Here is a 115,343-nt window from a genome sequence, read left to right on the forward strand (position 1 = left end):
AAAACCGTGGAATGTGTTGCAGGCGCTTAACGCAGAGGAGACCAGCAACGCGAACGCGATTAATTTTGCCAGCTTGATCATTTTTTTCTCTCGGACAAGAAAAAGGCGCACCAGAAGATGCGCCTGTGAGACTTATTTCACGCGTGACACGTATTCGCCAGAGCGGGTGTCGACTTTCACCACTTCGCCCTCTTGCACGAACAATGGCACTTTCACCACGGCACCGGTAGAGAGTTTGGCTGGCTTGCCGCCCGTACCTGCGGTGTCACCTTTCAGGCCTGGATCGGTTTCGATAACTTCCGCTTCGATAAAGTTCGGTGGCTGAACGGCGATTGGACGACCGTTCCACAGCGTAACGATACATTCAGCGTTATCCTGCAGCCATTTCGCCGCATCGCTTACCGTCTTCTCTTCAACCTGGAACTGCTCAAAGCTTTCCGGGTGCATGAAGTGGTAGAACTCACCGTCGTTGTACAGGTAGTTCAGGTTGGTATCTACTACGTCTGCGCCTTCGGCGGAGTCGGTAGATTTAAAAGTTTTCTCAACGCGAGAACCTGTCAGCAGGCGACGCATTTTAACGCGTGCGAATGCCTGACCTTTACCCGGTTTAACGAACTCACTGGATTCGATGGCATACGGCTCGCCTTCGAACATGATTTTAAGACCGGGACGGAAATCGTTGCTAGAATAAGTCGCCATGAAGGCCCTCTACGAAAATTGACACTGGTACTAAGCCAAAAAATGGCACACATTGTAACCCTAAAAACACCTTCCAGAGAAGATTGGTTGCAGCAACTTGCGGATGCTGTCACTGAACCTGATGAATTATTGCGAATTTTAGCCCTTGATCAGCACAATGAGCTGGCCGAAGGTGCGGGTGCGCGGCGTCTTTTCGCCTTACGTGTACCGCATGCGTTCATCCGCCGGATGAAGAAAGGCGATGCGCACGACCCGCTGCTGCTTCAGGTACTGACCCGCCGCCAGGAATTCATCGATGCGCCAGGTTATAGCACCGATCCGCTCGATGAACAAAGTAACGTTGTGCCAGGATTGCTGCATAAATACCGAAACCGGGCTTTATTGCTGGTAAAAGGCGGCTGCGCCGTCAACTGTCGCTACTGCTTCCGTCGTCATTTCCCCTATCAGGATAATCCCGGTAATAAACGTAGCTGGCAGGCTGCTCTGGATTATATCGCCGCTCATCCCGAACTGGATGAAATCATTTTTTCCGGCGGCGATCCCTTGATGGCGAAAGATCATGAGCTCGCCTGGCTGATCGCCGCGCTGGAACATATCCCGCATCTGAAACGTCTGCGCATCCATAGTCGTTTACCGGTGGTGATACCGGCGCGCATTACCGATCAACTCTGTCAGATGCTAACCGAAACGCGTCTGCAGGTGGTAATGGTGACGCACATCAACCATGCGCAGGAGATTGATGATGCGTTGCGTGAGGCGATGAACAGCCTGAAGCGTGCTGGTGTCACCCTGCTGAATCAGAGCGTGCTGCTGCGTGGCATCAACGATAATGCGCAGACACTGGCCATCCTGAGCAACGCGTTGTTTGATGCCGGCATTCTGCCCTACTATCTGCACGTGCTGGATAAGGTACAGGGCGCAGCGCATTTCTTTGTGTCAGATGATGAGGCACGACAGTTGATGCGCGCATTACTGGCACAGGTCTCCGGCTATATGGTGCCAAGGCTGGCGCGTGAAATTGGCGGGGAGCCCAGTAAAACACCGTTAGATTTACAGTTACGTCAGGAATAAAAACGGCCAGCAAAAGGCTGGCCGGTTCAATATAGCAGACTGCCTGATTCACATTATGGACACTTATAGACCTGGCCGCTCATTTTGCTATCGAGTGGCGCGAACGCGGACAACAGATTCTGCGTTGGGCTGGTCGCACCGTAAATCACGTTGCCGCCCATCTCCGCTGCGCGATTGCGCAGGTCATTTGCTGCGCCACGCAGTGCGCTGGTTTCGCCGCCTGCACCGCTCAGCCAGTTGCTCTGTGAGCCGGTGATATTGCCCAGAAGCTGACAGGTATTGCCAGGCTGCTGATCGGTAAACGTCACGCGCTGTCCTGCTGAAGAGAGTTGCGTAGAGCTGCTGCAGCCCGCCAGCAATAACGCGCCAGCCGTCAGTCCGAGCAAGAGGTTAATCCGCATTGTAATCCCCATTTATTATCATCAGAGTCGGGTGGCAGCGTAGCAGAAAAAGATCTCTTTTTTCTGAACATTCATTGCCTTGATCCCGTTATATCAGCTCAATATTCCATGCAGTGTTCAGGCTGGCAGATTGGCTCATTCCGATGAACTTATGTTAGTAAGTCATTCCGGCGAGGCAGCAGCATGCAGACAGCGGGAGATATCAAGAGGAAAGACGAACGATTGCGCCACTACTTATACTATTTTCCTGCCCAAAAGAAAAACCCCCGACCGTTTCCGATCGGGGGTTCTGAGATGACTTAAGCAGTCAACGGCAATTACATCATGCCGCCCATACCGCCCATGCCACCCATACCGCCAGCGCCGCCGCCTAAATCAGGTGCGTCACCTTTTGGCAGGTCAGTGACCATACATTCGGTCGTGATCATCAGACCCGCAACAGATGCCGCGTACTGCAGAGCAGAACGGGTCACTTTAGTTGGGTCCAGGATACCGAAGTCGATCATGTTGCCGTACTCTTCCGTCTGCGCGTTGTAACCGTAGTTACCGTCGCCCGCTTTCACATTGTTAGCGACAACAGATGGCTCTTCACCGGCGTTAGAAACGATCTGACGCAGTGGAGATTCCATCGCGCGCAGCGCAACTTTGATACCGACGTTCTGATCTTCGTTCTGACCACGCAGATCAGCCAGCTGTGCTGCAACGCGAACCAGCGCAACACCACCACCCGCAACCACACCTTCTTCTACAGCAGCACGGGTTGCGTGCAGCGCATCTTCAACGCGGGCTTTTTTCTCTTTCATTTCAACTTCAGTTGCTGCGCCCACTTTCAGAACGGCTACGCCGCCTGCCAGTTTCGCTACGCGTTCCTGCAGTTTTTCTTTGTCGTAGTCAGAGGTTGCTTCTTCGATCTGCTGACGAATCTGGGTTACACGCCCCTGAATTGTCGCCTCTTCACCCACACCGTCGATGATGGTAGTAGTGTCTTTGTTGATCACAACGCGTTTTGCCTGGCCCAGATCTTCCAGAGCGGCTTTCTCCAGTTCCATACCGATCTCTTCAGAGATCACGGTACCACCGGTCAGGATAGCGATATCCTGCAGCATGGCTTTACGACGGTCACCAAAGCCTGGTGCTTTGACCGCAGCCACTTTCACGATGCCGCGCATGGTGTTCACCACCAGTGTTGCCAGCGCTTCACCTTCAACATCTTCCGCGATGATCAGCAGTGGTTTGCCCGCTTTCGCAACGGCTTCCAGCACTGGCAACATTTCACGGATGTTAGAGATTTTCTTGTCAGCCAGCAGGATGAACGGAGATTCCAGTTCAATCGCACCGGTTTCTGGCTTATTGATGAAGTAAGGTGACAGGTAGCCGCGATCAAACTGCATACCTTCTACCACGTCCAGCTCGTCCTGCAGGCCAGTGCCTTCTTCAACGGTGATTACGCCTTCTTTACCCACTTTCTCCATCGCCTGAGCAATCAACTGGCCCACGGTTTCATCGGAGTTAGCAGAGATGGTCCCCACCTGCGCAATCGCTTTAGAGTCTGAGCAAGGCACAGACAGCGCTTTCAGTTTCTCAACCGCAGCGATCACTGCCTGGTCGATACCGCGCTTCAGATCCATCGGGTTCATACCCGCTGCGACTGCTTTCAGGCCTTCGGTGATGATAGACTGTGCCAGAACAGTGGCAGTGGTGGTACCGTCGCCCGCCGCGTCGTTCGCTTTAGAGGCCACTTCTTTCACCATCTGCGCGCCCATGTTTTCGAACTTGTCTTCCAGCTCGATTTCACGTGCGACAGAAACACCATCTTTAGTGATGGTCGGTGCACCAAAAGATTTATCCAGAACCACGTTACGGCCTTTCGGGCCCAGGGTAACTTTTACTGCATCTGCCAGTACGTTCACGCCACGCAGCATTTTTACGCGTGCGTCATTACCGAATTTTACGTCTTTAGCTGCCATTTTAAATATCCCTTAAATTCGTTTCGTTCAGTGAATTACGCGAAAAAATTACGCTTCAACAACCGCCAGAATGTCGCTCTCAGAGATGATCAGCACCTCTTCGTTGTCGATTTTCTCGGTTTTAGCGCCGTAACCTTCATTGAAGATCACAACGTCGCCAACCTTCACGTCCAGCGGCTTAACATCGCCACTCTCAAGGATGCGGCCATTGCCAACAGCCAGTACTTCACCGCGTGTGGATTTACCGGCTGCAGAACCGGTCAGCACGATGCCGCCAGCTGATTTAGCTTCAACTTCTTTACGCTTGACGATGACGCGATCGTGCAATGGACGAATTTTCATTTGATAGCTCTCCTTTGAGAAGTCCAATCATTCAGTTTTGGGGTTGAACACCGGGCTGCATGGCTTCCGGCCTCGTGACCAGAGAGATAGGGCCGCTTCCTTCCGCTTTCAAGGGGGCGGACAACAAATTTTTTACCCTAACGGAATAAGTGGTGACTTTTTAAACAGATGACGGGGCAAATAAAAAACGCAACCCGAAGGCTGCGCTTTCAGAGGCTGAGAATGCGGTTAACGATCCTTGTGATCGTCATGGTGCTCAAGGCGATCGCTGTTTTTACGCTCAAACTCCCCATCCATGGTGTAGCCGCTGTCCGGTCCGGCTCCAGGCCCACGCCAGACGCGCAGATGAGGCATCAGCTTCAGCGTCAGATGCTTCTGTACCGGCGGCAGCAGCAACAACAAGCCCAGCAGATCAGTGAAGAAACCGGGCAGCAGCAGCAGGAAACCGGCGATGATCAGCGACACACTTTTGATCATCTCATTGGCCGGGCTTTCGTTACGCGCCAGCTTCTCCTGCATCAGCATAAAGTTTTTCATGCCCTGATTTTTGACCAGCGAGACCCCAATGCACGAGGTAAAGACCACCAGCAGCATGGTAAGCAGCACGCCCATGACGTGTGCGACCTGAATAAAGAGTGAAATCTCAATCCAGGCCAGAACGAAAAAGACTAATAACGGTATCCAGCGCACCGTACTCTCCTGTAAGTAAGGGCTGAACGGCAGCGTGCCGGTCAGCAGAAAGCGTTCATCCTGAGGATGATAAGAAAAGAGATGGGCACCCGCGCCGCCATTTTCAACCGATCCTGTCAAATTTATCCTGCGGGGTTAATTTTGTAACCAACTTCACATATCGTTGACCAGACTGCAGCATTAAGTCATCTGCATGCGTGCTTTTCTTATGCATCAGAATATGATCGCACACGCCCCTATGAAGACGGATAATATGTCGGCACGGGTACACCACGACAAAATAAACACATCCTTGTGATGGTTAGCGGCAAAAACAAGAAGGTTATCATGGCGAACAACATTCGTATCGAAGAAGACCTGTTAGGTATGCGCGAAGTTCCGGCGGATGCCTATTATGGCGTTCATACTCTGCGTGCGATTGAAAATTTCTATATTAGTAACAGTAAAATCAGTGACATACCTGAATTTGTCCGCGGCATGGTGATGGTTAAAAAAGCGGCGGCGATGGCCAATAAAGAGCTGCAGACCATCCCGCGCAATATTGCCGATACCATCATTAAGGCCTGCGACGAAGTACTGAATAATGGCCGCTGTATGGACCAGTTCCCCGTAGATGTCTATCAGGGCGGTGCCGGGACCTCGGTCAACATGAACACCAATGAGGTGCTGGCGAACATCGGCCTGGAGCTAATGGGCCATCAGAAAGGGGAATATCAGTATCTCAACCCCAACGATCATGTGAACAAATGCCAGTCCACCAACGACGCCTACCCAACCGGTTTCCGCATCGCGGTCTACAGCTCACTCCTGAAACTGCTTGATGGCATCAGCCAGCTGGCCGAAGGCTTCCAGCACAAAGCAGATGAATTCCAGACCATCCTGAAAATGGGCCGTACTCAGTTGCAGGATGCCGTGCCGATGACCCTCGGCCAGGAGTTTCACGCCTTCAGCGTGTTGCTGAACGAAGAGACCAAAAGCATATTGCGCACCGCTGAACTGCTGCTGGAAGTGAACCTGGGCGCAACCGCCATCGGTACCCGCCTCAATACGCCGGAAGGCTATCAGCATCTGGCGGTACAGCGTCTGGCTGAAGTCAGTAACCTGCCCGTGGTGCCGGCGGAAGATCTGATTGAAGCGACCTCTGACTGCGGCGCCTATGTGATGGTCCATTCATCGCTGAAACGTCTGGCGGTGAAGCTCTCTAAAATCTGTAATGACCTGCGCCTGCTCTCATCGGGTCCGCGCGCGGGACTGAATGAAATCAACCTGCCAGAGCTGCAGGCGGGATCCTCCATCATGCCCGCCAAGGTAAATCCGGTGGTGCCAGAAGTGGTCAATCAGGTCTGCTTTAAAGTGATTGGCAACGACATCACCGTGACGATGGCCTCTGAAGCGGGCCAACTGCAGCTTAACGTGATGGAGCCGGTGATTGGCCAGGCGCTGTTTGAGTCGATCGGCATCCTGACTAACGCCTGCTACAACCTGCTGGAGAAGTGCATCAACGGCATTACCGCCAACCGTGCGGTGTGCGAAGCCTACGTCTTCAACTCGATTGGTATCGTGACTTACCTCAACCCTTACATCGGCCACCACAACGGTGACATCGTCGGCAAAATCTGCGCGGAAACCGGTAAAAGCGTGCGCGAGGTTGTGCTGGAGCGCGGCCTGCTGACGGAAAGTGAGCTGGACGATATCTTCTCGGTGCAGAACCTGATGTACCCGGTCTATAAAGCGAAACGTTATACCGATGAAAACGAACAGTAAGGTTTAACCGACGCTGGTTAACCAAAGGCACACCGCGATCAACACGGTGTGCCTTTTTTTTTGTTAAACAGCCCCCCAGGTATTGCCGATTTAATTTTCAGGAGTAATTCATGTTTGTGGTTGAGCTGCTTATCGTCTTGATGGCGATCTGGTTGGGCGCGCGTCTTGGCGGCATTGGTATCGGATTCGCAGGCGGGATGGGCGTGTTGATCCTGACGCTGGGATTTGGCATAGCGCCCGGCGCTATCCCGTTCGATGTGATTGAAATCATCATGGCGGTAATCGCCGCAATAGCCGCCATGCAGGTGGCGGGCGGCATGGATTATCTCGTGAGCCTGGCGGAACGCCTGCTGCGCCGCCATCCGCGCCACGTCACACTGCTGGCCCCGCTGGTGACCTATCTGATGACGCTGCTGGCCGGTACTGGCCATACCGCTTTCTCGACGCTGCCCGTGATTGCGGAAGTGGCGAAGGAGCAAGGTGTCCGCCCTTCCCGGCCGCTATCGATTGCGGTGGTGGCTTCGCAAATAGCGATTACCGCGTCACCGATTTCAGCCGCAGTGGTCTTCTTTGCCACACTGCTTGAACCGCGCGGCGTCAGCTATATCACGCTACTGGCGATTGCCATTCCCTCTACCATGGTTGGCCTCTTCCTGGCGGCACTGGTGACTAACTTCCTGGGCAAGGAACTCAAGGATGATGAGGTCTATCAGTCACGTCTCGCCAAAGGCGAAGTCACGTTACGGGGATCAAGCATCTACCAGGCAAAAGCGGGCGCGAAAAAATCGGTGCTGCTTTTTCTGACTGGCATTGTGGCCGTGGTGCTCTATGCCACTGCGACCAGCGCCAGCGTCGGTCTGATCGTCAATCCACCGCTGCCACGCAACGAAGCGATTGTCGTGTTTATGCTGACCATCGCCACGCTGATCAGCCTGACCTGCAAACTCGACACCGGTGAAATCCTCAGCGCCAGCACCTTTAAATCCGGCATGAGCGCCTGTATCTGCGTGATGGGCGTCGCCTGGCTGGGCGATACCTTTGTGAAAGCGCACCTGGCAGATATTCAGATGCTGGCGGGTGATACGCTAAAAACCTATCCGTGGATGCTGGCACTCATACTCTTCTTCGCCTCAATGCTGCTCTACTCCCAGGCCGCCACCACCAAAGCGCTGATGCCCGCTGCGCTGCTGCTGGGCGTTACCCCGCTTACTGCCATCGCTTCATTCGCGGCGGTTTCGGCGCTGTTTGTGCTGCCGACCTACCCGACCCTGCTGGCCGCCGTTGAGATGGATGACACCGGCTCAACCCGGATTGGCAAGTTTGTGTTTAACCACGCCTTTATCATTCCCGGGGTGATCGCCACTGCGCTGTCGGTGCTTTCTGGCTTCGTGTTTGGCGGATTGCTGTTATAGCCCAGTCATCGCGTTACTGATGGAGCGTGCTATCATCGGCGCTCTTTTAAACAGGAGCCCCAGGATGAATGGTGTCGTGATCCTCTGCACTGCGCCCGATCAGGCGACGGCGCAACACCTTGCTGCCTTAACGCTGGAAGCCAGACTGGCGGCCTGCGTCACACTGCTGCCGGGCGCTACGTCCTGGTATCTCTGGCAGGGAAAAATAGAGCAGAGCAGCGAAGTCCAGATGCTGCTGAAGTGCGACAGCGATCATCAACAGGCGCTGTGTGATTTGCTTAAAGACGCGCATCCTTACGACGTACCCGAATTGCTGGCACTGCCGGTTCAACATGGAGAGAGTGAATACTTGTCATGGCTGCACGCATCTCTCGCTTAATTACGCTCCTGCTGACGCTTTTTATCTGCCTGCAGGCGCACGCATCACTCTTTTCTGACCCGGCGACCAGCCGCTTTGTACCGGTCGATCAGGCGTTTACTTTTGACTTCGACCAGCAGGGCGCGCAGATCAACCTGCACTGGAAAGTGAAATCGGGTTATTACCTCTATCGCCAGCAAATCCACATCACGCCGCAGAACGCGACGATGGCACCTCTCACGCTGCCCGCCGGTCAGCCGCATGAAGATGAGTTCTTTGGCAAAAGTGAGATTTATTCGCAGGAGCTGACGTTGCCGGTGACGCTGCAACAGGCGGCAAGTGGCGCCACGCTCAGCGTCACTTATCAGGGCTGTGCCGCCGCCGGATTCTGTTATCCGCCGGAGACACGCAGTGTCCCGGTGAGTGCGGTGGCAGCCAGCAGCGCACCCGCGCCGGTCAGTGCTCAGCCCGCTCCCGCCAGCCCGCTGCCCTTTTCCCCCCTCTGGGCGCTGCTGATCGGTATCGGCGTGGCGTTTACGCCCTGCGTGCTGCCGATGTATCCGCTGATCTCCGGCATTATCCTTGGCGGACAGCGCCACTTTTCGCTGGGCCGACTGTTTGCGCTGGCCATGGTCTATGTCCAGGGGATGGCGCTGACTTACACGCTATTGGGACTGGTGGTCGCGGCTGCGGGTCTGCGCTTCCAGGCCGGGTTGCAGCATCCCTACGTGCTGTTCACGCTCTCACTACTGTTTATCGGGCTGGCACTGTCGATGTTTGGCCTGTTTACGCTGCAACTTCCCGCCAGCCTGCAAACCCGCCTGACCCTGTGGAGCAATCGTCAGCAGGGGGGATCGCTGCCCGGCGTCTTCCTGATGGGGGCGCTGGCCGGTTTGATCTGCTCGCCCTGCACCACCGCCCCGCTCAGCGCCATTCTGCTTTACATCGCGCAGAGCGGGAATCTGTGGGCCGGTGCCGGGACGCTGTGGCTTTATGCGGTTGGAATGGGATTACCGCTGATCGCCGTAACATTGTTTGGCAACCGGCTGTTGCCGAAAAGCGGCCCGTGGATGCAAACCGTTAAAGAGGGCTTTGGTTTTGTCATCCTGGCGCTGCCGGTGTTCCTGCTGGAGCGGGTACTGGGCGACGCGTGGGGATTGCGCCTCTGGAGCCTGCTCGGCGTAGCGTTCTTTGGCTGGGCGTTTAGCATCAGCCTGCGCGCCAGCAACGCTAAGTGGCGCGTGGTGCAGATTATCATGCTGGCCGCTGCGCTGATCAGCGCACGTCCGTTGCAGGATTGGGCCTTTGCCGGCCCGGCAGCGCAGCATGCTGCGACACCGCTGCCGTTCCATACCCTCCAGACGCCGCAGCAGCTTGATAGCGCGCTGCAGCAGGCCAGAGACCGCATCACTATGGTCGATCTCTACGCAGACTGGTGCGTCGCCTGCAAAGAGTTTGAAAAATATACCTTTAGTGATAGCGCCGTGCGCGATAGCCTGAGTCAGGTACAGCTGCTACAGGCTAACGTCACGGCCAACAGCGCCAGCGACAACGCGCTGTTGCAGCATCTTCAGGTGCTGGGCTTACCGACGATTTTGTTCTTTGATGCGCAGGGCCGCGAAATCGCCGGATCGCGCATCACCGGCTTTCTCAATGCCGCCGACTTTCAGGCGCATTTGCAGAAACTTACCCCGTAAACAACACTGGAGTCAGGTCATTGCCCGGTGAAATAGCCGGGCCTGCTTACCAGAGGAGAGTCACTTGCAGCGTGAACAGATACTCGAGCATGCATTGAATGTGCTTGAACAGAACGGCCTCGCCGCCACCCTCTCATTGGAAACCCTGGCGGGCTCCGAATTAACCTTTGAACAGCTTCAGCTATTCTGGCCCGACCGTGACGCCCTGCTCTACGATGCGCTGCGCTATCACGGGCAGCAGATTGATACCTGGCGACGCCAGATCCTGCTGGATGAGTCGCTGTCGCCCGACCAAAAGCTGATGGCACGCTATGAAGTATTGAGTGAGCAGGTCAGCAAAGGACGCTTTCCGGGCTGCCTGTTTATCGCCGCCTGTAGCGTCTACCCGCAGCCCGATCAGCCCATCCATCAACTGGCCGAGCAGCAGAAACGCGGCTCCTGGCAGTTCACCCACGATATTCTGGTGGAGCAGGCGCTGGATAACCCCAGCATGGTGGCCGATCAAATGGAGCTGATTCTCGAAGGCTGTCTCAGCAAGCTGCTGGTAAAGCGCAATGTGCAGGATGTCGCCACAGCCCAGCGGCTGGCGGAAGATGTTTACAGTATCGCGCTGTGCCGTAAAAATGGTGCACTGGCCTGAGGTTTTACCCGCTTTGACTGAAAATCAGGCAATCAGTCACGTTTCCCGGGGTTTTTTAGTGAAAGCCGTTGACGACCCGCGGCCTTTACGGTTTAATGCGCCCCGTTGCCCGAATAGCTCAGTCGGTAGAGCAGGGGATTGAAAATCCCCGTGTCCCTGGTTCGATTCCGGGTTCGGGCACCATATTTAAAGAACCCGCCTCTGGCGGGTTTTTGCTTTTGTGGCGCGAACCGGTTATCAAAGGTTCAATACACGCGCTACATTCTGTGTCTCGCCCAGCGGGCAGCTACGCAATGCAAAAATGCTCCCGGCATTTTTGGATTCAGGCACCAGAATTCAAAATGAACCGATCTCTGATGAGGTCTGTTTTTTGCGTCATAGTTAACGCCAGTATCCGTTACCTCTACCCTGTCTCTAGCCATCCTCCTCAGTTTATGTGCGTCATTCCATTGTTGTCCGACAGACCTGAGTCTCAGGTATACAGCGACAACGTCTAAACCGACTCTCAATTACCCTCTGCTCGCTTCAATGAACTTATCGTCTATAGTCACGGCTATCCCTGCAGAGACGCGGCGATATGCTAGCTATCACCTACAGAAATTGTGCTGATCTCAATTTGTCAGGGCTAGTTCTAGTCTATCCGGCGTTCCAGGATGATTTTTAAACAAAATTGCAAACCATCTTTCCTGATTTTTATAAATGTATATTCTGCGGGCAGGATACATAACATTTTTCTTCTTTAATGGCGACAGAAACACAAATAAAACCCACTCTCAAATGGTGCTGAAATTATTATTCAGCCTGATAAAAAATAATTAACTAATAAACCTTGCTATTTTTATTAAAAAATAAATATTTCATTAACATGCGTTTTTAATATGGAACAATTATTCATCAGAATTTTGGCTATATAATAAAAACCACAGGTGATTTTTTACTTAAATAAATTATAATATCTCCACCTTATTATTAATAAGAGGAAATCACCCCGCATACGTAAAAATACCCTAAGAGAAAGACAAAGAAAAAAGAAACCCTATATAAATACCTCAACAGTAATATTTTCGCATATTTACAGTAAAAAAGATTTTATATTTATTGTCAGTCTTTATATACAAAACATAACAAAGCAAAATCCACAATAAAGGTGATTACATGAAATTAAAATTTAAAAAAAGAGCCCTTCTGGTATTAGGTGTTTCAGCTCTGTTGCCGATGGGTTCAGCTCTGGCGGCAACTACCAGTGGTGGTTCTGTCAACTTTAACGGAAGCGTCGTCACATCTGCCTGCGCCATCAGTGCCAACAGCGCAAATATTAATGTTGATATGGGGGAAGTGCGTACTGCTACGCTGGCCGCTGCAGGCAGTGAAGCAAGCATGGCTAAAACGTTTTCTATCGCCTTTGAGGATTGCGTAATTGCTGATACCTCAGCGTCTACAGATGCAAACCCTATTGCGGCAACCACTGTCGCGGTGACCTTTTCAGGTACGCCAGATGCTAATGATGCCAGGAGCCTGGCAGCCGGTCTGAACGGCGGCTCAGCATCAGCACAGAATGTGGCCATTCGTCTTTATGACGAGCAGGGCAACGTCGTGAAGCTGGGTGAAGCCGCCACAGCGATCCCATTGCGTAAAGGCTCAAATACGCTGAACTTCAGCGCTAAATACTACTCACCAACTGGCAGTGCAACTGCGGGCGATGCCAGTGCAGTTGCCACCTACACAGTAACCTACTCGTAATCGTCATGCCCGGTTTAACGACCGGGCATGAATAGACGTTCAGGAGAAAAAATGCGTTCTTTAAGCTGGGTTTGTCTGGCTACCATATTATGTTCATCAGCGGTCCACGCTGGTGGCGTGGGGTTAGGGGCAACACGTATGATCTACTCCGCTCATTTAAAACAGTCTACCCTTCAGGTGAGAAATACCCATGCGACGGATTCATTTTTGATTCAGTCCTGGATGGAGACGGCCAGCGGTGAGCGCACGCAGGATTTCGTTATTACGCCGCCACTTTATGTTTTAAAGCCGGCAACCGAAAGCGTGATAAAGATTATCTTTAATGGTAAATCTCTGCCGCAGGATCGTGAATCCCTCTACTGGATAACGGTAAAAGCGATTCCACAGCAAACGAAAAATAGTGCAGGTAACTCTCTGCAGTTCGCCTCTGCGAATCGTATTAAGGTATTTTACCGTCCCGCTTCACTTCCGAATAACGCTAACGAAGCATGGAAAAAAGTTACCGGTGAATACAGTGCGGGAAAAATCGTGCTGAGCAACCCAACATCCTATTTCATTACCACGATCAATCTCAAAGTTGACGGTAAGACGGTTAGCCCTGTGATGTTGCCACCTAAATCAAGAATCACGCTGGCGGAGAAATTCAGCCAGGCCACATCGCTGACCTTTCAGACCATCAATGACTACGGTGCATGGACACCTGCAACACGAACGCCGTTGAACCGTAAATAGACTCTTTGAGGAATGCTCGCGTGAAAATGAAAATCGTTTGTGCGGTGGTGGCTTTTAATGCGATGGGGTATACCGTAGCCGCGGAGAGCGATTTGCACTTTAACCCCGCCTTCCTCAATGGCGAGGGTGCGTCAGTAGCTGATCTATCCTGGGTTAATACAGGCAGTGCATTACCGCCAGGCGAATATAATATCAACGTCTATATCAACAAGAACTATGCCTTCACTGGCAATGTCATCTTTGCTGTGGATAAATCAAGTGGGCAGAACGTAACTGCTGCGTGTCTGACGGCCAGTCAGCTTGATGCGCTCGGTGTGGACATGGCACAGGCAGAGGGTGCCAGCCTGCCGCTGGCAAAGCAGTGCTATTTTCTCCACACGCTGTTTCCCGGCAGCAGCACGGACTACGAGCCGCAAACCCTCACGCTCAACATCAGCTTACCGCAGAGCAGGATGCGCAATCTGCCACGCGGCTACATCAGTCCTGAAACCAGGGAGCATGGCATCCACGCCGGGTGGCTGAACTATGTCATTAACGGCTCAAATAACACTTACCAAGGGGATACAAAAAACCGCGATCAGCAGCTGTTTGCCAGCCTGAACAGCGGTATAAACATTGGTGCATGGCGGTTGCGCGACTATACCACGTGGACCAAAGAGACGAATGAGCTGAACCATGTACAGACCTGGCTGCAGCGCGATATTACGGCGCTGGGTGCACAGCTTTACGCTGGAGAAACGTACACCTCAACTCAGGTGTTTGACTCCGTCGGTGTCCGCGGGCTGGCGCTTAAAACTGATGACAACATGCTGCCTGCAAGCCTGAGCGGTTACGCACCCGAAGTCCGGGGAATTGCACGCAGCAATGCCGTCGTCACCGTTCGGCAGAACGGCAATGTTATTTACCAAACCAGCGTGTCGCCCGGGCCTTTTGTGCTCAGCGATCTCTATCCAACCTCTTCTGGTGGTGATTTGTCTGTCACTCTCAAGGAGAGCGATGGCGCCGAAACTCAGTTCAACGTGCCTTTCGCCAGTGTTCCTAATCTGGTTCGAAGCAGCCAGAAAAAATATGCCCTCAGTGCGGGAAAATTCCAGCCGGGTAATAATCAGGATGCGCCGACATTTGCCCAGGGTGAACTCTTTTATGGCTGGCGATATGGCCTGACTTTTTATGGAGGCGCTCAGCTTTCCGATCGTTATCACGGGGTTGCAGCAGGCGTCGGCCAGAACCTGGGCCGTTTGGGTGCCTATTCTCTGGATATAACCCATGCCCAAAGCCAGCTTGCGGATGATAAGCACTACACGGGGGATTCCGTTCGCCTGCGCTATAGCAAACGGCTCAATGACATTGGGACACGCGTGAATTTCTATTCGTTGCGTTACTCCACACAAGGGTTCTATAACCTCAGCGATACCGCTTATAAAAGGATGAGTGGCGGCAAGCGAGAACAAATAGTAGAAGCAGATGGAACTGTTACTACCCGCTATGAAAATGTCTACGACCTTCGGATGTCACGTAAAGCCAGAAACCAGCTGCAGCTATCTCAGCCCATGAACGAATATGGTTCACTGTCACTGTCATGGGACCAGCAAACCTACTGGCATACCTCGAAAACAGCCCAGGGAATCCAGTTTGCGTGGAACACGACCTTCCGATCTGCCTCGCTGGGCGTGAGCTTCCAGCGCAGTACCAGTCTGTATGATGACAGTAAAGATAACATTCTGGCGTTGTCGCTCTCGATACCCTTTGGCGATCCTAAAAATTCGATGCGTGCACGTTTCTCCACCACTCAGGGGAAATCAGCAGGAACGACCTACAGCGGTGGCGTCAGTGGTTATGTGCCTGGACAAGATGAGCTTTATTACAGCGTCAATCAGCGCTACAACGCCCGAAAACAGTATGGCGGCGATACCGCACTGCAATATAAAGACCATCGGGGCCAGTACAACCTGGGTTACAGCTACGGGCATGATGCCCGCAATCTCAGCTACGGCATAAGCGGTGGTGCTGTTTTACACGAAGATGGTTTGACGCTAAGCCAGCCGCTGGGCAATACCAATATTCTGATCAAAGCACCGGGCGCCAGCGAGGTTGCGGTTCTTAATCACCGAAATATTAAAACCGACAGCCGGGGCTATGCGGTGATCCCTTACGCGACGCCTTATCGCGTTAACCGGGTAGGACTCGACACCACGACCACGGGCAATGATGTTGAACTCGATAACGCCATCATTAGCAAAACGCCAACCGACGGCGCACTGGTGCGAGCCATTATCGCCACTCAGCAGGGTGCAAAAGCAATGTTTGTCTTACGCCATAACGGCACGGTATTGCCTTTTGGTACCGTCGTCGCATGGGAAAACAGCGAGGTTAGCAGCATTGTGGGTGATGGTGGCAGCGTCTATTTATCGGGTCTGCCACTGAAAGGCACGCTTAACGCGGTGTGGGGCAAAAACAATACGGCACGCTGTTCTGTTCACTACCAGTTCAATAAGCAGGATTTCAATGCCCGCACGGGCCTCTATACGCAGGAGGGAGTATGTCAGTGACAAAGCGTCTCGTGTCTATCTTCCTTTTTTTTGCCTGCTCGTTGCCGGTGCGTGGCTACGACGTGCTGGTTTCGGTAACGGGTAATCTGATCGCTAACACGTGTGTAGTGGCCGCCGATTCACTGGAGAAAAATGTCCCGCTTGGCGATATCGGCACCAGACAGTTAAGTAAAGCGGGTGCGGTAAGCAATATTAAAACTCCGTTCACGCTCACGCTGGAAGCATGCGGGCCTACCTTTTCAGGCGCGAAGATCCGCTTTAGCGGCTCGCCTGATGATATCGATCCGCGACTGCTCAAAGTGGCAGATGGCGGAGCGACAGGTGTGGCAGTACAAATCCTTGATAAAGATGGAGCGCTTGTCCCCCTGGATACCCAGACGACCGCCTATGGCGTAGCGGGTAACGACAGCGTACAGATGAATTTTTATGCCCGACTAATCGCCACAGGCCCAGACGTTACCGCTGGCGACGTTTCAGCCATCGCCACCTGGACTACGGAGTATCAATGATACGTATTTTACTGCTTCTTGCCTGCTTTCTCACCTCTGACAACGCGCTGGCTATGGACTGGAAATCAGATATCACGCTCTCGCCCCAGCCAATGGAATATTCCGGGCCGGCAGACTCCGTAATGCCAGGTGAAATCATTGGTTCAACCTGGAGCGCAACAATTGACGTAAAGGAAGTGTTCTGGTGCGGACTAATATGGACCTGCGAAAAGGGTACGCTTGAACCCTCTCCATCGGCAATATCCAGCGGCATGACCGTCACCGTTGATGGTATAAATTACACCATTTTCGAAACGGGTATACCTGGCGTAGGCTACATTATTGGTCTCAAGGATTTTAATGGTTCGGAATATATTCCATTGCAAACGGGTATCACTCAGAGCTATCCGGCCGCCGGTACGAATGACCGTGCCACGATGCTGGGCTGGTCAGCAAAAGTGACATTTATTAAAACAGGAATAGCGTTGAAGTCGGGCCTCTATACAACGCCAACGATCCATGCTGCAATTCTGACGGCCTACAATAATGAAACCAAAACAGCGCAGGTAATCATTAACCCCGTCACCATCACGGTAGCTGCCAGCAGCTGTACGGTTGACACCAAAAGTGCGAACGTCGATCTGGGCACTCTGGATATTCGCACACTTTCAACCGTGGGTAGCACCTCACCTTCGGGAGCATTCAACGTCACGCTTACATGTGATCAAAACATCGCGGTGAATGCGGTCATGACCGACCAGACTACCCCGTCCAACAGTTCATCGGTTGTGACACTGACGGGCGACTCTACCGCTTCGGGCGTGGGCGTACAGTTCTTCTACAATGGTAGCGGTCCCCTGAGTATGGGCCCGGACAGTTCGGCTGATGGCACGCTCAACCAGTTCTTTATCCAGACAACCTCATCGGCAAACCAGGTATTGTCACTGCCCTTCCAGGCGCGGTTTATCCGCACGGGTGATCTGGTGCCCGGAACGGCTAATGCGCTGGCGAGTATTACTTTTTCCTATCAGTAAAAGATCCACCTTCTGAGCAGACCGGCCAGGCAAGGCTGGCTCCCTGAGCCAGCCCGTTTATGACCTGGTCATCGGTGATAGCCGTTCTCACTGAGCAGCGGGCGCGTCCCCCTCTTCCCCGCTAAAGACCCGTTTCAGCACGCTACCCGTACCGCACCGGCATCCGCTGATTTCACACATTGCGCTACCCAGCACATGCCCATTAATCCGGCAGACACATCGGGATACCAAAAATCCTGCAGGAAGCCCTGCCGCGGCGATCGGTGGTATCCATCGCCAGCGCGAAGCGACGATAGAGATTTGACCAGGCCTCAAATAATCCCTCACGGTGTCCGCCACCGATACGTGCGCGGGATAAAATACCCGGAGATACCCATGCCTCGCTCCAGAATGCGCACCGGCCCGCCCTGCACTTACCGGGTCGTGCCTGATGAGCCGGAAATCTGTGAAGAGATGTTCTATCGTTCTATGGAAGAGTGGCAGCCGATCCGGCTCACCTGTCCCTCTTTTATTTACTTTCCCCACACCTTTGCCACGGCTACCCGCCTGACATCTGCCCCCTGCAGCACGCCCTCGCGCAGCCAGCAGAGTTAAACCCCCTTCGCAGCACCTGCTACACTCCAGACCAATACCACACCATAAGGCGAACTTTCATTATGTCGGAAAATGCATATCAGCCCGCAAAAGTCTGGACCTGGGACCCTGAAGCCAAAGGTAACGGCGCTAAAACTAATCGTCCGTTCGCTGGTCCTACCCATGAAAAAGCGTTGCCGGTCGGCAAACACCCTTTACAGCTCTATTCGCTCGGCACGCCTAACGGCCAGAAAGTCACCATCCTGCTGGAAGAACTGCTGGCACTTAACGTCAACGATGCCGAGTATGATGCCTGGCTAATCCGTATCGGCGAAGGCGATCAGTTCTCCAGCGGTTTTGTCGACGTGAACCCGAACTCGAAAATTCCGGCGCTGAGCGACCACGCCGCAACGCCGCCGATTCGGGTATTTGAATCGGGTAACATCCTGCTCTATCTGGCGGAAAAATATGGCTACTTCCTGCCGAAAGATATTGCTGGCCGCACCGAAACCCTGAACTGGCTTTTCTGGCTGCAGGGTTCTGCGCCTTACCTCGGCGGTGGTTTCGGCCATTTCTTTCACTACGCGCCAGAAAAAATTGAGTACGCCATTAACCGCTTCACGCTGGAAGCGAAGCGTCAGCTTGACGTGCTGGATCGTCGGCTGGCAGATCACCGCTATCTGGCCGGTGATGACTACACTATCGCTGATATCGCCACCTGGCCGTGGTACGGCAATATGGTACTGAATGACCAGTATGGCGGTGCCGAATTCCTGGATGTGCAGTCCTATAAAAATGTGGTGCGTTGGGCGAAAGAGATCGCACAGCGTCCTGCCGTCATCCGTGGCCGCAAAGTCAACCGTGTCATGGGCGACCCGGCCGATCAGTTGCATGAGCGTCATGATGCTGCTGACTTCGATACCGAAACCCAGGATAAAAAAGCTTAAGGAGATACCTGTGAGTGCATACGTTGTATTTATTCGTGATAACACCCTGAATCAGGACGAAATGGCGATCTATGCCGAGAAAGCGGGCCAGGCGCGTGGCGATCATCAGATCAATCCTCTCGCCTTTTATGGCGAACTGGAAACGCTGGAAGGACAGGAAGCAGAAGGTGTGGTAATTCTGGAATTCGCGAGCCGGGAAGAAGCACACGCCTGGTATGACAGCCCGGAATATCAGGCTGCTAAAGCGCACCGTCTGAAAGGCGCAAACTATCGCGTGGTGCTGGTAGAAGGTGTGGCTAAGTAAGGATTCAGGCGGCAGTGATGCCGCCTTTTTTTATTGCAGCGTGATACGCGCCACGCCATCCAATCCCTGACTGCTGTGATCGTCATTAAAGCCCTGCTTCAATGTCACGAACAGAGTCTGCCCGTCCGGTGACACCAGCAGGCTGTCTGGATGACTGTCAAATGACCAACTGTTCTTCACCTCATAGGTGGTGCCATCAAGCTGCAGCACCTTTTTCGACTCGCGCTGGCTGATATAAATTTCATTGCGCTTGCCGTTAAATTTAATCCCCAGCGAATCGCCCGGATTCAGACGTTTAATCACCTTGCCGCTGCGCTCATCAAACACCAGCGTATTTTTCGCTTTTGAATTATTCGTAACAAACAGGCGACCGGTCGCCGGATCTTCGGCCATGTTCAGGAACAGATAGGCCTGCCCGTCACCCGCCGTCAGGCGCTGCTCGATTTTCTGAGTACGCGGATTAATGACCAGAATTTCACCGCTGCCGTTCGCCGCGTAAATCCGGTCGCTGACCGGCGAGAAGATGATGCCTGTCACTCCCTTCCCGGCATTTTTTATCCGCGTTTTCAGCGTCAGGGTTTTCGCATCAACCACCCAGATCACACCCGGATCGTCCGTGCCGCCGACATAGAGCAACCCGTCATGCAAAAAGATTTCGCGCGTGCCAGCGGGCAATCCTTTCTCATTTTTATCGTCAAACATCAGGCGCTTCAGCACCTTACCGTTATCAGGATCGATCTTAGAGATACCGCCATCCAGCGTATTGGTGGCGTAGAGTGCGCTGCCGTCAGGCGCGCTGATCAGACCAACGTTTTTCAGGTCGAAGTGCCCCGCGCCGGTGCTTTGCAGCGTGGTGGCATCAAGACGGTAGATCATGCCGCCGCTGATATTTTTGAATCCCTGTGCGCTGGCGACATAGAGGGCGTTTTTTGCTGGCAGATAGGCCATCTCATACAAACCTTCACCCAGCTCGCGCTGAATCAGGTTATCGGGGCTGGAGGGCTGCATCACCACCGGCGCACTGGCATCCGCTTTTTTCGCCGTCGTCTGGCATGCGGTCAGGCTGAAGGTGGTCACCATCGCCAGTGTGAGTGCCGCTGTACGCGGGCTGAACAACGCTTTCATACTTAACTCCCCTATCTGCCTGCTGCTCCCGGCTGGCCGCAACGCAGAGGGCAGGCAGGAAATAAAAAGAATAAGAATCATACGCAGCCGCTAAAACGCTGTAAACGCAGCGGCATGCTGATGCAACCGATTCAGCTTAATGCGGTATATTTATTGTCCGCTGGGGCCTGACCGCGCCAGCACCTGCCTTTTAAAGCCTGACTAATCAACCGATTGCAGATTGCTCTGCAGAAAAGCCACAAACGCGGTAATGCGCGCCGGAAGCTGGCGCTGCGCCTGCCAGACCGCAAAAATATCACCATCGGGTGCCTGCCAGTCGGGTAACACCGTCAGCAGTTCGCCCGTCGCCACACTGTGCTGTGCGTCCCACCAGGAACGCAGCAGAATGCCATGCCCATCCATCGCCAGCCGCATCGCCACTTCACCATCGTTGGTGATCAGGCTGCCGCGCACTTTCTGATTGATGCTCTGTTCACCGCTGGTTAGTCGCCACAGGGTAAAATCGCTATCGTGCTGGCGCAGTAAAATGCAGTTGTGCTGCGCCAGATCACGCACCGTGGCGGGCAGACCATGCCGGGCGGCATAGGCGGGTGAGCAGCAGAGAATGCGAGGATTGGTACGTAGCTTGCGCGCCACCAGCCGTGAATCAGGCGGTTCACCGACGCGAATATCAATATCCATGTGCGCATCAAGAAAATTCAGCGGCTGGCTGCTGAGCGACAGCGACAGCGAGAGCGACAGCGAGAGCTGCGGATGCAGCGCGGCAAAAGCCGAGACGCAGGGCGCAATATGGCGACGACCAAAACCCAATGAGGCATTGATATTAAGTGTGCCGCGCAGCTGGGCGGTTTCACCGCTAACCGCCTCTTCCAGCGCCGCCAGCTGATCCAGCAACGGACGCCCACCCGCCAGATAACGGCGGCCTTCCGGCGTCAGCTCCAGTCGTCGGGTGGTGCGCCGCAGGAGTTGCACACCAAGCCGCTGTTCCAGTTGGCTCAGACGTTTGCTGACCGCCGCCAGCGACAGGCCCAGTTCGCGCGCCGCCGCGGTCAGGCTATCCAGTGCGGCCAGGCGAACAAAGAAGGCTAAGTCATCGGTTGAGGTGCGGGATTCTCTACTTTGATTCAACACTGGATTGCGTTTCAGGCTCATTATTTCCCCGGAATCGACAGTTATACTGCGTACACAATTCGAACATCAACCGGAAAGGTGCCCTGTGACTGACAAAATCCACCGTATTGCCGTGATACCTGGCGACGGCATCGGCAAAGAAGTGATGCCGGAAGGCGTCCGTGTAATGAATGCGGCCGCAGAGAAATTTAACATTCCGCTGCGCTGGGAGTGGTTCGATTACGCCAGCGCCGACTACTGGCAGCAGCACGGCAAAATGCTGCCAGACGACTGGTTCCCACAGCTGAAAACCTTTGATGCGATCTACTTTGGTGCGGTTGGCTGGCCCGATGTGGTGCCCGACCACGTGTCACTGTGGGGCTCGCTGCTGCAGTTCCGCCGGGAGTTCGATCAATACGTCAATCTGCGTCCGGTGCGACTGATGCCGGGCGTCAAAGCGCCGCTGGCGAATCGTCAGCCCGGCGATATTGATTTCTATGTGGTACGTGAAAACACCGAGGGTGAATACTCCAGCGTCGGCGGCACCCTGTTCCCTGGCACCGACCGTGAAGTGGTGATTCAGGAGACGGTGATGACACGCACTGGCGTCGATCGCATCCTGAAATTTGCTTATCAGCTGGCGCAGAGTCGGCCGAAAAAACACCTGACCTCCGCCACCAAATCGAACGGCATTGCCATCACCATGCCTTACTGGGACAGCCGCGTCGAAGCAATGTCCAGCCAGTTCCCGGCGATTCGCGTCGATAAGTATCACATCGATATTCTCACCGCCAACTTCGTGCTGCATCCCGACTGGTTTGATGTGGTGGTGGCCAGCAACCTGTTTGGCGATATCCTCTCCGATCTCGGCCCGGCCTGTACTGGCACCATCGGCATTGCGCCTTCCGCCAATATCAACCCGGAAGGCCTGTTCCCCAGCCTGTTCGAGCCGGTTCACGGTTCTGCGCCCGATATCGCTGGCAAAGGTGTCGCCAATCCCATCGGGCAGATCTGGTGCGGGGCAATGATGCTGGAGCACCTCGGTTACAAAGCGGCGGGTGATGCGGTGTTAGACGCGATTGAACGCACGCTGGCAGCGGGACAGCATCTGACGCGCGACCTCGGCGGCAGCGCCAGCACCGCACAGCTCGGTGCAGCCATCGCCGCCGCGCTGTGAATTAGTCTGATAACTGCACCACGCACTCAGGATGCCAGCCTGGCGGTAACGGCTCCGGGCGTGTTATCACCAGGCTGTGCAGTTGCAGGTTCTCTACCCCGCGCGCAAACAGGCCCGGCAGTCCGCCGGGATAGCGCTCGACGCCAAAAGCTTCGCCGGTTTTCGGGTCAAGTTTGTAGGCGTTATCCAGCCCCATGCCGGTCGGGGAGTCCGGGTTACAGGGCGGCCGCACATCGTAGTATCCCTGTGTAACCTGCGCCACCGTCTGACGCATCTGCAACTGGCTGATCACCACATCGCGTATCCAGCCCGGTTCTGCCGCATACAGGTTAATCGCCCCTTCCGCCACGCCAGTGAGGTTACTGAATTGCACCTGCTCCACGATGCCAGGTGTGATAGCAGGATCACGGCGGCGCACCGAAATATGCAACGGATCGGCTTTGCCCCAGTGACAGGGTGGCGCATGGTGGCAGGCAAAAGTCAGATTGCTGAACAGCAGACGCCGCATCGCGCCGCCGTCACGCGACAGAATGCCGATGCCCCGGTTGGAATCAAAAATAGTGCAGCCGGTTACCGTGACATCTTCCACATCATCCCAGGTCTCGGTGCCGATCTTAAAGGCGCAGCTGTAGCTGCGCAGCAGGCAGTTGGTGATCATAATCTGCCGCGCCGGACGCCGCAGCGCGGCCGGTTTATGGGTGGTTTTAATGCAGATGGCATCATCAGCGGCGCTGAGGTAGCTGTTGCTGACAAACACCGCTTCGCAGCTGTCGATGTCGAGCGCATCGGTATTCGGCATGGTCATGGCGTTGTCGATGGTGAGGTGGTCGATATGCACATGGCGACAGCTCACCAGATGCACTGTCCACATCGGTGCCTGCACAATGGTAAAAGCGGTCAGCGTCACCTGCTCGCAATCCTCAAACACAATAATACGTGGCCGGTCGGCACGCGGCAGACGATAGCCCTGCTCATCCCGCTCAGCGGCAAACCAGGCTTCACCCTCGCCATCGATGCGGCCGGTGCCGCTGATGGTGATATTGCGCTGGCCCAGCGCATAGAGCAGCACGTTGTGGGACTTCTCAGCACAGCTGAGTGCCTGCACCGCCTGGTAGTCTGCCAGCCGCGGACTGGCGATCAGCACCGCACCCGCTTCAAGGTGCAGCTCAAAATCAGAAGGTAGATTCAGGCAGCCGCTGCGATAACGTCCGGCAGGCAGCGTCAGACGGCCACCGCCAGCCGCCGCAATCTGATCCATCGCGCGTTGCAACACGGCCGTGTCCGGGGTTTCGCCATCGGCGACAGGGTGAAAATCAGCAAGGGAAAGGTGCATCGTGCGTCTCCCGCAGGATTGAAGAGGAGGAATTGCAGCACGCTGCGGTGCGACAAACCTTTGTCTGGTCGCCAGTGCGCCATTTCGTGCGGGACTTCACAAATTACTTCACGGCTCCTTCAGTGACGCCGCTGATGAATTTGCGCTGGAAAATCAGGAACACCACGATTAGCGGCATAATCACAATCATCGCGCCCGCCATCAATACCGGAATGTCGATGGTGTTTTTATTCTGGAAAAACATCATGCCAATCGGCAGCGTGCGCAGCTCATCCTTGTTAACCAGAATCAGTGGGATCAGGAACTCATTCCAGGTCCAGATAAACAGCAGCAGCCCCAGCGTTGACAGAGTCGGCCAGATAGCGGGCACCAGAATGCCCCACAGAATTTTGACGCGTGACGCGCCATCCATCACCGCCGCTTCTACCAGCTCTTTCGGCACCTGCTGAAACGCGCTGGCGATCATCAATGTGGTAAAGGGCAGCGACAGGGCGATTTGCGGCAGGATCAGCGCCAGGTAGGTATTGGTCAGCCCCATCCAGCGCAGCTCGTGATAAAGCGGAATGATAAAGGCTTCACTCGGCAGCACCATCCCCAGCGCCAGCAACGCGGCGATCACTTTTTTACCGGGGATCTTCAGCCAGGCAAAACCGAATCCGGCCAGAATGCCCAGCAGCACGCTGAACAGCACCACCGGGATCACCACCAATACGGAGTTGAGGAAGTAGACGTTGAAGTGTCCCTGCTGCCAGGCGGTCAGATAGTTTTTAAAATTCAGCGAGGCGGGCAGCGTGAAGACGCCCTGAAACAGCTCCATCTGGGTTTTAAACGAGGTCATCAGCGCCATCAGAAACGGCAGAATCGTCATCAGCGCCACGATCCAGATCAGCGCGCGTGAAATCACCGGCGTGCTTCGCATCAGTAACGCTCCTTCAAGGCCAGATGGATCAGAGTGTTAATCCCTAAAACAATGATCATGCTGAACACCGCCACCGACGAGGCGTAGCCAAAGTAGTGCAGGTCAAAGCCCTGCTTATACATAAAGATGTTGGTCACCATGGTGGAGGTGCCCGGCCCGCCCTGGGTCATCACATAGACCAGGTCAAAGGCTTTCAGGCTGGCGATCACCGTCAACAGCAGGGCAATCCGCAGCTCGGGCCGCAGGCCTGGCAGCGTGATACGCATAAACTTCTGGCGACGCGACGAGCCATCCAGATCGGCGGCTTCCAGCAGTGACGGGTCCATGCGCTGCAGGCCCGCCATAAACAGCACCAGACAGAAGCCGAAGAAGTACCAGGTGGCAACCAGACCCACGGCGGGCAGCGCCCAGGTGAAATCACCCAGCCAGGAGAGCGCCAGTTGTGGCAGGCCCATCGCGCGTAATATCTGGTCGATCGGCCCAAAGGCCGGATTATAGAGCCAGCGCCACACCACGCCCAGTACCGCCATTGGCATGATGTAGGGCAGGAAAAAGAGAATGCGCAGCACGCTGCGTTCGCTGTTGTTGCGCGTGTCATAAAGGAAGCTGCAGAGCAGCAGGCCGACGCCAATCGGCAACAGGGTATAGAACAGCATCAGGATGGCGTTATTACCCAGCGCAATCCAGAACACCGGATCGCTGAACATCCGCAGATAATTGCTGACGCCGCTAAACACCGGCAGCGAGGTGCCGTCCCATTCGGTAAAACTGATGCCTAGCGAAGCCAGCAGCGGGAACAGCAAAAACGCTGCATAGACCAGCACCGCAGGCAGAACATAGAGAAAATTACGCCAGCCGCTTAAATTCAACATAACCCGACTCGTGGTTCAGAACGATGCTCAGGCCCGGCTGTTCGCCGGACCCCCGGCTTAATGCTTCAGGGTTTTCAGGTAACGCTGATAGTTGTTATCAAAATTCACCACCATCTGGTCGGCGGTCTGACGACCCGCCAGCAGCAGCTGGACGTTCTGATTCAGCTCGGCATTCATGGTCGGTGTTGCCCAGTCTACATAATGGCCCAGACCATCGTAGTCATTGAGCGTAAGCCAGACCTGATACGCCTCCGCCAGCAGTGGATTATCCGCCGGCATGCTGGCCGCTTTGTTGGTGCTGGCCGGCAGGAAGCCCACTTTAAGCCAGCGGTTCGCCATGGCATCCGAGACCATATAGTTGATGAACTTCGCCGCGCCTTCCTGCTGATCCTGGCCTTTGGCGGTGCTGGTAATCGAGAACGCCAGATCGGTTCCGCCCACCATTAGCGGCTGCTTCACGCCTTCACCGGCAGGCATTGCGGCAAAGTGAATATCCTTGTTGTCTTTAAACTGGCCGAGATACCAGGTGCCGCTGACCAGGAAAGCCGCCTGGCCGTTCTGGAACAGTGTCGCCGCGTCGTCGTGACCGATGCCCTGGAAGCCAGGGAAGAAGTATCCTTTGTCGGTCCAGCTCTTCATCATGGTGGCGGCGTTGACCAGCTTGCTGTCTTTGAAGGTGCCGCCCACATCGTAAATCAGATTATCCAGCGTCTTGCGGTCGTGGCTCTCAATCTGCGCCTGCCACAGGGTGCTGAGCAGCTGCTGGCCCATGTTGCCATCCAGCAGGCCCAGCATCATCGGCGCGGTGCCCTGCTGCTTCAGCTTCGCCATGGCACTTTCCAGCTCGGCCAGCGTTTTCGGCACCGCGATGCCCGCTTTATCCAGCAGCGCTTTGTTGTAATAGAGCCCGACCATTTCGCCCAGGCTGGCGACGCCGTAGAGTTTGCCGCTGCCGAACTCGCCGCTGTCTGACCAGCGGTTACGTTTCAGAATCGAGTCCGGAAAGCGGGTGGTCCAGCCGTTGCTGGCCGCATAGCTGTCGAGCGGCAGCAATAGCTTATCTTTAACCAGCGAGCCCATATCGCCACCGCCCTGGTTCACCTGGGCGATTTGCGGGCCATCACCGGCGGTCAGCGCCAGCTTTAGCGGAATGCGCGTATCTTCAAAAGAGTGAACCGAGCGGTTAATTACGATGCCAGGATTTTGCTGTGAAAACTCTTTAATTCCTTCATCCACCGCGGCAGTCTGCTGCGGATAGTTGTAGATGTCCCACTCATTCAGGGTGACGGCGGCGTGGGCAGTATGCGAGACGCTGCCCGCCAGCAGGCCCGCTGCCAGCAGCCGACCCACATTGCGAATTCGGAACGAACAAACGGAGGAAACAGACATTATGCTCACCTTCTTCAGACCAGGATCGGCATCCTTTCTTCTCACCGCCTGACATCCTGCAGGCTGCAGCCGCACACAAAGACACTCACCCATACTTACTTTAATAGAAAAATAAAGTCAAACAGCCTGCCTGGGGAATTGCAACGCTGTGAGCCTGCGCAAATAAACAGCGACATGGCGTGAATTTCAGCACACCGCGCTGGCTTTTACGCTATTAACCGGGTCGGCACGCCGCCAGCGGCTTTTTCTGAAGCAGGAGATACCCGTACGATAATCGCAAAATAAAGCCCTGATAAAACATATGAAAATCCTATCACACTCACACTTATCTCTTTTGAACACCCGTAAAAATGCAACCAACCGCCGCGTTACGGGCGTGTTGGCCTCCACAGTTGAGCATCCTGATGCCGGTAAACGTTGCCGAACCACCTGCGTTAGTGCGATAAGGTAATTATTCTATCTTGAAAACTAAGTCCACTTTCATTAACGTAACTTTCATCTGCGGACCTGTTCACTCCCTGACCCGTTCACTCACTCACGAGAATTCACCATGGCGAATCAAGGTGTCATTCGTCCGGCCACCCCGGCGGACTATCCGGCGCTCTACCGCATCTGCCTGGAAACAGCGGATGCGGGCGGCGATGCCCGCGCGCTCTACTCCGATCCTGACTATCCCGGCCAGCGTTTTGCCGTGCCCTATGCGCGTTTCGCACCTGACTTTGCTTTTGTGCTGGAGCGGGACGGTGAGGTGCAGGGTTACGTGGTTGCGGCACCCGATACCCGTGCATTTGAAACACAGCTTCAGGCCGAATGGTGGCCGCCGCTGCAGGAGAAATATCATCAGCGCAGTGCCAGCGCCCCCCTCGACAGCAAAGTGCTCGACGCAATACGCCAGCCTGAGCAGGCCGCTGAAACCCTGGTGACACAGTGGCCCGCGCATCTGCACATCAATCTGCTGCCAGCGGCACAGAAAGGCGGTTGGGGTAAACGGATGATTGAACATGAGCTGGCGGCGCTGCGTGCCGCCGGTGTCAGCGGTGTCCATCTTGGCGTCAGCCTGCAGAACGAGCAGGTCTGTGCTTTCTATCAGCGCATGGGATTTACCCCCATTCTGCGCAGCAATGCCATCTACATGGGCCAGTTACTCTGAGTGAGGTAGCCGATGACCAGCCTGCGCTTGCAGAATGTGAAGAAATCTTATGAACACGTTAATGTCATTCATGGCATCGATCTGACGATCAACAGCGGCGAATTTGTGGTGTTTGTCGGGCCATCCGGCTGCGGCAAATCGACGCTGCTGCGGATGATCGCCGGGCTGGAGGAGATCAGCAGCGGACAGTTGCTGATTGAGGAGCAGGACATGACGCAGCAGCCCGCTACCGAGCGCGGCATCGCCATGGTGTTTCAGTCTTATGCGCTCTACCCCAACATGACGGTGCGCGGCAACCTTGCCTATCCGCTGGAGGTAATGAAAAAGTCTAAAGCGGAGATCAACCAGGCAATTGCCCGGACGGCCGCCCGCCTGCACCTCACCGAACTGCTTGACCGCCTGCCGCGTGCGCTCTCTGGCGGACAGCGGCAGCGCGTGGCGATTGGCCGGGCGATTATCCGTCATCCGCGTCTCTTCCTGTTTGATGAGCCGCTCTCTAACCTTGATGCAGAGCTGCGTTTACAGATGCGGATTGAGATTGCCCGGCTGCACGCCTCACTGGGCAACACCATGATCTATGTCACCCACGATCAGCTGGAGGCGATGACGCTGGCTGACCGCATAGTGGTGCTGCATCAGGGCCGCATTGAGCAGGTCGGTGCGCCGCTGACGCTCTATCATGACCCGGATAACCTGTTTGTCGCCGGTTTTATCGGTTCGCCAAAGATGAACTTCCTGCGGGCGGAAATCAGTGCTACGGGCGAGGGCGAAGTACAATTGCGGGTGCCGGAACTGAAGATTGAGGGGCTGGTGCTGAAAATCGCCGCCGACTGCCGCGAGGGCCAGACCGTGACGCTGGGCATTCGTCCCGAGCATTTCCAGCCCGCCGCGCAGACGCCAGACGCACAGCGCTTTCACGGCGAGTTGGCCTATGGCGAGATGCTGGGCCACACCAACTATCTCTACCTGGCTATCGGGCGTGAGCAGATGCTGGTGGCAGAAGAGCGTGAGGCGACCACGCGCGATTTGGGTACTCAGGTTGAACTGGGCTTTTCTGCCGCGCATTGCCTGCTGTTTGATGAGCAGGGACTTCGTCTGCGCTAACACAAACGGGCGCCGGGGCGCCCGTTATTATTCAAGAGTTAACTCAGGTAACCGGCTCTTCATCGGCCTGTGCCGCCAGCAAATCCAGCAGCCGGTTGACGGCAAAACCCGCTGCGCCCAGCGCCCACATGCGGTTCGATTCCGTCAGGAACTGCAGCGGCGTCATGTGTGGCGTCAGTTTAAGCCGATAGGCCTGGAAGCTCTGGGTGATATGATCGAGCAAAATGTGTGACGCCATATGCGGCTCCATCGCCAGATAAACCACATCCGGATCGAAGGCCACCGACAGGTTCGCCAGTGAAATCCCCAATTCACGTCCGGCCTCTTCCAGCACCGTCAGCACTTCAGGCGTTGGCCGCTGATCCAGCGCCTGCAACGTCACCCCTTCAACCGGTTCCTGCTCCGCAAGCCGCTGCAGAATAGCGCGCGATGAGGCGACATCCTCCAGCAGCCGCCGTGAGCCGTCACCCACCAGCCCGTTACCAATCTCCCCCGCTTTGCCGTGACGACCGCGGTAGAGCTGACGATTAAGAATGATGCCCGCTCCGATCCCTTTGCCGTAGGTGGCGATCACCGCTGACTGGGCATTACCGAGCTGACCAAACACCAGCGCCGCCATTGCCATGGCGTTGGCGTCATTCTCAATAAAGACCGGCAGCGAGAAGCGTTCTTCCAGCAGGCGCGCAATCGGGACGTTATCCCAGTCGAGCACTTTGGAGCGGATGCAGTAGCCGTTTTCGGCATCGACCAGACCTGACAGGGCCAGGCCAATCGCCCCGACCCGCTTCTCCTCAACACCGCGCAGGAACTTGGCCAGCGCATCGCCGAGCTGGCGCGGCGTCAGCGTGCCTTTCGGCATCTGCTGTTCGCCCAGCAAATTGCCGCTGAGATCGGTCATGACGATCAGGTTACGTTCCGCATTGAGCTGAATGCCAATCACGCTGGCGCGATCGGCATTCAGGCCAAGCAAGGTTTTTGGCCGCCCCATCGACACGCGACGCAGCCCCAGCTCCTGCACAATCTCCTGCGCCAGCAGGCGATTTGTCGCCTGCGATACGGTCGACATGCTCAGTCCGCTGCGAACTTTCAGGTCTGACTGGCTGATCGGCGCATTTTCAACAATCAACCGCAGAATGCGCGCGGTTACGTTGGGAGCGGTCATAAATTCCTCGGGTTATCTGGCTGAGAAGGCTCGGCCAGCTTCAGATCGGTAATCGGACAGGCGTCAGTTGCTGCGCAAGTATCAGCGCCCCGCTCAGGGCATCGCCCTGCGGCGTCATCAGCCGGGCCTGAATATCGTCATCCAGCCAGCGCTGAATCGGTTTGGCCAGCCCGCCCATCAGCGCCACAGATCCACGGCTTAACGCAATCAGACGGCGTACCATCAGGCCGACATCGGCTGCGGTCTGTTGCAGCAGATCCTGTGCGTGACGATCGCCCGCGTCGGCGGCCGCAAAAACCTGGGGCACCATGCGGGCCCAGTCTGCAGGGGTGGCTGAGCGCGTCCAGAGCAGCATGGCTTCCGGGCTGTCGTTGAACTGTGCCATCAACTGCCGGGTAAATGCACTCTGCGAAATAATCGCCTCATGGGCCAGCAGCGCCAGGCGCAGCGCACGACGGCCCAGTTCAGCGCCCGATCCCTGGTCAGACAAGGCAAAGCCCCAGCCGCCAAGCAGTGTAAAACGTTCGCCATCCCAGGCGGCTCCCTGACTGCCAGTGCCGATGATGAAAACAGCACCAGGTGCGCCGCTGTGCGCGCCCGCACAGGCGATCTCGACATCGCTGATCACCTGTAATGCTGCGCAGGCGGGCTGCCAGCTGGCGAGCCGCGCCTGAACTGAGGCGACATTCGCACCGGCTAATCCAGCGACCAGCGCGATTTGCGCTAACGTCTCCGGCGCTAATCCCGCCTGTGACAAGACCCGATCAATCAATTGCCCGACGCAGATTAGCGCCGCGTCATAGTCTGACCAGACGTTGGCAGGGCCGCCGGAGGCTTCCGCCAGCACGCGACCCTGCAGGTTGGTCAACCGCGCGCGACACTGTGTACCGCCGCCATCAATGCCCAGGAGATAGTGTGGTTGCACGCGCTTCCTTCCCGATTTTGGGTTATAGCCCTAATGAGCGAACGATAGGATAAAAAAACTTAAATCGCAATAACAAATAAATATGGCAAAAACATATCGACATTTTTATTTAATTTACATGATGATAACAAAAAGCGCTCCGCAAAACGCGGTGTGCGTTATTGACATTAGTTTTTCTGTCGTAATAAGTTGATGGTCAGATTATCAACAGCCGTGTCCGATCACCGGCGGGCTATGCATCATCCGATTTCAGGAGCAGGGGTTTAACATGAAAGTAGGCATTATCGGTCTCGGCTTTCGTCTGTCCCACGTGATCAAAGAGTTCAGCAACGCCGACGACGCCTTCTCGGTAGTGGGTTATTACGACCCGGCCCCAGCCGGACTGCCTAATCTGCACAGCTTTGGTATCGCCCCCGGCCACGCCTTTGCATCCATCGACGCCCTGCTGGAGCAGGGCGGCATGGATGTGGTGCTGGTTGGATCACCCAACTTTCTGCATCTGGAGCATGTAGGTCAGGCGCTGGCGGCGGGTTACACGGTGTTTACCGAAAAGCCGGTGGTGATCAATGAAGAGCAGACCATGGAGATGGCGAAGCTGGTGCGTCAGTATGGCGAGGCACGCATTCTGGTCGGTCTGGTGCTACGCTATTCACCGCTTTATCACGATCTGCTGGCGGCGCGCGATGCTGGCCAACTGGGTGAGATCACCTCGATTGAGGCGACAGAACATATCAAGCCTTATCACGGCGCGTTCTTCCAGCGCGACTGGCGACGTCTGGAGAAATATGCCGGTCCCTACATTCTGGAAAAGTGCTGCCACGACATTGATCTCTATCAGGGCCTGTTACAACAGCGCCCGATCCGCGTCGCAAGCTTTGGTGGCCGAAAATCCTTTACCCCCGCTCATGCGCCGCAGGGTGCTATTACCGCTGACTCAGAGCTCTATCATGTAAAACCCAGCGGCTGGTCGAGCACCGATGCGGTGTTCGACAGCGATGCCGATATTGTCGACTACCAGACAGCCCTGATTGAGTACGAGGCCGGCGCGACGCTCGCCTTCCACGCCAACCTGAATGTGCCAGATGAGTTCCGCCGTTTCTGTGTGATGGGCACCGACGGCATGGCGGAAGGCGACTTCGTGCGTAACTACTTCCGCGTACATAACGCGCGTAGCGGTGAGAAAGAGGTCGATACCGCCTACAGCGGTAATGCTTATGACGGCCATTACGGCGCAGATGCGCTGATGGCAGAAGAGATCGTTAAACATATTAATCAGGGAACACCGCTGAAAGTTTCAGTAGTGGACGCGCTGGAAGCGGGCCTCACCGCCATTAAAATCGATGAGGCGCGCAAAACCCGCAGCGTAGTGGACATGCGTGAAAGCTGGCTAACATTTGACGCCAACCTGGGAAAAACCGGGGCCTGATGGCTCCAGCCTGTGGGTCGGCCTCCCCTGCCGACGCCGGGATTAAAATGGCAGTATGACTGGTCGCTTCCTGAACTGGCCTTCGGGCCAGTTTCAATATTAATGTTACGCTGGCTCGGGAAACCTATTCCAGCGCCCACTCAATAACCGCTCCCTAACCCACCGCTCCGCAGGTTCCGGTCGCTTACCTACTCAAAGCGAGGGGTACATACGCCTGGCGCAAAGCAACGTTGGCCCGGCTACGGGCGCACCTCAGGGATGAGGTGCGTAATCGCCCGCGCTAAGCCTTGCCTTAGAGGGCGATTTTGCGTCTTTGCGAAAGGCGAATGCCTCTGAGCCTGCTCCAGGTTCAGACCCGTTCGCCCCAACCAACCCCAACGCCAGTTCTAAACCACATCAACCTCATTCTCCAGTTTCTGACGCCGCCGCAGATGCGGAAACAACTTCATCCACATCGCCACCACAACCAGCGTGCCGATGCCGCCAATTGCCGCCGCAGGCGCCGCGCCCAGCCAGGCCGCCAGCAGCCCCGACTCAAACTCACCCAGCTGATTCGACGTATTAATAAAAATAGCGTTAACCGCATTCACCCGCCCGCGCAGGGTATCCGGTGTATCCAGCTGCACCAGCGCACCCCGAATCACCATACTCACCATATCAAAGCCACCCAGCGCACAGAGCGCCACCAGCGACAGCCATAGCTGCGTGGAGAGCGCGAACACCAGCGTGGCAACGCCAAAGCCCGCCACCGCCCCGAACATAATCATCCCGACATGCTTTTCCAGCTTGTGACGGCTCAGCCACACGCCCACCAGCAATGCACCTACCGACGGGGCGCCGCGCAGCATCCCCAATCCCCACGGCCCGGTATGCAGAATATCTTTGGCAAAAATCGGCAGCAGCGCCGTCGCGCCGCCCAACAACACCGCGAACAGATCAAGCGAAATCACGCCAAGCACATCTTTGCGCTCGCGGATAAAGTGAATCCCGGCAAACAGATTTTTCATGCTCATTGGCAGTCGGGTCTGCACCGGTCGCGCATAGCGCAGCAGACTCACCAGCGTCAGCGAAATCAAATAAAACAGCCCGGAAACGCCATACACTACATGCGGTCCGGCGACGTAAAGCAGCCCGCCCATCGTCGGCCCGACAATCACCGCCGCCTGACCGCCCACCGAATTCATCGCCATGGCACGCGCCAGAATTGAGGGCGGCACCAGCGACGGCAACATCGAGGACATCGCGGGCCACTCCAGCGCCTTCGCCACCGCAATCATAAACACCAGCCCCCACAGGGCGGTCTTATCGGCGTGATGGAATAAGGTAAGCACCGCTAATGCCAGCAGTGCGGCAAATTCCACCAACTGACCCAACAGCACAATGCGCCGCCGGTCATATTGATCTGCCAGATGACCCGCAGGCAGCGCCAGCAATACTGACGGCAGAAACTGCATCAGGCCAATCATCCCTAACGCCATTGCGCTGTTGGTCAACGCATAGATCTGCCAGCTGATCGCCACCGAGAACATCTGAAAACCAAATGATGAGCAGGTACGCGCCAGCCAGAAGGCGACAAATGTCCGATGTCGCCACAGCGACTCTTCCGCCGTCGATGCCATAAATCCCATGTCTTATCCCAAATCAGGTGAGGAAACCCGCGTCGTTGCGCGGTGTTATTGGTGTGATTGTTGATGACTCTACGTTAACAGACTGATTGAGACCAGAATACCTGCGGCTCCCGCCCTGCCTCCCTGTACGACAAACCGTCCCCCTGTCCGGCGAAGGCGTCTCAGCCCCCTCCTGATTATTACCAGCCTATTGGTCCCTGGCATTGAATATATTTCAGCACATTATCAGATGCCAAAGTAATTATCTTCTCTTTGCTAATAGGTTTATTTACTTTCTCAGGCAACAAAAGGATGCTTTGAATTAAGCAGATGATCTATATTTATTCACGCGTTTAAAAAAATGCGACTTTTTATATGATTAATTATCAACAAATCCTTTTTTATTGCATTTCACAGAGATAATGAAAAACAGTTTATATAACCCCTATGTTACTGAACCCATCCATCATGTTAAGCGTAATGTCACTGGCATTTGCTATAGCGTGCCTTATCTTCAGCAAAACCCCGATAGCGGTAATATACTTAATACAAACAACATCATTTCATTGCACAACCAAATTGCTACTGAAGCAGCATTAATGATTATTCCGGTTGAAGATATTCGATTACGTGGAATGATCGCGGTTCCGGACGCCTGGTCGCATTTACAGAATGCGCGTATCCGTGTTGGGATTAATTATTCCAGTCTGGCTGCACACAGTACGTCACTGCTTGAATTAACAAAGAAATTTGATTTCTGGCTTTATGATTTTGCGCCGCCAGGTGCCGACTGGCGACTGCTGGAATCCTTTCCTTTCTCAGGAATTGTTTTAACCGAATCGTTCTTTAATGATAATTATGAAAAATTTACCTTCCCTTTTTTTATGGCGACCTTTCGTGAAAAAGGTGCAGAAGTAATCGTAAGAAGTCATACGCCGCCTTTAACCGCTGAGCAGTTTGGTGAGATAAATATCACCGGCTGGCAACAGCAACGCTCGGATGGCGATCTTATTAGCTGTTGATTCACAAATTCTGCCTTCCGACGTTAAGGGCACACGGCGGTGCGCTTAACGTCCTTTAATCCCTTATAAAATGTCGTATTACTCCAGTTGTTAAGCGCTTTAAGCTAAAAAAATCAAACCTCGATCTAATTTTGCTATAACATTTAACACAAAGGGACTATCTGTCTTAACGGAAGAGATACTCAAGAACACCCTTAATCATTTGTACTTGATAACTGAAAACAGCCTATCTGGCTGTTTTCGTGTGTTTTATGGCAACGAAACGAGGTCGATATTATGGGGAAAAACTCCTCATCGTTTGGCGTAATTCGTTTCCTGACAGTACTGTTCACAGTACTGATGGGCGCGTTTATGCTGATTGGCGGCGGCTGGTTAGCCGCTATTGGTGGTTCCAGGTATTACGTTTTCGGCGGTGTGGTTATGCTTATCACCGCTTATCTGCTTTCCCGGCGTAAAAGCACCGCGCTGGTTCTCTATGCGCTGCTGCTGATCGGCACCCTGATATGGGGTGTATGGGAAGTGGGTACCGACTTCTGGGCACTGGCACCGCGCACCGATGTGCTGGTGATCTTCGGTGTCTGGCTGATCCTGCCGTTTGTTTATCGCAGCTTCAACGTGGGCAGCAAAATCGCGCTGGGTAGCATGGCTGTAGCACTGATTGCCAGTGCCATTGTGCTGACCTATGCAGTATTTAACGATCCGCAGGTGAAAAACGGTTCAGTACCCGAAACGGCTGACAACGCCCCGCAGGCTGCGCCACTGAGCGACATCCCGGATGCTGACTGGCCCGCTTATGCGCGCGATCAGCAGGGAACCCGCTTCTCTCCGCTAAAGCAGATTAACCACCAGAATGTGAAAGAGTTGCAGGTTGCCTGGCAATTCCAGACTGGTGACATGAAAACCCCTAACGATCCGGGTGAAATCACCGACGAAGTCACGCCGATTAAAATCCGCGATACGCTTTACCTCTGTTCGCCACATCAGATCCTGTTTGCACTGGATGCGGCTACGGGTAAGCAGAAGTGGAAGTTTGATCCGGGCATGAAGGTCAACCCGACGTTCCAGCATGTCACCTGTCGCGGTGTTTCTTACCACGAAGTGCCGGCAGCGGCCGATGCGGCAAACAGTCAGCCTGCTCTCTGCTCACGTCGTATCTATCTGCCGGTCAACGATGGTCGACTGTTTGCCCTGGACGCAGAGACCGGCGAACGTTGCCCGGCATTTGGCGTCAATGGCGAGCTGGATCTGCAACACAAACAGCCTGTGACTACTGCAGGTCAGTATGAGCCGACCTCACCGCCGGTGATTACCAACACCACCATCGTGATGGCGGGTGCGGTTACCGATAACTATTCAACCCGCGAGCCGTCAGGCGTGATTCGTGGCTTTGATGTAAATACCGGCAAACTGCTGTGGGTGTTCGATCCCGGCGCGAAAGATCCTAATGCCATTCCGGCTGATGAACACACCTTCACCATGAACTCGCCGAACTCATGGGCACCGGCAGTATACGATCCAAAACTGGATACCGTTTACCTGCCAATGGGCGTGACCACACCGGATATCTGGGGCGGCAACCGCACACCAGAGCAGGAGCGTTATGCAAGCAGCGTACTGGCCCTGAATGCCACCACCGGTAAGCTGGTCTGGTCTTATCAGACGGTGCATCACGACCTGTGGGATATGGATCTGCCGTCGCAGCCGACGCTGGCTGACATCACCGACAAAGATGGCAACACCGTACCGGTTGTCTATGCGCCAGCGAAAACCGGCAACATCTTTGTACTGGATCGCCGCACCGGCAAACCTGTGGTGCCTGCGCCAGAAACGCCAGTGCCACAGGGTGCCGCGAAAGGCGATCACGTTGCCGCCACTCAGCCCTACTCTGAGCTGACCTTCCGTCCTGAGCAGAATCTCACGGACAAGGATATGTGGGGCGCGACGATGTTTGACCAACTGGTGTGCCGCGTGATCTTCAAGCGCCTGCGCTATGAAGGTCCGTTCACCCCGCCATCTGAGCAAGGTACACTGGTGTTCCCGGGTAATCTCGGTATGTTCGAATGGGGCGGCATCGCTGTCGATCCTCATCGTCAGATCGCGATTGCAAACCCGATGGCGCTGCCGTTTGTCTCTAAGCTGATCCCACGTGGCACGGGCAACCCGATTGAGCCGCCGAAAGGTGCTGAGGGTGGTTCAGGTACGGAAACCGGTATTCAGCCACAGTATGGCGTGCCGTATGGCGTCGAGCTGAACCCGTTCCTGTCACCGTTTGGTCTGCCATGTAAACAGCCTGCCTGGGGTTACATCTCCGCGGTGGATCTGAAGACCAACAACGTGGTGTGGAAACAGCGTATCGGTACCGTTCGCGATAGCGCACCGGTTCCGCTGCCGTTCAAAATGGGTATGCCGATGCTGGGTGGCCCTGTCACCACCGCGGGTAAGGTGTTCTTCATTGGTGCGACCGCAGATAACTACCTGCGTGCTTACAGCACCGATACCGGCGAGCTGTTATGGCAGGCACGTCTGCCAGCCGGCGGCCAGGCGACACCGATGACCTATGAAGTGGATGGCAAGCAGTACGTTGTCATCGCGGCGGGTGGTCACGGATCGTTTGGTACCAAACTGGGCGATTATGTCATTGCCTACGCGCTGCCAGACCAGAAGTAATTCACGCATCTGTAAGTAACCTAAGGCGGACTCGGGTCCGCCTTTTTTGATCGCGCTACTTTTTCATCCCGCGCCAGTTGAGCCACGCGCAAAATAGCATCACTACGCAGGTTGCCAGAAATACCGGACGCATCCCGAACGCGCCGCCGACCAGCCCACCGAACAGCGGGCCGCTGACCTGGCCGATATATTGCGCCGACGTCGAATATCCCAGCATCCGACCGACCTGTGAACCCGGCACGTTATGACGAATGATCGCCGTGATGCACGGCATCAAACCGCCCAGCGCCATTCCCATCAGAAAACGCAACAGCACCAGTTGCCAGGCCGCTGTGATAAATGCCTGGGGAATCAGCAGCAGCCCGCTCACCAGTAAACCACCGGTCAGCACCCGCCCGTGACCGACCCGATCGGCCAGCCGACCCAGTCGGGGAGCCGCCAGGACCGTGCCCAGCGCCGCAACGGACATCACCAGTCCGGCCATCAGGGTGACCTGATGGTCGCCCTGCACAAACTCGCCGACGTAAAGCGTAATAATCGGCTCAATCGACATGCTGGCGAAGATCAGCAACATGCCAGAGAGCCACATCAGCCGCACCAGCGTGTGATTGACCGGCTGGTCTGCGGAATGCTGTTGCTGGCTGGCGCGCGACATCGTGGCAACACGCGGCTGCTCTTGAAGTAAAAAGGTGGTGGCGAGGAAGGCAAGAAAAATCACCGCGCCGGTCAGCCAGAATGTCTGTCGAATACCGATCAGCGGCGGTAGCACACCACCCAGCAGCGGCCCGACCACGTTGCCCGCCATAATGCCGGAGGACAACATGCCCAGCGCCCAGCCGGTCTGCGCTTTTGGTGTTTGCGCCGCCACCAGAATGGTCGATCCCGACGCGTAGCCGCCCAGCAGCCCCGCCAGCAGGCGCAGCGCCACCAGTTGCCACGGCGCGGTGGCCATGCCTATCAGCGACATCGCAATCGCCATCCCGAGACTGGCCCGAATCAGCATCAGCTTACGACCATAACGGTCAGCCAGCCTGCCCCACAGCGGAGCCGTCAGCGCGGCGCTGAAAAAAGTCGCGCCATAGGCAAGGCCGGACCAGCGGGCGATGGCGGCGGGCTGCTCAACGCCCAGTTGCTGCACATAGAGCGGCAGAAACGGCAGCAGCAGCGTCATCGCTACGATAGTGGTAAAAGAGCCGACGACGCAGACCGCTAAGTTACGCCTCCAGTGCTGAAACTCTGCGGTTTCGGATGACTGTTGCATGGTGATGTCCGGTAAAAGATCAGGGATACAGGCTAACCGGCGTGGCGAAGTAACAACAGTCACGATGGAATAGTTACTCTGTGGCGCAGATTGTTGTCAGTGAGCAACAATCAGACTGGATTCAGCGCCGCCACCAGTGCATCGCACAGCAGCGTCACCGGCGACGCCGTTTCAGGCTTGTCGTGCAGCAGCAGGTAGCTTTGCAGACGATCCATCTGCCACTCCGGCAGCAGTTGCTGAATATCACCGCGCGTCATCGCCTCCTGCGCCATATAAGAAGGCAGATAGGCGATGCCGCTCCCTGCCAGTGCCGCATTAAGCAACGCCATACTGTTGTTCGCACGAAAGCGGCTGCGCACGTCCAGTGCCAGCCGCTGTTTATCACGGCGGAACGGCAGCGCGGCGGTGTGTGCCGGACCATGGAACAGCAGCAGATCGTGGCGCGGCAACATCTCAGGATGGGTAATAGCGGGTCGCTGTGACAGGTAAGCCGGCGCCGCATAGAGTCCCCATTCGATATCGCTCAGGGCCCGGAAATTGCCGTGCTGCGGCGCTCGGGATCGAATCACAATCGCCAGATCCACCTGTTCGTCCAGCCGATCATGATTGCGATCGGTAAGATCGAGATCGACGTTGATATGCAGATGGCGCCGCAGAAAACGATTAAGGACAGGGACCACGCACTGGCCGCCAAAGGTGACCGGAGCCTGTAGCCTGACATGGCCGGCGGGCTGCTGATGCAGTTGCTGCACAAAGGCGTCGGCGCGCTGCACTTCAGCCAGCATCCGCACACAGTAGGGATAGTACGCCTGGCCCAACTCAGTCAGCGCCAGCCGCCGGGTGGTGCGCTGGAGCAGCCGGATACCGAGCCTTAGCTCCAGCCGGGCGATCTCCCGGCTGACATGGGATTTGGACCAGCCGAGCACGCGTGCCGCCTCACTGAAACTCTGTAATTCCACCACCCGTGCAAATACCAACATGGCGGTTAAATTCGCGCCGTTTTCCATGTTTCCCGACTCCGACAGTAAAAGGGATGCTGGCAACAACCTAACACGTCCGGGCGGGGTCAAAACAGGTGAGGTGAGGTGAAGAGCAGGAGGAGAGAGACGCAGAGCGCGGGCCGACCTTCCCGTCCGCAGGCTGTGACGGGAAGGTCTTATCAGGCATCAGCTGGCCATCGCCAGCGGAAACAGCAGCCGATCCGGCTCGACGCGACGCTGACGGCGTAGCTGGCCCGGCGTCATCATGAAATAGTTTTTAAAGGTGCGGGTATAGGCCTGCTGGGTATCGAAACCGTAGTTCATCGCCACCTGCAGTATCGCTTCATTGCTGCTTAACAAGGTGAGCGCAGACTCGGTTAAGCGGCGCTGACGGATATATTCTGCCAGTGAAAAGCCGGTGTGTTGACGAAACAGGCGTTGCAGATGCCAGCGCGAATAGCCCGAGCGGCGCGCCACCTCATCCAGATGCAGATCGTGTCCTAAGTTGTTCTCTATCCAGTCCAGCAAACTCCGAATAAACTCGCGCTGATTCATGGTTCCTCCTGTTGATGCTGATGTGCAGTGGAGCCACTCTACCTGCCTAAATTTATCCCTTAATTAGCAGAAAATTAGCGCAGAATTAGCAACGGCTGGAATGGGGCGATAAGAGCCATTTCAGAGCAAGCTATGACGATTGTCCGCCAAAATAATTCATGCTGTATGCGCGGATCCTCAGAAGCTGACACAAGGCCGTGACAGCGGCGAGCAAAACAGCCAACGCCGCCACAGCGCGAAGTATGAAGGCGGATAATTCTGGCCTAACAATTGGTGAGTAAACTCTCTCTTATCTTTACGAAGGAGATCAGCCATGCGCGTGTTACTGGTTGAAGATGATGAAATGATCGGCGCGAACCTGCAGCAGGCACTGCAGGGCGCGGGCTGGTCGGTGGATTGGGTGCGCGATGGCGTCTATGCCCGGAATGCCTGGAATGAAGGCGGCTACAGCTGCGTGCTGCTCGATCTCGGCTTACCCCGCGATGATGGCCTGCAGGTTCTGCGTCGCGCACGCGCACGCGGCGACGCGACCCCGGTCCTGATTCTTACTGCACGCGACACGGTGGCGCAGCGGATACAGGGACTCGACAGTGGTGCGGACGACTACCTGCTTAAACCGTTCGATCTCCAGGAAGTCATGGCCCGGATGCGTGCCATTACCCGACGCAGCCACGGCGCAGCAGACTCGGTGCTGGGCAGCGGCGATGTCCAGCTGGATATGATGACCCGTGAAGTGCTCTACAAAGGCCAGCGCGAGCAGCTTACGGCGCGGGAATATGCCCTGCTCTACGCCTTACTGGAGCGGCCGGGGGCAATTCTGTCGCGTGAGCAACTGGAAAACCGCATCTATGGCTGGGGCGATGAAGTCAGCAGCAACGCGGTGGATGTTCTGATTCATGGGATGCGTCGCAAGCTGGATAACGACGTGATCCGCAACGTGCGCGGGCTGGGCTGGCGGGTTCCGGCAATATGAAACCCTTTACCTTTATGCGCTCATTACGCAACAAATTACTCTCTACGCTGCTGATTATTCATCTGCTGATGATCGGCGGCGTCACCTGGTATTTCTTTAGCTGTTACGGCGATATGGTCGGCACAATGAAGGACGATCAGTTGGCGAAAATCGCTGATGCCTGGTCCACCAATAAACAGATGCCTGCCCTGATGCCGATGCTTATCGCGCCTGACAAGGCGAAAAGCGCCTTTGTGGTGCAGTTGTGGGACGTTAAGGGTCAGTTACGTGCCAGCTCATGGCCGGAGCTGCAGGCCCCGCTGCAAAATCAGCGCGGTTATCGCGACGTGCATGTGGGTCAGTGCGACGACTGTGAATGGCGCATCTATACCCGGCCCGGCTTACCTGGCAGCGAGATCAAAACGATTCAGGTGATGCACAACCTCAGCTACATGAAAGCCTCAATGGTCAAACGGGCGCTGTCAGCAATCATTCCGATGATCCTGATGATGCCGCTGTCACTGCTGGTGATCTGGCTGGTGGTGCGCAAGATCACCCGGGATCTGCAGGTCGCTTCGCGTCAGATTGCAGCGCAGGAGACGCATCATCCGCACAATGTCTCACCCGAAGGCTTGCCGGATGAGATCCTGCCGCTGGTGGCCGCCTACAACTCACTGCTGAGTAAGCTGCGTGAGGCCTGGTCATCACAGCGTCAGTTCCTGGAAGATGCCGCGCATGAGCTGCGCACGCCCGTGACGGCGGTGACGTTGCAGCTGGAAAATCTGCGTCAGCATATCCAGCCAGGTGAAGCGAGTCGGCAGTTCAGCCAGCTGGAAGCGGGCGTCACGCGCACCCGTCATTTGGTCACGCAGTTACTCAATGTCTCACGGCAGGATGACCAGAGCGTGGTGGCCAGCGTTGAGCATATTGAACTGGAAGATCTACTGAAAGAGAGCATTGAGCAGCTGATGGTGGTGGCGGATAAACGCGGCATCGATATCGGCTTCAATGGCTCGACACAGTACCGTCTGCAGGCCAGCCGCTCCGAGTTGCGCAGCCTGTTCGACAACCTGATTGGCAACGCCATGTTGCACACGCCGGAAGGCAGCCTGGTCGATGTGCTGCTGCATCGGGTCGCAGGTAAAACCGTGGTCGATATTGTCGATAACGGGCCAGGCATGCCGGAATCCTTTATCGAACGCGCGTTTGACCGTTTTACCCGTTCGCCTGACGTTAAAGCCCAGGGCAGCGGGCTGGGGTTATCCATCGTGCGCAACGTCGCACAGAAGCATCAGATTCACGTTGCTCTTTCCAATTGTCTGACGCCACAGGGGACTATTTGTGGTTTGCAGGTTCGCGTTACCCTTCCCTGATCCCGCCCGTTTGATGACGAACCAGACAACGTAAACGGTTGCCTGGTTCCGTTCGATCCCAGCCATTATTGTGAAGCGCATCACATTTTAGCTGAATTGTGATGCAACACTTTTTGACAAACGTGAGCAAAATCTATTTTCTATCGATCTGTTACAGGCACGCTACGCGGGCTGAATAACGGGCTGTTATTTGCTGTGAAACCCTCATTCCCATCAAGGGACCGATTTCTCCCTGACTGCGTCTGCTGTGCGGCGGTCAAAAGCATGTGGCTGATAATAATGAAATTTAAAACGTTGGTAGCAGGTGCCGTGCTGGCATGTTCATTGAGTGGTGCTGCGCAGGCTGCTGAAAGCGATCCGCAGTATCTCTCAGACTGGTGGCATCAGAGCGTAAACGTGGTAGGCAGCTACCACACGCGTTTCGGACCGCAGTTTAACAACGACGTTTATCTTGAATATGAAGCGTTTGCGAAGAAAGACTGGTTCGATTTCTACGGCTATCTCGACGTACCTAACTTCTTCGGCGCGGGCAACAGCAATGCCAATGGCGTGTTCGACCACGGTTCACCGATGTTTATGGAGATTGAGCCACGCTTCTCTATCGACAAACTGACCGGCACCAGCCTGGCGTTTGGCCCGTTCAAAGAGTGGTATTTCGCCAACAACTACATCTACGACATGGGCCGCAACAGCGATAACCGCCAGAACACCTGGTATATGGGTCTGGGCACCGATATTGATACGCACAGCGACGTCGGCCTGTCGCTGAACGTTTACGCCAAATATCAGTGGGAAAACTACGGTGCGGCGAACGAAAACAGCTGGGATGGCTACCGCTTCAAGGTGAAATATTTCGTGCCAATCACCACGCTGTGGGGCGGTAATCTGGGCTATGTGGGCTTTACTAACTTCGACTGGGGTTCCGATCTCAACGAGAAAGGCGGTTCATCACGCACCAGTAACTCCATCGCCTCCAGTCACATTCTGTCACTGGGTTACGATCACTGGCACTTCTCTGCGGTGGCGCGTTACTTCCACAACGGCGGACAGTGGGCGGATGGTCAGGAGCTGAACTTCGGCAAAGGTCCGTTTGAAGTGAAATCTACTGGCTGGGGTTACTACCTGGTGGCGGGTTATAACTTTTGATGAAAACGGGCGGCTGGAATAACCGCCCGTTACGCGAAAAGCTGGCTGCGGGCTTAAAGCCTCAGGCCAGCACTTTCGGATGCAGGCTAATCAGGTAAACGCTGGCATCTGCTGTTGGCTGCTCTTACTTCTGGTTCTACTCCGGCTTCTCGACATTGATGCGCCACGGAATGCCAAACTTATCAATAAACATCGCAAATCCGTTCGACCAGAACGTCTCCTGCCACGGCGTCGTCACCTTACCGCCTGCCGACAGTTTCTCAAACCAGGCTTTACCCTTATCGATATCGGTGGTTGAAAGGCTGACCGCGTAACCAGCATGTTCAGAGGCTGGCGGCTGATCCGTGTTGCCATCACTTAACATCAGCTCACCCTCACCAATACGCAGTTGGGCATGCATAATCTTCTCTGGTGGCAACGGCGGCGCAGACTGATCGCCGACCTGTTCGCCTTGATCTGGCATATCACCGAATTTCATTTTAGCCAGCAATTCTCCCCCGGTCGCCTGCAGGTAAAAGTCGATAGCCTCTTCACAACGGCCATAGAGAAACAGATAAGGACTGACTTGCATCTTAACCTCTATTTGTCGGTTGGATTTTTACAGTACCTTAATAGTGTAGACGATCGACTTTACTGCCTGATTTCACTGGCAATAACGGCGAAAGAGCTGTGCCATATAACTGCTCATTGGTGTCAGGGCGGTGTCTTTGCGCTGAATCAGATAGAAGATGGCTTTCGGCAGAGGATCGTCGAGCGTTAGCGCCACCAGCGACCGGCCCAGAATCGGATCGTCAATCACATCGACCGACAGAATACTGATGAAATCGCTTTGCGCCACCAGACTGGTGCAGGCCATAAACGTTTCACAGGTCACCACGATTTTGGGTGCCATGCCGCGCTCGCCAAACAGATCGTGCAACAGACGGTAGTAACTGCCTTTGGGGGTTGGCATCGTCCAGTCCGCCTGCTGTAACGCGGCCAGAGAGCGGGCCTTTTCCAGCGGATGACCTTTGCGCACCACCACTTTATATTCACGTTCCATCATCCGCTCATACATCAGCGCCTGATCGAGATGACTCTGATCGTAGGTATTGATGGTGAAATCGAGCGCCCCCTGACGTAACTCATGCACCATCGACACCAGCTGACCTTCGACAATACGCACCTTCACCAGCGGGTATTCGCGATGAAACTGATTAATTACCTGCGGCATGATGGTGCGTGCCACGCTGCCTCCGACCCCGATATTCACCTGACCACCACCCAGTCCCAGCCGCTGCTGGATATCCTCTTCTGCGACCCGCAGCTCTGCCAGCACCAGGCTGGCATGACGAAAAAAGTTATCACCGATATCGGTTAACACCACGCCCTGCTGCCGGCGGATAAACAGCTTTGTTCCCAGTTCACGCTCCAGCTCCTGAATTGCTTTGGTTAACGCCGGTTGCGACAGCCCGGAAAGACGGCTTGCCGCCCGGATACTGCCCTGTCGCGCCACGTCAACGAAAGCGCGTAGCTGATGAAGCTTGAGATTGGCAGACATAGATTTTGCGATAACCGTTGTTTATCAGTCACAAGATATTCGCATCTTATGCCGGCCAATACCATTGTGTAGATTCGGAACAGTGCATAAAAAATCAACAACGCGGAGAGAGCCAATGAACACCCTTTCAAACCACGTCAGCACCCGGCTGACACAGTTGCAACAATGGCGTCGCGACTTCCATCACTATGCCGAATCGGGCTGGCTGGAGTTCCGTACTGCCACCTTAGTCGCAGAAGAACTCCATCAGCTCGGTTATCAACTGAAACTGGGCCGTGAAGTGATCGACGCCGATGCACGCATGGGCTTGCCCGACGACGCCGTGCTGAAGCAGCAGGAAGCGCGTGCGCTGCAACAGGGCGCGCTGCCGCAGTGGATCAGCCATTTCTCTGGTGGATTCTGCGGCATCGTCGCCACACTGGAGACCGGCCGTCCTGGGCCGGTGATGGGCTTCCGTGTCGATATGGATGCACTGGATCTCAACGAAAGTCAGGCCGGGGATCACCTGCCGCAGCGTGAAGGATTCGCCTCCTGCAACGCCGGCATGATGCACGCCTGCGGTCATGACGGCCATACCACCATTGGTCTCGGCCTCGCCTCCGTGCTGATGGCGATGAAAGATCAGCTCAGCGGGACAATTAAACTGATTTTTCAGCCTGCCGAAGAGGGCGTGCGCGGCGCCAAAGCGATGGTCGCGGCGGGCGTGGTCGATGACGTTGATCGTTTTACGGCCATTCATATCGGCACCGGCGTACCCGCAGGCGAAGTGGTGTGCGGCAGCGACAGCTTTCTTGCCACCACCAAACTGGATGTCCATTTCACCGGCATCGGTGCCCATGCGGGAGGTCGCCCGGAAGAGGGTCGCAATGCCCTGCTGGCCGCCGCGCAGGCGACACTGGCGCTGCATGGCTTAACCCAGCACAGCGGCGGCGTTGCGCGGGTTAATGTTGGCGTGCTGCAGGCGGGAACCGGCCGCAACGTGGTGGCCGACTGCGCCCTGCTTAAAGTCGAAACCCGTGGCGTGACTAATCAGGTGAATGACGACATCTATCAGCAGGCGCTGCGAGTGATTGCCGGGGCGGCGGCGATGTATGGCGTTGAGCAGCAGGTTTCGCTGATGGGTGCCGCACGCAGTTGTACCCCGACGCAGCCGTGGGTTGATTTCATCCATCAGCAGGCCGACGCACTCGGCATTTTCGATTCCGTGGTCGATCGTAAAGCGCAGGCGGCGGGTTCGGAAGATGCGACCTACATGATGGAGCGGGTAAAGCAGCGCGGTGGTCAGGCCTCTTACGTCATTTTCGGCTGTGAGCTGGCGGCAGGTCACCACAATTCGAAATTCGACTTTGACGAGCGGGTGATGCCGGACGCCATCACGCTGCTGGCGACGCTGGCGCTGAATCAGACGCAATAGGGAGAATCGCGATAATGGACGCGTTTATTACCGATTATATCGAGCGCCATCAGCTCCGCTTCAGCACGCTCAGCGACGCGATCTGGGACACGCCGGAAACCCGCTTCGCCGAAACCCGCTCGTCAGCACGGCTTTCCGAAGCCCTGGAAGAAGAGGGATTCAGAGTAGAACGCGGCGTGGGTGGCATCGACACCGCCTTTATCGCCAGCTTTGGTTGCGGCAAGCCGGTGATTGCCATTCTTGGTGAGTTCGATGCACTTGCCGGTCTGAGCCAGCAATCGGGCTGCGCCCGGCCACAACCGCTGGAGGCTAACGGCAACGGTCATGGCTGCGGCCACAACCTGCTCGGTACGGCGGGCGTCGCCGCGGCCTGTGCCGTGAAAGCGTGGATGGAGCAGCATCTCACCGATGGCACGGTTCGCTTTTATGGCTGTCCTGGCGAAGAAGGCGGTTCGGGCAAGACCTTTATGGTGCGCGAAGGGCTGTTTGACGACGTTGATGCCGCCGTAACCTGGCATCCTGAAGGGTTCAGCGGCATGTTTAATCTGCGCACCCTCGCCAATATTCAGGCGGCATTCAGTTTCAAAGGGGTTGCGGCGCACGCGGCCAATTCCCCCCATCTGGGCCGCAGCGCACTGGATGCCGTCACGTTGATGAATACCGGGGCCAACTTTCTGCGTGAACATATTGTGCAGGAGGCGCGTCTGCACTACGCCATCACCAACAGCGGCGGCGTATCACCGAATGTGGTGCAGGCCGATGCGGAGGTGCTCTACCTGATTCGCGCCCCGGAACTGCCGCAGGCGCAGGCGATCTATGAACGGGTAATCAATATCGCCAGGGGCGCAGCGCTGATGACCGACACCACGCTGACGGTGCGTTTTGACAAAGCCTGTTCGGACTACGTGCCGAATCGCGCGCTGGAAGCAGTTATGGAGCGCTATTTGCATCAGTTTGGTTTGCCCGACTATAGCGACGAAGAGCGCGCATTTGCGGCTGAACTGCGTGCCACCCTGACCGATGACGATCTGCGCAATGCCCGGCTCAATGCCGCCCGCACCGGTGGCGCAGCCGGTCATGTATGGGCGGAACAACTGGGCGATAAGCTGTTTATGGATGACGTCGCGCCCTATGCGGTCACGCGTGAGCTGCTGTATGGCTCTACCGATGTCGGCGATGTCAGCTGGGTGACGCCGACTGCACAATGTTTTGCGCCCTGCTTTACCTTCGGCACGCCGCTGCACACCTGGCAACTGGTGGCGCAGGGCCGCACCACTATCGGGCATAAAGGGATGTTTCTGGCGGGCAAAGTGATGGCGGCCACGGTGTTAACGCTGCTCACCGACCAGCAGGCACTGGCTGACTGCCGGGCCGAGTTTGACCGGGTACGCGCCGCGCAGCCCTATCACTGCCCGATCCCGACGGGGATCACACCGACAAAACTGGCCGAATGAGCCAACGGCCGTGTCTCTGACGCGGACCACGATAAAAAAATTGCAAACACGTCCCTGATTCAGCGGAGCCGGAACTGAACTCACCGTCGGTCATCTACCACGACCGGCGCCAGTCCGGCCCTCCGCCGATAAGGGGAACACAAGACGAGAACCAATACCATGGAAGCAACATCCGAGAACCGCAGCCCTGGCCGGCTATTTAGCTGGATCGAGCGCGTGGGCAATAAAGTGCCCAACCCGTTTTTACTGTTTGTCTATCTGATCGTAGTGCTGATGGTGACAACCGCCATTATCAGCGCGCTGGAACTGGCGGTGAAGAACCCCAGCAACGGCGAAATGGTGAGGGTGAATAACCTGCTGAGCGTTGCAGGCATTCAGTGGATCCTGCCCAATATCATTAAAAACTTCAGCAGCTTCACCCCGCTGGGATCGATTCTGGCACTGGTGATTGGTGCCGGACTGGCGGAAAAAGTCGGCCTGCTGCAGTCGCTGATGGTGAAGATGGCGTCACGCGTCAGCCGCCGTTACGCCAGTTACATGGTGCTGTTTATCGCCTTTTTTAGCCATATTTCCTCTGATGCCGCGCTGGTGGTGATGCCGCCGCTGGGCGCGCTGATCTTCCTGGCGGTGGGTCGTCATCCGGTGGCGGGCCTGCTGGCGGCCATTGCCGGTGTGGCCTCCGGCTTTACCGCCAACCTGCTGATTGTCACCACCGATGTGCTGCTCTCGGGCATCAGCACCGAAGCGGCTAAAGCGGTCAGCGACACGGTGCACGTCAGCGTGATTGATAACTGGTTCTTTATGGCCACCTCGGTGATTGTGCTGACGATAGTGGGCGCGCTGCTGACCGATAAGTTTGTCGAGCCGCGACTGCCAAAGTGGCAGGGCAACGGTGAGAAGCTGGCGGCGCTGACGCCACTGGAGAACCGGGGTCTGCGCGCTGCCGGGATTGCCGCGCTGCTGTTTATCGCCCTGATGGCGCTGCTGGTGGTGCCGGAAAATGCGCCGCTGCGCAATCCCACCACCGGCGCCATTATCCCCTCGCCCTTTATTCAGGGCATCGTGCCAATCATCATTCTGTTTTTCTTTGTCGTCGCTATTGCTTACGGCGTGGTGACCCGGCAGATTCGCCGTCCGGATGATATCCCGCAGCTGCTGGTCGATCCGATGAAGGGCATGGCGGGTTTTATCGTGATGGTGTTCCCGCTGTCGCAGTTCGTGGCGTTCTTTAACTGGAGCAACATGGGCAAATTCATGGCAATCGGGCTGACCGATGTGCTGGAGAGTGCTGGCGTCAGCGGCGCGCCCGCTTTTCTCGGCCTGATGTTTCTGTCGGCGTTTCTCTGCATGTTTATCGCCAGCGGCTCCGCGATCTGGTCGATTCTGGCGCCGGTCTTCGTGCCGATGTTTATGCTGCTTGGCTTCCATCCCGCCTTTGCCCAGATGATTTTCCGCATCGCCGACTCCGCCGTGCTGCCGCTGGCACCGATGTCGCCCTTTCTGCCGCTATTTCTCGCCTTTTTGCAGCGCTACCAGAAAGATGCGCAGCTCGGCACCTATTACGTGCTGATCTTCCCCTATCCGCTGGTGTTCTTTATCAGCTGGATAGCGCTGCTGCTGGTCTGGTATCTGCTGGGTCTGCCGATCGGGCCAGGCGTCTGGCCGAAACTGCCGTAAGGCTCCCGCCACGGATGGCAAAACCTGCAACGTACATTGCTAAATCGTCAGCAACGCCCCTCTCGGCAACGGCAGATGAATTGACTATTCTGCTATTTCTTCGCTTGCTAACGGTTAACTATTTTAATAAGCCTCTGACCGGCTGCGAGTCATCTCCACACTGCCTGAGGTTCACGCTGATATGACCACCACCTCCACCAGGATACCGCCGATGCACGCTTCATCGGCTAACCATAAAAGCTTAGCCGCACGCATTGATGCGCTGCCCTCCTCCGCCGGGTTGTGGCTTTTTATTACGTTGCTGGCGCTGGGCGGCTTTTTTGAGCTGTATGATCTGTTTGAAACCGGCTACATCAGTACCGGCCTGCTGTCGGCGGGCGTCTTTCACACTGGTGCGGCAGGCGTGCTGGGCTTTTCCGATCAGGCGGCCTTCGCCTCGGCCACTTTTCTCGGTCTTTTTTTCGGTGCCAGCCTGCTGGCGCCCTATGCTGACCGCTTTGGTCGCCGTCTGACGTTTATGTGTGCGCTGCTGTGGTATGGGCTGTTTTCGCTGCTAATGGCGTTTCAGCAGAGCGCGGAGATGATTATTCTGTTCCGCTTTCTGGTGGGGATCGGGCTGGGCGTCGAGCTGGTAACCATTGACACCTATCTGTCGGAATGGGTGCCAAGCCATCTGCGCAGCCGCGCCTTTGCCTTCTCCTTTTTCGTGCAGTTTTTATCGGTGCCGGCCGTGGCGCTGATGTCGTGGTGGCTGATTCCGCAAACGCTGTTCAGCCTTGAAGGCTGGCGCTGGGTGGTCATTGCGGGCGCGGTCTGTTCTCTGGTGATCTGGCTGGTGCGCAGGAACCTGCCGGAGTCGGCGCGCTGGCTGGCGCAGCAGGGTCGTCATCAGGAAGCGCATCAGGTGCTGTCCACGATGGAACAACGCTGCGGCATCCCGGCCGGACCCGCTTTTTCAGCCGATGATGCGGCGGCACAGTGGCCAAAACGGGGGCATTTCAGTGAGATCTGGTCACCTGCCTACCGCAAACGCACCCTGATGCTGGTGGTGATGAACTTTTTCCAGGCCATCGGCTTTTTCGGTTTTGGAAACTGGCTGCCCGCGCTGCTGTCAGGCCGCGGTGCCACGGTGACGCACAGCCTGCTCTATGCCTTTTTCATCACGCTGGCCTATCCGCTGGGATCGCTGATCTGTAGCCGCTACGCCGATAAGCTGGAGAATAAGTGGCAGATCGTTCTGTCGTCGCTGATGACGGTGGTGTTCGGCACGCTGTTCGCCTTCCAGACGCAGCCGGTGCTGCTGATTCTCTGCGGCATCCTGATCACCGGGTCCAACGCCTGGCTGACCTTCAGCTTCCACGCCTATCAGACCGAAATTTTCCCGACCCATATTCGGGCGCGGGCAGTCGGCTTCTGCTACTCCTTCAGCCGCCTCTCTACGGTTTTCAGCAGTATTTTGATCGGGGTGATATTGCAGTACACCGGAACGCCAGGCGTGATCACCTTTATCGTGCTGAGCATGGTGATGGTGATGCTGTCGGTGGGGATTTACGGGCCGAAAACGCGCGGTCTCGATCTGGAGAATATTTAAAAGAAAAGGCCGTCATCACCCCGATGACGGCCTTTTTAACGGCGGGTTATTGGCTTTCCAGTACCCGGATATCCGCATTGCCCAGCCGATCTTTCTCATCTTTACGCAGCGCAGCGACCTGTTTCGCGCTGACCGGTTCCGACGCCTTGTTGCCCCAACTGGTACGCACGAAGTTCACCACGTCCGCCACCTGCTGATCGTTGAGACGCCAGCCAAATGCCGGCATGGTAATGATCGACGGCGCCCCCTTGACGCCAGGCAACTGCCCACCTGCCAGCACGATATGGATCAGTGAGGTCGGATCGTCAGCCAGCACCACCGGATTGCCGCGCAGTGCCGGGTAGAAGCGTGTATAGCCGCTGCCATCGGTTTTATGGCACGCCGCACAGCTGTCGACGTAGGTGGCTGCCCCCGTCGCACTGTCGTCACCTTTCCACAACGCTTTGGCGGTGGCGTCATCGACGCTGAAGGCTGCCTGATGGGGATCTTTCGCGCCCAGCGACTTCAGATAGCGCGCAATAGCGGTGATATCGGACTCGCTCAGGTGCTGCAGACTGTGTTCCACCACGTCGGTCATGCCACCGAAAGCGGCGGTCTGATCGTTGCGGCCATAACGCAGGAACTGACGCAGATCCTCTTCGCTCCAGCGACCCAACCCATCGCGGTTATCGCCGCGCAGGTTGCTGGCGGTCCAGCCATCAATCGGTGCGCTGCTGCCCGCCAGATAGTCAATGCCTTCATTGTTGGTCAGCGCCTTCTCCTGCATGGTAATGCTACGCGGCGTATGACAGGCCCCACAGTGACCCAGTCCTTCAACCAGATAGCGACCGCGTGCCAGCACCGGATCTTCCTGGGCGGCTGGCTGGAACGCTTTCACGTCGGGCGCAAAAATTCCGCGCCAGATAGCCAGCGGCCAGCGCATCGACAGCGGCCAGGGGATGTCGCTCTCCCGGTTGGGTTGGCTGACCGGCGCTACGCCATGCATGAAGTAAGCGTAAAGCGCCTTCATATCCTCATCGCTGACCACTGCATAAGAGGGGTATGGCATCGCCGGATAGAGCGTATCGCCATTTTTCGCCACGCCGTGACGCACCGCTTTCTGGAAGTCGTCGAAGCTGTATTCGCCAATGCCGGTGGCGGAATCGGGCGTGATGTTGGTGGAGTAGATGGTGCCAATGGGTGTCGCCATCGGCAGACCACCGGCAAACGCCGCGCCCCCTTTGCTGGTGTGACAGGCCACACAGTCACCGGCTCGCGCCAGATACTCGCCCCGTTTAATTAAATCGTCCTGGCTGCTCTCCGCCAGTGCGGCAAACGCCAGGGAGCCAAGAATCAGAGCCAGAATGCCATTTTTCATCACCATGTCCTTATGCCTGCACCAGTGGGCCGGGGTTTTTCAGGTAGTGTTCGCGAATCGCTTTGGCTGACCAGTAGGTCAGCGCCGCCACCATGCCGGTCGGGTTGTAGCCCAGTCCCTGCGGGAAGGCTGACGCGCCCGGTACAAACACATTTGGCACATCCCAGCTTTGCAGAAAACGGTTAACCGCACTGGTTTTTGGATCGTCGCCCATGATCGCCCCGCCACTGATGTGGGTGGTCTGATAAACCGTGGAGTCGAAATGGGTGCCCGGCTTTTTCGCGCCACCAATAATCATCTTTGGGTTCATCGCTTCGGCAATATTGCGCATCTTACCGACCATAAACTGCGCCATTTTGATGTCGTTCTCCTGCCAGTCAAAGGTCATGCGCAGCAGTGGCTGTCCATAGGCATCTTTGTAGTTGGGATCGAGATCAAGGTAGTTGGCGCGATAGGACTGGTGCGCGCCGTGCGCATCCATCGACAGGTGATGGGTATAAGTGTCTGCCACCGCCGCTTTCCATTTACTGCCCCAGTTGGGCGTACCCGTCGGCACCGGCAGGCCCGAGATCGGTTTAGTGCCCGCCTGGTTGACCCAGAATGGCGAACCACCGACAAAGCCCAACGGCCCGTGATCGAAGTTATCCGCGTTAAAATCATCCATCCCGACGCCCGCGCCACCCGCACCGATAAACGGATTGGTTGTGGTATTTTTATCGAACAGCGCCTTCAGCGTAGAGAGATTCTGATAGGCGAAGTTGCGGCCCACCGTGCCTTCGTTGGTGATCGGGTTGTAGGGTTTACCGATGCCCGACAGCAGCATCAGGTGAACGTTGTGAAACTGGAAGGCGGAAAGGATCACCAGGCCAGCCGGCTGAACCTGCTCGCGACCCTGACCATCCACATAGGTCACGCCGGTTGCGCGCGTTTTGTCATCGCTGAGATTAACCCGCAGCACATAAGAATTATTGCGCAGCTCAAACTTCGGCTCCTGACGCAGCGCAGGCAGGATGTTGACGTTAGGCGACGCTTTGGAATACATGTAGCAGGCGTAGCCGCTGCAGTAACCGCAGAAGTTGCACGGCCCCATCTGCGCGCCATAGGTGTTGGTATAAGGACCTGAGGTATTAGCGGACGGCAGATCGTAAGGATGATAGCCGACCGACTCGGCCGCCTGCGCAAACAGTTGCGCCGAGTAAGTGCGCTTCTGTGCCGGCAGCGGGAAGTTATCTGAGCGATCGGGCGCGAACGGGTTACCGCCTATCTCTTTGCCGACCACTTTACCCTTGATGCTCCAGGCGCTGCCTGACGTGCCAAAGACTTTTTCCGCCTTGTCGAAGAATGGCTCCAGCTCATCGTAGCTGACGCCAAAATCCTGAATCGTCATGCCTTCCGGGATGAAGTTCTTGCCGTAGCGCTCTTCGTAATGGCTGCGCATCCGCAGCTCAATCGGATCGACCCGGAAATGAACGCCGGACCAGTGCAGGCCTGCGCCGCCGGTGCCGGTGCCGGGCAGAAACGCCGCCAGTTGCCGATAAGGCACCGCCGTTTGTGAGGCATCGTGACGAATGGTCACGGTGCTTTTGGAAAGATCCTGGAACAGCTTTTTGCGGATGTTATAGGTCAGCTCATCAATGGACTGCGGATAGGAGCCATCGGGATAGGTATCGCGATGCGGTCCACGCTCCAGCGCCAGCACGTTCAGGCCCGCTTCGGTCAGCTCTTTCGCCATAATCGCGCCTGCCCAGCCGAAGCCGACAATCACCGCATCCACTTTTTTCATTTCGTTAGCCATGCTTAGCTTCTCTCCCCGCGAATCGACACTGACGGGAACGGATACCGTTCGCCGCGCTCTACCCAGTCCATAAAGTCGGCGCGTGCGCCAGGGAAGTTGATCAGCGTCCAGCCGACCATACCCTGATTTCCGCCGTGGATGGGATCGCTGAAGAAGCCTTCACGGGTGTTCTGCAGCAGGAAGCTAAAGAAGACTTTTGCCGGCAGCTGGCTGAATTCAGCGCTGCCAATCTCCATCGCCTGCAGTACCGCATCCTGCTGCTCGCCACTGAGCTGGGCGAACACTTTGCCGTGCTGCTTTTTGCTGAAATTGTCGGCATCGGCCAGACCAAGACGGTAGATCTGCTGTGGCACCAGCGGCAGTTGATAGCCCAGTTCTTTCGGCAGATCGGGATTAAACGGCCCCTGCATATACCAGTTCGAGCCCATGGCATAGGGCGTATTCATCTGACGATCGATAAACTCAGGCACGCCCGCTTCCAGCGCCCCCGGCCCGCGTTCATCGCTGGGGATCAGGCGTGCCACAGCGGCGGTGATAAAGGCAAACTCTTCCGCGGTGAACCAGCCCGGCTGGTAGTCTCTCGCCTGCTGCGGCGCGGCCGGAGTATCAGCCGCCTGCGCGACCAGCGGCAGGGAGAGCGCGCCCATCGCTGTGGTTCCTACCGCCATTGCTGGCGCCAGGGTAATTGTCTTCAGCAAAAAATCCCTGCGTGAATGACCCTTTTTTTGTTCTGACATGACATTGCCTCATTCCCGCGCTGACTGGCGGTATGAAAAATAGGTGGTTGCGTTGTAATGGTTTTTATTGGCAGATACAGACCCGGAACCTGCTTGTTACCGGTAACAATCGGCCACATTGTAACACTGACATTCACAAAAATTTAGTTCAAGGAAACAAAATCGCACAATTTCATTAACATCTGTCCCCTCCCTGTCATGAGCAGAAACAACAGACTACAGACAGAGACCCGCTAAAAACGTTATAACAGGCAACACACAACAGCGGAGTGCCTATGTTTAAGTCTTTTTTTCCGCGGCCAGCGCTGTTTTTCAGCTCTGCGGCTGTCTGGAGCTTAGTAGCGATTTTTGCCTGGTTCGGCTTTGCCGCCCATCTGCCCGGCATGTGGCCGACTTTTGAAACGGCAATGAAACACCCTTTACCGACCACAGCGGCACGTTTTATCGCCGCGAGTCAGATCTGGTTTTATCTCTATTACTGGATAATGGTAGCCATTTTTTCCCTGGCCTGGCGGCTGATTGATGCGCATCCGTGGCAACGCTGGTCAGTGTGGGGTTCCGCGCTGATTATCTTTGTCACCTGGTTTGGCGTGCAGGTGGGTGTGGCCATTAATGCCTGGTATGGTCCGTTCTATGACCTGATTCAGAAAGCCCTGACCAAAGCGGGATCGGTGCAGATTACGGAGTTTTACCATCAGGTTATCTCTTTTCTCGGCATTGCATTAATCGCGGTGGTGATTGGCGTACTCAACTCCTTCTTTATCAGCCACTGGGTTTTCCGCTGGCGCAGTGCGATGAATAACTACTACATGCACAACTGGCAGCGTCTGCGTCATGTTGAAGGGGCTGCTCAGCGTGTGCAGGAAGACACCATGCGGTTTGCGACCACGCTGGAAAACTGGGGTGTCAGTTTTATTCAGGCGATTATGACGCTGGTGGCGTTTTTGCCGGTGCTGGTGGCGCTCTCCCATCACGTGAAAGATATCCCGATTCTCGGCAATATTCCTTACGCGCTGGTCATTGCTGCTGTGCTCTGGTCAGTGTTCGGTACCGGCTTGCTGGCGCTGGTCGGGATTAAGCTGCCGGGGCTGGAGTTCCGCAATCAGCGGGTTGAAGCCGCCTACCGTAAAGAGCTGGTCTACGGCGAAGACAATGCCGATCGCGCCAGGCCGCAGACGGTGCAGGAGCTGTTCAGCCGCGTGCGGGTTAATTACTTCCGCCTCTACTTTCACTATCTCTACTTCAACATCACCCGTATTCTTTATCTGCAGGTCGATAACGTGTTTGGTTTGTTCCTGCTGTTCCCATCAATTGTCGCGGGCACCATCACGCTGGGCTTACTCAACCAGATCACTAACGTGTTCGATCAGGTGCGCGGCTCGTTCCAGTATCTGATCGCCTCCTGGTCAACGCTGATCGAACTGATGTCGATCTACAAGCGTCTGCGCAGCTTTGAGCAGATTCTGGATGATGTGCCGCATGATGAGATGATGCGTGACGCATCGGAAGAGGTTTAGTGGTTCGGAAAGGATGTGTAAAACCATCGTTCTCGTTCCTGACCGGCAAAAAACCAGAGAATCTCCGGGCCAGATCGGCTACGCAAGAACGCACTGAAATCCTATGCCCGCGAAAGCGGGCTTTTTTTTTGTGTGCATCAGTCACTGCCGTCATCGCACCGCTTGAAATTATAAGTTATAGCTTATAACCTGCAGTAACTGGACGGAATTCAGACAGGGAACAATGTCATGTGGACGGTGTTATTTAAGTGCGCGGTTTGAAAGCTGGTTAAGCGAGCAGGAACAAGTCCTGCAGGAAAAAGTGTTAGTGAACCTGACAATGTTAAAAATTTACGGCCCTGATTTGCCTCGCCCTTATGCTGATACTCTTAAGGGATCGCAGTATAAGAACATGAAAGAACGACGCGTACAGTTTTCAGGAAGGCCCATCCGGGCATTTTATGCATTTGATTATGTCCGCCGGGCTATCGTGTTGTGTGCGGGCGATAAAAGTCAGGACAAACGTTTCTACAGTCGAATGATACGTATTGCTGACAATGAATTTTCAGCCTGGCTTGCTGAACTGGAGAAGGAAAATAATCGATGAGAACGTTGGATGAGGTTATTGCTGGCTTCTCCCCGGAGAGTCAGTCGCGAATCCAGGAAATGTCTGATGAAATGGTCTTAGAAATCGGACTGCAGATGATCCGTGAAGAACTTCAGCTATCACAAAAAAACCTCGCTGAGGCTATGGGAGTGCGTCAGCCTGCCGTTGCTCAGATTGAGCAGCGCGGAAATGAGATTAAGGTTGCTACGCTCAAACGCTATATCGAAGCGATGGGCGGGAAACTGAGCCTGAATGTGGAACTGCCGACCGGAAAAAGCGTGGCATTTCACATCTGAGTCCTCGAGCTCGAAAAGCCGTTTTTTGATAGAAAAAAGCCACTCTTCAGAGTGGCTTTTTCGTTTACCGGGACGGTGCATCACCGCAGCGACGCCGGACGTCACGCCTTACAGTGCAATACGCATCACGCTGTCAGGATTTTTTGGCGGAGCCTTGCGCGAGCCAGGCTGCTTCACACTGACATAAAGCACCTTGCCATCTGCTGAGAGCGCCAGACTGTTGGGCAGCGCCGGGGTTTTCACCGTGCGCTTCACCTTATAGCTGCTGGCGTCGATGATGCTGACTTCACCCGCTTTACGATGCGTGACATAAAGCTCATCGCGATCACCATTAAACAGCACCGCCAGCGATTCCGGCACATCAATCCGCTGAATCACCTGCTGATTACGCAGATCAACCACCAGCACCTGCGCCTGCTTTGAATCGGTCAGGAAAGCGCGCTGACCACCGGTATCCAGCGCAAGGTTCAGGAAAAAGTGCGCTTTATCTCCGTCAATCTTCTGCTTTTTCTCAATGGCATTGGTGCGCGCATTGATCGTCACCAGTTCACCCTCACCGTTGGTGACGTAGACCTTCTGCGCGTCTGAATCTACTGCCAGGCCGGTGCCCATTTTACCGGTATTCGGGATGGTGCTGACAAGCTTCAGCGTGCTGCCATCCACCACCCAGACCACGCTTTGCGGTCCCAGCCCGGTGATATAAACCCGGTTAGTTTTAGCATCAACCGCCACCTGACGCGGCTGCAATGGGCGCACTGTTTCACTGCGCTTACGGCTATCCAGCACCAGCGTGTTGAGTACTTTGCCGCTGCTGGCGTCAATGGCCGTAACCGAGCCGTTAACCGTGTTACCGATGTAGAGTACGTTGGTTTGCGGGTTGATCGCCGCGCCAAACGATTTCAGCTCCGTGTTGATCGACTGCTGTACCGTCAGCGTTGCCGGGTCGAGACGGAAAACGGTGCCGCCGTCACCGCTGCTGTTCTGCGCTGTCGCCACGAACAGCGCGTTATCTTTCGGGCTGACTGCCAGTTCATAGACGCCTTTACCCACAGTCTGATTAAGATCTTCAGCCTGCACCGCCAGCCATCCTGAGGCAGAGAACAGGGCCGTAGCCAGTAACAGCGGACGCAGGGTCCGGCACGTAATGGTAATCGCTTTCATAACTTCTCCATCGTTAATCCACTGCAGATGCAGTGATAAGAAAGCCCGACATTGCAACCAGAAAAGCCCGACGCACAGGCTGACGCACGATTTTTTGAGAATGATAATTATTTATGAAGGAAAGGGACAGGTTTATTCGCAGAGAAACGAAGCCAGGACGCCCGGAGGCGTCCTGTCAGCACAAGAGGGTAACGCGGTTATTTCAACAGCTCAGCAGTCATGTGAACGCCGTTGTTAGTGTAAGCTTGAGTGATTTTATATGAAGCACCCGCTTCCTGAGCCTGCGCAGCAATTTTCGCTTCAGCACCATCCAGCGTAGCGTCGATGGCGGTCACAGATTGGGCGAAGCTGGCGAATGGCAGAACAGAAAGCGCGATTACAGCTGCAAAATTTTTGATAGATTTCACGGTCAATTCCTCGGTTAATTTTTATAAGGTAAGGCGTGCTGCCTTGTTGATAGCTATACTAGTCCGGAAGTTGATCAGTAAAAAGCGGAGGGTTTTGCTTAATTCATTCAGTAAAATTGATGATGGAAAGCACATTTCGCACCGTTATTACTCAAAAGGTTAATCATCTGCGCCCATTAAAAAAGGCAGCCTATATTGCTGCCTTTGAGTGGTTAACCGTGATGCCGTACCCGGCTGAAGATGGTCAGCGCGGCCAGCAGCATCAGCACGCCGCTGGCAACAAACACACCGCCTGCGCCACGCAGGTCAAACATCCAGCCGCCCGCCGCCTGATTCCGCGTCATCCGGTACCGCGCGTGAAATCCAGGTCGACCAGCCGGTTGGCATTGAACCAAACGCCATCCCCCAGATTGCCACGCCTGCGCCTACCATCCAGCTGACATCGCCAAAGCTCACCAGCATCAGCGCAGTGACGCTCATTAACAGCGCCATCCCGCTCAGCGTCAGCGATACGCTACGGGTGACCAGGAAACCGGCCAGCGAGGTACCAAAGAAGTTCGCCACGCCAAAGGCGAGCAGCGCCAGCGACAGCTGATTAAGGTTGAGCTGTGCAACGCCTTCCAGAAACGGACGCAGATAGGTAAAGAAGGCAAAGTGACCGGTAAACATCATGATTACCGCCAGCATTCCCCAGCGCATCACACCAATACGCAGCAGCGCCAGCACCCCGCCGTGGCGGGATTTATTTTCTGCTGGCATGGCGGGCAGGGTAAAGCACTGCCACAGCAGCGCCACCGCACCCAGTCCGGCGGTCAGCATAAAGATGTTGCGCCAGCCCACCAGTCCACCGAGATAGCTGCCCAGTGGCGTAGCGATAATCGTCGCCAGCGAGATCCCACTGAAGACAATAGAGAGCGCACGCGGTACCTGATCGGTGGGTACCAGACGCATGGTGATGGCCGTTGAGAGCGTCCAGAAGCCGCCAATGGCCATCCCCAGCAGCACCCGCGCCAGCAGGATCACCGTCAGGTCAGCGGCAAACGCTACCATCAGCGCCGAGGCAATCAGCAATAGCGAAAACACCAGCATGACGATGCGGCGATCGATGCGTCGCGTAACGCTGCCGGTGACCAGACTGGTAAACAGCGCCACCAGCGCGGTGATGGTGACGGTCTGTCCCGCCTGCCCTTCTGAAACGCCCAGGCTGTGGGCCATGGGCGTCAGCAGACTCACGGGTAAAAATTCGGCGGTGATCAGGCTGAACACCCCAAACGCCATAGCAAATACCGCGCCCCACGCAGGACGGGGCGGCGAGGAAACCTCATCAGCTACTTCGGTTGTCAGGCGCATGTTGCTTCTCCGGAAGATAAAAAAGTGAGTGTGAGCATAGAGTGCCGATTCAAGACGATCTATGATGCTTACACCTTCATTTTTGATAATTCGTCTGGAATCGCATGAGCCACTATGGAGATCTGACCAGTGAACTGCTGATGGGGATGCGCCTGTATGGCGTGAACTATCAGCGTATCGCGGTACGTGCGCCGTTCGGGCTGCGCTATGAGAACGCACCGGGCCGGGCGCAGTTCCACTTTGTCGGGCGAGGCTCACTGATGGTGCGCAGCGCCTCCGGCGAGCTGTTTCGGCTCAACAGCGGCGATGCGCTGCTGGTGCCGCACGGTAAACCGCACAGCCTGATCTCCAGTGAGGAGGCTGACTGCCAATGTATTAAAAACATGGTGAGCAAGCCGCTCTGCGACAGTGTCTGCGCCATCGCCGCCCCGGAAGATGCCGGCGATGACGAGCACAGCGTACTGCTCTTTAGCGCCTGCATGGCGTTTGAGCTCGGCGGTATGCAGCCGCTAATTAACACCATGCCGGATGTGATGCTGGTGAGCACCCTGCTGTCGCAATATCCGGAAATCCAGCCTATTCTGGCGGCCATGGAGCGGGAGTCGTGCACCCGTCAGGCGGGATTCGCCGGTATTCTGTCGCGTCTGGCTGACGTGGTTGCGGCGCTGATTGTGCGCGGCTGGGTAGAGAACGGCTGCGGCGAGCGCAGTGGGCTGGTGCAGGCGATGCGCGATCCGCGTCTGAGTCAGGCGATAGCCGCGATGCATCGGGAGCCGGGTGAAAACTGGACGGTGGCGCGGCTGGCCAGCGTGGCGGGCTGTTCGCGTTCGGTGTTTGCCGGACGTTTTCTCAATGCCACCGGCATGACCCCGCTGCGTTACCTGACGGAGTTGCGGATGCGGCTGGCGGTACAGCGGATTGTGAACAAGGGTGAATCGGTAGAAGCCGTGGCTTATCATCTTGGCTACGGCTCCATTGCAGCATTCAGTCGCGCCTTTAAACGAATTGTCGGTCAGGCGCCAGGGGCGCTGCGTGCCGGACGCGAAAGCACGCAGGTCCTGGCCTCTTAATCGGGCCGCTTAATATCTTCTCTTAACGAAAGACGCTGATCGCTTCGACCAGACGGTTAGCCTGGTGGGTCATGCGACCTGAAGCCTCGGCGCTTTCCGTCACGCGGGCCGCGTTCTGATGGGTGATGTCATCAAGATCTTCCACCGCTGAACTGACTTCGCTCAGCGCGGTCGCCTGTTCGGCCGTGGCGGCGCTAATCTGAGCAATCAGCGCGGTGACATTCTGCACCTGCGACACGATATCCTGCATCGTCCGGCCCGCAGCGCTGGCGTGCTCATTGCCCGATTTAACCCGGCTGGCGCTGGTTTCGACCAGCATTTTAATTTCGCTGGCGGCTTTGGCGCTGCGCTGCGCCAGGCTGCGGACTTCGCCTGCCACCACCGCAAAACCTTTACCCTGCTCACCTGCCCGTGCCGCTTCCACCGCCGCATTCAGCGCCAGGATATTGGTCTGGAAGGCAATGCCATCGATGACGCTGGTAATATTGGCGATCCGCGTTGAGCTGTCAGCAATTTCGCCCATCATGCCCATCATCTCAGTCATCACCTCGCCGCCTTTGCTGGCCGCGTGGCTGGTATCGGCTGAAAGCGTATTCACCGCGTGCGCGGTTTCCGTGTTGCTCTTCACCGTGGCGGTCATTTCGTTCATGGTAGCCGCCGTCTGCTGCACGTTGGCGGCCGCCTGCTCGGTACGGCGACTCAGTTCGTTGTTGCTGCGGGCGATGGCGTCACTGGCGCTCAGCACATTGATCGCCTGACCGCTGACATCATCCACCAGCCAGCGAAACATCAATCCGAGCTGACCGATGGCACGTAGCGTGACGCCTACCTCGTCAACGCGATCCATCTGCTCGACTTTATGACTGGCACCGGTTGCCACACTCAGCGCCTGCTGGCACATCCGTTCGATAGGGCGTGAAATCTGCTGCTCCAGCCACAGGCTGCCGAGTGTGAGCAGCGCAGCCATGCCCGCGGTAAAGCCTGCCAGTGCCGCTGGCGTCATGCCCAGCGCCCAGACGCCTGCTACCGAGAGTGGCAGTAATGTCAGCAGCGGAGTACGGATCCGCCAGCGAAGTGGTAGCGTCTTCAGGATTGAGGCGGGACGGCGCCAGCCACTGCTAACCAGCAGGCCTTTGTGAAAACGTCGCCCTCTGGCACGGCCTTTACGAAAATCCTGATAGAGCGCTTCGGTCTGACGGACTTCCTCCGCCGTGGGTTTGGTGCGTACCGACATGTAGCCCTGCACTTTACCGTCACGCACGACCGGAATGGCGTTGGCCCGCACCCAGTAGTGATCGCCATTTTTACGGCGGTTCTTGACCAGCGCGGTCCAGGGCTCACCCTGTTTCAGCGTCGCCCACATGTCGGCAAATGCTTCAGGTGGCATATCGGGATGACGTACCCTGTTATGCGGCTGTCCATTGATCTCGTCGGCAGTGAATCCGCTCGCTTCGATAAACGCGTCGTTGGCGTAAGTGATGTGGCTGTTGAGATCGGTGGTCGACATGAGTGTCGCCTGATCGTCGAACAGATATTCACGCTGAGAGACAGGCTGATTGTTACGCATCATAAGTCCTTGAACACCCTACGGCCTGCACGTGACAGTCTGAGTGTCAGCGTGAAAACGGTGGGCTGAGAGATAACGATTACCTTTTTTTATGTTTTCGGCATGCTTTGGCACTCTCTTTAGCGTTTAAGTTAAATTAATGGCAACAAAAAGCCACTTTGTAGCGGCTTTCACATTTTTGGCGGATTATCCATCCGTTAGCCGGACTGGAGAATTTTGGCAGCCGGTCAACTGAGGTCGATATTGCGGGTGCCAAACCACCAGGTGAGCAGAAATCCGCCGGTCCAGGCCACCACCAGCCCGGCCAGATAAACCGCCATACCTGCGAAAACTCCCTGGCTGGAGGTCATCAGCGGCAGCGTGACCAGCCCGGAGGGTCCGAATACCGTATTCATCCCGACCGGCAAACCCAGCCACGCTACCAGCCCGATAAGGAAACCGCCCAGCGCCCCGCCACCGCAGGCGGTGATAAAAGGTTTGAGGCGCGGCAGCGTGACGCCGTAGATCAGTGGTTCTCCGACGCCCAGCAGGCCAGGCACAATGGCACCTTTGATCTGCGCCCGCAGCAGCGCCCCTTTTTCGGCTTTGCACCACAGCGCCAGTGATGCGCCGACCTGCCCTGCGCCCGCCATCGCCAGAATCGGGAACAGCGAGTTAAACCCCTGCGTTTCCATCAGCGCAAAGTAGACCGGAATAAAGCCCTGATGGATGCCGAACATCACCGCGATCAGGAACAACCCGGCCAGCAGCGCACAGCCAAAGGGATTGTTATTGAGATGGATAAACAGCCACGACATCCCCTTAAACAGTTCACCACCCAGCGGCATGATAAGCAGATAGGTGATGGCCCCGGTAATCACCAGCGTAAACAGCGAAGTCAGGATCATATCGAGGTTGTCGGGAATGATTTTGCGCAGCTGTTTCTCAATCCACGCCCCGATAATCGCCGCCATCAGCACTCCAATAATGTTGCCGCGCGGGTCGATCGTCAGGCCAAAGAAGCTCTCCATGCCACTGTAGTAGCCGGTGGTGGCACCTGGCACATAGCCGAGCACAAACAGTGAGGCGATGATGGCACCATTGACGCCGCTGCCGCCAAAGGCTTTTTGCGCGTTGTAGCCGATCAGGATGCTGAGAAAGGTGAACAATCCTTTGCCGAAGACTTTCATGTACGCCACGGTGTGTAGCAGCCAGGGCGCATGGTTGCCGGGGGCATTAAGGTGGAGGCTCTGTTCAATCAACGTGGCAAAACCTAACAGCAGTCCCGCGCCGATAAAGCCCGGTATCAGCGGGGTGAAGACGGTGGCGAAACGCGACAGGAACTGATGCACGCCGCGAGTCTGTTTCGCCCTGAGCTGCTGCTTCTGCTGCGCCGCCAGCAGGTGAAGTTCCGCTGTTTCCCCCTGTGGTGCCCGCGCTGTGTCGCCCTGCGCCAGCAGGCTCTGCACCCCCTCGGCGGCGGTTTGCGCTTTGCCCGGCCCCAGAACAATCTGCAACTGTGCCTCACTGTCGATAACGCCTAAGACACCCGGCAGGCTTTTTAATCTTGCCAGATCACTCTCTCCAGGCTGATTAAGCGTCAGGCGGAGCCGCGTCATACAGTGACCACAGGCCGCGATATTTTGCGCGCCACCGACTGCCTGCAGGATGTCGCGCAACAGTGCCTCGGTGATTGTGGCCATTAGCGTGCTCCCGCTGCCTGCAGAGCCTGACGGATAAAGCCCTGATGCTGACTGAGCAGCGCTTTCGCCTCATCGGCAGCCAGGTCAGCCAGCACCATCAGAATGGCGGTTTTACAGTGTCCGCCACAGGCGGTGAGCGCGGCGCTGGCCGTTGCGTCATCACAGTCAGTGGCCTGCATGACGATGTTGACCTGACGCTGCACCAGTTTCTGGTTGGTTGCTTCCACATCGACCATCAGGTTGCCATACACTTTTCCGCTACGGATCATCGACCCGGTGGTGAGCATGTTGAGCACCAGTTTTTGCGCGGTGCCCGCTTTCATCCGTGAGGAGCCGGTGACCACTTCCGGGCCGACCACCGGCGTGAGCGCAATCGCAGCGACCTGTGACATGGCGCTGCCGGGATTACAGGTGAGCGCCACGGTGATCGCGCCAAGCTGGTTAGCATACGCCAGCGCGCCCAGTACGTAGGGTGTCCGACCGCTGGCGGCGATGCCCACCAGCACATCGTGGCGGCTGAAGTGAATATCTTTCAAATCCTGCGCGCCCTGCTCACGGTTGTCTTCCGCGTTTTCTACCGCCTGAAGTATGGCGGTATGGCCTCCGGCAATCAGGCCGATCACCTGTTCGCGGGGTGTGCCAAAGGTGGGCGGGCATTCACTGGCATCCAGGATGCCGAGTCGCCCGGAGGTGCCTGCGCCGCAATAGATCAGTCGACCACCCGCCTGGAACGCAGCGCAGATGGCGTCAACGGCGGCAGCGATCTGCGGCACGATGGCCTCAACCGCCAGTGCCACCTTTTTATCTTCATCATTAATGACGCGCAGCATCGCTTCGGTGGAGAGTTCATCGATGTTCTGGCTGGCCGGATTGCGGCCTTCGGTGATCATCTGGCTGAGGTCGAGTTTCATGGCGGGCTCCGTTAAGGAATAAATTATTCAAATTACCAAACATCATAACGAATGATTAATTCATTGGGTGAGATCTTTTTTTTACGGGATGTAAGGTTGGCTCATGTTATGGGGCCATCAGGTTGGCTAAGTAATGAGTTTATGCCGGGTGCCTGGCATTCGGAGCTTAATCACTGCGCATTCCGGCCTGAACGCTGTGCATGTAAGTGGAGTCGCTGGTAAACCGGAGCCGGTCAGAAAAGATTCACCCGATCGTAAAGACACATTCATCATCCATGATGCGCGGCCCACGCCATCCCTGGCGTGGGCCGCTTTACTCTTCAGGTGAACCTTTTCTTTCCTCAGGCTTTTTATTGCTGTTTGAAAAAAAGTTTTAGCCGGACATGGTTGCGAAGGCGAACACCAGTAGTAGCGGAGTAAAGCGTCCGCCGCATGGACAAAACGCCTGGAGCGTTTTTGAACAACGTAAAGCGCTGGCCCGCTTGCGGGCGAGCCTCATGGATGAGGCGAGTAACCGGCGGCCGAGGCCCCAGGGCCGGGTTTACACCGACTTTACGCAGTCACCCTTTGTATCCGACTGAATGGCACAAATGTTGATCTTTCATTTCTGCCCTATCGACCCTGTAAGAACTAAGCCACAAAAACAAAAAGGGCCCAACTTTCGTTGAGCCTTTTTTTCGTTAACGCCGTGTTCAGCTTGCAGTCTGCGTCCGCAGCTGCAGCTCATACGCTTTCGCCTGTTCGGTGTCGAACTGGTTTTCCCAGCGGGCAATCACCAGCACAGCCAGCGCGTTACCCACCACGTTCAGCGCGGTACGCGCCATATCCATGATGCGATCAACACCGGCGATAAACGCCAGACCTTCCAAAGGAATGCCAACGCTGCCCAGCGTGGCCAGCAGCACCACGAAGGATACGCCTGGCACGCCAGCGATACCTTTCGAGGTCACCATCAGCGTCAGGACCAGCACAATCTCATCGGTCAGCGACAGGTCAATGCCATACAGCTGCGCAATAAAGATCGCCGCGATACTCTGATAAAGCGTTGAACCATCCAGATTAAACGAATACCCGGTCGGCACCACGAAGCTGGTGATCGCTTTCGGGGCGCCGTAGGCTTCCATCTTTTCCATAATACGGGGCAACACGGTTTCCGAGCTTGACGTGGAGTAAGAGAGAATCAGTTCATCCTTCAGGATACGCATCAGCGTGGTAATCCGCAGCTTACAGAAGCGCGCCACCCCGCCCAGCACCACAAACGCGAAGAACAGAATCGCCACGTAAACCAGCAGCACCAGCTTAGCCAGCGGCCACAGCGAAGCAAAGCCGAAGTTAGCAATGGTCACCGCAATCAGTGCAAACACCCCCACAGGCGCATAGCGCATGATCATGTGCGTCACTTTAAACATCGTTTCAGAAATGCCACGGAACAGGTTCACCAGTGGATCGCGCTGTTCTGACGGCAGTGACGACAGGCCTAAGCCAAACAGCACCGAGAAAAAGATAATCGGCAGCATGTCGCCCTTCGCCATTGAGGCGAAAATGTTCTGCGGAATCAGCGACAGAATCGTGGTGACCAGGCTGTGCGGGCCGCCCTGAACCTCAGCCGTTGTTGCTTCATATTTAGAGATGTCCACCGTTGCCAGCGTTGACATATCAATGCCGGTGCCAGGCTGAAATACGTTGGCCAGCGTAATACCGACCACAATGGCAATGGTGGTGATCACTTCAAAGTAGAGAATCGTTTTAACGCCGATGCGTCCCAGCTTCTTTGCATCACCTACGCCAGCGATGCCGACAATCAGAGATGAAATGACAATCGGGACTACAATCATCTTGATCAGATGAATAAAGATATCGCCTGCAGGACTGAGAATGTTGGTGACTAACCATTCACGATTGTCTGGCTGATTATGCAACACAGCCCCCACAACGATGCCAAGCACCAGGGCTGTCAGAATCTGCCAGGCGAGGCTGAATTTAAAACCTTTCATAACGCATAATTTCCTCAGTCAAAACCCGTTTCTCTCTACTGCGAAGGTGCAGAAGACAATACACACAGGGAGTGAGCAAAAAGCCCGGTAAATTAGAGGGTGTTTAGAAACAGCGCCTCGTATGAAAACCTGATGATTCCCATACCCATTTTCAGACGCGGTCTGAGTTGATACCTGCAGAACAGGGGCGAGATAAGTACCATTTTCACTGTAGTAAATGCAACCCCTGGCGGATCCGATTAAAAGTTCACCATCTGATTAGCATAAAGTGCTACCCGCACTGAAAATACCTAACCTGCTGTTATGAAAAGTATTACTTCGATGAATTTACGCATAGCTATGCAGGAACGATTAAAAACTGATCCGGCGCGTTTGCTCGCTTTTTATTCAGGGTGCAAGCGAAAAAGAGAGACCTTAATTCTCTATCGCCGCCAGAGAGTTAACCGAAAATATCAGCATCGCTTCACACTTCCTGTTCGGCTGTTTATCACGTGATCTGTGGCGCAAAAAAGAAACAAAGCTCTGGCGCAGGCTTTAATTAACCATTGATTGACATATCATTAACATCTTCAAGGAGATCCGCCATGAGCCAAAATCACAAACATCCCGTTCCAGAGAATATTGCAGCAAACACCCTGATTACAGCAGAACAGTATCAGGCGATGTATCAGCAATCTGTCGACGATCCAGACAGTTTCTGGGGCGAACAGGGCAAAATCCTTGACTGGATTACGCCTTACAGCAAAGTGAAAAACTGCTCGTTTGCACCGGGTAACATAAACATTCGCTGGTACGAAGATGGCACGCTCAACCTGGCGGCAAACTGCCTTGACCGTCATTTATCGACGCGCGGCGATCACCCGGCGATTATCTGGGAAGGCGACGACGCCAGCGAAAGCAAAACCCTGACCTTCCGACAGCTGCATGCCGAAGTCTGTCGCTTCGCCAACGTGCTGGAACTGCTGGAGGTAAAAAAAGGCGACGTGGTGGCAATCTATATGCCGATGGTGCCGGAAGCCGCAGTGGCGATGCTGGCCTGTGCGCGAATCGGTGCCGTCCATTCAGTGATCTTTGGCGGCTTCTCACCGGAGGCGGTCGCTGGCCGCATCGTCGACTCCAGCGCCTCACTGGTGATCACAGCCGATGAAGGTCTCCGCGCTGGTCGCAGCATTCCGCTGAAGAAAAATGTCGATGACGCCTTAAAAAATCCCCATGTCACCAGCGTAAAAAACGTAGTGGTGTTCCAGCGCACCGGTAAAGATGTCGGCTGGGTTGAAGGCCGTGATCAGTGGTGGCATGACCTGATGCTGAACGCCAGCACCAACCATCCGGCAGCAGAAGTCGGCGCGGAAGATCCGCTGTTTATCCTTTATACCTCCGGTTCAACCGGCAAACCTAAAGGAGTACTGCATACCACTGGCGGTTATCTGGTCTATGCCGCTACCACCTTTAAGTTCGTCTTTGATTACCATCAGGATGATATTTACTGGTGCACCGCTGATGTTGGCTGGGTGACGGGCCACAGCTATCTGGTTTATGGCCCGCTAGCCTGTGGTGCCACCACGCTGATGTTTGAAGGGGTACCGAACTGGCCCGCGCCGAGCCGCATGGCGGAAGTGGTCGATAAACATAAAGTCACGCTGCTCTACACTGCCCCTACCGCAATCCGTGCGCTGATGGCGGAAGGTGATAAGGCGATTGCCGGTACCGATCGCAGCAGCCTGCGCATTATGGGATCGGTTGGCGAGCCGATTAACCCGGAAGCCTGGGAGTGGTACTACAAGAAAATCGGCAACAGCCGCTGCCCGATTGTGGATACCTGGTGGCAGACCGAAACCGGCGGCTTCATGATCACGCCGCTGCCTGGCGCAACCGAGCTGAAAGCGGGTTCTGCCACCCGGCCTTTCTTTGGCGTGCAGCCGGCGCTGGTGGATAACGAAGGTCAGCCACAGGAAGGCGCCTGTGAAGGCAATCTGGTGATCACCGAGTCGTGGCCTGGGCAGGCGCGTACCCTTTATGGCGATCATGACCGTTTCGAGCAGACCTACTTCTCCACCTTTAAAAATGTCTACTTCAGTGGTGATGGTGCCCGTCGTGATGAGGAGGGTTACTACTGGATCACCGGCCGCGTCGATGACGTGCTCAATGTCTCCGGTCACCGGCTCGGCACCGCCGAAATTGAATCGGCGCTGGTCTCGCACCCTAAAATTGCCGAAGCGGCGGTAGTGGGGATTCCGCACAGCATCAAAGGTCAGGCGATTTATGCCTATATCACGCTAAATCATGGCGAAGAGCCATCGCCGGAGTTGTACACCGAAGTACGCCAGTGGGTTCGCAAAGAGATTGGCCCACTCGCCACACCTGATGTGCTGCACTGGACCGACTCATTACCGAAAACGCGCTCCGGTAAAATCATGCGACGTATTCTGCGCAAAATCGCCACCGGCGATACCAGTAATCTTGGTGATACGTCTACGCTCGCCGATCCTGGCGTAGTAGAGAAACTGCTTGAGGAGAAACAGTCGATCAAAATGCCTTAAGCGCATGCTGTCCGGCGGGAAGATCGCTTCCCGCCACACCCGCCCTACGCAGTCTGTTTCGGTAGTCACAAATATTATAACCAGCTGAATCCGCGCTCCGACGCGAGGTTCTCGCCTGCAAGCCCTCTGGAGAAAATGTGATGAATGATACCCTTTCGAATCAGGATGCAATCAATCAACAGATTGAACGTAATCCCCGTTTTCATGTGTTAGTCCGTAAACGCCAGGCGTTCGCGACTTTACTGTCACTGATTATGCTGGTGCTCTATGTCGGCTTTATCCTGCTGATTGCATTTGCACCCGGCTGGCTCGGCACGCCCCTACATGCCGGCACCAACGTGACGCGCGGTATCCCGATTGGCGTCGGGCTGATTGTGATGTCGTTTGTGCTGACCGGCGTCTATGTCTGGCGCGCCAACGGTGAGTTTGACCGTTTAACGAAGGCGATCCTCAGCGAGGTGAAATCATGACCCGTTTCACCTTATGGCTGCTGGCCTTAATGCTGCCGTTTTCAGCGCTGGCTGCCGATGCGATAACCGGTGCCGTGCAGCGCCAGGCGACCAACTACCAGGCGATCATCATGTTTACGATTTTCGTCGGTGCCACGCTGGGGATTACCTACTGGGCGTCAAAGCGGACCCGTTCGCGCAACGACTACTACACTGCGGGCGGCAATATCACCGGGTTCCAGAATGGTCTGGCGATGGCGGGCGACTTCATGTCAGCCGCCTCATTCCTGGGCATTTCGGCACTGGTTTATACGTCCGGCTATGACGGGCTGATCTACTCGCTCGGCTTCCTGGTCGGCTGGCCGATGATTCTGTTTTTAATCGCCGAGCGGCTGCGCAACCTGGGGCGCTACACCTTTGCCGATGTCGCCTCGTATCGTCTGAAGCAGATGCCGATCCGCACCCTGTCAGCCTGCGGCTCACTGGTGGTGGTGGCGCTCTACCTGATTGCTCAGATGGTCGGGGCCGGTAAACTTATCCAGTTGCTGTTTGGCCTTAACTACCATGTGGCAGTAGTCCTGGTCGGCATTCTGATGGTGATGTATGTGCTGTTTGGCGGCATGCTGGCTACGACCTGGGTGCAGATCATCAAAGCGGTGCTGCTGCTGTTTGGTGCCACCTTTATGGCCGTGATGGTGATGAAGGCGACCGGTTTCAGCTTCAATACGCTGTTCACCGAAGCGATGGCTGTCCATCCAAAAGGCATCGCGATCATGCAACCTGGCGGGCTGGTCAAAGATCCTATCTCGGCACTGTCGCTGGGGCTGGGACTGATGTTCGGTACGGCCGGATTACCACATATTCTGATGCGCTTTTTCACCGTGGCCGATGCCAAAGAGGCGCGTAAAAGTGTCTTCTGGGCGACCGGCTTTATGGGTTATTTCTACTTCCTGACTTTTATTATCGGCTTCGGTGCCATTCTGCTGGTGGGCGCTAACCCGGCCTTTAAAGATGCCAGCGGCGCGTTGATTGGCGGCACCAATATGGCGGCGGTGCATCTGGCCAACGCTGTTGGCGGCAGCACCTTCCTGGGCTTTATCTCTGCGGTTGCCTTCGCCACTATCCTGGCGGTGGTCGCGGGCTTAACGCTGGCGGGCGCATCGGCGGTGTCTCACGACCTCTACGCCAGCGTGTATCGTAAAGGTCAGGCGAGTGAGAAAGATGAGCTACGGGTCTCAAAAATTACCGTGCTGGCGCTCGGCGTGGTGGCGATTGCGCTCGGTATCCTGTTTGAGAAACAGAACATCGCCTTTATGGTCGGGCTGGCCTTCTCGATTGCAGCCAGTTGTAACTTCCCGATCATCTTGCTGTCGATGTACTGGTCAAAACTTACGACGCGCGGCGCGATGGTCGGCGGCTGGCTCGGTTTGCTGACCGCCGTCATTCTGATGATCCTCGGCCCGACGGTGTGGGTACAGGTGCTGGGCAACGCAACGCCGATTTTCCCGTATGAGTATCCAGCGCTATTCTCCATGGCAGTGGCCTTCATCGGTATCTGGCTGTTCTCGATTACCGACCCTACACAACAGGGTGCAGAAGAGCGTTCACGCTTCCGGGCGCAGTTTATTCGCTCGCAGACGGGTACCGGCATTGAACAGGGAAAAGCACACTGATCGTGGCTTTTCGTTCATAACGCGCAAGGCAATAAAAAAGGGCGACTAACGGAATAGTCGCCCTCTTCTTTCACGCAACAGAATCAGAAACGCAGCGATGCACCCACGTACGGGCCATCGACCAGCACGTTATCTTTGCGTCCACCTTTGTTATTCAGTTCGATGTACTGGTAACCCACACGCAGGTTAAGCAGTGAAACTGGCGTGAAGCTCAGGCCGCCAGCAGCTTCCTGATAGCTGTCGAGCTGATCGGTAAACGACTCTGGCGCATAATAATATTCGCCATACAGGCCCCACATGCTGTTTAAGCTGTAGTGTGCTGCACCACCCAGCGCCACCGCAAATCCATCTTTTCCATCTTCAGGATGGGTGAAGATCGCTTTTGCGGTCGGCGCCAGGCGCAGCGGCCCGAAATCAACGTTGTAACCCAGACCGGCACCGTAGGTGCTGCCGTCATGGTCGCTACGCAGCCAGTTACCCTTCAGAAACAGACCTGGTGTTGTGGTGCCCAGACCCAGGTTCAGGTTGGTGTTGTGTTCGCTGACATCAACACTGCCTTCAATCGCCTGAGCGGCACCGCTCAGTAAAACCAGCCCGAGGGCGCACCCGGTAACAAGTTGCTTAAACATGATTCCACTCCATGACAATTAATTCGGCCGCAAGATTAACAGCCTGAAATGGGGAGACAACAAATTCTGGAAAACTTTACGTAAAATATGCGTCTCTTTCAGGATGTCTGCCGTCGCCTGCGCTACGCAGTGTAGACTATATTGCCCACATCAGGTGTCCAATCAGCGGAGCCAGCACGACGGTTACTACGCCAGAGAGCATCATCACCAGGCTGGCGACAACGCCCTCCTGCTGCCCGAGCTGATAAGCGCGTGCTGTTCCGGCACCGTGCGAGGCGGCACCGAATCCCGCGCCTTTCGCCACGCCCTGCTTGATCGCGATGCGCAGAAACAGCACGTCACCCACCGCCATGCCAAACACACCGGTGATCACCACAAACAGCGCGACCAGATCGGGCTGACCACCAATCGGGCCTGCCGCCGCCAGCGCGAAGGGCGTGGTAATGGAGCGCACCGCCAGGCTACGCTGGATCGGCTCCGGCAGGGTTAACAGCCGCGCCAGCCAGACGGAACTGCAGACGGCGACCAGCGTGGCGGTGAGCACGCCCGCGCTCAGTGACAGCCAGTGGCGCTTAATCATCTCCACGTTCTCATAGACCGGCACCGCAAACGCCAGCGTTGCCGGTCCCAGCAGCCAGAGCAGCCAGTGGTTTTCTGCGATGTAATCCTGCCAGCTGATATGCGTCAGCAGCAGCAGTGCCACCAGCACCAGCGGCGTCATAACCAGAGGCATCAGCAGCAGCGTTCGCCAGCGACGATAGAGCCGTTTATTCAACGCATAAACCAGCAGCGTGACCGCCACACACAGCAGGCTGAGTAGAAAATCACGCATGCGGATCCTGCTTACGCGCGGCGCGCGCGACTTCGAACTGATAAAGCCGATCCACCACCCAGGCGGTGGATGCCAGCACCAGCAGCGTACTGACGCCAATCACCATGCAGATGCGCCAGCCATCGATCCGCAGCAGATCGCCATAATTCACCACCGCCACCACTGCCGGAATAAAAAACAGCAGCATCTCGGCCAGCAGCCAGCGTGACCCGGCTTTCACCCAGTTCAGCGGCACAATCCGCATTATGATTAACGCCAGCAGCAGCAGCATCCCGACGATATTGGCGGGCAGCGGCAGGTGCAGCCAGCTCACCAGCCGGTCGCAGGCGATAAACAGGCCGATATATAACCCCAACTGGAGCGGTAGGCTTAACCATTGCACTGCGCGGTTACTGCGTGGAGTGAGCGCTAACGCCATCACCTTGTCTCCCCGATTAAATTCACCGCAACAGTATAAATCGTCAACAGAAGGTGAAAAAAATGAATTAAAATTATCGCAATCATGCCTTAAAGGAATAGTTATGGATGTCCGCGCCCTGCGTTACTTTACTGAAGTGGTACGCCAGCAGAGCTTTACCCGTGCGGCGCAAAAGCTGTTTGTGACGCAGCCGACCATCAGCAAAATGCTGCGCCAACTGGAGGAGGAGCTGGGCTGTACGCTGATCCTGCGCGATGGCCGCCGCCTGCACCTCACAGACAGCGGCCAGGCGGTCTATCAGCGCGGCCTGGCTATCCTGCAGGAGTTTCATCAACTGGAGGCGGAGATCGGTGACATCAACCAGCTAAAAACGGGCGAGCTACGGCTCGGCATTCCGCCGATGGTCGGTATGCAGATCGCCGGATCGATCTCCGCTTTTCGCCGCCGCTATCCCGGCGTTAAGCTTAAAATCTCTGAGTTCGGCGGTCTGACCGTACAGCAGGCGGTGCTGGCGGGCAGTCTGGATATCGCCCTGACCGCGCTGCCGGTTGACGCTGAGCTGCCGCTGAACACGCTGCCCCTGATGCATCATCCGCTCTGCGTGCTGTTGCCACGTTGCCCGGAGTGGCTCAGCCGCCAGCAGATTGGCCTGGCAGAACTGGCACAGCATCCGCTGCTGATTTTCAATGAGGAGTTCTCGCTGAATCGTCAACTGATGCAGGCGTTTCAGCGGCTTAACCTGACGCCAACGGTGGCGGTGCGCAGCGGTCAGTGGGATTTTCTGGCGGCGATGGTGCAGGCGGAGATGGGGCTGGCGATTCTGCCGGAGCCGATCTGTCAGCGGCTGGATAAGCAGTCGCTGCTGTGGCTACCGCTGGAATCGGAGCTGAAATGGAGCCTGGGTTTAATCTGGCGGGAAGGGAGTTATCTGTCGCGCAGTGCGCAGGCGTGGATAGCCTGTTGTCGCGAGCATTGGCCGGATGAGCCGCCGCGCCTGTCGGTGTGAAAGGCTGGCACGCCACATTAATGAGCAGGCGTGCCAGTCAGGTCTTATTCTTCTTTTTCGATCAGCAGTGCTTCCAGCAGATCCAGGTCGTGCAGTAACTTCTGCATCGTCTCATTGGAGATTTGCTGGGTGGCACGCAGATGATAGACCTCAGCACGTTCGGCACGCAGTCCGGTCAGGCGGAAGCGACGCTCAAGGTTCTCAGCGAACAGCGCGTGTTCCAGGTCATTCTTCCCTTCGGCGCGACGGCGTAAGTTGCCAATCACCCGCAGACTCACCTCTTTCAGCAGCTCCGGATCGATGTTCTCTTCCGACTCATTCTGCAGCCGGTCTTCCATCTTGTGCAGGCTCTCAATGGCTGTGCCTGCCATTACCGCACGAGCATTCTGTAGCTCGCGACGGTGTGCGCCTTTATCAATGGTATCAATGCCGCGCAGCAAAATCGGCAAGAGCATCACCCCCACCAGCAGCGAGAACAGAATCACGCCAGTGGCGATAAAGACCAGCTCATAGCGCGCCGGGAAAGGCTCGCCGTTGGTCAGGAATAGCGGTATCGACAGGACACCGGCGAGGGTAATCGCGCCGCGCACACCCGCAAAAGAGGCGATTAGCAGTTCACGAAACGAGTAGTTAGAGAACTCCAGCGGCTTCTTCTTCAGCAGGCGTTTGCTGAAGCGTTGCATAATCCACAGCCAGCCAAAACGTACGATCATCAGCGCGGCATAGACCAGCCCGATATCGGCAAACAGCATCCAGATCTCGACGTTCGGATCGGCCTGCGCCTGATCGATAGAGGTCTGCAGAATATCCGGCAACTGCAGGCCCAGCATCAGAAAGACCATGCCGTTAAACACGAACTCCAGCATCTGCCAGACACTGTTGGCACGCAGGCGCATCGCCAGCGGTGCCTGACGAATTATACCGGAACGGGTGATGGTCATACCGGCAGCCACGGCGGCCAGGATGCCTGAGACACCCAGATGCTCAGCAATCAGGTAAGAGGCGAAAGGCAGCAGCAGCAGCAGCACGGTCTGGGTAGCCGGATCGTCACCGCTCCAGCGGCTGAGCAGACGCAACGACTTACCATAGAGCCAGCAGATGGCTACACCCGCAATCAGCCCCCCCACTGCGACTTTCAGGAATTCAACGCTGGCACCGCCCCAGGTAAACACCATGGTGCCCATGGCGACTGCCACGGCAAATTTCAGCGATACCAGGCCCGATGCGTCATTCATCAGGGCTTCGCCCTGCACGATCGACATAATCTTCTTGGGAATGCGGCCCTCGCCGACAATGCCGGAAAGCGCCACGGCATCGGTTGGTGACAGTACCGCCGCCAGCGCAAAGGCAGGAATCAGCGGGATACCCGGCACCATCCAGTAGATCAGATAGCCGATACCGATCACGGTAATCAGTACCAGCGCCAAAGCTAAGCCAATTATTTCGCGGCCATGATGCAGGAACTCACTGATCGGCGTCTTCCAGCCATCAGCGAACAGCAGCGGCGGAATAAAGAGCACCAGAAACAGCTCCGGGTCAAAGTCAACATGCAGACCAAAGGTTGGCCAGGCCAGCATCGCACCCACGGCGATCTGAACCAGCGGCAACGGGATCTGAAAAGGGAGAATACGGGCCGCGACGCCAGAGAGCGACACGACCAGCGTCATGATGAGAATTGTAAAAAAGATTTCCATGCTTTCCTTAGGCGTCGTTTCTTTCAATCATTGGTTAAGCGCTAAAGTGTAAAACAAACTGCGGTTAAGGTTGTCAGCTACGCGTGCGCCGGGCGGGAAAACAGTGAAAAATTCCGGACGTGCAGCCGCACGCCCGGTTGTACAGTCAGATCGCCCAGCCACCGGCGTAAAACGCCACCAGCGCAATGGCAATCACCACGGTGCCGACGTTGAGCTTACGCCATTCACCCGCGAACAGACGGCCCACCACAAGGCTGGCGAAGCCGATCATAATGCCGGTTACGATGTTACCGGTGAGCACGATAATCACCGCCGTTAACAGCCCCGACATCGCATCGACAAAATCATTGAAGTCGACCTTCGCCACGTTACTGAGCATCAGCAGACCCACATACATTAATGCAGGTGCGGTGGCGTAAGCCGGCACCAGATACGCCAGCGGCGACATAAACAGGATGGCGAGGAACAGCAGGCCGACCACAATTGCGGTGAGACCGGTTTTCCCCCCTGCCGCCGTACCTGCCGCCGATTCGATATAGACCGCAGCCGGTGACGCGCCCACCAGACCCGCAAACAGGCTGCTGATGGAGTCGGTGGTCAGCGCACGGCCACCATTGATAATCTGGCCCTGTTTATCCAGCAGATTTGCCTGGCCCGCGACCGCGCGAATGGTGCCGGTAGCGTCAAACACCGCCGTCATCACCAGTGCCAGCACGCTTGGCAGCACTACCGGCTGCATCGCGCCCATAATGTCGAGACTGAACACCAGCGACTGACCGCTGGCATCACGCAGGCTCGGCAGCGCAAACAATCCTTTGTAGCTCACTGCCGGATCGAATATCAGCCCGAGCAATGAAATGGCGATAATCGTCAGCAGAATGCCACCGGGCACCCGGCGCTTCTCCAGTCCAATAATCGCTGCCAGTCCCAGTAGCGTCATCATCACCGGAAAGGCGGTGAAGTGACCCAGCGCTACCGGCAGGCCCGGGGCCGGATTTTTCACGACCAGACCCACGCCGTCAGCTGCGATCAGCAGCAGAAACAGGCCAATCCCAACACCGGTGCCGTGCGCCACGCCCATTGGCAGGTTACGCAGGATCCAGGCACGAATGCCGGTCACCGAGATCAAGGTAAACAGCAGCCCCATCAGAAAGACTGCGCCCAGCGCTACCGGCACGCTAATGTGCTGACCCAACACCAGGCTGAAAGCGGTAAAGGCGGTTAAGGAGATTGCGCAGCCAATGGCCATCGGCAGATTGGCCCACAGCCCCATGATGATGGAACCAAAGCTGGCGACCAGACAAGTGGCGACAAACACTGCGGAGGGGGAGAAACCGGCTTTTCCAAGCATCCCCGGCACCACGATTACGGAGTAGACCATCGCCAGAAAGGTGGTGAGTCCGGCCAGAATTTCCTGACGCACGCTGCTGCCGCGCGCCGAGATCGAGAACCAGGCGTCCAGTTTTCCACTGGCCGGGCGTGATTCAGTTGACATAGTTGAGCCTCAAAAATTTTTGTTGTGTGGATCGCTCTGCGACCATCGCTGTCCCTGGAATAAGCGGATAAATGGCGACACTGCCCGGATTAAACCGCCAGGCAAACGTTTACCTTGCCGCAGATAATTAGCCATCAAAAACGGCCAGATAAAAAGGCATGCGATTATCCGGCGTTTAGCGCCACGTTTTCAACTCTAAGAGGGAGATTCTTTGGCATAAAGATTGGGCGTAACAGGCTGGCAGAGACCAGTCTGAAACGCTGAGGCCATAAACTTAATGTCATATAAAGAGAGAATTTGCACCGGCGCATCGGTGATCGTACAGCACGCGCCGGTGGAGAGAGACGATTAACCAGGCAGCGAAAGCTCGCCGCCCTGCGCAATCGCGCGCTGCCAGGCGGCGCGCTGCTGCACCGTCTGCAACCATTTTTCAGTGGCGGGCATCTGATCCAGTCCGGCACGGCGCGCCAGTGCCAGCAGCGGAAAGCTCATCTGGATATCCGCAATGGTGAAACGCTCACCGGCAAACCAGGGATGCGTCGCCAGATGCTGTTCGATCATCTGCCTGTGCGGCTTCAGCTGTTTATCCAGGAAAGCCTTCTGCACCCCTTTGCCAAAGGCCGCACCAACCGGACGCAGCAGCCACGGCACTGGCGCTTTACCCATCTGACCGAAGATCAGCTTCATCACCAGCAGCGGCATTAGCGAGCCTTCGGCATAGTGCAGCCAGTAGCGGCACTGCAACCGTGACGCCTCATCACTGACTTGCAGCCGGAACGCGTGGTCATATTTCTCTTCAAGGTATTCGAGAATGGCACCGGATTCTGCCACCACCTGGTTCCCGTCAGTAATAACCGGCGATTTTCCTAGTGGATGTACTTTTTTCAGCGCCTCGGGTGCCAGCATCGTCGGTTCACGTTGGTAGCGTTTAATCTGATAGGGCACTTCCAGCTCTTCCAGCAGCCACAGCACCCGATGCGAGCGTGATTTCTCAAGATGGTGAACGGTGATCATCATGATTCCCTGTGTTTTGACCTTCCCCTAGTATAGACGTCACTCCACGTCCGAATGTTTATCATCCTGTTCCGGGTCGAGCAGCACCGCACCCGAGCCCTGTTGACCCAGCCGGTCACCGGGGTTACGCAGCGGACAGTCGCGCATCGACAGGCAACCGCAGCCGATACAGCCATCCAGATCATTGCGCAGGCGGGTCAGGGTTTCAATCCGCTTATCCAGTTCTTCGCGCCAGTGCTGGGTCAGCGCATTCCACTCCGGTGTCGACATGCGCTTGTTAACTGGAATGTGATCCAGACTGTCACTGACCGTTGACAACGGAATGCCGATACGCTGAGCAATCTTGATAATAGCGACGCGTCGCAGCACGTCACGGCTGTATCGCCGCTGATTGCCGCTGTTACGAGTGCTGAAGATCAGCCCTTTGGTTTCATAGAAGTGCAGCGCCGAGACCGCCACCCCGCTGCGGCGCGCCACTTCACCCGGTGTTAAGACCGGCTTTGGATAGTTGCGTTCTTTTTTCATCAGGCTCTTTACCTCAAGTTAACTTGAGGAATTATACTCGCTCTCCATCAAAACGACTAAACTCCCCTTACCGTTTATTAAGCACCAGAAGGATGAGGCTATGATGCAAGAAGAGATCATTCATTCCCTGACGGACTGGATTGACCAGAACCTCGACAAGAGCCTGTCGATCGATGAGGTTGCGGCGAAATCGGGCTATTCGAAATGGCATCTGCAGCGTATGTTCCGTTCCGTGACGAAACAGACGCTGGGTGGATATATTCGTGAACGTCGCCTGACGCTGGCCGCTGAGGCGTTGTCTCAGACACAGCGTCCGGTCTTTGATATTGCGATGCAGTATGGTTATGACTCGCAACAGACGTTTTCACGCGTTTTTCGTCGTCAGTTTTCGCAGACACCAACGGCTTATCGCCACACCATGCGGCGTCAGGCGATTCAGCGCCCTCGCCTGCTGAGCTTTGGCTGCAACGAGGGCAGTACCAGTTTTACCCAGCGCACTACCGGCGAGTGCTGTCCGGTTCGTTGATCCTCAGATGCGCCTGAAAACAGGCGCATCTGACTGAAATTCCCCGCATGTTATCTGCTACGGCTCAATTTTCCTTCAGCCAACTACCATACCAGAGTCAAATTTTGTTCAAAATTTAAAATCGAATGATATAATGTGACGCAAGTCACACTTTGAACCTGGGTTGACGGCGAAAAAGCACTCCCTGACACACTTTTCCGCCGCCGGTGATGTCCGCAGATTGTCAGGAATACCTACTGATATTGAGGTCCGGCCAATGGCTACGTTAACCGCCAGTTTTCTTGTTATGCGTTGGGAATTGCTGAGCGCAATCATGATGTTTTTTGCCAGCACCCTGAAAACCAAACTTCGTCAGGATAGCCGTCACGTGATGGCGTTTATGTGTAGCGGGATTGGTTTGGGCATGACCTGCTGGTTTGTGACCGGCCTGATGGATATTACCCTGAGCATGGAAAATGTGTATAACTTCCTGGAAATCTCGAAGCATGCGTTTATCGATGCGATGAGCCAGGCCCCTGCTGACTGGCCGATGCCCTGATTTTTGCGCATAAAAAACCCCGCTATGCGGGGTTTTTTATATTGCTGTGTGTGCTTAAATTTTCTTCAACATGGCAGGGATATTAACATCCTGCACTCTAACGCCCGGGCTCTGCGTTCCGCGGCGGTCCTGAATCCACATATCTCCCATCATCTGGTTTAAACCCCGATCTAATCCGGTAACCAGTCCTGCACCTGGGGTGAAGGTCAGTTCGCCAAAGTAGATTCGTTCGTCATGGATGTACCAGTCCACACGCACATAGTCGAAATCACTGGCCAGCTTCTTGCTCAGTTCGAGCGCATGTTCCAGTGACGGCATAATCGGTGAGACATCCAGACCGGTGTCACGAATCTTGTGATACGCCTCGTTGAGGTTATTCACATAGAAATTCATCGACAGCAGCGGCTGGCAGCGGTTGTAGATCACCTGCAACACATATTCGAACTTGCCATCACGCTTGTTGAACATATGGAATTTGTAATCTATCGGCGCGCTTTTGCCATCGCCAATGTACTTCTCCACCAGGATGCGCGGCTTGATGTAGCGATAGTGAATCTCACGCGCTTCGTTGGCAAAGTCGGTCTTGAGCCAGCGATAGCAGTCATGAATGATCTGCTGCTTGCGCAGTGCGTCCGGCTCTTCCAGCAGAATTTCTACCATGTTGGAGGCGTGGTTCGGCTTGATCACCGTCCCTTTCCAGCACGGTAAGCTGTTCAGCGTGGTCGGGTCAGTGGTTTCGTGTACCAGCGGGATCAGGTATTCATTACCGATTTTTTCAGCAATGAATTCGCGCACCGAGTACTTATCTGACAGACGACCGTAGTTCTGGTAATCGCCGAAGATAAACTTACGGTACAACACCTTCTCGTTGAACACTTTTGGCTGACGCAGATTGGGCAGCTTTCTGAACTTATGGAAGTAGTAGATGCGGTCCTGATAAGCCCAGGGCATCTTCTTAATAAAGTACTGCACACTTCTTCTGAGTTCTTCTTTCAACTTGAGCATATCTGACCTCATTTGTATGTTTTGTAGTTGAGTGAGGAAACCTGAATCTTTTGAATGACGCCGTTTTTAAAGAAGTAATTCATTACGGTCAGGGACAAAAGCTCTGAAAGGAAAACGCTCCACGCGGCCCCCATGATGCCGTGACCCTGGATCAACCACCAGGAGAGCGGCAAACTGATGACCATCAGGCAGATGATTTTCCTCAGCAAATAGTTAAATCCTCCCTCTTTGACCATGTAGCGATACGCTACAGTCCCCATTGCCGAAAAGCTGGTCGCCATCGACAGCAACGTAATGAGACTTCCTGACTGTGTGTATTCCGGTCCGTACAACGTAATAATGATCCGCTCGCCATAAAGCGAAATGACCAGCAGCATCAACAATGAAACCCCCATAACGTAACCATGGAGCCGCGCAGCGAGCTTAATGGCGACCTCGCCGCGCTCCCTGAAAATTTCAGTAAAGCAGGAGGTGATGAGCGCCACCGGGATGAAAATCCAGGAGGCGGAAATGGTGTTCGCCGCCGCAAACAGGCCGAGGTCGCGCGCAGGTGCCGTGCCTGCCAGGAACATCTGCGCCGCTTTAACCTGCACCGAGATAAAGATGCTGGAGATCGCCAGTGGCAGACCGGCATACATCAGATAACGCAGATAGGCAGTGCGCTTTTCGCGCGGCGGCATCTGATCCTGATGGTCCTGATAGAAGTTGTGACGCTTAATCAGGTAAGGTACCAGGGTCACTGCCACAATCGACAGCGTCAGCCAGAGTGGATTAAGACGCAGCCAGGCGACGGTGAAGCTGATACCGAAACTCAGCAGCATGCCTACGGCATTGGCGATAGTGTTAAGACGCGATGCAAGACGCGCATTGTTATAAACGCTGAAGGTGTCCTGGGTGACAAAAACCGAGGCAACAAATGAGGCCAGTGCAAACGCCAGGAAGTTTTCCTGCATGTTGTACCAGACCCAGATTAAGACTGGCACCGAAGTGACCAGCAATAACACCATTCGCAGCGTACGGGCGATGGTCATCAGGCGCAGGCCTTTAGACGCATTTTTGCTGACGCGCTTAAACAGAATGGTTTCGGTGCCAAAGATTGCAACGGTTTGGACCATCGCAAATAATGAGGTAGAAAACGCCATCTGGCCAAACACCGTTGGGCCAAAGGATTTCGCCACGTAAGACGTCACAAAAATGACGCCAAAAACGGAGATGATCTTCTCAGACATCATCCAGGCGGCATTAGACATTACGCTCAATTTCATCGACTCTTCCTTAGTATTACTCAACTACAACCGCTTCGGTACAACATCCCTGTAACGAATTAATAAGCGCTCAGTGGGCCTGGCGAACATGTAAGATTTCAGACCAAGCTGGACCGAAAATTGAGATGTAAATCATGATCCGGAGAGTGAATTCAGGATAATTCTTATTATAAATGGCGCGAATCACTACAGATGGAAACGATTTCAGGCTGAAAATAAAACAACCCTAAAGAGCCATACCGGCATATTAATGAAGTCGGTCAGGCTAAATATCCAGTATACGTAGATTTTTTCGTATTTTGGATGCGATGAATTTATAACAAAAATCCCCCACCAGGAAGGCGCGCCCACCGGATAAGAATAAAATAAGATTTATCCCATGATGATATTTATTCTAAATATCTTAATTTAGGCTTCGCAATTCAATTCGCACACTTTAATACTGCCTTAATAGAATCTTACAGTGCCAGAGATTATTAAAGTCATTCTCATCCATTAATCGATAAGAAAGGTAAGAGCATTTATGAGAAAGTCACGATACAGCGAAGATCAAATCACAAATGCCATTAAAGCTTCTGAATCGGGCGTGAAAGTCAGAGAGATTTGTGAAGAGTTAGGCATCTCTGAAGCCACGTTCTACAGCTGGAAGAAGAAGTTTTCTGGTTTGTCTTCGGAAGAAGGCAGAAAAATCAAGGAACTGGAAGAAAAACTGCAAAATATCACGCGTGAACTGCAGACGCTCAATGCGGATAAAGAGATGCTGCAAAGCGTTCTGAAGCACTTTTTTACCACTAATGAAAAACGTCAGGCTGTGGATTTCCTGCAGACCACCTTCGACATCGGCACACGTCGTAGCTGCCGCTTATTAGATATCAGTCGCAGCGTATACCATTATCCGTCAGGCACGGAGAACCGCTAAACCCTATGCTACCGCGCTTTTTAGACTTAACGCTGAGATTTGTTCTTACCAGAAGAGATGAAGATCATTTAACAGGACAATTGCGGCACCCTTTTCCGCTCCATTTATAACTAATGAATGGCTTCACGGCTAGGCTTCTTTTTTTGCGGTAAAATTGATTCACAACAGCAAAAGTCTCGCATTCTACGGCTACTCTTCCCTCCCCAATCTCGTTTACGCGGGATTGGGCCCTCCCTTTTTTACGTAAGCCCAGCTAATCGTCGGAACTAAATCATCTCAATACCATTAAGCCGCTTTAAACATCGCACGAAAAATAATCACCGCCGTTTTAAGTTAGTGATGGCCCTAACTGAAATTTTGCGGCTACGTTTAATTCACGACTAAAGGTTTATTGCATTAATTTACTCCAGGATAAATCCGGGATAAATAGTTCATTGCTCCTTATCACTAACGTTATGTGTCTATCTTACCTCTCTCTTCATTACGCATGATTGATGCCAGAGATTAATCTTTAATTAAAAACGCAGCGGCGGAATTTTCTTACTCATTTATCACTGAGTGAAGTTAATAGTGGTTTTCAGCCTGTCTTTCTCAGGGCCATACCGCAATAAAAAGCCGCTGATAAAAGCGTAACGGCCATAATGCTGCGCTATTTTTTCCGGTTAATGACTGATATATGAACAGTAAACCCATGCCAGCGCTGAAAATGACTCTCTTCAGGAGACAAGAAATCCCGTTTTTTTTACTGATAAGGGGGGATGAAAGAGGCTATCGGGGGGGAGGGTACGTTCGCGTGGCGGGATGAAATCGATTTCGCGGCGTAAATCTGCTGGCGAGCGGGCAAATCGGGATAGGGTTTAATCTTAAAAAGCCGCGCAGCGTGCTGTCCGCGCGGCAGAGGTATTCGGGTGCACTTCGCGGTTTAGTCGTTAACTGAGACCACGAGAGGTTGCGGTTTGATGCGCATTGCCCACAGGACACCGGCCATCAGACAAACAATGCCCGTCACGGTGAGCTGGGGTGGCCAGTGTTGAAACCAGAGAAAAGTCCATAACAGACCGAACAGAATCTCGAAAACAATCAGCGGCCCCATCAGCACGGTGGGCAGACGCTGGCTGGCAGCGTTCCAGCATAAAGTACCCAGCCACGAACAGAGCAGGCCAATCGCCAGCATCAGGGTGATAAACACTGCCGGACGCGGCCCAAACGGCAGTGAAAAAGCGGGCTGTTGCCAGGCGAGTTGCACACTGACCAGTGCATACATGAGCAGCGCCATAGGCAGCGTCACCAGGCCCTGCGCTGTGGCCCAGGTCGAGGGTCGCAGTTCGGGATGTGTACGCAGCCAGCGGGCATTGCGCAGCGGATACCAGGTCCAGCAGATCACGGCCAGCAGTGCCAGCGCGATACCGGTCAGATAACGGTTAAGATCCAGCGTGGTGCCCTGATTCTGTAGTTCCGCCCCATTCACGCAGAGCAACCCGGCCGCCATCATGATCAATGCCGGAAACAGCCGCCGCCAAGGCAGTCGTCCTTCAAGATGGCCGTAACAGAGATTGGCAGTGACGGCGATCACCACCGGCAGCGTGCCGATAATCATGGTAGAGACCGGCGCGCCGGTGCGCTGAATGGCGTTCGCCAGAAACGCATAATAGAAGAGGTTTCCCACCAGCGAGAGCTTCACCGCCTCGCGCCAGTCTGCCCGAACCAGTTGACGCAGGCGGCGGCGGTCGTGCCAGGCCAGCGGCAGCGCAATCAACCCAAACGCCACATAACGTCCCGCTGATTGCAGCGCGCCTGGATAGTCAGGCACCAGCAGCGGCCCGACAAATATCAGCCCCCACATCATCCCGGCGGTGACGGCAAACATGACACCAGCAAACATCTTTTCTTCCTTATAGGGCTTTTTAGCGCAGTGTGGCGGGTTTGGGCAGGGAATGCTTGTAGCAGATTGCGGTTTTATCAGGGCTGGCGCACCTGCTTTTGATAGCGGCCTGGCGTGATGCCATAACGGTTAGCGAAGGCGCGAGTCAGATGGGCCTGATCGGTTAATCCCACCGCCGCCGCGACGCTGGCGGCGGTTTCACCCTGTGCCAGCCTTTGTTTGGCGTCATAGAGCCGGAATGCCATCAGCATCTGATGCGGCGTAACGTGATAGTGCTGGCGAAAGGCGCGTAAGAAGTGCCACGGCGATAGCGATGCCAGCGCCGCCAGCTCATCCAGCCGCACCGGTTCTGAGAGGTTCGCTCGCAGAAAATCGCGCACCTGATCAAAGCGATGACGTGCATCTGTTTTGCCCTGTGAGGACATGCGGGCCAGCGGACGAATCTGCATCAGCAGTTCAGCAAGCAGGCTTTGGCGCGCCAGTTCAGACTCCGCCTGCCAGAGTGCGGCCAGCGTGCATGAGAGCGGCTGTGACATCCGCGGATCGGTCAGCAGCGCCTGATTAAACCACCAGCCGCGGTCACCGGTCAGTTCATCCATCAGTTGCGGCTGAATGTAGATCATCTGATAGCGCCAGCCCTCCTCGCAGGCTGATTCACCGGTATGCAGCTCATCCGGGTTCATCATGACCAGCGAGTTCTCCGGCGCAGTATATTCGGTACCGCGATAGCGAAAGCGTTGCGCGCCCGCTTCAATGGTGCCGATCCCGAAAGCTTCATGGGTGTGAGGTTCAAAGGCGTAGCGGGAGATGTGGGCCTGATAGAGTTCCACACCGGGCAGCTCTGCGAATTGCTGGAACCGGGCGCGGTCTTTCTCATAGGGGAAACTTGCGGGAACACCTTCCACTTCTCTCTCCTCATTTAACCGATGACCTATGCAGAATGCCTGCGACAGGGGGATAAATGCAAAAGATTGCTATCCGCAACGCTTCAGGCAACACTGCTTTTTTCAAACCGGATGGGATCAGGTATGGCAAAGCGCGTGGTACTGGTTATTGATATGCAGAATGGGGTCTTCAGCTCGCCACGCTTCGACAAAGCGGGAAGGATGGCGCAAATTAACCGACTGACCGAACGCGCCGATATCACTATTTTCATCCAGCATCACGAAGGCGCCATGTGCGAGGGCAATGAGGCTTTTAATCTGCTGCCGGAAATGGTTCAGCCTGATGGCGCACATTATGTGACCAAAACTGCCTGCGACAGCTTCTGGCAAACGGAACTGGCCGCACTGTTAAAGAGGCTGGAGATAGAGGAATTTGTGGTGTGCGGTTGTGCCACTGACTACTGTCTGGATACCACGATAAAAGTCGGGGCCAGCGCGGGCTATGCGATTACCGTTGCCGCTGATGCACATACCACGGCGGACCGCCGCTGGGTCAGCGCCGACGCGCTGATTAACCAGCACAATGAGGTGTGGGCTTCACTGTTGATACCCGGCAACGTGCCGCGCGTACTGAGTACGGATGCGATTATGGCTGAATGGTTGTAACCGGAAGTAAAAAGCGCACATAAAAAAGCCCGCATTGCGGGCTTTTTTACACTCTTTCCGCCAACGGGATCAGAACGGAATATCGTCGTCGAAATCCATTGGTGGTTCGTTGTTGTTGCTGGCTGGCGCACTCTGTGGCTGCTGCTGTGGACGAGACTGCGCGCCGCCACTGAACTGGTTGTTGTTGCCCTGCGGCTGCTGCGGCTGACCCCAGCCATTGTTGTTGCCACCGCCTGCTGATGCACCGGCACCAGCGTTACCACCCTGCTGACGGCCACCCAGCATCTGCATGGTACCGCCAACGTTGACCACGACTTCTGTGGTGTAACGCTCCTGGCCGCCCTGATCCTGCCATTTACGGGTACGCAGCTGGCCTTCGATGTAGACCTGCGAACCTTTTTTCAGGTATTCGCCTGCGACTTCAGCCAGTTTGCCAAACAGCACCACACGGTGCCACTCGGTGATCTCTTTGTTTTCACCGGTCTGCTTGTCGCGCCAGCTTTCCGACGTAGCCAGCGTAATGTTGGCAACAGCGCCACCATTTGGCATGTAACGTACTTCCGGATCCTGACCCAGATTCCCGACAAGAATCACTTTGTTAACGCCACGACTGGCCATGTTGCTGTCTCCCGATGAGTTAATGCCTATAGTCTAATCTATCAATTCTAACACGTCCTGCGGACTGTTTCCCACTTTAGAGCGGGGTTCCAGTTTTAATCGTCTCTGCTCCAAAGCCGGAGAGTACTGGATATTTATTCAGTCTATTTTTTGTGCCATAATGACACGTTTATTCTGGCCGTGTCGGCAAGGCGCGGTGAGTGCTGCTAATCCGGGAAAGGTGAATGGATAAGATCGAAGTTCGTGGTGCCCGCACCCATAATTTGAAAAACATCAACCTGACCATCCCACGCGACAAACTCATTGTGGTGACCGGCCTGTCAGGTTCCGGTAAATCCTCACTGGCGTTTGATACGCTGTATGCGGAAGGTCAGCGCCGCTATGTGGAGTCGCTCTCTGCGTATGCACGCCAGTTTCTTTCGTTAATGGAGAAGCCGGACGTCGATCATATCGAAGGTTTGTCGCCCGCCATTTCCATTGAACAGAAATCCACTTCACACAACCCACGCTCGACAGTGGGAACCATCACCGAGATCCATGATTACCTGCGTTTGCTGTTTGCCCGCGTTGGGGAACCACGCTGCCCGGATCATGATGTGACGCTGGCAGCGCAGACCGTCAGTCAGATGGTGGATCAGGTGCTCTCCCAGCCAGAAGGCCGACGCCTGATGCTGCTGGCACCGGTGGTGAAAGATCGTAAAGGTGAGCACACCAAAACGCTGGAGAATCTGGCGACGCAGGGCTATATCCGTGCGCGTATTGATGGCGAAGTGTGTGACCTGTCCGATCCACCAAAACTGGAGCTGCAGAAAAAGCACACCATTGAAGTGGTGATTGACCGTTTCAAAGTGCGTGAAGATCTGGCGACCCGTCTGGCGGAATCGTTTGAAACTACGCTGGAACTCTCCGGCGGGACGGCCATCGTGGCGGACATGGATGACAGCGCTGCAGAAGAGCTGCTTTTCTCGGCTAACTTCGCCTGCCCAATCTGTGGTTACAGCATGAGCGAGCTGGAGCCGCGCCTGTTCTCGTTTAATAACCCGGCGGGTGCCTGTCCAACCTGCGACGGCCTTGGCGTACAGCAATATTTTGACCCTGACCGCGTGGTGCAAAATCCCGAACTCTCGCTGGCAGGCGGCGCAATCCGTGGCTGGGATCGCCGCAACTTTTACTATTTCCAGATGCTGCGTTCACTGGCGGAACACCTCGATTTCGATATCGAAGCATCGTTCGGCAGTTTGCCCGACAATGTGCAGAAAGTGATTCTGTACGGTTCCGGCAAAGAGAGCATCGAATTTAAGTACATTAACGATCGCGGCGACACTTCGGTACGCCGTCATCCGTTCGAAGGCGTGCTCATTAACATGGAGCGCCGCTACAAAGAGACCGAATCCTCAGCGGTACGCGAAGAGTTGGCGAAATTTATCAGCAACCGCGCCTGCGCCAGCTGTGAAGGCACCCGCCTGCGTCGTGAAGCACGCCACGTGTATGTCGAGAACACCACGCTGCCGACCATCTCTGAGATGAGCATCGGTCACGCAATGTCCTTCTTTGAAAACCTGAAACTCAGCGGTCAGCGTGCGCAGATCGCAGAGAAAGTCCTGAAAGAGATTGGCGATCGCCTGAGCTTCCTGGTCAACGTTGGCCTGAACTATCTCTCAATGTCGCGCTCCGCGGAGACCCTTTCCGGTGGCGAAGCGCAACGTATTCGTCTGGCCAGCCAGATCGGTGCCGGACTGGTCGGCGTGATGTATGTGCTGGATGAGCCCTCTATCGGCCTGCACCAGCGCGACAACGAACGCCTGCTCGGCACTCTGGTTCATCTGCGCGATCTCGGTAACACGGTAATCGTGGTTGAGCACGATGAAGACGCGATTCGAGCTGCTGACCATGTGATCGACATCGGGCCGGGGGCAGGCGTGCATGGCGGCCAGGTGGTTGCTGAAGGCACCGTTGATCAGATCATGGCGCAGGAAGCGTCACTCACCGGCCAGTTCCTGAGCGGCAAGCGTGGCATTGCCGTGCCAGAGGAACGCGTCAAAGGCGATCCGGCTAAAGTGCTGAAGATCACCGGCGCGCGCGGCAACAACCTCAAGGATGTCACGCTGACGCTGCCAGTAGGGCTGTTCACCTGTATTACCGGTGTTTCCGGCTCGGGTAAATCGACACTGATCAACGATACGCTGTTCCCGATTGCGCAGCGGGCGCTGAACGGCGCTACCATCGCTGAACCGGCACCTTACCGTGACGTGGCGGGACTTGAGCACTTTGACAAAGTGATTGACATCGATCAGAGCCCGATTGGTCGTACACCGCGCTCAAACCCAGCGACTTACACCGGCATCTTTACCCCGGTGCGAGAACTCTTTGCTGGCGTGCCGGAAGCGCGTTCGCGCGGCTACAATCCTGGCCGCTTCAGCTTCAACGTGCGCGGCGGACGCTGTGAAGCCTGTCAGGGTGATGGCGTGCTGAAAGTTGAAATGCATTTCCTGCCGGACATTTATGTGCCGTGTGACCAGTGCAAAGGCAAACGCTATAACCGTGAAACACTGGAAGTAAAGTATAAAGGCAAGAGCATTCACGAAGTGCTGGAGATGACCATTGAAGAGGCGCGTGAATTCTTTGATGCGGTGCCGGCGCTGGCGCGTAAGTTGCAGACGTTGATCGATGTGGGTCTCTCCTACATTCGCCTCGGTCAGTCCGCCACCACACTTTCCGGCGGTGAAGCCCAGCGTGTGAAGCTGGCGCGGGAGCTGTCGAAGCGTGGCACCGGTCAGACCCTCTACATTCTTGATGAGCCGACCACCGGCCTGCATTTTGCCGATATCCAGCAGTTGCTGGAAGTACTGCATCAACTGCGCGATCAGGGCAACACCATCGTGGTGATTGAGCACAATCTCGACGTGGTCAAAACTGCAGACTGGATTGTCGATCTCGGCCCGGAAGGCGGCAGCGGCGGCGGTGAAATCCTCGTGGCCGGCACGCCAGAATCCGTCGCAGAGTGTGAGAAATCCCATACCGCGCGCTTCCTGAAGCCACTGTTACAAAAGTAATTATTTCAGGCCTGCCGCGTGCGGGCCTCTTTACATTCACTGCTAATTCAGCCAGAAAAATGCAGAATCAGGCAAGATTCAGACATGTATAGGCATATACGCTTTTCCCCACGCTGACTATCCTTAAGCGGTTCCTCTCTGGCACGCCGCTGGCGTCGCCCTGTTTTCGCAGCACATCAACGCTGCTGCAATTCATCTAAAACACTCACGACACATCGAAACTGGAGACACCATGAATATTACGCATGCGTATGCTGCTCAGGATGCTAAATCCAAACTGGCACCGTTCGATTTTAAGCCGCGTGAGCTGCGCGCCCATGACGTTCAGCTTGAGGTACTGTTCTGTGGCGTTTGCCACTCAGACCTGCATCAGGCGCGTAATGAGTGGAAAAACACTATTTTCCCCGTGGTACCGGGTCATGAAATTGTCGGTCGTGTGACCGGCGTAGGCCCGCAGACGCAGAAATATAAAGTCGGCGATCTGGTCGGCGTGGGCTGTATGGTTGATTCCTGCCGCAGCTGTCCGAGCTGTCAGCAGGGGCTGGAGCAATATTGTGAAAATGGTTTTGTCGGTACCTATAACGGCGAAGATCGCGAAACCGGCGCAATTACCTACGGCGGTTACTCGACGGCGATGGTGGTCGATGAGAGCTTTGTACTGCGCATTCCGGAGAATCTGGAGCTGGCGGGCGTTGCCCCTCTGCTGTGTGCCGGTATCACCACCTACTCACCGCTGCGTCACTGGAATGTCGGTCCTGGCAAAAAAGTAGGCATTGTGGGTCTGGGTGGCCTGGGTCATATGGGCGTGAAAATTGCCCACGCCATGGGCGCGCATGTGGTGCTGTTCACCACCTCGCCGTCAAAAATTGAAGATGGCAAACGTCTGGGTGCCGATGAAGTGGTGATCTCTAAAGATCCGGACCAGATGGCGCAGCACGCTAACAGTTTTGACTTCATTCTGAATACTGTGGCGGCTCAACACGATCTCAATCCGTTCATTACCCTGCTGAAGCTGGATGGCAACATGACGCTGGTGGGTGCACCGGAGCACGATCACCCAGCACCGCAGGTCTTTAACCTGATCTTTAAACGTCGCAGCATCGCCGGTTCACTGATTGGCGGCATCGCCGAGACCCAGGAGATGCTTGATTTCTGTGGTGAGCACGGCATTACGTCAGACATTGAACTCATCGCAATGGATCAAATCAACGAAGCCTATGAGCGCATGCTGAAAAGCGATGTAAAATACCGCTTTGTTATCGATATCAACACCCTGCGCGAACAGCCTGTCGCGTAATACAACCGGTCTGAAACCCTCTTGCTCAGGTAAGAGGGTTTTCTATTGCCGTTTATCGGGCAGCCGCAACCTGCTGGAATGAAGCATCGACCAGATAATAGATCTGCGAATCTTTCAGCGAACCGTCGAGGAATAGCGTGCTCCAGTGTGACTTGTTCAGGTGCTCGCTGGGAATAATGTCGCAATGCTCGTCGCGCAGTAATTCGGCCAGCGCCGGCGTCGATTTCAGCGAGACGGCCGGCCGGCCTTTCGCCTCATGCACCATCGCAAACAACACGCCGTTGCTTTTAATCTGCGTCGCCTTCCAGTCAGTGTGGACGCTCTGCTCCGCGCCCGGCTTGCTCATGCAATAGGTCAGTAAGTCTGAGTTATTCATCACGATTCCCCTTGTAAAGTGGCGACAATCCGCCTGGCACCGCCCTCAATGCGATGCTCGCCCAGCCAGATACCCTGCCAGGTGCCCAGCACCAGACGCCCCCGCTGCACTGGTAATAACAACGAAACCCCTAATGTCGATGATTTGATGTGCGCTGGCATATCATCACGCCCTTCGTAGTCGTGCTGGTAAGGCGCATTCTCTGGCACATGCCGCATGAAATGCTGCTCCATGTCGCTGCGCACCGTCGGGTCACAATTCTCATTTAAAGTTAACGACGCCGAGGTATGCAACAGCAACAGATGCAGCAGACCGGTTTTGATATCACGCAGTCCGGAGAGCGAGTTCACAATCTCATCGGTGACCAGATGAAACCCGCGCGACTTCGCGCTCAGCGTAATAGTGTGTTGATGCCACATAGCTTATTCCCGAAACAATTATCCCGTTTAAGTGTGCAACATGTCGCAGAAAGGTAAACCCTGACCCATAAAAAAACCGCCAGAGAGAAGCTGGCGGTTTTTTTACAGCCTGGCAGCCGTTACATCACAGCGGCAAACGCTTCAGCCACCTGATGCACATTTTTGCTGTTCAGACCGGCCACACACATGCGGCCGCTGCCCACGAGGTAGACGCCAAATTCGTTACGCAGGCGATCGACCTGCTGCGCACTCAGGCCGGTGTAGCTGAACATGCCACGCTGCTTCAGCAGGTAGTCAAAGTTTTTACCTGGCAGTGCGGTGCTCAGCACGTCCACCAGCGACTGACGCATTGTGAGAATGCGCAGACGCATCGCTTCAACTTCAGCCAGCCAGCTGGCTTTCAGCGCCTCATCGTTGAGTACGCGCGCGACAACCTGCGCACCGAAATTCGGCGGGCTGGAGTAGTTGCGGCGAACGGTGGCTTTTAACTGGCCCAGCACGCGTGCCGACTCTTCGGCGTTGTCACAGACGATAGAGAGACCGCCCACGCGCTCGCCATAGAGCGAAAAGATTTTTGAGAAGGAGTTACTCACCAGAGCGGGCAGGCCCGCCGCCGCGACCGCGCGCAGTGCATAGGCATCCTGCTGCATACCGGCACCAAAGCCCTGATAGGCGATATCCAGGAAGGGAATCAGCTGCTGCGCTTTCAGCACCTCAACGGTCTGATCCCACTGCGTATCCGTCAGGTCAGCGCCGGTCGGGTTATGACAGCAGGGATGCAGCAGCACGATACTCTGCGCTGGCAGGGTTTTCAGGGTGCTGATAAAGGCATCAAAACGTACACCGTGGGTCTTTGCGTCATACCAGGGATAGGTATTTACGTCAAAACCTGCGCCATTAAAAATCGCGACGTGGTTTTCCCAGGTCGGATCGCTGACCCAGACTGCCGACTGCGGGAAATAACGCTTGAGGAAATCCGCGCCTACTTTCAGCGCACCAGAACCGCCCAGCGTCTGAATCGAAGCAATACGGCCCGCGTTTAACACCGGATGATCGGCACCAAACAGCAGTGGTGCAATCGCGCTACGGTAGCTGTTCAGTCCTTCCATTGGCAAATAGAGCGCTGCCTGATGCGGCTCAGCATAGAGCTGATCTTCGGCAGCCGCCACGGCTTGTAACTGCGGGATGATGCCCTGCTCGTCGTAATAGAGCCCGATACTCAGGTTGACTTTGTGTTCACGTGGGTCTTGTTTGAAGGCTTCCATCAACGACAGAATCGGATCGCCAGCATAGGCATCAACGTTTTGAAACACGGTGTAGGTCTCCATGATTGGTCCAGAGGTAAACAGCGGATTAAACCCGATAGCGTCCCGGACGGTGGTTCATTGCAATAATCAGATTCAGGATCACCGCACCCGCTATCGACGCGAGCAGGATGGGGCCACTCACCACAAACAGTGACGCCAGCACGACGCAGGTATCGACTGCCATTTGCAGTTTACCTGCGCGGATCCCAAAGCGCTCCTGTAGCCACAGTGCCAGAATATTAATGCCGCCCAGGCTCGCCTTATGACGAAATAACACTATAAACCCGATTCCCATGATGACGTTACCGAACAGTGTCGCATAGAAGGGGTTGAGGTCAGAAAAATGGACGAACAGCGGGTGCAGCTGGGTGAAAAGCGACACCAACCCGACGGCGCAGAAGGTTTTCAGGGTAAATTCCCAGCCCATGCGTCTTACTGCCAGCCAGTAAAAAGGAATATTGATCAGGAAGAACGCGCTGCCGAACGAGAGCGGCGAAAGATAGCTGATGAGAAAGGCGATACCTGCGGTGCTGCCGGTCAGCGCGCCCGCCTGTTTAAGCATAATGACGCCGAACGAGACCATTAGGGTGCCGAGCACCATCGCCAGCGCATCTTCAATGCGCGAATGAGGGACGCGGGAGGGTTCTGCGATGTTATCCATGGGGGTTTCTCAGTGCAAATGATGTGGTTTCGATGCAAAATTCGCACCATGGCCACAGCATTGAACTGCTGCCGACCGGATGCCTGCAATATCCCGTTGATATCTAAAGCGCTTTATAACAGAGTTTTGTGCATAAAGACCATTCAAAGCCGCCTACCCGTGCGTTAAAGTTTGTTTCAATGCGCGTTACTTGCATTAATTACCGCAAATATGCACCAAAACCGCACAGCACGCACCTTTTTAGCGCGCCTTGCTTTCAGGGATCATCATCAGCCCGTTTTCCTTCATGCGGCCCAGCACCACCGAGGTTTTCACATGGGAAACACTCTGATGGCCCGCGACTAACTGGCTGATTAACGCACTGAGAGAATTGAGATCGGCTACCGCTACTTTGAGCAGGTAATCAGCATCGCCGGTGGTTTTATAAGCATCAACGATCGCCTCTTCCTGCTCCACCATGCGGTGAAAGCTCTCGACATATTCCGCGGTGTGGTTAATTAAGCGCACCTCAATCAAACCCACCATGCCAAGCCCAATCGCATCGGGTGACAGCCGGGCGTGATAGCCCAGGATCAGATTAGCCTGCTCCAGGTTGATGCGACGGCGGGAACATTGCGAGGCGGAGAGGCCGACCAGATCACTGAGTTCCTGATTGGTCAGACGGCCATTAGATTGTAATAAAGTCAGGATTTTAAGGTCGTAATCGTCTACGTGAGTCATTGCGTTTCCACAGCGTGATGGGCGTCGCTTTGTTACAGATAACCCGATAACCCGAGAGGTTGTCCAACACTATTTTCCGATGATGGAGGCTGTCATGCACAGATCGTGCATGACAGCACATTCCGGAGATCATTCATCGTCGTATTGCGGGCCAGCGTAGTTGTCGAAACGTGACCATTGACCATTAAAGGTCAGACGTACCGTACCGATAGGGCCGTTACGCTGTTTACCCAGAATGATCTCGGCGATCCCTTTCAGATCGCTGTTTTCGTGGTAAACCTCATCGCGATAGATAAACATGATCAAATCCGCATCCTGCTCGATCGAGCCAGATTCACGCAGATCCGAGTTGACCGGACGTTTGTCAGCACGCTGCTCCAGTGAGCGGTTAAGCTGCGACAGCGCCACAACCGGCACGTTAAGCTCTTTGGCCAACGCTTTAAGCGAGCGGGAGATCTCAGCAATCTCCAGCGTACGGTTGTCCGACAGCGAGGGTACGCGCATCAACTGCAAATAGTCGATCATGATCATGCTTAATCCGCCGTTTTCACGATAGATGCGTCGGGCGCGCGATCGCACTTCGGTGGGCGTCAGGCCGGAAGAGTCATCAATGTACATATTCTTCTTCTCCAGCAGAATGCCCATGGTGCCGGAGATACGCGCCCAGTCTTCATCATCCAGCTGTCCGGTTCGGATGCGGGTCTGATCGACGCGGGAGAGCGACGCCAGCATACGCATCATGATCTGCTCGCTGGGCATCTCCAGACTGAAAATCAGCACCGGTTTTTCCTGCAGCATGGCGGCGTTTTCGCACAGATTCATCGCAAAGGTGGTTTTACCCATTGAAGGACGCGCTGCGACAATAATCAGGTCAGAACCCTGCAGACCCGCGGTCTTTTTATTCAGATCCTGATAACCGGTATCGACACCGGTGACACCATCGTGCGGTGTCTGATAGAGCGATTCGATACGCGAGACGGTCGATTCCAGAATCTGCTCGATATTTTTCGGGCCAGCATCTTTATCAGCACGCGCTTCTGCGATTTTAAAGACGTTCGACTCCGCGAAATCGAGCAGCTCTTCGCTGTTACGTCCCTGCGGATCATAACCGGCATCGGCAATCTGATTGGCGACGGAGATCATCTCGCGCACTACCGCCCGTTCGCGCACGATGTCAGCATAGGCGCCGATGTTTGCCGCGCTCGGGGTGTTTTTCGCCAGTTCAGCCAGATAGGCGAAACCGCCCGCCATCTCCAGCTCGCCACGGGTTTCCAGCGATTCGGAGAGCGTAATCAGGTCAATGGGCTTGCTGTTTTCCAGCAGCCGCTGCATCTCTGAAAAAATCAGGCGATGTGAGCGGTTGAAAAAGTCATTCGCGACGACGCGCTCAGAGACGTTGTCCCAGCGCTCGTTATCCAGCATTAACCCACCGAGCACCGACTGCTCCGCTTCCAGTGAATGCGGGGGCATTTTCACGCCTGCGAGCTGGCGATCCTGCGTTTCGTTCGATTTGTTGGTGGGTTTATTTCCTGCCATAGTGAATGCATTACCGATCTTCTGTGGGGACGCGCAAGTATACCTTAGTTGGGGGGCGTGCCTCACCCTCATGATGAAACAATCACAGGAGTCAGAATGGCAAAGCGTATTCAGTTCAACGCGCATGGCGGACCGGACGTTTTAGCGTGGACAGATTTTGAACCTGCAGACCCCGCCGAACATGAAGTCCAGGTAGAACATCGTGCTATCGGGATTAATTACATCGATACCTATGTTCGCAGCGGACTGTATCCGGTTGCCGCTTTCCCTTCTGGCCTGGGTACGGAAGCCGCGGGGGTGGTATCGCGGGTTGGACGTGGTGTGACCTTGTTTAAACCCGGCGATCGCGTGGTCTATTGTCTGGCGTCAATGGGTGCCTATAGTGAAGTGCACAACGTGGCAGAAGATCGCCTGATGGCTCTCCCGGAAGCGATCAGCTTTGAACAGGGCGCAGCCAGCTATCTGAAAGGGCTGACCACGCAATATCTGCTGCGCCAGACCTATAAAGTCAGCGCCGGTGAGACTTTCCTGTTTCATGCCGCAGCGGGTGGCGTCGGGCTTATCGCCTGTCAGTGGGCAAAAGCGCTGGGGGCGCATCTGATTGGCACGGTCGGTTCAGCGGAAAAGGCCACGATGGCGAAGAACGCTGGCGCCTGGGCAACCATTAACTATCGCGAAGAAAACATTGCACAACGCGTCAGCGAACTGACGGAAGGGAAAAAAGTGGGCGTGGTTTATGATTCAGTGGGCAAAGATACCTGGGAAGCGTCCCTGGACTCGCTGCGTCGTCATGGTCTGATGGTCAGTTTTGGCAATGCTTCTGGTCCGGTAACCGGGATTGATTTGGGCATTCTGAATAAGAAAGGCTCGCTTTTTGTTACCCGCCCCTCACTGTTTGGCTATATCACCAACCGGCAGGAGCTGGAAACCGCCAGTGCCGAGCTGTTCTCGCTGCTGGCGAGCGGCGCAATTAAAGTTGATGTGCCGGAACAGCAGACGTTTGCGCTGAAAGAGGCCAGCAAAGCGCACCAGATACTTGAAAGCCGCGCCACGCAGGGATCCTGTCTCTTGATTCCATGATAGTCGGCAACAAAAAGGGCTTCCCGCAGGAAGCCCTTCTCTTTTTTTATTTTTTTATTCGCGCTGGTGTAGGGACAGCGGCGATAAATTTATGTCGAGTCAATGGCACATCGATTCGACGACAGGCATCCTGCCAGAAAACATAAGTAAAAAATATGGTTAATTGCACATCAACGCTGAACAATCTCTCACACTGTGATCGTTACCGCATTTAGCGCCAGCCTTTGCGGTCTAACCTGTTGATCTTACGTTTCAGCTTGCGACGTGCTCGCTCGTCGCTGTCACCAAAAAAGGCACGATGCAGCCACACAGCGATCACCGCCAGTACCAGCCACGGCAACACCTTGATAACCATTGCAAACAGTCCACCGACAAACATCACGATTGTCGCGACCACCAGTGCCGCCAGCACGCCCAGCAGCGAAACGCCGGTCAGCAACAGCATCAGGAAAAACCCTAATACGAATAAAATTTCCACGTCAGCGCTCCTCTTAAATATCCATTGTTATGACTATTACAAAAAGCGTGCCAACAGTTAACTTATTGATTTTATGAAAATCAGAGTCAGACGGAAGTGTGCGGACTGGTGAGAAAAACCATATAGTGGTGTAAAAAAAACCGCCTTCATAGCGGGTTTTTTGTGATTCAGATTACGCCTCAGGCTTCCTGTGGGATCTTATCAGCCACCAACGCCAGCGCCGCTTCCAGCACACGAACATCGGCACCGGGTTTGTGAGCATTTTCACTCAGGTGGCGTCGCCACTGGCGGGCGCCAGGAATCCCCTGGAACAGTCCCAGCATATGGCGCGTGACGTGTCCCAGGTAAGTACCCTTCGCCAGTTCCGCTTCAATATAGGGATACATGGCGCGCACCACGTCAACCGGGTTAGCCGCCGGACGCTGACGGCCAAACAATGCCTGATCGACCTGCGCCAGAATGCCAGGGTTTTGATAGGCTTCGCGCCCCATCATCACGCCATCAAGATACTGCAGATGCGTCAGAGCCTCTTCAAGCGTTTTCACGCCGCCGTTAAGGGCAATGATCAGATGCGGAAAATCGCGCTTCAGCTGATAGACGCGTGGATAATCCAGCGGTGGGATTTCGCGGTTCTCTTTGGGGCTAAGGCCGGAGAGCCAGGCTTTACGCGCATGAATGATAAATGTCTCGCACTCACCGCGTCCCGCCACCGTGCCGATAAAATCGGTCAGGAATTCATAGCTGTCCAACGCATCAATACCAATGCGGGTTTTCACCGTGACCGGAATCGACACGACGTCACGCATCGCTTTAACGGCATCCGCGACCAGATTCGCTTCGGCCATCAGGCAGGCACCGAAACGACCATTCTGCACCCGATCAGAGGGACAGCCGACATTAAGGTTCACTTCATCGTAGCCTCGCTGCTCTGCCAGCTTCGCGCACTGCGCCAGTGCCGCCGGATCGCTACCGCCAAGCTGCAACGCGACCGGATGCTCAGCCTCACAGTAAGCCAGGTAATCCCCTTTGCCATGAATGATTGCGCCAGTAGTCACCATTTCGGTGTAGAGCAGCGTATCGCCGGTCAGCTGACGATGAAAATAGCGACAGTGACGATCGGTCCAGTCGAGCATAGGGGCGATAGAGAAACGTTGCGAAGAGAAATTAGGCATGAAGCGCAGACAATCCGGTAATTAAGGGGTGATGGAATTCTGTGCAAGGATAACACAAGGGCGGGCGATAGTGCATCGCCCGCCCCCGAACAGCCTGAATGACACGCTTAGAAGTTAAAGCCCAGCTGCATCATCGCGCCCCAGGTGTTGTTGGCACCCACCGAGCCTGCCAGATCCAGGTGTACGGCTTTATTAAACGGCGACAGACCAAAACCTGCGGTGGCGACATTCTCATCGTTAGAACGCATGTCCGCACGATAACCGGCACGCAGCTGAAGCCAGTCAAGCACGCGGTATTCTGCACCCACGGCCGCATACTGGCTGTTATCCTGAGTTTTGAAGCGTTTGGTCTCGGTCAGATCCACATCGCCGGTCACGGTAAACGGACCTTTATCCCAGGCCAGACCGGTAGTGACCAGCGGACGAATCTGGTAGGTATCGCGGAAACCATTGACCTCTCTGGTCTGCAGATCGCGCGAAACCAGGTTCTGTCCGGTCACGCCCAGCGTCCAGTTTTCAGCAAAGGTGGTCGCCAGGCCGGCATCAACGTTAAAGCCGGTATCAGTGCTGCGATACTGGTTGTTATTGATGTCACTTTTGTCGTAGTTGTAGATGCTGGCGGTGTAGTTATAGAGCCAGGTTTTCTGTACTTTCGGTGTAACGCCTACTGATACCGGCTGACCGGCGATGGTGAACTCATGCGCCACCGCAACACCATAATCGGTGACCAGCGCCGCTAAGCCATTCGCGCTGGAGCGCAGGTTATTTTGATCGCCCGGACGAGGAAGCACTGTGCCGTTAGCCACACCGCGCAGATAGTCGATATCGCTCTGGACCACATTGGCACGCACGTGCGCTGAACCATAGGCTTTGGTGATAAAGGCGAAAGGCAGCGTCTCGTTAGGGATCGTGACGGCCAGGGCAAGCCCGGCGTTACCGTCCGCTTTGTTGCCGCGCAAATCACTTAGTTGGTTGGCGACATCGCCTGAGGCGGCGCGCACTTCGGGATAACCACGCAGATAATCAGCGAAGGTTAAATTGCCGAGCACATCGCGGTAGCGATCTACGGTATCGGTGATGTCATCGACTTTGTCGATCAGATGATCTTTATCGGTGAGCTGAACACCGGCTGATGGAAAAATAATGCTGACATTATCGTCGGGTTTAGCGCGCGTCATTAATGCCGGGTTGGCCAGCACTGCGGAGCCATAAAGAGAAGATGCCACGCCGGTGCCGCCCATGGCGTCATTGCGTGCATCATACCAGGTCCCCGCCGCTATGGCGGAAGAAGAAAGGAAAAGCGCGGTCGCTACAGCGGAGTAGATCAGCGCTGAACGTTGAGCGGATTTTTTCACCATTTGCCTGCCATCACCTGAGAAATTGTCATTGAAACATTCAACGACTGAATAGTTTATTAGCCCTATTGTGAACGTTGGCTAACGCGTTATTGCTGTGAATTCAAAGGAAACAGTGTCTTAATTCAAAGGATTGGACGTTTTCCAATCAAAAATTCGTTGTAATTGTTCAAGCTGCGTCGGGATATTTCAAATAATACCAGAATTTTCTTAAGTCTTTCTGAACATTACTTCTTAACTCAGTGAGATGCAAAGCAAAATGTCAACAAATTCCGCTTCAGGTAAATGCAGGATGGATCTGATTTATCGTCAGATTTGAGATAAAAGATGGCTTCAATGCGAATTATGCTGCTTTATCAGGCAAATAGTGCTTTTTTTTCAGACGAAAACCAACCTCAGCGCCGCGAAACTTTGTGTGATAAAATAACATCACTTATTCAGCGGAGAATTTTCATGACAAACATGACGTCGCAGCAAATTTTGATTCAGGCCGAAAAAATGTGCCTGCAGCGCGGTGTGCGTCTGACTTCGCAGCGGGCTGAAGTGTTACGCCTGATGGCCGAAGAACCCGGCTCGATCAGTGCCTACGATCTGCTGGATCAACTTCGCGTCAGCGAACCGCAGGCCAAGCCCCCGACTGTTTATCGGGCGCTCGATTTCCTTCTGGAACAGGGTTTCATTCATCGGGTGGAATCCAACAATAGCTACGTTATGTGTCACCATTTTGAGGCACCAGCACATACGTCGGTGATGCTGGTGTGTGACCGCTGTGCCGCCGTTACGGAAAAGCAGGCGCAGGGTGTAGAGAAGATTATCGCGACACTGGCGCATGAAGCGCAGTTTGCTTTACGCCACAGTGTGATTGAAGCGCATGGTTTATGTGAAAATTGTGTAGCGGTTGAAGCCTGTACGCATCATGAAAGTTGCGAACATGACCATCAGCATGAGGGTAAAAAGCGGGGAAAACGCGGCTAATCCGCACATCCTTGTGCGGTTCCGGTGAGGGCGCACCGGAACATACTGGCTGATTACCAGCGGTGATCTTTGTTATGACCTTCCCAGTCCGTTACTTCACGCTCTGCTTCATCTTTCGCATAGCCATAACGCTCCTGGATTTTCCCGACCAGTTGATCACGTTTACCTTCGATAACCTGCATATCATCATCGGTCAGCTTGCCCCATTTCTCTTTCATTTTGCCTTTGAACTGCTTCCAGTTGCCGCTGGCTTCGTCTTTATTCATGGCAGACCTCCAATCCTCGGGTTTAATGATTATCTTGCTACTTAACAAAATAACGGTATAAAGCGCTGGCTAACTGCGCTGGATAGAGTTAATTGTAGTATCCAATTTCACACCCATAGAATAATACAGAATAATCCGTATCAGTCTGCAGCAGCATCAGGCATCAAACCAGCTGTTCTGACGCCAGTGCTTACGCCAGATAAGCCACAGCGACAGGCCGCGCAGCGCCAGGAAAACCGTTACCGCCAGCCACAGACCGTGGTTACCCAGTAGCGGTACGCTGAGCAGCGTCAGAAAGTATCCTGCCGCTGCCACGACCATGCTATTGCGCATCTCGCGTCCGCGCGTCGCCCCAATGAACATCCCGTCCAGCAGATAACACCAGACGCCGATCAGCGGCATGATCATCTGCCAGACCAGATAGCGATCAGCTGTCTGCTGGAGTGACTGAAGAGAGGTCAGTAGGGTAACGATCTGCGGGCCACAAATGGCATAGACCAGCGAGAAAAACAGCGCCACTACTACCGCCTGACGACAGGCAGAGTGCCAGACGCGCAGCAGTTTGCTGCCATCATTTGCGCCATGCGCTTCGCCCGCAAAAGCCTCAACCGCGTAGGCAAACCCATCAAGCGCGTAGGCGGTAAAAGTAATGAACATCAGTAATACCGCGTTAACCGCCACCACATCCGGACCCAGCCGTGCGCCCAGCATGGTCAGCGAGGCGAAACAAAGCTGCAGCATCAAAGAACGCAGCATAATATCCCGGTTCAATCGCAGCAGCCGGCCGCTGTCAACGCGCCAGCTTTGCTTCAGCAGGCTGAGGGTAATACCGCGCAGTTTTAATACCCGGCAGACCATGATGCTGCCGACACCCAGCGTGATGTACTCCGCCAGCGCCGTAGCGGTTGCCGCGCCTGCGACACCCCACTGCAGACCCATTACCAGCCAGAGATCGAGCACGATATTAACCAGATTGCCCACCACCAGCAGGATTACTGGCGCGCGCGCATACTGCACGCCCAGCAGCCAGCCCAGAATAACCAGGTTTGCCAGCGTAGCAGGCGCACTGAGCCAGCGAATCTGAATAAACAGCGCCGCCTGTTCAAGTACATCGGGGTTGCCGCCAACCAGATGGGAGGCCAGCTGAATAATCGGATAACGCAAAGCGATGAAGAGTACGCCCGCCAGTAGCGCAATAATCAGCGGCTGGATCAGCGCGCGTGCCAGCGCCGTTTTATCACCGGCGCCAAATGCCTGCGCCGTAAGGCCAGTGGTACTCATCCGCAGAAAAAGCAGCAGCATAAAGAGGAAACTGGTCACCGTGGTCCCGACCGCAACCCCGCCAAGATAGACAGGGCTGTCGAGATGACCAATAACCGCAGTATCGACCACCCCCAGTAAGGGAACGGTGATATTTGAAAGGATCATTGGCAGCGCAAGCTGCCAGAGATTTTTATCGGTTGCCGTGATGAAGCCCATTCGCCGTTCCGTGCTCAGTGTCGCTGCGCAAAAGAGGCAGCGACAAAATTAGGGCAGACAGAATAGCATCAGAGAAGACGAATGCACGCTGGCATAAGAATCAGAGCCACTCGCCGTTGCGTACCACACCAACGGCCAGACCCTCGATGGTCAGTGATTGCGCACGGGTATCAACCACAATCGGGTCAAAATCACTGTTTTCAGGCAACAGATGAACGATAGCGCCCTGTTTTTTCCAGCGTTTAACGGTGACTTCATCATCGATGCGGGCAACCACAACCTGGCCGTTACGCACATCCTGGGTTTTATGCACCGCAAGCAGATCGCCATCCATAATCCCGATATCTTTCATCGACATTCCGCTGACACGCAGCAGGAAGTCAGCCGAAGGCTTAAACAGGCCCGGATCGACCTTGTAGTGGGTTTCAATATGTTCCTGCGCCATGATCGGCTCACCGGCAGCAACCCGGCCAATCAGCGGTAGCCCTTCTGAGGCTTCTTCTTCCATTAACAGACGAATGCCGCGCGATGCACCGGAAACAATCTCAATGACGCCTTTGCGCGCCAGCGCTTTCAGATGCTCTTCTGCCGCATTCGGCGAGCGGAAGCCAAGCTGCGCGGCAATCTCTGCCCGCGTAGGCGGCATGCCCGTTGAAGAAATATGGTCGCGAATCAGGTCATAGACCTGCTGCTGCCTGCTGGTTAATGCTTTCATCCCGCCCCCTGGTTGTTTATACAGTCGCTGTGAGTATATACAGGTATTGGCGAAATGGAAACCGATTGTCAGGGAAAACGCGTCCTCAGACGCGTTGTGGAAGGCTTATCGCAAATGTGTCCAGAGCAGCGCGATCCAGACAAAGAGAGCCAGTAAGATGCTGATCAGTACCGCCGCCGAGCCCATGTCTTTTGCCCGGCCCGCCAGCGGATGATGTTCCTGACCGATGCGATCGACCACCGCTTCAATGGCGCTATTGAGGATTTCGACAATGACCACCAGCACCACCGACCCAATCATGAGGATGCGGGAGACCACATCGACATCCAGCCAGCACGCAATAATAATAGCGGCCAGCGCGGCCAGTGCTTCCTGGCGAAACGCCGCTTCATGTTGCCAGGCGGCACGCAGTCCCTGCCAGGAGTAACCTGCGGCTTTTACTATTCTGATAAGTCCGGTGGCATTATTTGCCATGATGTGGGAACCCTTTCATCGGATTGACGTCAATGTCTGGGCTGCGTGCAATTGGCACCACCACAGATCTTCGCTGCGCTTTCTGGTATGCTTGCGGCGCTTTGCTAACAAGAGGCTTCATGTTGTCTATGTCAGGTTGGCGTAAACTCTATTACAAATTGCTTAATTTACCACTCTCCTTTTTGGTAAAAAGTAAGGCCATTCCGGCCGATCCCGTGTCTGAACATGGTCTGGATCCGACCCGACCTATTATGTATGTGTTGCCTTACGATTCGAAGGCTGACTTACTAACTTTACGCGCACAGTGCCTGCGGCATCATCTGCCCGACCCGCTCACGCCGCTGGAGATTGATGGTTCACTGCTGCCACGCCACGTGTTTATCCACGATGGTCCTCGCGTATTTCCCTATTTTGTGCCCAGCGTTGAATCAGTGAAAATCTTTCACGATTACCTCGACCTGCATCGCAATAATCCTACGCTGGATATTCAGATGCTGCCGGTCACCGTGATGTTTGGCCGCGCACCAGGACGTGAAGTTCAGGGCGAAGCAACGCCACACCTGCGGGTGTTGAACGGGGTGCAGAAGTTCTTTGCGGTAATCTGGCATGGGCGAGACAGTTTTGTCCGCTTCTCGCCTACCGTGTCGCTACGCCGCATGGCAACGGAACATGGTACGGATAAGTCGATCGCTCAGAAGCTGGCCCGCGTGGCACGCATCCATTTTGCCCGTCAGAGAATGGCAGCGATTGGCCCGCGTTTGCCGGCACGTCAGGATCTGTTTAATCGTCTGCTGCAATCCAAAGCGATTGAAAAAGCAGTTGAAGATGAAGCACGCAGCAAAAAAATCTCTCATGAGAAAGCGCAGCAGAATGCCGTCGAGATGATGGAGGAGATTGCCGCAAACTTCTCCTACGAAGCGATTCGCGTCACCGACCGTGTGATGGGCTGGCTCTGGAGTCGTCTCTATCAGGGCATCAACGTCAATGGCGGCGAAAAAGTTCGCCAGCTGGCGCAGGATGGCCACGAAATTGTCTATGTGCCGTGCCATCGCAGCCACATGGATTATCTGCTGCTCTCCTATGTGCTCTATCATCAGGGGCTGGTGCCGCCGCACATCGCAGCCGGTATCAATCTCAACTTCTGGCCAGCTGGCCCGATTTTCCGTCGCCTGGGCGCTTTCTTTATTCGTCGTACCTTTAAAGGCAACAAGCTCTATGCCACGGTGTTCCGCGAATATCTCGGTGAGCTGTTCACCCGGGGCTATTCGGTTGAGTACTTTGTCGAAGGAGGCCGTTCACGTACCGGGCGCCTGCTGGATCCTAAAACCGGCACGTTAGCCATGACGCTTCAGGCGATGCTGCGCGGCGGAAATCGCCCGATCACGCTGGTGCCGATCTACATCGGCTATGAGCACGTGATGGAAGTGGGCACTTACGCCAAAGAATTGCGCGGCGCGGCTAAAGAGAAAGAGGGCTTCATGCAGATGGTGCGCGGCTTACGCAAGCTGCGCAATCTCGGACAAGGTTACGTAAACTTTGGTGAACCCCTGCCGCTGGTCAACTATCTCAACAAGCGGGTACCGGAATGGCGCGACGCGATCGATCCGATTGAGCCGCAGCGTCCAAACTGGTTAACGCCGACCGTCAATGATATCGCCGCCAGCCTGATGGTGCGGATCAATGAAGCGGGCGCAGCCAACGCCATGAACCTCTGTGTCACAGCGCTGCTTGCGTCACGTCAGCGCTCACTAACCCGTGAACAGCTGATTGAACAACTGGAGTGCTATACCCAGTTGCTGCGCAATGTGCCTTATTCGCCCAATGCGACCGTACCCGATCTCTCAGCGGAAGCGCTGCTGGATCACGCTATGGGTATGAATAAGTTTGAGAGTGAAAAGGATAGTATTGGCGACATCATCATTCTGCCGCGTGAGCAGGCGGTGCTGATGACCTACTATCGCAACAATATTCATCACATGCTTGTGATGCCGGCGCTGATTGCCGCCATTGTTCAGCAGCATCAGACGCTGAGCGAAGCTGAACTGCTGCGCCAGGTGAGCCTGATTTACCCGATGCTGAAGAGTGAGCTTTTTCTGCGCTGGCAGACTGATGAACTGCCACAACTGCTGACTGAACTGAGTCAGGAGCTGGCGCGTCAGGGCCTGATTTCGCTCGAAGCGGGTGAGTTGCGCTTTACCGCTGCGCGCTATCGCACGCTACAACTGCTGGCAGCCGGTGTGCGTGAAACGTTGCAGCGCTATGCCATTACGTTCTCCATCCTCAGTGCCAAGCCGACGATTAACCGTGGCACGCTTGAGAAAGAGAGCCGGACCCTGGCACAGCGTTTGTCGGTGCTGCACGGTATTAATGCACCGGAGTTCTTCGACAAAGCGGTTTTTACCTCGCTGGTGCTGACACTGCGCAATGAAGGGTATATCAGCGACAGCGGTGATGCCGATGTCGCGCAGACCCTGGCGACCTGGCACATTCTGGCTGATCTGGTCACCAGTGATGTCCGCATGACAATTGAAACTGCTGTGGCTCACGACTGAGATCAGTACTCAGTAAAAAGGCGACCTCATGAGGTCGCCTTTTTTATGTCTGAAACTGCCGTTCCAGGTGGATCTGATAGCAATAGATAAACTCAACACGCAGGGAACACGGGCAGGAGGAAAGCGTCCCGCGCCACGAAAGCCGCAGGCCGAGCGTGCCAGGGAAGGCGGCCTTTGCGTCTTTCCGATCTGGCCGTGTTTCCTGCGCATACTCGATCTGACCGCTAAACAAGTCTTTTTGCGCCTGAAACTCTCTGTCAGAACAGCTGGCTGAATGGCGGCGTATTCATCAGTACGCCAAGAAACAGCACCATCCCGACATAGTTGTTGTTCAGGAAAGCCTGGAAACAGGGCTGGCGTTCGCGCCCGGCGATCAGCTTCTGCTGATAAACAAACAGCGCAGCAGCCAGCAACAGTGTCCAGTAGAAGGCGCTATTCAGATGCAGCATCATGCCTACCAGCGCCATCAGCAGCAGGGTCACCAGTTGCAGCAGGCCAATGATCAGCTTATCGAAGCGACCAAATAAAATTGCGGTCGACTTCACCCCAATTTTGAGATCATCATCCCGATCTACCATCGCATACTGGGTGTCATAAGCGACCGTCCAGCAGATGTTAGCGATAAATATCAGCCAGCAAACCAAAGGTAAGGACTCACTAACTGCGGACCATGCCATGGGAATCGCCCAGCCAAACGCGGCACCCAACACCACCTGCGGCAGATGGGTATAGCGCTTCATAAAGGGATAAACCCAAGCCAGCGCCAGCCCCACCACGGAGAGCATGATCGTCATCAGGTTCATGGTCAGCACCAGCGCAAAAGCCACCAGTGCCAGTATCACGAACAGCAGCTTAGCCTCTTTTGCACTCACCGCACCGCTGGCCAGTGGCCGATGCTTCGTGCGCTCGACATGACCATCTACTTTGCGATCGGCGTAGTCATTGATGACACAACCGGCCGCACGCATCACGATGACGCCGGCAACAAACACCGCCAGCACCGGCAGCGGCGGGATTGCCATGTCAGCCAGCCATAATGCCCAGAGCGTTGGCCACAGCAGCAGCAGCGTGCCAATCGGTTTATCGATGCGCATCAGGCGAGTATAGGCCCGCCATTTATTCATACTTAAGCTATTTTGCACCACAGCCCTCTCAGACCAGATCGCGATAGAGCGGCGATGCCGGTAAAAACAGTTCCGTCAGCAGCAGCGGTTTGCCGGAGAGACGCAGGCGTGAACGCCGTCCCCACAATCCCTCCACCTGCCCCGGTTCAATAAAATCGCGGGTCAGCGTCGAAGAGGAGAAGAGATAGCGACCCAGAGGACGGGTTCCCAGCTGTTGCAGCATCGCTTCTGGCCCGTTGAGCGTGCTTTCCGGCACCAGCGTGCGGCCAGCCAGCCAGGGCTGATCGTCGCCGAACAGCAGCACTTCCCTCAGCCAGAAGCGTTCATCGTCTGGCAACAACCCCTTTTCACCATTCAATTCGCTGGCGTCAATAAAGCCTTCACGCAGCGGCTGCACTGTAACCCGCTGACAATGCTGTTCAAAACGGCGCGTCATTGAATCTTCCTCCATTAGCCAGTCGAGCAATGGTGGCGCAAGCGATGCCTGCGACGGAGAAAGCCAGTTGAGCGCACGTAATAAGCTGAGCGCGTCTTGCGACATAGCACCACTCCCAATCATTTTCAGGTCGGTAGTTTAGCGCAGAGACGCGATGCGAACACCTGCCGTCGTGAAAGACGGCAAGAGGATTACTCGCGTTTCAGCCGGTTGCTGTTTGCCAGCCACAGGGTGACCACCAGAATCAGAATCGCCGAAGAGTAGCAAAGCGTATCGAAGGGATTTTTATGGTCGACGATAATCAGGCGGATAATTGCCGTGATACCGATATAGACAAAATAGCGCAGCGGAAAGTGATAGCCAGACTGAAAATACTTAACAATCAAAGCAATAAATTCAAAGTAGAGGAAATAGATGACTATTCCCTCAATCAACAGATAGGAGGATGCCTGTTCGCCGGTGTTAAACAGCACGTTTGCCAGATGGATAGTTTCTTTGCCTAAAAAGACAACCAGGATGATTGCCAGACTCAGCAGACCCAGATTCAGCACCCATTGCAGTACCGTTGCAAGGTGGCGGGCCAAAGGATTTTTGTCACTCATGTTGCACCTTAGAAAAGGAGTTATTAGCGCGCGGTATCATGCGCGAGTGTGACGCAAATCACAATAACTCATCAGGCCTCCACATCCACACAGAGCGCATCGTAACGCCAGTATTCACAGTCGCAATCAATCACCTCTTTTTGCTGATTGCGATTGATGCGGGTGATCAGCAAACCGGGGCTGCCAGGGGCTACATTCAGCGTGGGTGCGGCGATCTCCGGCAACGGACCGGGCAAAATCGTGAAGCGCGCCCCGCCGTAACGAATGCCGTAACGCTGGTCATAGAGATCGGTCAGGGAGCGAGTCAGATCTTCATCGAGCAGACCCGGGAAAAAATGCGGATTAAGGTAGTGTTCAACATAAAGTACCGCACGCCCATCGATGCGCCGCAGGCGGCGGATGCAGTACACCGCCGAACCAGGGGGCAGCCACAACGCTGTCGCTATGCTGTCGTGCGCCGCTACCTGTTCGGCAGCTATGACCTCGGTGGTCGCCTGCCGTCCCTGCTCCGTCGCCATGGCATGAAAGTGGCTGTGATGCAGCGGGTTGTAGATCAGCCGCGGCGGCGCAATAAACCAACCGCGACGGAGTTCCCGGTAGATCATCCCCTGAGCCTCCAGCTTGCCCAGCGCTTCCCGCAGGGTAATCCGGGTGGTGCTAAACGCCTCGCTTAAGGCACGCTCCGCCGGCAGTCGCCCGCCGCTAAACTCACCGGCCTGAATGCGCGACCGCAGTACGCTGGCGATCGCATCCGCCGTTTTGAGTGCTATCAACCCCACGACAGTAGCCTCATTTTGGTGCGACTCCGCACTCATACTGTTCAGGTAAACGCGCCTGTAACGGGCGAACGGGCCGCGTCTTTCATCGCCCATTCCCCGCACAGCGTGCCCTGTCATAAACCGTTCATATGCAGGGGCTACATTGGCTCGGTTCTTGCTGGACTAGACCAGCCAGGCCCATCAACTTACACCCGGAGCAACTGAGATGAAAGCGTTTATCGCCTCTGTAGTAGCCAGTGCTGTCGTGCTCACCCTGCCCGTTTCGCAGGCCGCCGATAACGATCTCGCCGCGCTCGAAAAAGCGGCGCGCAGTGAAGGCCAGGTCAACAGCGTCGGGATGCCGGACAGCTGGGCCAATTGGAAAGGTACCTGGAATGACATCAGCAGCAAATATGGCCTTAAGCACAGCGATACCGATATGTCATCAGCGCAGGAACTGGCGAAATTCGATGCGGAGAAAGAGAACGCCAGCGCGGATATCGGTGACGTAGGCGCCGCCTTTGGCCCGATCGCGGTCGCCAAAGGTGTGACCCAGCCCTATAAACCGACTCACTGGGAGCAAATTCCGGCCTGGGCCAAAGATAAAGAGGGTCACTGGGCGCTGGCCTATACCGGCACCATCGCCTTTCTGATCGACAAACAACAGGTCAAAGATATCCCCCACAGCTGGGCCGATCTGAAGAAAGGTAAGTATGTGGTTACTATCGGTGACGTCGGCGTGGCAGCTCAGGCAGCCAATGGCGTTCTGGCTGCAAACTATGCCTTAGGCGGCGATGAAAAGAACCTGAAACCCGCGCTGACTTTCTTTGCCGATCTGGCAAAACAGGGTCGTCTCGGCGTCACCGATCCGGTGATTGCCAACATTGAAAAAGGCGAAGTGCAGATGGCGGTGGTGTGGGACTTTAATGCCCTTAATTACCGTGACCAGATCGACAAAAACCGCTACGAAGTGGTGATCCCGTCTGACGGCTCCGTGACATCCGGCTATACCACAATCATCAACAAGTATGCGAAACACCCTCACGCCGCCAAACTGTCGCGCGAATATATCTTCTCCGACCAGGGACAGATTAATCTGGCGAAAGGCTATGCACGCCCGATCCGTGCCGAGCATCTGACGTTGCCAGCAGACGTTCAGGCTCACCTGCTGCCGCAATCGGAATATAAAAATGCCCGTCCGGTTAAGGATCAGGCTGCCTGGGATAAATCATCGAAAATGCTGCCGCGTCTGTGGCAGGAAAACGTCATCATCAACATGCAGCAGTAATTCGCGGCAGGGAGAACGGAATGAAGACCATCCTGGTAGTGCTGGACGGCCTGAGCAATCAGGTCGCACAACATGCAATGGGTTACCTGCATGCCGAATGTTCGCAGGGCAACGGGTTCTATTACCGTATGACCTGTGAATTACCGTCGCTGTCACGCCCGCTTTATGAGTGTATTCTTACCGGTGTTCCGCCGGTCAGAAGTGGCATTATTCATAACGGCGTCAGCCGGTTGAGTCGCGAGCGCAGCGTGTTTCACTTTGCGCGAGAGGCGGGCCTGACCACGGCGGCGGCGGCCTACCACTGGGTGAGTGAGCTTTATAACCGCACACCGTTCGTCCCGGCGCGCGATCGCCACACTGACGCGCCGGACCTGCCGATTCAGTACGGCCATTTTTATTCTGACGATAGCTATCCCGACTCACATCTGTTTGAAGATGCAGAGAGCCTGCGGCTGCGTCACGATCCCGATTTTCTGCTGATTCACCCCATGAACATCGACGATGCCGGTCATAAATCCGGCCTCTCCTCGCCACAGTACCGCAACCGGGCGCGCATCGCCGACGGCCTGCTGTCGCAGTGGATGCCCTTATGGCTGGCCGGGGGCTACCAGGTAATGATAACCGCCGATCACGGCATGAATGACGATCGTTCCCACGGCGGTATTCTGCCGGAGGAGACAACGGTACCGCTGTTTGTCTTTGGCCGCGCTTTCTCGTTACAGCCTGACCTTGCGCCGCAGCAGACCGATCTGTGTGGCACCCTGTGTGAACTGCTTGAGGTGGCGCATGACAAGCCGGTCTGTCGCGGGCTGCTGGTGGAGCCACAGAGATGAGAGGAAAAGGATTCGCACTGCTGCTGCTGTTCCCTTTCACGCTGTTCTGGGTCGCCTTTCAGTTGGCACCGCTGTTATGGATCGCCATCAACAGCTTCTGGAGTGAGATGAACAGCCAGTGGGGCTGGGATAACTATCACGACATTCTCACCTCCCCCTTTTACCAGCAGGCGTTTCGCTTTTCGCTGGATATTTCGCTCTGGTCAAGCCTCTATGGATTACTGATTGCACTGGTCACCGGCTATTCGCTCCATCAGCTCGGCGGCGGACGACTGCAGCGCTTTCTCATCTCCTTTACCAACATGACCAGCAATTTTGCCGGTGTCCCACTGGCGTTTGCCTTTGTGATTCTGCTGGGGCTGAATGGCTGCCTGACACTGCTGCTGCGCCATTATGGTCTGGTTGAGAGCTTCAGACTTTTCTCGCGCAACGGCATGGTGCTGGTCTACACCTGGTTCCAGATCCCGCTGGGCGTGTTACTACTCTACCCGGCGTTCGACGGGCTGAAAAAAGAGTGGCAGGAGTCCGCTGCGCTACTGGGTGCCAGTCGCTGGCGCTACTGGAGGCACATCGGCCTGCCGATTCTGTTTCCGGCACTGCTCGGTACCTTTGTGATCCTGCTGGCGAATGCGCTGGGCGCTTATGCCACCATTTACGCCCTGACCACCGGTAATTTCAACGTGGTGCCGGTGCGCATCGCCGCCCTGGTTTCCGGCGATATCTCACTGGACCCTCACACCGGCAGCGCGCTGGCGATGCTGCTGGTGGCGATTATGGCGCTGATCACCCTGGTGCAGCAGCATCTGGTGCGCCGCAGCTATCTCAATGCTAAACAGCCATGAAAGGAACTGCCATGTCACGTGCTGAGCACCTCTATCACCGAATCATGGTCGCGTTACTGTTTACCCTGCTGGTGCTGCCTTTGCTGGCCACGCTACTCTATGCACTGTCGTCCGACTGGAGTAACACCATTCTGCCGCAGGGCTATAGCCTGAAGTGGTTCATGCAGCTCTGGCGCGACCCGCGTTTTCTCACGGCGC

At 55.4% G+C, this 115,343-nt stretch carries 105 protein-coding genes, 1 tRNA gene and 3 pseudogenes (2 of these 109 only partly in view); 49 read left to right on the top strand and 60 right to left on the bottom strand.

Features of this window, described 5'->3' with window-relative positions:
- Window positions 1-81 carry the 5' portion of an entericidin A/B family lipoprotein gene (locus tag WFO64_RS10245; protein WP_003848306.1) on the bottom strand. The gene continues 51 nt to the left of window position 1, outside the view, so the window shows 81 of its 132 coding nt (coding positions 1-81); its start codon is at window positions 79-81; the stop codon falls past the left edge of the window.
- 51 nt (window positions 82-132) lie between these two features.
- Window positions 133-699 carry an elongation factor P gene (efp, locus tag WFO64_RS10250; RefSeq protein WP_010251979.1) on the bottom strand — a complete coding sequence of 189 codons (567 nt, stop codon included), beginning with the start codon at window positions 697-699 and terminating at the stop codon, window positions 133-135.
- A gap of 42 nt (window positions 700-741) precedes the next feature.
- Here efp and epmB point away from each other — a divergent pair, with 42 nt between their 5' ends.
- Window positions 742-1,770 carry an EF-P beta-lysylation protein EpmB gene (epmB, locus tag WFO64_RS10255; RefSeq protein WP_337011302.1) on the top strand — a complete coding sequence of 343 codons (1,029 nt, stop codon included), beginning with the start codon at window positions 742-744 and terminating at the stop codon, window positions 1,768-1,770.
- Window positions 1,771-1,823: 53 nt separating this feature from the next.
- Here the strand turns inward: epmB and WFO64_RS10260 are convergent, their stop codons facing one another.
- From WFO64_RS10260 to WFO64_RS10275, 4 genes are all read right to left on the bottom strand, one after another.
- Window positions 1,824-2,171: a DUF4156 domain-containing protein gene (locus WFO64_RS10260; protein ID WP_136198023.1), complete on the bottom strand. Its 348-nt coding sequence runs from the start codon at window positions 2,169-2,171 to the stop codon at window positions 1,824-1,826.
- Between the two features lie 317 nt (window positions 2,172-2,488).
- Window positions 2,489-4,138, bottom strand: coding sequence for a chaperonin GroEL (groL, locus tag WFO64_RS10265; protein ID WP_003848314.1), 1,650 nt, complete (start codon window positions 4,136-4,138; stop codon window positions 2,489-2,491).
- Between the two features lie 48 nt (window positions 4,139-4,186).
- Window positions 4,187-4,480, bottom strand: a complete 294-nt coding sequence (locus WFO64_RS10270; protein WP_003848316.1) for a co-chaperone GroES — start codon at window positions 4,478-4,480, stop codon at window positions 4,187-4,189.
- 228 nt (window positions 4,481-4,708) lie between these two features.
- Entirely contained in the window at window positions 4,709-5,170 is a 462-nt protein-coding gene (locus WFO64_RS10275; RefSeq protein WP_337011527.1) for an FxsA family protein, read from the bottom strand.
- Between the two features lie 327 nt (window positions 5,171-5,497).
- Here WFO64_RS10275 and aspA point away from each other — a divergent pair, with 327 nt between their 5' ends.
- The 11 genes from aspA (at window position 5,498) to WFO64_RS10330 (ending at window position 17,584) form a co-directional block, all read left to right on the top strand.
- Complete coding sequence (gene aspA, locus WFO64_RS10280; RefSeq protein WP_337011308.1) at window positions 5,498-6,934, top strand: aspartate ammonia-lyase; 1,437 nt, start codon at window positions 5,498-5,500, stop codon at window positions 6,932-6,934.
- A gap of 110 nt (window positions 6,935-7,044) precedes the next feature.
- Window positions 7,045-8,346 (top strand): anaerobic C4-dicarboxylate transporter, encoded by a 1,302-nt coding sequence (locus WFO64_RS10285; protein ID WP_337011310.1) that lies wholly within the window; start codon window positions 7,045-7,047, stop codon window positions 8,344-8,346.
- A 64-nt stretch (window positions 8,347-8,410) separates the two neighbouring features.
- Window positions 8,411-8,725 carry a divalent cation tolerance protein CutA gene (gene cutA / locus WFO64_RS10290; RefSeq protein ID WP_337011312.1) on the top strand — a complete coding sequence of 105 codons (315 nt, stop codon included), beginning with the start codon at window positions 8,411-8,413 and terminating at the stop codon, window positions 8,723-8,725.
- Window positions 8,701-10,401 carry a protein-disulfide reductase DsbD gene (locus WFO64_RS10295; protein ID WP_337011314.1) on the top strand — a complete coding sequence of 567 codons (1,701 nt, stop codon included), beginning with the start codon at window positions 8,701-8,703 and terminating at the stop codon, window positions 10,399-10,401. The genes cutA and WFO64_RS10295 overlap by 25 nt, the downstream gene beginning before the upstream one ends.
- 64 nt (window positions 10,402-10,465) lie before the next feature.
- Window positions 10,466-11,041 (top strand): division control transcriptional repressor DicD, encoded by a 576-nt coding sequence (dicD, locus tag WFO64_RS10300; RefSeq protein WP_337011316.1) that lies wholly within the window; start codon window positions 10,466-10,468, stop codon window positions 11,039-11,041.
- 107 nt (window positions 11,042-11,148) lie between these two features.
- Window positions 11,149-11,224: transfer RNA gene (locus WFO64_RS10305), tRNA-Phe, on the top strand.
- Window positions 11,225-12,196: 972 nt separating this feature from the next.
- Complete coding sequence (locus WFO64_RS10310; protein WP_337011318.1) at window positions 12,197-12,781, top strand: fimbrial protein; 585 nt, start codon at window positions 12,197-12,199, stop codon at window positions 12,779-12,781.
- 51 nt (window positions 12,782-12,832) lie between these two features.
- Complete coding sequence (locus WFO64_RS10315; protein ID WP_337011320.1) at window positions 12,833-13,513, top strand: fimbrial biogenesis chaperone; 681 nt, start codon at window positions 12,833-12,835, stop codon at window positions 13,511-13,513.
- A gap of 20 nt (window positions 13,514-13,533) precedes the next feature.
- On the top strand, window positions 13,534-16,062 hold the full coding sequence (locus tag WFO64_RS10320) for a fimbria/pilus outer membrane usher protein (RefSeq protein ID WP_337011322.1): 2,529 nt from the start codon (window positions 13,534-13,536) through the stop codon (window positions 16,060-16,062).
- Window positions 16,053-16,571 carry a fimbrial protein gene (locus tag WFO64_RS10325; protein WP_337011324.1) on the top strand — a complete coding sequence of 173 codons (519 nt, stop codon included), beginning with the start codon at window positions 16,053-16,055 and terminating at the stop codon, window positions 16,569-16,571. The genes WFO64_RS10320 and WFO64_RS10325 overlap by 10 nt, the downstream gene beginning before the upstream one ends.
- Complete coding sequence (locus tag WFO64_RS10330; RefSeq protein WP_337011326.1) at window positions 16,568-17,584, top strand: fimbrial protein; 1,017 nt, start codon at window positions 16,568-16,570, stop codon at window positions 17,582-17,584. The genes WFO64_RS10325 and WFO64_RS10330 overlap by 4 nt, the downstream gene beginning before the upstream one ends.
- A gap of 134 nt (window positions 17,585-17,718) precedes the next feature.
- Here WFO64_RS10330 and WFO64_RS10335 read toward each other — a convergent pair.
- Window positions 17,719-17,997: pseudogene (locus WFO64_RS10335) on the bottom strand (gfo/Idh/MocA family oxidoreductase); the annotation flags it as partial.
- On the opposite strand from WFO64_RS10335, the gene WFO64_RS22570 reads away from it, so the two are divergent.
- The 3 genes from WFO64_RS22570 to WFO64_RS10345 all read left to right on the top strand — a co-directional run bounded on the left by WFO64_RS22570 (window position 17,960) and on the right by WFO64_RS10345 (window position 19,408).
- Complete coding sequence (locus WFO64_RS22570; protein WP_442956146.1) at window positions 17,960-18,178, top strand: hypothetical protein; 219 nt, start codon at window positions 17,960-17,962, stop codon at window positions 18,176-18,178. The pseudogene WFO64_RS10335 and the gene WFO64_RS22570 sit on opposite strands and share 38 nt — an antisense overlap.
- A 62-nt stretch (window positions 18,179-18,240) precedes the next feature.
- Window positions 18,241-19,104 (top strand): glutathione-dependent disulfide-bond oxidoreductase, encoded by an 864-nt coding sequence (gene yghU, locus WFO64_RS10340; protein ID WP_337011328.1) that lies wholly within the window; start codon window positions 18,241-18,243, stop codon window positions 19,102-19,104.
- Between the two features lie 10 nt (window positions 19,105-19,114).
- Window positions 19,115-19,408: a DUF1330 domain-containing protein gene (locus WFO64_RS10345; protein WP_003855645.1), complete on the top strand. Its 294-nt coding sequence runs from the start codon at window positions 19,115-19,117 to the stop codon at window positions 19,406-19,408.
- 30 nt (window positions 19,409-19,438) lie between these two features.
- Here the strand turns inward: WFO64_RS10345 and WFO64_RS10350 are convergent, their stop codons facing one another.
- Both WFO64_RS10350 and WFO64_RS10355 read right to left on the bottom strand, forming a co-directional pair.
- Window positions 19,439-20,533, bottom strand: a complete 1,095-nt coding sequence (locus WFO64_RS10350) for a YncE family protein (protein WP_337011330.1) — start codon at window positions 20,531-20,533, stop codon at window positions 19,439-19,441.
- A gap of 201 nt (window positions 20,534-20,734) precedes the next feature.
- The gene (locus WFO64_RS10355) at window positions 20,735-21,685 is read right to left on the bottom strand and encodes a LysR family transcriptional regulator (RefSeq protein WP_337011332.1); all 951 of its coding nucleotides are present in this window, start codon (window positions 21,683-21,685) and stop codon (window positions 20,735-20,737) included.
- A 64-nt stretch (window positions 21,686-21,749) separates the two neighbouring features.
- Between WFO64_RS10355 and WFO64_RS10360 the strand changes: the two genes are divergently transcribed.
- Window positions 21,750-22,820 (top strand): tartrate dehydrogenase, encoded by a 1,071-nt coding sequence (locus WFO64_RS10360; protein WP_337011334.1) that lies wholly within the window; start codon window positions 21,750-21,752, stop codon window positions 22,818-22,820.
- A 1-nt stretch (window position 22,821) separates the two neighbouring features.
- Here WFO64_RS10360 and WFO64_RS10365 read toward each other — a convergent pair whose 3' ends face one another.
- The 4 genes from WFO64_RS10365 to WFO64_RS10380 form a co-directional block, all read right to left on the bottom strand.
- Window positions 22,822-24,153 carry a glycoside hydrolase family 28 protein gene (locus WFO64_RS10365; RefSeq protein ID WP_337011335.1) on the bottom strand — a complete coding sequence of 444 codons (1,332 nt, stop codon included), beginning with the start codon at window positions 24,151-24,153 and terminating at the stop codon, window positions 22,822-22,824.
- 103 nt (window positions 24,154-24,256) lie between these two features.
- Entirely contained in the window at window positions 24,257-25,072 is an 816-nt protein-coding gene (locus WFO64_RS10370; protein WP_337011336.1) for a carbohydrate ABC transporter permease, read from the bottom strand.
- Complete coding sequence (locus tag WFO64_RS10375) at window positions 25,072-25,944, bottom strand: carbohydrate ABC transporter permease (RefSeq protein WP_337011338.1); 873 nt, start codon at window positions 25,942-25,944, stop codon at window positions 25,072-25,074. Before WFO64_RS10375 ends, WFO64_RS10370 begins: the two co-directional genes overlap by 1 nt.
- Window positions 25,945-26,001: 57 nt before the next feature.
- Complete coding sequence (locus WFO64_RS10380; RefSeq protein ID WP_337011340.1) at window positions 26,002-27,333, bottom strand: extracellular solute-binding protein; 1,332 nt, start codon at window positions 27,331-27,333, stop codon at window positions 26,002-26,004.
- Between the two features lie 550 nt (window positions 27,334-27,883).
- On the opposite strand from WFO64_RS10380, the gene WFO64_RS10385 reads away from it, so the two are divergent.
- On the top strand, window positions 27,884-28,483 hold the full coding sequence (locus tag WFO64_RS10385; protein ID WP_337011342.1) for a GNAT family N-acetyltransferase: 600 nt from the start codon (window positions 27,884-27,886) through the stop codon (window positions 28,481-28,483).
- Between the two features lie 12 nt (window positions 28,484-28,495).
- Window positions 28,496-29,587 (top strand): ABC transporter ATP-binding protein, encoded by a 1,092-nt coding sequence (locus tag WFO64_RS10390; protein WP_337011344.1) that lies wholly within the window; start codon window positions 28,496-28,498, stop codon window positions 29,585-29,587.
- Between the two features lie 43 nt (window positions 29,588-29,630).
- On the opposite strand, the gene WFO64_RS10395 is transcribed toward WFO64_RS10390, so the two are convergent.
- Window positions 29,631-30,749 carry an ROK family transcriptional regulator gene (locus WFO64_RS10395; protein ID WP_337011346.1) on the bottom strand — a complete coding sequence of 373 codons (1,119 nt, stop codon included), beginning with the start codon at window positions 30,747-30,749 and terminating at the stop codon, window positions 29,631-29,633.
- Window positions 30,750-30,789: 40 nt separating this feature from the next.
- Entirely contained in the window at window positions 30,790-31,674 is an 885-nt protein-coding gene (locus WFO64_RS10400) for a BadF/BadG/BcrA/BcrD ATPase family protein (protein ID WP_337011348.1), read from the bottom strand.
- A 268-nt stretch (window positions 31,675-31,942) separates the two neighbouring features.
- Between WFO64_RS10400 and WFO64_RS10405 the strand changes: the two genes are divergently transcribed.
- A complete protein-coding gene (locus tag WFO64_RS10405; protein WP_337011350.1) occupies window positions 31,943-33,100 on the top strand; it encodes a Gfo/Idh/MocA family protein in 1,158 nt (385 codons plus the stop codon).
- A 386-nt stretch (window positions 33,101-33,486) separates the two neighbouring features.
- On the opposite strand, the gene WFO64_RS10410 is transcribed toward WFO64_RS10405, so the two are convergent.
- On the bottom strand, window positions 33,487-34,728 hold the full coding sequence (locus WFO64_RS10410; protein ID WP_337011352.1) for an MFS transporter: 1,242 nt from the start codon (window positions 34,726-34,728) through the stop codon (window positions 33,487-33,489).
- A 401-nt stretch (window positions 34,729-35,129) separates the two neighbouring features.
- Between WFO64_RS10410 and WFO64_RS10415 the strand changes: the two genes are divergently transcribed.
- Together WFO64_RS10415 and WFO64_RS10420 are read left to right on the top strand one after the other, a co-directional pair.
- Complete coding sequence (locus WFO64_RS10415; protein ID WP_337011354.1) at window positions 35,130-35,729, top strand: hypothetical protein; 600 nt, start codon at window positions 35,130-35,132, stop codon at window positions 35,727-35,729.
- A 276-nt stretch (window positions 35,730-36,005) separates the two neighbouring features.
- Complete coding sequence (locus tag WFO64_RS10420) at window positions 36,006-38,396, top strand: glucose/quinate/shikimate family membrane-bound PQQ-dependent dehydrogenase (RefSeq protein WP_337011356.1); 2,391 nt, start codon at window positions 36,006-36,008, stop codon at window positions 38,394-38,396.
- Between the two features lie 55 nt (window positions 38,397-38,451).
- On the opposite strand, the gene WFO64_RS10425 is transcribed toward WFO64_RS10420, so the two are convergent.
- From WFO64_RS10425 to WFO64_RS10435, 3 genes are all read right to left on the bottom strand, one after another.
- Complete coding sequence (locus tag WFO64_RS10425; RefSeq protein WP_337011358.1) at window positions 38,452-39,657, bottom strand: MFS transporter; 1,206 nt, start codon at window positions 39,655-39,657, stop codon at window positions 38,452-38,454.
- 110 nt (window positions 39,658-39,767) lie between these two features.
- Window positions 39,768-40,664, bottom strand: coding sequence for a LysR family transcriptional regulator (locus WFO64_RS10430; protein WP_337011360.1), 897 nt, complete (start codon window positions 40,662-40,664; stop codon window positions 39,768-39,770).
- Window positions 40,665-40,823: 159 nt separating this feature from the next.
- Window positions 40,824-41,192: a helix-turn-helix domain-containing protein gene (locus WFO64_RS10435; RefSeq protein ID WP_003855685.1), complete on the bottom strand. Its 369-nt coding sequence runs from the start codon at window positions 41,190-41,192 to the stop codon at window positions 40,824-40,826.
- A gap of 313 nt (window positions 41,193-41,505) precedes the next feature.
- On the opposite strand from WFO64_RS10435, the gene WFO64_RS10440 reads away from it, so the two are divergent.
- From WFO64_RS10440 to WFO64_RS10450, 3 genes are all read left to right on the top strand, one after another.
- On the top strand, window positions 41,506-42,165 hold the full coding sequence (locus WFO64_RS10440) for a response regulator (protein ID WP_337011362.1): 660 nt from the start codon (window positions 41,506-41,508) through the stop codon (window positions 42,163-42,165).
- Complete coding sequence (locus WFO64_RS10445; RefSeq protein ID WP_337011364.1) at window positions 42,162-43,517, top strand: sensor histidine kinase; 1,356 nt, start codon at window positions 42,162-42,164, stop codon at window positions 43,515-43,517. The genes WFO64_RS10440 and WFO64_RS10445 overlap by 4 nt, the downstream gene beginning before the upstream one ends.
- A gap of 279 nt (window positions 43,518-43,796) precedes the next feature.
- Window positions 43,797-44,663, top strand: coding sequence for a nucleoside-specific channel-forming protein Tsx (locus WFO64_RS10450; protein ID WP_337011366.1), 867 nt, complete (start codon window positions 43,797-43,799; stop codon window positions 44,661-44,663).
- Between the two features lie 136 nt (window positions 44,664-44,799).
- Here WFO64_RS10450 and yjdN read toward each other — a convergent pair whose 3' ends face one another.
- On the bottom strand, window positions 44,800-45,234 hold the full coding sequence (yjdN, locus tag WFO64_RS10455) for a VOC family metalloprotein YjdN (protein WP_337011368.1): 435 nt from the start codon (window positions 45,232-45,234) through the stop codon (window positions 44,800-44,802).
- A gap of 72 nt (window positions 45,235-45,306) precedes the next feature.
- Complete coding sequence (locus WFO64_RS10460) at window positions 45,307-46,203, bottom strand: LysR family transcriptional regulator (RefSeq protein WP_337011370.1); 897 nt, start codon at window positions 46,201-46,203, stop codon at window positions 45,307-45,309.
- A gap of 115 nt (window positions 46,204-46,318) precedes the next feature.
- Between WFO64_RS10460 and WFO64_RS10465 the strand changes: the two genes are divergently transcribed.
- The 4 genes from WFO64_RS10465 (at window position 46,319) to WFO64_RS10480 (ending at window position 52,339) form a co-directional block, all read left to right on the top strand.
- Entirely contained in the window at window positions 46,319-47,617 is a 1,299-nt protein-coding gene (locus WFO64_RS10465) for a M20 family metallo-hydrolase (RefSeq protein ID WP_337011372.1), read from the top strand.
- A 14-nt stretch (window positions 47,618-47,631) separates the two neighbouring features.
- Entirely contained in the window at window positions 47,632-49,071 is a 1,440-nt protein-coding gene (locus WFO64_RS10470) for a M20 family metallopeptidase (RefSeq protein WP_337011374.1), read from the top strand.
- A gap of 159 nt (window positions 49,072-49,230) precedes the next feature.
- A complete protein-coding gene (gene abgT, locus WFO64_RS10475; protein WP_337011376.1) occupies window positions 49,231-50,748 on the top strand; it encodes a p-aminobenzoyl-glutamate transporter in 1,518 nt (505 codons plus the stop codon).
- Between the two features lie 181 nt (window positions 50,749-50,929).
- Window positions 50,930-52,339 (top strand): MFS transporter, encoded by a 1,410-nt coding sequence (locus WFO64_RS10480; protein WP_337011378.1) that lies wholly within the window; start codon window positions 50,930-50,932, stop codon window positions 52,337-52,339.
- 46 nt (window positions 52,340-52,385) lie between these two features.
- Here the strand turns inward: WFO64_RS10480 and WFO64_RS10485 are convergent, their stop codons facing one another.
- From WFO64_RS10485 to WFO64_RS10495, 3 genes are read right to left on the bottom strand one after another with little or no spacing between them, the layout of a single operon-like run.
- Window positions 52,386-53,696: a c-type cytochrome gene (locus tag WFO64_RS10485; protein WP_337011380.1), complete on the bottom strand. Its 1,311-nt coding sequence runs from the start codon at window positions 53,694-53,696 to the stop codon at window positions 52,386-52,388.
- 10 nt (window positions 53,697-53,706) lie between these two features.
- Window positions 53,707-55,491 carry a GMC family oxidoreductase gene (locus WFO64_RS10490; protein WP_337011382.1) on the bottom strand — a complete coding sequence of 595 codons (1,785 nt, stop codon included), beginning with the start codon at window positions 55,489-55,491 and terminating at the stop codon, window positions 53,707-53,709.
- 2 nt (window positions 55,492-55,493) lie between these two features.
- A complete protein-coding gene (locus tag WFO64_RS10495; RefSeq protein ID WP_337011384.1) occupies window positions 55,494-56,228 on the bottom strand; it encodes a gluconate 2-dehydrogenase subunit 3 family protein in 735 nt (244 codons plus the stop codon).
- A gap of 275 nt (window positions 56,229-56,503) precedes the next feature.
- On the opposite strand from WFO64_RS10495, the gene sbmA reads away from it, so the two are divergent.
- The 3 genes and pseudogenes from sbmA to WFO64_RS10510 all read left to right on the top strand — a co-directional run bounded on the left by sbmA (window position 56,504) and on the right by WFO64_RS10510 (window position 58,627).
- The gene (sbmA, locus tag WFO64_RS10500; protein WP_337011386.1) at window positions 56,504-57,745 is read left to right on the top strand and encodes a peptide antibiotic transporter SbmA; all 1,242 of its coding nucleotides are present in this window, start codon (window positions 56,504-56,506) and stop codon (window positions 57,743-57,745) included.
- Window positions 57,746-57,973: 228 nt separating this feature from the next.
- Window positions 57,974-58,331, top strand: a pseudogene (locus tag WFO64_RS10505) (type II toxin-antitoxin system RelE/ParE family toxin).
- Complete coding sequence (locus WFO64_RS10510) at window positions 58,328-58,627, top strand: helix-turn-helix domain-containing protein (RefSeq protein WP_061061382.1); 300 nt, start codon at window positions 58,328-58,330, stop codon at window positions 58,625-58,627. The pseudogene WFO64_RS10505 and the gene WFO64_RS10510 overlap by 4 nt, the downstream one beginning before the upstream one ends.
- A gap of 108 nt (window positions 58,628-58,735) precedes the next feature.
- Here the strand turns inward: WFO64_RS10510 and yncE are convergent, their stop codons facing one another.
- From yncE to WFO64_RS10525, 3 genes and pseudogenes are all read right to left on the bottom strand, one after another.
- Window positions 58,736-59,788 carry a 7-bladed beta-propeller protein YncE gene (yncE, locus tag WFO64_RS10515; RefSeq protein WP_337011391.1) on the bottom strand — a complete coding sequence of 351 codons (1,053 nt, stop codon included), beginning with the start codon at window positions 59,786-59,788 and terminating at the stop codon, window positions 58,736-58,738.
- A 197-nt stretch (window positions 59,789-59,985) separates the two neighbouring features.
- Window positions 59,986-60,195, bottom strand: a complete 210-nt coding sequence (locus WFO64_RS10520) for a DUF1471 domain-containing protein (RefSeq protein WP_337011393.1) — start codon at window positions 60,193-60,195, stop codon at window positions 59,986-59,988.
- Between the two features lie 212 nt (window positions 60,196-60,407).
- A pseudogene (locus WFO64_RS10525) lies at window positions 60,408-61,545 on the bottom strand (MFS transporter).
- Between the two features lie 104 nt (window positions 61,546-61,649).
- Here WFO64_RS10525 and WFO64_RS10530 point away from each other — a divergent pair.
- Complete coding sequence (locus WFO64_RS10530) at window positions 61,650-62,615, top strand: AraC family transcriptional regulator (protein ID WP_337011395.1); 966 nt, start codon at window positions 61,650-61,652, stop codon at window positions 62,613-62,615.
- Between the two features lie 22 nt (window positions 62,616-62,637).
- Here WFO64_RS10530 and WFO64_RS10535 read toward each other — a convergent pair whose 3' ends face one another.
- The 4 genes from WFO64_RS10535 to gltP form a co-directional block, all read right to left on the bottom strand.
- Window positions 62,638-64,182, bottom strand: coding sequence for a methyl-accepting chemotaxis protein (locus WFO64_RS10535; RefSeq protein ID WP_337011529.1), 1,545 nt, complete (start codon window positions 64,180-64,182; stop codon window positions 62,638-62,640).
- A gap of 227 nt (window positions 64,183-64,409) precedes the next feature.
- Window positions 64,410-65,864 (bottom strand): PTS N-acetylmuramic acid transporter subunit IIBC, encoded by a 1,455-nt coding sequence (gene murP / locus WFO64_RS10540; protein ID WP_337011396.1) that lies wholly within the window; start codon window positions 65,862-65,864, stop codon window positions 64,410-64,412.
- Complete coding sequence (gene murQ, locus WFO64_RS10545) at window positions 65,864-66,775, bottom strand: N-acetylmuramic acid 6-phosphate etherase (protein WP_337011398.1); 912 nt, start codon at window positions 66,773-66,775, stop codon at window positions 65,864-65,866. The genes murP and murQ overlap by 1 nt, the downstream gene beginning before the upstream one ends.
- A gap of 692 nt (window positions 66,776-67,467) precedes the next feature.
- Window positions 67,468-68,769, bottom strand: a complete 1,302-nt coding sequence (gene gltP / locus WFO64_RS10550) for a glutamate/aspartate:proton symporter GltP (protein WP_337011400.1) — start codon at window positions 68,767-68,769, stop codon at window positions 67,468-67,470.
- A 584-nt stretch (window positions 68,770-69,353) separates the two neighbouring features.
- Between gltP and acs the strand changes: the two genes are divergently transcribed.
- The 3 genes from acs to WFO64_RS10565 all read left to right on the top strand — a co-directional run bounded on the left by acs (window position 69,354) and on the right by WFO64_RS10565 (window position 73,431).
- Complete coding sequence (acs, locus tag WFO64_RS10555) at window positions 69,354-71,309, top strand: acetate--CoA ligase (protein ID WP_337011402.1); 1,956 nt, start codon at window positions 69,354-69,356, stop codon at window positions 71,307-71,309.
- Window positions 71,310-71,449: 140 nt separating this feature from the next.
- Complete coding sequence (locus tag WFO64_RS10560) at window positions 71,450-71,779, top strand: DUF485 domain-containing protein (protein WP_337011403.1); 330 nt, start codon at window positions 71,450-71,452, stop codon at window positions 71,777-71,779.
- On the top strand, window positions 71,776-73,431 hold the full coding sequence (locus WFO64_RS10565) for a cation acetate symporter (protein WP_337011405.1): 1,656 nt from the start codon (window positions 71,776-71,778) through the stop codon (window positions 73,429-73,431). Before WFO64_RS10560 ends, WFO64_RS10565 begins: the two co-directional genes overlap by 4 nt.
- Before the next feature lie 83 nt (window positions 73,432-73,514).
- On the opposite strand, the gene WFO64_RS10570 is transcribed toward WFO64_RS10565, so the two are convergent.
- The 3 genes from WFO64_RS10570 to WFO64_RS10580 all read right to left on the bottom strand — a co-directional run bounded on the left by WFO64_RS10570 (window position 73,515) and on the right by WFO64_RS10580 (window position 75,310).
- The gene (locus tag WFO64_RS10570; RefSeq protein WP_337011407.1) at window positions 73,515-74,060 is read right to left on the bottom strand and encodes a YfaZ family outer membrane protein; all 546 of its coding nucleotides are present in this window, start codon (window positions 74,058-74,060) and stop codon (window positions 73,515-73,517) included.
- Between the two features lie 136 nt (window positions 74,061-74,196).
- On the bottom strand, window positions 74,197-74,892 hold the full coding sequence (locus tag WFO64_RS10575) for an LrgB family protein (protein ID WP_337011409.1): 696 nt from the start codon (window positions 74,890-74,892) through the stop codon (window positions 74,197-74,199).
- Window positions 74,885-75,310 carry a CidA/LrgA family protein gene (locus tag WFO64_RS10580; RefSeq protein WP_337011411.1) on the bottom strand — a complete coding sequence of 142 codons (426 nt, stop codon included), beginning with the start codon at window positions 75,308-75,310 and terminating at the stop codon, window positions 74,885-74,887. The genes WFO64_RS10575 and WFO64_RS10580 overlap by 8 nt, the downstream gene beginning before the upstream one ends.
- Window positions 75,311-75,413: 103 nt before the next feature.
- On the opposite strand from WFO64_RS10580, the gene WFO64_RS10585 reads away from it, so the two are divergent.
- Window positions 75,414-76,316 (top strand): LysR family transcriptional regulator, encoded by a 903-nt coding sequence (locus tag WFO64_RS10585; protein ID WP_337011413.1) that lies wholly within the window; start codon window positions 75,414-75,416, stop codon window positions 76,314-76,316.
- A 44-nt stretch (window positions 76,317-76,360) separates the two neighbouring features.
- Here WFO64_RS10585 and WFO64_RS10590 read toward each other — a convergent pair whose 3' ends face one another.
- The 4 genes from WFO64_RS10590 to soxR form a co-directional block, all read right to left on the bottom strand.
- Window positions 76,361-78,010 carry a Na+/H+ antiporter gene (locus WFO64_RS10590; protein WP_337011415.1) on the bottom strand — a complete coding sequence of 550 codons (1,650 nt, stop codon included), beginning with the start codon at window positions 78,008-78,010 and terminating at the stop codon, window positions 76,361-76,363.
- 145 nt (window positions 78,011-78,155) lie between these two features.
- Window positions 78,156-79,505 carry an NCS2 family permease gene (locus tag WFO64_RS10595; RefSeq protein WP_337011417.1) on the bottom strand — a complete coding sequence of 450 codons (1,350 nt, stop codon included), beginning with the start codon at window positions 79,503-79,505 and terminating at the stop codon, window positions 78,156-78,158.
- A gap of 348 nt (window positions 79,506-79,853) precedes the next feature.
- Entirely contained in the window at window positions 79,854-80,519 is a 666-nt protein-coding gene (locus WFO64_RS10600; RefSeq protein WP_337011532.1) for a glutathione S-transferase family protein, read from the bottom strand.
- 39 nt (window positions 80,520-80,558) lie between these two features.
- Window positions 80,559-81,044 carry a redox-sensitive transcriptional activator SoxR gene (gene soxR / locus WFO64_RS10605; protein ID WP_337011419.1) on the bottom strand — a complete coding sequence of 162 codons (486 nt, stop codon included), beginning with the start codon at window positions 81,042-81,044 and terminating at the stop codon, window positions 80,559-80,561.
- Between the two features lie 100 nt (window positions 81,045-81,144).
- Here soxR and soxS point away from each other — a divergent pair, with 100 nt between their 5' ends.
- Both soxS and WFO64_RS10615 read left to right on the top strand, forming a co-directional pair.
- Window positions 81,145-81,570: a superoxide response transcriptional regulator SoxS gene (soxS, locus tag WFO64_RS10610; RefSeq protein WP_337011422.1), complete on the top strand. Its 426-nt coding sequence runs from the start codon at window positions 81,145-81,147 to the stop codon at window positions 81,568-81,570.
- 256 nt (window positions 81,571-81,826) lie between these two features.
- Window positions 81,827-82,108, top strand: coding sequence for a YjcB family protein (locus WFO64_RS10615; RefSeq protein WP_337011424.1), 282 nt, complete (start codon window positions 81,827-81,829; stop codon window positions 82,106-82,108).
- Window positions 82,109-82,162: 54 nt separating this feature from the next.
- Here WFO64_RS10615 and WFO64_RS10620 read toward each other — a convergent pair whose 3' ends face one another.
- Both WFO64_RS10620 and WFO64_RS10625 read right to left on the bottom strand, forming a co-directional pair.
- Window positions 82,163-83,113 (bottom strand): ATP-grasp fold amidoligase family protein, encoded by a 951-nt coding sequence (locus tag WFO64_RS10620; protein ID WP_337011426.1) that lies wholly within the window; start codon window positions 83,111-83,113, stop codon window positions 82,163-82,165.
- Window positions 83,114-83,121: 8 nt separating this feature from the next.
- Window positions 83,122-84,378 carry an oligosaccharide flippase family protein gene (locus tag WFO64_RS10625; RefSeq protein ID WP_337011428.1) on the bottom strand — a complete coding sequence of 419 codons (1,257 nt, stop codon included), beginning with the start codon at window positions 84,376-84,378 and terminating at the stop codon, window positions 83,122-83,124.
- A gap of 523 nt (window positions 84,379-84,901) precedes the next feature.
- Here WFO64_RS10625 and WFO64_RS10630 point away from each other — a divergent pair.
- The gene (locus WFO64_RS10630; protein WP_337011430.1) at window positions 84,902-85,297 is read left to right on the top strand and encodes a transposase; all 396 of its coding nucleotides are present in this window, start codon (window positions 84,902-84,904) and stop codon (window positions 85,295-85,297) included.
- 922 nt (window positions 85,298-86,219) lie between these two features.
- Here the strand turns inward: WFO64_RS10630 and WFO64_RS10635 are convergent.
- Together WFO64_RS10635 and WFO64_RS10640 are read right to left on the bottom strand one after the other, a co-directional pair.
- Window positions 86,220-87,179, bottom strand: coding sequence for a DMT family transporter (locus tag WFO64_RS10635; RefSeq protein WP_337011431.1), 960 nt, complete (start codon window positions 87,177-87,179; stop codon window positions 86,220-86,222).
- Window positions 87,180-87,256: 77 nt separating this feature from the next.
- Complete coding sequence (locus WFO64_RS10640) at window positions 87,257-88,084, bottom strand: AraC family transcriptional regulator (protein WP_337011432.1); 828 nt, start codon at window positions 88,082-88,084, stop codon at window positions 87,257-87,259.
- Between the two features lie 123 nt (window positions 88,085-88,207).
- Here WFO64_RS10640 and WFO64_RS10645 point away from each other — a divergent pair, with 123 nt between their 5' ends.
- Window positions 88,208-88,729: an isochorismatase family protein gene (locus WFO64_RS10645; protein WP_337011434.1), complete on the top strand. Its 522-nt coding sequence runs from the start codon at window positions 88,208-88,210 to the stop codon at window positions 88,727-88,729.
- 69 nt (window positions 88,730-88,798) lie between these two features.
- Here the strand turns inward: WFO64_RS10645 and ssb1 are convergent, their stop codons facing one another.
- Entirely contained in the window at window positions 88,799-89,347 is a 549-nt protein-coding gene (ssb1, locus tag WFO64_RS10650) for a single-stranded DNA-binding protein SSB1 (RefSeq protein WP_337011435.1), read from the bottom strand.
- A gap of 224 nt (window positions 89,348-89,571) precedes the next feature.
- On the opposite strand from ssb1, the gene uvrA reads away from it, so the two are divergent.
- Entirely contained in the window at window positions 89,572-92,400 is a 2,829-nt protein-coding gene (gene uvrA / locus WFO64_RS10655; protein ID WP_337011437.1) for an excinuclease ABC subunit UvrA, read from the top strand.
- A gap of 232 nt (window positions 92,401-92,632) precedes the next feature.
- Window positions 92,633-93,697 (top strand): NAD(P)-dependent alcohol dehydrogenase, encoded by a 1,065-nt coding sequence (locus tag WFO64_RS10660; RefSeq protein ID WP_337011439.1) that lies wholly within the window; start codon window positions 92,633-92,635, stop codon window positions 93,695-93,697.
- A gap of 52 nt (window positions 93,698-93,749) precedes the next feature.
- Here WFO64_RS10660 and WFO64_RS10665 read toward each other — a convergent pair whose 3' ends face one another.
- The 6 genes from WFO64_RS10665 to dnaB all read right to left on the bottom strand — a co-directional run bounded on the left by WFO64_RS10665 (window position 93,750) and on the right by dnaB (window position 98,716).
- Entirely contained in the window at window positions 93,750-94,073 is a 324-nt protein-coding gene (locus tag WFO64_RS10665) for an MmcQ/YjbR family DNA-binding protein (protein WP_337011441.1), read from the bottom strand.
- Window positions 94,073-94,492: a secondary thiamine-phosphate synthase enzyme YjbQ gene (locus WFO64_RS10670; RefSeq protein ID WP_337011443.1), complete on the bottom strand. Its 420-nt coding sequence runs from the start codon at window positions 94,490-94,492 to the stop codon at window positions 94,073-94,075. The genes WFO64_RS10665 and WFO64_RS10670 overlap by 1 nt, the downstream gene beginning before the upstream one ends.
- A 119-nt stretch (window positions 94,493-94,611) precedes the next feature.
- The gene (locus tag WFO64_RS10675; protein ID WP_337011534.1) at window positions 94,612-95,805 is read right to left on the bottom strand and encodes an amino acid aminotransferase; all 1,194 of its coding nucleotides are present in this window, start codon (window positions 95,803-95,805) and stop codon (window positions 94,612-94,614) included.
- 40 nt (window positions 95,806-95,845) lie between these two features.
- Entirely contained in the window at window positions 95,846-96,460 is a 615-nt protein-coding gene (locus WFO64_RS10680; protein ID WP_337011445.1) for a YitT family protein, read from the bottom strand.
- A gap of 240 nt (window positions 96,461-96,700) precedes the next feature.
- Window positions 96,701-97,180, bottom strand: a complete 480-nt coding sequence (locus WFO64_RS10685) for an Lrp/AsnC family transcriptional regulator (protein ID WP_337011447.1) — start codon at window positions 97,178-97,180, stop codon at window positions 96,701-96,703.
- Window positions 97,181-97,309: 129 nt separating this feature from the next.
- Entirely contained in the window at window positions 97,310-98,716 is a 1,407-nt protein-coding gene (gene dnaB, locus WFO64_RS10690) for a replicative DNA helicase (protein ID WP_033734894.1), read from the bottom strand.
- Between the two features lie 96 nt (window positions 98,717-98,812).
- Between dnaB and WFO64_RS10695 the strand changes: the two genes are divergently transcribed.
- Window positions 98,813-99,796, top strand: coding sequence for a quinone oxidoreductase (locus tag WFO64_RS10695; RefSeq protein ID WP_337011449.1), 984 nt, complete (start codon window positions 98,813-98,815; stop codon window positions 99,794-99,796).
- A 211-nt stretch (window positions 99,797-100,007) separates the two neighbouring features.
- Here the strand turns inward: WFO64_RS10695 and pspG are convergent, their stop codons facing one another.
- The 3 genes from pspG to WFO64_RS10710 form a co-directional block, all read right to left on the bottom strand.
- Window positions 100,008-100,274, bottom strand: coding sequence for an envelope stress response protein PspG (pspG, locus tag WFO64_RS10700; protein ID WP_337011451.1), 267 nt, complete (start codon window positions 100,272-100,274; stop codon window positions 100,008-100,010).
- A gap of 179 nt (window positions 100,275-100,453) precedes the next feature.
- Window positions 100,454-101,446 (bottom strand): tRNA dihydrouridine(20/20a) synthase DusA, encoded by a 993-nt coding sequence (gene dusA / locus WFO64_RS10705; RefSeq protein ID WP_337011454.1) that lies wholly within the window; start codon window positions 101,444-101,446, stop codon window positions 100,454-100,456.
- 107 nt (window positions 101,447-101,553) lie between these two features.
- Window positions 101,554-102,804 (bottom strand): conjugal transfer protein TraF, encoded by a 1,251-nt coding sequence (locus tag WFO64_RS10710; protein WP_337011456.1) that lies wholly within the window; start codon window positions 102,802-102,804, stop codon window positions 101,554-101,556.
- Window positions 102,805-103,254: 450 nt separating this feature from the next.
- On the opposite strand from WFO64_RS10710, the gene zur reads away from it, so the two are divergent.
- Window positions 103,255-103,776: a zinc uptake transcriptional repressor Zur gene (gene zur / locus WFO64_RS10715; protein ID WP_337011458.1), complete on the top strand. Its 522-nt coding sequence runs from the start codon at window positions 103,255-103,257 to the stop codon at window positions 103,774-103,776.
- A 53-nt stretch (window positions 103,777-103,829) separates the two neighbouring features.
- On the opposite strand, the gene WFO64_RS10720 is transcribed toward zur, so the two are convergent.
- From WFO64_RS10720 to WFO64_RS10735, 4 genes are all read right to left on the bottom strand, one after another.
- Window positions 103,830-104,042, bottom strand: a complete 213-nt coding sequence (locus WFO64_RS10720; RefSeq protein ID WP_337011460.1) for a CsbD family protein — start codon at window positions 104,040-104,042, stop codon at window positions 103,830-103,832.
- 156 nt (window positions 104,043-104,198) lie between these two features.
- Window positions 104,199-105,521 (bottom strand): MATE family efflux transporter DinF, encoded by a 1,323-nt coding sequence (gene dinF / locus WFO64_RS10725; protein ID WP_337011462.1) that lies wholly within the window; start codon window positions 105,519-105,521, stop codon window positions 104,199-104,201.
- Window positions 105,522-105,621: 100 nt separating this feature from the next.
- A complete protein-coding gene (gene lexA / locus WFO64_RS10730; protein WP_010252231.1) occupies window positions 105,622-106,236 on the bottom strand; it encodes a transcriptional repressor LexA in 615 nt (204 codons plus the stop codon).
- A gap of 105 nt (window positions 106,237-106,341) precedes the next feature.
- Window positions 106,342-106,710 (bottom strand): diacylglycerol kinase, encoded by a 369-nt coding sequence (locus WFO64_RS10735; protein WP_337011464.1) that lies wholly within the window; start codon window positions 106,708-106,710, stop codon window positions 106,342-106,344.
- Window positions 106,711-106,838: 128 nt separating this feature from the next.
- Between WFO64_RS10735 and plsB the strand changes: the two genes are divergently transcribed.
- Window positions 106,839-109,262: a glycerol-3-phosphate 1-O-acyltransferase PlsB gene (gene plsB, locus WFO64_RS10740; protein WP_337011536.1), complete on the top strand. Its 2,424-nt coding sequence runs from the start codon at window positions 106,839-106,841 to the stop codon at window positions 109,260-109,262.
- 257 nt (window positions 109,263-109,519) lie between these two features.
- On the opposite strand, the gene ubiA is transcribed toward plsB, so the two are convergent.
- The 4 genes from ubiA to WFO64_RS10760 all read right to left on the bottom strand — a co-directional run bounded on the left by ubiA (window position 109,520) and on the right by WFO64_RS10760 (window position 112,203).
- Window positions 109,520-110,404 carry a 4-hydroxybenzoate octaprenyltransferase gene (gene ubiA, locus WFO64_RS10745; RefSeq protein WP_337011466.1) on the bottom strand — a complete coding sequence of 295 codons (885 nt, stop codon included), beginning with the start codon at window positions 110,402-110,404 and terminating at the stop codon, window positions 109,520-109,522.
- 10 nt (window positions 110,405-110,414) lie between these two features.
- On the bottom strand, window positions 110,415-110,927 hold the full coding sequence (gene ubiC / locus WFO64_RS10750) for a chorismate lyase (protein WP_337011468.1): 513 nt from the start codon (window positions 110,925-110,927) through the stop codon (window positions 110,415-110,417).
- An 86-nt stretch (window positions 110,928-111,013) separates the two neighbouring features.
- The gene (gene psiE / locus WFO64_RS10755) at window positions 111,014-111,424 is read right to left on the bottom strand and encodes a phosphate-starvation-inducible protein PsiE (RefSeq protein WP_337011470.1); all 411 of its coding nucleotides are present in this window, start codon (window positions 111,422-111,424) and stop codon (window positions 111,014-111,016) included.
- A gap of 71 nt (window positions 111,425-111,495) precedes the next feature.
- On the bottom strand, window positions 111,496-112,203 hold the full coding sequence (locus WFO64_RS10760; protein WP_337011538.1) for a UTRA domain-containing protein: 708 nt from the start codon (window positions 112,201-112,203) through the stop codon (window positions 111,496-111,498).
- Between the two features lie 205 nt (window positions 112,204-112,408).
- On the opposite strand from WFO64_RS10760, the gene WFO64_RS10765 reads away from it, so the two are divergent.
- The 4 genes in view from WFO64_RS10765 to WFO64_RS10780 are tightly spaced (at most 20 nt apart) and all read left to right on the top strand, a layout consistent with a single transcriptional unit that may run on beyond the window.
- Window positions 112,409-113,470 carry an ABC transporter substrate-binding protein gene (locus tag WFO64_RS10765; RefSeq protein ID WP_337011472.1) on the top strand — a complete coding sequence of 354 codons (1,062 nt, stop codon included), beginning with the start codon at window positions 112,409-112,411 and terminating at the stop codon, window positions 113,468-113,470.
- A 20-nt stretch (window positions 113,471-113,490) separates the two neighbouring features.
- Window positions 113,491-114,303, top strand: coding sequence for an alkaline phosphatase family protein (locus tag WFO64_RS10770; protein ID WP_337011474.1), 813 nt, complete (start codon window positions 113,491-113,493; stop codon window positions 114,301-114,303).
- Window positions 114,300-115,145, top strand: a complete 846-nt coding sequence (locus tag WFO64_RS10775; RefSeq protein WP_337011476.1) for an ABC transporter permease — start codon at window positions 114,300-114,302, stop codon at window positions 115,143-115,145. The genes WFO64_RS10770 and WFO64_RS10775 overlap by 4 nt, the downstream gene beginning before the upstream one ends.
- A gap of 11 nt (window positions 115,146-115,156) precedes the next feature.
- Window positions 115,157-115,343, top strand: the 5' end (the start) of a protein-coding gene (locus WFO64_RS10780; protein ID WP_337011478.1) for an ABC transporter permease. It continues 599 nt past the right edge of the window; only the first 187 of its 786 coding nucleotides appear in the window; the start codon lies at window positions 115,157-115,159; the stop codon falls past the right edge of the window.

Origin of the sequence: Pantoea sp. AS142, from assembly GCF_037152305.1 — a bacterium.
Classification (GTDB): Bacteria; Pseudomonadota; Gammaproteobacteria; order Enterobacterales; family Enterobacteriaceae; genus Pantoea.

Coding starts and splice junctions, on each gene's coding strand:
- efp (WP_010251979.1), bottom strand. CDS start 699: ATGGCGACTTATTCTAGCAACGATTTCCGTCCCGGTCTTAAAATCATG.
- epmB (WP_337011302.1), top strand. CDS start 742: ATGGCACACATTGTAACCCTAAAAACACCTTCCAGAGAAGATTGGTTG.
- WFO64_RS10260 (WP_136198023.1), bottom strand. CDS start 2,171: ATGCGGATTAACCTCTTGCTCGGACTGACGGCTGGCGCGTTATTGCTG.
- groL (WP_003848314.1), bottom strand. CDS start 4,138: ATGGCAGCTAAAGACGTAAAATTCGGTAATGACGCACGCGTAAAAATG.
- WFO64_RS10270 (WP_003848316.1), bottom strand. CDS start 4,480: ATGAAAATTCGTCCATTGCACGATCGCGTCATCGTCAAGCGTAAAGAA.
- aspA (WP_337011308.1), top strand. CDS start 5,498: ATGGCGAACAACATTCGTATCGAAGAAGACCTGTTAGGTATGCGCGAA.
- WFO64_RS10285 (WP_337011310.1), top strand. CDS start 7,045: ATGTTTGTGGTTGAGCTGCTTATCGTCTTGATGGCGATCTGGTTGGGC.
- cutA (WP_337011312.1), top strand. CDS start 8,411: ATGAATGGTGTCGTGATCCTCTGCACTGCGCCCGATCAGGCGACGGCG.
- WFO64_RS10295 (WP_337011314.1), top strand. CDS start 8,701: ATGGCTGCACGCATCTCTCGCTTAATTACGCTCCTGCTGACGCTTTTT.
- WFO64_RS10310 (WP_337011318.1), top strand. CDS start 12,197: ATGAAATTAAAATTTAAAAAAAGAGCCCTTCTGGTATTAGGTGTTTCA.
- WFO64_RS10315 (WP_337011320.1), top strand. CDS start 12,833: ATGCGTTCTTTAAGCTGGGTTTGTCTGGCTACCATATTATGTTCATCA.
- WFO64_RS10325 (WP_337011324.1), top strand. CDS start 16,053: ATGTCAGTGACAAAGCGTCTCGTGTCTATCTTCCTTTTTTTTGCCTGC.
- WFO64_RS10330 (WP_337011326.1), top strand. CDS start 16,568: ATGATACGTATTTTACTGCTTCTTGCCTGCTTTCTCACCTCTGACAAC.
- WFO64_RS22570 (WP_442956146.1), top strand. CDS start 17,960: ATGCCTCGCTCCAGAATGCGCACCGGCCCGCCCTGCACTTACCGGGTC.
- yghU (WP_337011328.1), top strand. CDS start 18,241: ATGTCGGAAAATGCATATCAGCCCGCAAAAGTCTGGACCTGGGACCCT.
- WFO64_RS10350 (WP_337011330.1), bottom strand. CDS start 20,533: ATGAAAGCGTTGTTCAGCCCGCGTACAGCGGCACTCACACTGGCGATG.
- WFO64_RS10355 (WP_337011332.1), bottom strand. CDS start 21,685: ATGAGCCTGAAACGCAATCCAGTGTTGAATCAAAGTAGAGAATCCCGC.
- WFO64_RS10365 (WP_337011335.1), bottom strand. CDS start 24,153: ATGCACCTTTCCCTTGCTGATTTTCACCCTGTCGCCGATGGCGAAACC.
- WFO64_RS10370 (WP_337011336.1), bottom strand. CDS start 25,072: ATGCGAAGCACGCCGGTGATTTCACGCGCGCTGATCTGGATCGTGGCG.
- WFO64_RS10375 (WP_337011338.1), bottom strand. CDS start 25,944: ATGTTGAATTTAAGCGGCTGGCGTAATTTTCTCTATGTTCTGCCTGCG.
- WFO64_RS10380 (WP_337011340.1), bottom strand. CDS start 27,333: ATGTCTGTTTCCTCCGTTTGTTCGTTCCGAATTCGCAATGTGGGTCGG.
- WFO64_RS10385 (WP_337011342.1), top strand. CDS start 27,884: ATGGCGAATCAAGGTGTCATTCGTCCGGCCACCCCGGCGGACTATCCG.
- WFO64_RS10390 (WP_337011344.1), top strand. CDS start 28,496: ATGACCAGCCTGCGCTTGCAGAATGTGAAGAAATCTTATGAACACGTT.
- WFO64_RS10395 (WP_337011346.1), bottom strand. CDS start 30,749: ATGACCGCTCCCAACGTAACCGCGCGCATTCTGCGGTTGATTGTTGAA.
- WFO64_RS10405 (WP_337011350.1), top strand. CDS start 31,943: ATGAAAGTAGGCATTATCGGTCTCGGCTTTCGTCTGTCCCACGTGATC.
- WFO64_RS10410 (WP_337011352.1), bottom strand. CDS start 34,728: ATGGGATTTATGGCATCGACGGCGGAAGAGTCGCTGTGGCGACATCGG.
- WFO64_RS10415 (WP_337011354.1), top strand. CDS start 35,130: ATGAAAAACAGTTTATATAACCCCTATGTTACTGAACCCATCCATCAT.
- WFO64_RS10420 (WP_337011356.1), top strand. CDS start 36,006: ATGGGGAAAAACTCCTCATCGTTTGGCGTAATTCGTTTCCTGACAGTA.
- WFO64_RS10425 (WP_337011358.1), bottom strand. CDS start 39,657: ATGCAACAGTCATCCGAAACCGCAGAGTTTCAGCACTGGAGGCGTAAC.
- WFO64_RS10430 (WP_337011360.1), bottom strand. CDS start 40,664: ATGGAAAACGGCGCGAATTTAACCGCCATGTTGGTATTTGCACGGGTG.
- WFO64_RS10435 (WP_003855685.1), bottom strand. CDS start 41,192: ATGAATCAGCGCGAGTTTATTCGGAGTTTGCTGGACTGGATAGAGAAC.
- WFO64_RS10440 (WP_337011362.1), top strand. CDS start 41,506: ATGCGCGTGTTACTGGTTGAAGATGATGAAATGATCGGCGCGAACCTG.
- WFO64_RS10445 (WP_337011364.1), top strand. CDS start 42,162: ATGAAACCCTTTACCTTTATGCGCTCATTACGCAACAAATTACTCTCT.
- WFO64_RS10450 (WP_337011366.1), top strand. CDS start 43,797: ATGAAATTTAAAACGTTGGTAGCAGGTGCCGTGCTGGCATGTTCATTG.
- yjdN (WP_337011368.1), bottom strand. CDS start 45,234: ATGCAAGTCAGTCCTTATCTGTTTCTCTATGGCCGTTGTGAAGAGGCT.
- WFO64_RS10460 (WP_337011370.1), bottom strand. CDS start 46,203: ATGTCTGCCAATCTCAAGCTTCATCAGCTACGCGCTTTCGTTGACGTG.
- WFO64_RS10465 (WP_337011372.1), top strand. CDS start 46,319: ATGAACACCCTTTCAAACCACGTCAGCACCCGGCTGACACAGTTGCAA.
- WFO64_RS10470 (WP_337011374.1), top strand. CDS start 47,632: ATGGACGCGTTTATTACCGATTATATCGAGCGCCATCAGCTCCGCTTC.
- abgT (WP_337011376.1), top strand. CDS start 49,231: ATGGAAGCAACATCCGAGAACCGCAGCCCTGGCCGGCTATTTAGCTGG.
- WFO64_RS10480 (WP_337011378.1), top strand. CDS start 50,930: ATGACCACCACCTCCACCAGGATACCGCCGATGCACGCTTCATCGGCT.
- WFO64_RS10485 (WP_337011380.1), bottom strand. CDS start 53,696: ATGAAAAATGGCATTCTGGCTCTGATTCTTGGCTCCCTGGCGTTTGCC.
- WFO64_RS10490 (WP_337011382.1), bottom strand. CDS start 55,491: ATGGCTAACGAAATGAAAAAAGTGGATGCGGTGATTGTCGGCTTCGGC.
- WFO64_RS10495 (WP_337011384.1), bottom strand. CDS start 56,228: ATGTCAGAACAAAAAAAGGGTCATTCACGCAGGGATTTTTTGCTGAAG.
- sbmA (WP_337011386.1), top strand. CDS start 56,504: ATGTTTAAGTCTTTTTTTCCGCGGCCAGCGCTGTTTTTCAGCTCTGCG.
- WFO64_RS10510 (WP_061061382.1), top strand. CDS start 58,328: ATGAGAACGTTGGATGAGGTTATTGCTGGCTTCTCCCCGGAGAGTCAG.
- yncE (WP_337011391.1), bottom strand. CDS start 59,788: ATGAAAGCGATTACCATTACGTGCCGGACCCTGCGTCCGCTGTTACTG.
- WFO64_RS10530 (WP_337011395.1), top strand. CDS start 61,650: ATGAGCCACTATGGAGATCTGACCAGTGAACTGCTGATGGGGATGCGC.
- WFO64_RS10535 (WP_337011529.1), bottom strand. CDS start 64,182: ATGCGTAACAATCAGCCTGTCTCTCAGCGTGAATATCTGTTCGACGAT.
- murP (WP_337011396.1), bottom strand. CDS start 65,864: ATGGCCACAATCACCGAGGCACTGTTGCGCGACATCCTGCAGGCAGTC.
- murQ (WP_337011398.1), bottom strand. CDS start 66,775: ATGAAACTCGACCTCAGCCAGATGATCACCGAAGGCCGCAATCCGGCC.
- gltP (WP_337011400.1), bottom strand. CDS start 68,769: ATGAAAGGTTTTAAATTCAGCCTCGCCTGGCAGATTCTGACAGCCCTG.
- acs (WP_337011402.1), top strand. CDS start 69,354: ATGAGCCAAAATCACAAACATCCCGTTCCAGAGAATATTGCAGCAAAC.
- WFO64_RS10560 (WP_337011403.1), top strand. CDS start 71,450: ATGAATGATACCCTTTCGAATCAGGATGCAATCAATCAACAGATTGAA.
- WFO64_RS10565 (WP_337011405.1), top strand. CDS start 71,776: ATGACCCGTTTCACCTTATGGCTGCTGGCCTTAATGCTGCCGTTTTCA.
- WFO64_RS10570 (WP_337011407.1), bottom strand. CDS start 74,060: ATGTTTAAGCAACTTGTTACCGGGTGCGCCCTCGGGCTGGTTTTACTG.
- WFO64_RS10575 (WP_337011409.1), bottom strand. CDS start 74,892: ATGCGTGATTTTCTACTCAGCCTGCTGTGTGTGGCGGTCACGCTGCTG.
- WFO64_RS10580 (WP_337011411.1), bottom strand. CDS start 75,310: ATGGCGTTAGCGCTCACTCCACGCAGTAACCGCGCAGTGCAATGGTTA.
- WFO64_RS10585 (WP_337011413.1), top strand. CDS start 75,414: ATGGATGTCCGCGCCCTGCGTTACTTTACTGAAGTGGTACGCCAGCAG.
- WFO64_RS10590 (WP_337011415.1), bottom strand. CDS start 78,010: ATGGAAATCTTTTTTACAATTCTCATCATGACGCTGGTCGTGTCGCTC.
- WFO64_RS10595 (WP_337011417.1), bottom strand. CDS start 79,505: ATGTCAACTGAATCACGCCCGGCCAGTGGAAAACTGGACGCCTGGTTC.
- WFO64_RS10600 (WP_337011532.1), bottom strand. CDS start 80,519: ATGATCACCGTTCACCATCTTGAGAAATCACGCTCGCATCGGGTGCTG.
- soxR (WP_337011419.1), bottom strand. CDS start 81,044: ATGAAAAAAGAACGCAACTATCCAAAGCCGGTCTTAACACCGGGTGAA.
- soxS (WP_337011422.1), top strand. CDS start 81,145: ATGATGCAAGAAGAGATCATTCATTCCCTGACGGACTGGATTGACCAG.
- WFO64_RS10615 (WP_337011424.1), top strand. CDS start 81,827: ATGGCTACGTTAACCGCCAGTTTTCTTGTTATGCGTTGGGAATTGCTG.
- WFO64_RS10620 (WP_337011426.1), bottom strand. CDS start 83,113: ATGCTCAAGTTGAAAGAAGAACTCAGAAGAAGTGTGCAGTACTTTATT.
- WFO64_RS10625 (WP_337011428.1), bottom strand. CDS start 84,378: ATGAAATTGAGCGTAATGTCTAATGCCGCCTGGATGATGTCTGAGAAG.
- WFO64_RS10630 (WP_337011430.1), top strand. CDS start 84,902: ATGAGAAAGTCACGATACAGCGAAGATCAAATCACAAATGCCATTAAA.
- WFO64_RS10635 (WP_337011431.1), bottom strand. CDS start 87,179: ATGTTTGCTGGTGTCATGTTTGCCGTCACCGCCGGGATGATGTGGGGG.
- WFO64_RS10645 (WP_337011434.1), top strand. CDS start 88,208: ATGGCAAAGCGCGTGGTACTGGTTATTGATATGCAGAATGGGGTCTTC.
- ssb1 (WP_337011435.1), bottom strand. CDS start 89,347: ATGGCCAGTCGTGGCGTTAACAAAGTGATTCTTGTCGGGAATCTGGGT.
- uvrA (WP_337011437.1), top strand. CDS start 89,572: ATGGATAAGATCGAAGTTCGTGGTGCCCGCACCCATAATTTGAAAAAC.
- WFO64_RS10660 (WP_337011439.1), top strand. CDS start 92,633: ATGAATATTACGCATGCGTATGCTGCTCAGGATGCTAAATCCAAACTG.
- WFO64_RS10665 (WP_337011441.1), bottom strand. CDS start 94,073: ATGAATAACTCAGACTTACTGACCTATTGCATGAGCAAGCCGGGCGCG.
- WFO64_RS10670 (WP_337011443.1), bottom strand. CDS start 94,492: ATGTGGCATCAACACACTATTACGCTGAGCGCGAAGTCGCGCGGGTTT.
- WFO64_RS10680 (WP_337011445.1), bottom strand. CDS start 96,460: ATGGATAACATCGCAGAACCCTCCCGCGTCCCTCATTCGCGCATTGAA.
- WFO64_RS10685 (WP_337011447.1), bottom strand. CDS start 97,180: ATGACTCACGTAGACGATTACGACCTTAAAATCCTGACTTTATTACAA.
- dnaB (WP_033734894.1), bottom strand. CDS start 98,716: ATGGCAGGAAATAAACCCACCAACAAATCGAACGAAACGCAGGATCGC.
- WFO64_RS10695 (WP_337011449.1), top strand. CDS start 98,813: ATGGCAAAGCGTATTCAGTTCAACGCGCATGGCGGACCGGACGTTTTA.
- dusA (WP_337011454.1), bottom strand. CDS start 101,446: ATGCCTAATTTCTCTTCGCAACGTTTCTCTATCGCCCCTATGCTCGAC.
- WFO64_RS10710 (WP_337011456.1), bottom strand. CDS start 102,804: ATGGTGAAAAAATCCGCTCAACGTTCAGCGCTGATCTACTCCGCTGTA.
- zur (WP_337011458.1), top strand. CDS start 103,255: ATGACAAACATGACGTCGCAGCAAATTTTGATTCAGGCCGAAAAAATG.
- WFO64_RS10720 (WP_337011460.1), bottom strand. CDS start 104,042: ATGAATAAAGACGAAGCCAGCGGCAACTGGAAGCAGTTCAAAGGCAAA.
- dinF (WP_337011462.1), bottom strand. CDS start 105,521: ATGGGCTTCATCACGGCAACCGATAAAAATCTCTGGCAGCTTGCGCTG.
- lexA (WP_010252231.1), bottom strand. CDS start 106,236: ATGAAAGCATTAACCAGCAGGCAGCAGCAGGTCTATGACCTGATTCGC.
- WFO64_RS10735 (WP_337011464.1), bottom strand. CDS start 106,710: ATGGCAAATAATGCCACCGGACTTATCAGAATAGTAAAAGCCGCAGGT.
- plsB (WP_337011536.1), top strand. CDS start 106,839: ATGTCAGGTTGGCGTAAACTCTATTACAAATTGCTTAATTTACCACTC.
- ubiC (WP_337011468.1), bottom strand. CDS start 110,927: ATGTCGCAAGACGCGCTCAGCTTATTACGTGCGCTCAACTGGCTTTCT.
- psiE (WP_337011470.1), bottom strand. CDS start 111,424: ATGAGTGACAAAAATCCTTTGGCCCGCCACCTTGCAACGGTACTGCAA.
- WFO64_RS10765 (WP_337011472.1), top strand. CDS start 112,409: ATGAAAGCGTTTATCGCCTCTGTAGTAGCCAGTGCTGTCGTGCTCACC.
- WFO64_RS10770 (WP_337011474.1), top strand. CDS start 113,491: ATGAAGACCATCCTGGTAGTGCTGGACGGCCTGAGCAATCAGGTCGCA.
- WFO64_RS10775 (WP_337011476.1), top strand. CDS start 114,300: ATGAGAGGAAAAGGATTCGCACTGCTGCTGCTGTTCCCTTTCACGCTG.